The sequence below is a fragment of the Homoserinibacter gongjuensis genome (assembly GCF_030161875.1).
Taxonomy (GTDB): domain Bacteria; phylum Actinomycetota; class Actinomycetes; order Actinomycetales; family Microbacteriaceae; genus Homoserinibacter; species Homoserinibacter gongjuensis.
On the sequence record NZ_BSVA01000001.1, the window covers coordinates 445,202 to 558,724 of the forward strand.

At 69.3% G+C, this 113,523-nt stretch carries 105 protein-coding genes, 21 pseudogenes and 1 riboswitch (2 of these 127 only partly in view); of the genes and pseudogenes, 54 read left to right on the plus strand and 72 right to left on the minus strand.

The window, feature by feature from the left end:
- The 5 genes and pseudogenes from QQK29_RS02485 to galE all read right to left on the minus strand — a co-directional run.
- Positions 1 to 1,653: the 5' portion of a DUF5719 family protein gene (locus QQK29_RS02485; RefSeq protein ID WP_284297506.1), read on the minus strand. Its footprint begins 75 nt before the window's first position; only the first 1,653 of its 1,728 coding nucleotides appear in the window; it begins with the start codon at positions 1,651 to 1,653; its stop codon lies off the left edge, out of view.
- A complete protein-coding gene (locus QQK29_RS02490) occupies positions 1,646 to 3,076 on the minus strand; it encodes a hypothetical protein (RefSeq protein ID WP_284297508.1) in 1,431 nt (476 codons plus the stop codon). Before QQK29_RS02490 ends, QQK29_RS02485 begins: the two co-directional genes overlap by 8 nt.
- 478 nt (positions 3,077 to 3,554) lie before the next feature.
- The gene (locus QQK29_RS02495; protein ID WP_284297510.1) at positions 3,555 to 4,424 is read right to left on the minus strand and encodes a glycosyltransferase; all 870 of its coding nucleotides are present in this window, start codon (positions 4,422 to 4,424) and stop codon (positions 3,555 to 3,557) included.
- 182 nt (positions 4,425 to 4,606) lie between these two features.
- Complete coding sequence (locus tag QQK29_RS02500) at positions 4,607 to 4,939, minus strand: WhiB family transcriptional regulator (RefSeq protein WP_284297512.1); 333 nt, start codon at positions 4,937 to 4,939, stop codon at positions 4,607 to 4,609.
- 183 nt (positions 4,940 to 5,122) lie between these two features.
- A pseudogene (gene galE / locus QQK29_RS02505) lies at positions 5,123 to 6,090 on the minus strand (UDP-glucose 4-epimerase GalE).
- Positions 6,091 to 6,322: 232 nt separating this feature from the next.
- On the opposite strand from galE, the gene QQK29_RS17695 reads away from it, so the two are divergent.
- Positions 6,323 to 6,625, plus strand: a complete 303-nt coding sequence (locus tag QQK29_RS17695) for a helix-turn-helix domain-containing protein (RefSeq protein WP_348533783.1) — start codon at positions 6,323 to 6,325, stop codon at positions 6,623 to 6,625.
- Positions 6,626 to 6,662: 37 nt separating this feature from the next.
- Positions 6,663 to 7,274, plus strand: a complete 612-nt coding sequence (locus QQK29_RS17700) for a GlxA family transcriptional regulator (RefSeq protein WP_348533784.1) — start codon at positions 6,663 to 6,665, stop codon at positions 7,272 to 7,274.
- Between the two features lie 222 nt (positions 7,275 to 7,496).
- Here QQK29_RS17700 and manA read toward each other — a convergent pair whose 3' ends face one another.
- The gene (gene manA / locus QQK29_RS02515) at positions 7,497 to 8,417 is read right to left on the minus strand and encodes a mannose-6-phosphate isomerase, class I (RefSeq protein WP_284297514.1); all 921 of its coding nucleotides are present in this window, start codon (positions 8,415 to 8,417) and stop codon (positions 7,497 to 7,499) included.
- A gap of 143 nt (positions 8,418 to 8,560) precedes the next feature.
- Here manA and QQK29_RS02520 point away from each other — a divergent pair, with 143 nt between their 5' ends.
- Positions 8,561 to 9,739, plus strand: coding sequence for an acyl-CoA dehydrogenase family protein (locus QQK29_RS02520; protein ID WP_284297516.1), 1,179 nt, complete (start codon positions 8,561 to 8,563; stop codon positions 9,737 to 9,739).
- A gap of 29 nt (positions 9,740 to 9,768) precedes the next feature.
- Here the strand turns inward: QQK29_RS02520 and QQK29_RS02525 are convergent, their stop codons facing one another.
- On the minus strand, positions 9,769 to 10,569 hold the full coding sequence (locus QQK29_RS02525) for a methyltransferase domain-containing protein (RefSeq protein WP_284297518.1): 801 nt from the start codon (positions 10,567 to 10,569) through the stop codon (positions 9,769 to 9,771).
- A gap of 53 nt (positions 10,570 to 10,622) precedes the next feature.
- Here QQK29_RS02525 and QQK29_RS02530 point away from each other — a divergent pair, with 53 nt between their 5' ends.
- From QQK29_RS02530 to QQK29_RS02555, 6 genes and pseudogenes are all read left to right on the plus strand, one after another.
- Positions 10,623 to 10,748, plus strand: coding sequence for a hypothetical protein (locus QQK29_RS02530; protein ID WP_284297520.1), 126 nt, complete (start codon positions 10,623 to 10,625; stop codon positions 10,746 to 10,748).
- The gene (locus QQK29_RS02535) at positions 10,715 to 11,875 is read left to right on the plus strand and encodes an O-antigen ligase family protein (protein ID WP_284297522.1); all 1,161 of its coding nucleotides are present in this window, start codon (positions 10,715 to 10,717) and stop codon (positions 11,873 to 11,875) included. The genes QQK29_RS02530 and QQK29_RS02535 overlap by 34 nt, the downstream gene beginning before the upstream one ends.
- Positions 11,876 to 11,918: 43 nt before the next feature.
- Positions 11,919 to 13,235 (plus strand): O-antigen ligase family protein, encoded by a 1,317-nt coding sequence (locus QQK29_RS02540; RefSeq protein WP_284297524.1) that lies wholly within the window; start codon positions 11,919 to 11,921, stop codon positions 13,233 to 13,235.
- 80 nt (positions 13,236 to 13,315) lie between these two features.
- The gene (locus tag QQK29_RS02545; protein WP_284297526.1) at positions 13,316 to 13,918 is read left to right on the plus strand and encodes an acyltransferase; all 603 of its coding nucleotides are present in this window, start codon (positions 13,316 to 13,318) and stop codon (positions 13,916 to 13,918) included.
- A pseudogene (locus QQK29_RS02550) lies at positions 13,915 to 15,010 on the plus strand (DegT/DnrJ/EryC1/StrS family aminotransferase). Before QQK29_RS02545 ends, QQK29_RS02550 begins: the two are co-directional and overlap by 4 nt.
- Positions 15,010 to 15,999: a Gfo/Idh/MocA family protein gene (locus QQK29_RS02555; protein WP_348533785.1), complete on the plus strand. Its 990-nt coding sequence runs from the start codon at positions 15,010 to 15,012 to the stop codon at positions 15,997 to 15,999. Before QQK29_RS02550 ends, QQK29_RS02555 begins: the two are co-directional and overlap by 1 nt.
- Positions 16,000 to 16,005: 6 nt before the next feature.
- Here QQK29_RS02555 and QQK29_RS02560 read toward each other — a convergent pair whose 3' ends face one another.
- From QQK29_RS02560 to QQK29_RS02580, 5 genes and pseudogenes are all read right to left on the minus strand, one after another.
- Positions 16,006 to 17,157 (minus strand): hypothetical protein, encoded by a 1,152-nt coding sequence (locus QQK29_RS02560; RefSeq protein ID WP_284297529.1) that lies wholly within the window; start codon positions 17,155 to 17,157, stop codon positions 16,006 to 16,008.
- 4 nt (positions 17,158 to 17,161) lie between these two features.
- Positions 17,162 to 18,052 carry a methionyl-tRNA formyltransferase gene (locus tag QQK29_RS02565; RefSeq protein WP_284297531.1) on the minus strand — a complete coding sequence of 297 codons (891 nt, stop codon included), beginning with the start codon at positions 18,050 to 18,052 and terminating at the stop codon, positions 17,162 to 17,164.
- The gene (locus QQK29_RS02570) at positions 18,043 to 18,756 is read right to left on the minus strand and encodes a polysaccharide deacetylase WbmS family protein (RefSeq protein WP_284297533.1); all 714 of its coding nucleotides are present in this window, start codon (positions 18,754 to 18,756) and stop codon (positions 18,043 to 18,045) included. The genes QQK29_RS02565 and QQK29_RS02570 overlap by 10 nt, the downstream gene beginning before the upstream one ends.
- A 13-nt stretch (positions 18,757 to 18,769) precedes the next feature.
- A pseudogene (locus QQK29_RS02575) lies at positions 18,770 to 19,902 on the minus strand (DegT/DnrJ/EryC1/StrS family aminotransferase).
- Entirely contained in the window at positions 19,878 to 20,822 is a 945-nt protein-coding gene (locus QQK29_RS02580) for a dTDP-glucose 4,6-dehydratase (protein ID WP_284297535.1), read from the minus strand. Before QQK29_RS02580 ends, QQK29_RS02575 begins: the two are co-directional and overlap by 25 nt.
- A 77-nt stretch (positions 20,823 to 20,899) precedes the next feature.
- Between QQK29_RS02580 and QQK29_RS02585 the strand changes: the two genes are divergently transcribed.
- Positions 20,900 to 21,394: an acyltransferase gene (locus QQK29_RS02585; RefSeq protein WP_284297537.1), complete on the plus strand. Its 495-nt coding sequence runs from the start codon at positions 20,900 to 20,902 to the stop codon at positions 21,392 to 21,394.
- 14 nt (positions 21,395 to 21,408) lie between these two features.
- On the opposite strand, the gene QQK29_RS02590 is transcribed toward QQK29_RS02585, so the two are convergent.
- The 14 genes and pseudogenes from QQK29_RS02590 to QQK29_RS02650 all read right to left on the minus strand — a co-directional run bounded on the left by QQK29_RS02590 (position 21,409) and on the right by QQK29_RS02650 (position 31,594).
- Positions 21,409 to 22,503 (minus strand): FG-GAP-like repeat-containing protein, encoded by a 1,095-nt coding sequence (locus tag QQK29_RS02590; RefSeq protein WP_284297539.1) that lies wholly within the window; start codon positions 22,501 to 22,503, stop codon positions 21,409 to 21,411.
- Positions 22,504 to 22,518: 15 nt separating this feature from the next.
- Positions 22,519 to 22,587: pseudogene (locus QQK29_RS18395) on the minus strand (hypothetical protein); the annotation flags it as partial.
- Positions 22,587 to 23,729 carry a hypothetical protein gene (locus tag QQK29_RS02595; protein WP_284297541.1) on the minus strand — a complete coding sequence of 381 codons (1,143 nt, stop codon included), beginning with the start codon at positions 23,727 to 23,729 and terminating at the stop codon, positions 22,587 to 22,589. The gene QQK29_RS02595 and the pseudogene QQK29_RS18395, both read right to left, overlap by 1 nt.
- Positions 23,730 to 23,842: 113 nt before the next feature.
- A complete protein-coding gene (locus QQK29_RS02600; protein WP_284297544.1) occupies positions 23,843 to 24,082 on the minus strand; it encodes a hypothetical protein in 240 nt (79 codons plus the stop codon).
- Between the two features lie 125 nt (positions 24,083 to 24,207).
- A pseudogene (locus tag QQK29_RS02605) lies at positions 24,208 to 24,957 on the minus strand (ATP-binding cassette domain-containing protein); the annotation flags it as partial.
- Positions 24,954 to 25,616, minus strand: coding sequence for a hypothetical protein (locus QQK29_RS02610; protein ID WP_284297548.1), 663 nt, complete (start codon positions 25,614 to 25,616; stop codon positions 24,954 to 24,956). The gene QQK29_RS02610 and the pseudogene QQK29_RS02605, both read right to left, overlap by 4 nt.
- Before the next feature lie 23 nt (positions 25,617 to 25,639).
- A complete protein-coding gene (locus QQK29_RS02615; RefSeq protein ID WP_284297550.1) occupies positions 25,640 to 25,963 on the minus strand; it encodes a hypothetical protein in 324 nt (107 codons plus the stop codon).
- 1 nt (position 25,964) lies between these two features.
- Positions 25,965 to 26,771 carry a glycosyltransferase gene (locus tag QQK29_RS02620; RefSeq protein WP_284297552.1) on the minus strand — a complete coding sequence of 269 codons (807 nt, stop codon included), beginning with the start codon at positions 26,769 to 26,771 and terminating at the stop codon, positions 25,965 to 25,967.
- Between the two features lie 17 nt (positions 26,772 to 26,788).
- Positions 26,789 to 27,571, minus strand: coding sequence for an AglZ/HisF2 family acetamidino modification protein (locus QQK29_RS02625; RefSeq protein WP_284297553.1), 783 nt, complete (start codon positions 27,569 to 27,571; stop codon positions 26,789 to 26,791).
- Entirely contained in the window at positions 27,568 to 28,173 is a 606-nt protein-coding gene (gene hisH, locus QQK29_RS02630; protein ID WP_284297556.1) for an imidazole glycerol phosphate synthase subunit HisH, read from the minus strand. The genes QQK29_RS02625 and hisH overlap by 4 nt, the downstream gene beginning before the upstream one ends.
- Entirely contained in the window at positions 28,170 to 29,336 is a 1,167-nt protein-coding gene (locus QQK29_RS02635; RefSeq protein ID WP_284297558.1) for an N-acetyl sugar amidotransferase, read from the minus strand. The genes hisH and QQK29_RS02635 overlap by 4 nt, the downstream gene beginning before the upstream one ends.
- 25 nt (positions 29,337 to 29,361) lie before the next feature.
- Positions 29,362 to 30,510, minus strand: a complete 1,149-nt coding sequence (locus QQK29_RS02640; protein ID WP_284297559.1) for a glycosyltransferase — start codon at positions 30,508 to 30,510, stop codon at positions 29,362 to 29,364.
- Positions 30,507 to 31,376, minus strand: coding sequence for an adenine nucleotide alpha hydrolase family protein (locus QQK29_RS02645; RefSeq protein WP_284297560.1), 870 nt, complete (start codon positions 31,374 to 31,376; stop codon positions 30,507 to 30,509). Before QQK29_RS02645 ends, QQK29_RS02640 begins: the two co-directional genes overlap by 4 nt.
- A gap of 14 nt (positions 31,377 to 31,390) precedes the next feature.
- On the minus strand, positions 31,391 to 31,594 hold the full coding sequence (locus tag QQK29_RS02650) for a hypothetical protein (protein WP_284297561.1): 204 nt from the start codon (positions 31,592 to 31,594) through the stop codon (positions 31,391 to 31,393).
- A gap of 315 nt (positions 31,595 to 31,909) precedes the next feature.
- On the opposite strand from QQK29_RS02650, the gene QQK29_RS02655 reads away from it, so the two are divergent.
- Genes QQK29_RS02655 through QQK29_RS02670 form a run of 4 tightly spaced genes read left to right on the plus strand, consistent with a single transcriptional unit; the run spans position 31,910 to position 35,442 of the window.
- On the plus strand, positions 31,910 to 32,668 hold the full coding sequence (locus tag QQK29_RS02655; protein WP_284297563.1) for a glycosyltransferase family protein: 759 nt from the start codon (positions 31,910 to 31,912) through the stop codon (positions 32,666 to 32,668).
- Positions 32,641 to 32,955, plus strand: a complete 315-nt coding sequence (locus QQK29_RS02660) for a hypothetical protein (protein ID WP_284297565.1) — start codon at positions 32,641 to 32,643, stop codon at positions 32,953 to 32,955. The genes QQK29_RS02655 and QQK29_RS02660 overlap by 28 nt, the downstream gene beginning before the upstream one ends.
- On the plus strand, positions 32,952 to 34,109 hold the full coding sequence (locus tag QQK29_RS02665) for a glycosyltransferase (protein WP_284297567.1): 1,158 nt from the start codon (positions 32,952 to 32,954) through the stop codon (positions 34,107 to 34,109). The genes QQK29_RS02660 and QQK29_RS02665 overlap by 4 nt, the downstream gene beginning before the upstream one ends.
- Before the next feature lie 34 nt (positions 34,110 to 34,143).
- Positions 34,144 to 35,442: a nucleotide sugar dehydrogenase gene (locus tag QQK29_RS02670; RefSeq protein WP_284297569.1), complete on the plus strand. Its 1,299-nt coding sequence runs from the start codon at positions 34,144 to 34,146 to the stop codon at positions 35,440 to 35,442.
- On the opposite strand, the gene QQK29_RS02675 is transcribed toward QQK29_RS02670, so the two are convergent.
- Both QQK29_RS02675 and QQK29_RS02680 read right to left on the minus strand, forming a co-directional pair.
- Positions 35,439 to 36,599, minus strand: a complete 1,161-nt coding sequence (locus QQK29_RS02675) for a glycosyltransferase (RefSeq protein WP_284297571.1) — start codon at positions 36,597 to 36,599, stop codon at positions 35,439 to 35,441. The two genes, QQK29_RS02670 and QQK29_RS02675, sit on opposite strands and share 4 nt — an antisense overlap.
- A gap of 249 nt (positions 36,600 to 36,848) precedes the next feature.
- Entirely contained in the window at positions 36,849 to 37,076 is a 228-nt protein-coding gene (locus tag QQK29_RS02680; RefSeq protein WP_284297573.1) for a hypothetical protein, read from the minus strand.
- 52 nt (positions 37,077 to 37,128) lie between these two features.
- Here QQK29_RS02680 and QQK29_RS02685 point away from each other — a divergent pair, with 52 nt between their 5' ends.
- Both QQK29_RS02685 and QQK29_RS02690 read left to right on the plus strand, forming a co-directional pair.
- Positions 37,129 to 37,959, plus strand: coding sequence for a glycosyltransferase family protein (locus tag QQK29_RS02685; RefSeq protein WP_284297575.1), 831 nt, complete (start codon positions 37,129 to 37,131; stop codon positions 37,957 to 37,959).
- A 210-nt stretch (positions 37,960 to 38,169) separates the two neighbouring features.
- Positions 38,170 to 39,969, plus strand: a complete 1,800-nt coding sequence (locus tag QQK29_RS02690) for a hypothetical protein (RefSeq protein WP_284297577.1) — start codon at positions 38,170 to 38,172, stop codon at positions 39,967 to 39,969.
- Here the strand turns inward: QQK29_RS02690 and QQK29_RS02695 are convergent, their stop codons facing one another.
- From QQK29_RS02695 to QQK29_RS02750, 12 genes are all read right to left on the minus strand, one after another.
- On the minus strand, positions 39,970 to 40,209 hold the full coding sequence (locus tag QQK29_RS02695) for a hypothetical protein (RefSeq protein WP_284297579.1): 240 nt from the start codon (positions 40,207 to 40,209) through the stop codon (positions 39,970 to 39,972).
- A complete protein-coding gene (locus tag QQK29_RS02700; RefSeq protein WP_348533907.1) occupies positions 40,206 to 41,141 on the minus strand; it encodes a DUF2142 domain-containing protein in 936 nt (311 codons plus the stop codon). Before QQK29_RS02700 ends, QQK29_RS02695 begins: the two co-directional genes overlap by 4 nt.
- A gap of 354 nt (positions 41,142 to 41,495) precedes the next feature.
- On the minus strand, positions 41,496 to 41,837 hold the full coding sequence (locus tag QQK29_RS02705; protein WP_284297581.1) for a DUF2304 domain-containing protein: 342 nt from the start codon (positions 41,835 to 41,837) through the stop codon (positions 41,496 to 41,498).
- Complete coding sequence (locus QQK29_RS02710; RefSeq protein WP_284297583.1) at positions 41,834 to 42,574, minus strand: glycosyltransferase family 2 protein; 741 nt, start codon at positions 42,572 to 42,574, stop codon at positions 41,834 to 41,836. Before QQK29_RS02710 ends, QQK29_RS02705 begins: the two co-directional genes overlap by 4 nt.
- Before the next feature lie 11 nt (positions 42,575 to 42,585).
- Positions 42,586 to 44,088, minus strand: a complete 1,503-nt coding sequence (locus tag QQK29_RS02715) for a DUF2142 domain-containing protein (RefSeq protein ID WP_284297585.1) — start codon at positions 44,086 to 44,088, stop codon at positions 42,586 to 42,588.
- A gap of 14 nt (positions 44,089 to 44,102) precedes the next feature.
- Positions 44,103 to 45,605: a DUF2142 domain-containing protein gene (locus tag QQK29_RS02720; RefSeq protein WP_284297587.1), complete on the minus strand. Its 1,503-nt coding sequence runs from the start codon at positions 45,603 to 45,605 to the stop codon at positions 44,103 to 44,105.
- Positions 45,606 to 45,641: 36 nt separating this feature from the next.
- Entirely contained in the window at positions 45,642 to 45,938 is a 297-nt protein-coding gene (locus QQK29_RS02725) for a hypothetical protein (protein WP_284297589.1), read from the minus strand.
- A 23-nt stretch (positions 45,939 to 45,961) separates the two neighbouring features.
- Complete coding sequence (locus tag QQK29_RS02730) at positions 45,962 to 46,912, minus strand: lipopolysaccharide biosynthesis protein (RefSeq protein ID WP_284297591.1); 951 nt, start codon at positions 46,910 to 46,912, stop codon at positions 45,962 to 45,964.
- Positions 46,909 to 48,213, minus strand: coding sequence for a glycosyltransferase family 4 protein (locus QQK29_RS02735; protein ID WP_284297593.1), 1,305 nt, complete (start codon positions 48,211 to 48,213; stop codon positions 46,909 to 46,911). The genes QQK29_RS02730 and QQK29_RS02735 overlap by 4 nt, the downstream gene beginning before the upstream one ends.
- A gap of 70 nt (positions 48,214 to 48,283) precedes the next feature.
- Positions 48,284 to 49,144, minus strand: a complete 861-nt coding sequence (gene rfbA / locus QQK29_RS02740) for a glucose-1-phosphate thymidylyltransferase RfbA (RefSeq protein ID WP_284297595.1) — start codon at positions 49,142 to 49,144, stop codon at positions 48,284 to 48,286.
- Between the two features lie 2 nt (positions 49,145 to 49,146).
- Complete coding sequence (locus QQK29_RS02745) at positions 49,147 to 49,752, minus strand: dTDP-4-dehydrorhamnose 3,5-epimerase family protein (RefSeq protein WP_284297597.1); 606 nt, start codon at positions 49,750 to 49,752, stop codon at positions 49,147 to 49,149.
- A 39-nt stretch (positions 49,753 to 49,791) separates the two neighbouring features.
- Entirely contained in the window at positions 49,792 to 50,808 is a 1,017-nt protein-coding gene (locus QQK29_RS02750; protein WP_284297599.1) for a glycosyltransferase family 2 protein, read from the minus strand.
- A gap of 116 nt (positions 50,809 to 50,924) precedes the next feature.
- Between QQK29_RS02750 and QQK29_RS02755 the strand changes: the two genes are divergently transcribed.
- The 8 genes and pseudogenes from QQK29_RS02755 to QQK29_RS02790 all read left to right on the plus strand — a co-directional run bounded on the left by QQK29_RS02755 (position 50,925) and on the right by QQK29_RS02790 (position 55,454).
- Entirely contained in the window at positions 50,925 to 51,116 is a 192-nt protein-coding gene (locus QQK29_RS02755) for a hypothetical protein (protein WP_284297601.1), read from the plus strand.
- Positions 51,113 to 51,775: a glycosyltransferase family 2 protein gene (locus tag QQK29_RS02760; RefSeq protein WP_284297603.1), complete on the plus strand. Its 663-nt coding sequence runs from the start codon at positions 51,113 to 51,115 to the stop codon at positions 51,773 to 51,775. Before QQK29_RS02755 ends, QQK29_RS02760 begins: the two co-directional genes overlap by 4 nt.
- Before the next feature lie 8 nt (positions 51,776 to 51,783).
- The gene (rfbB, locus tag QQK29_RS02765; protein WP_284301887.1) at positions 51,784 to 52,785 is read left to right on the plus strand and encodes a dTDP-glucose 4,6-dehydratase; all 1,002 of its coding nucleotides are present in this window, start codon (positions 51,784 to 51,786) and stop codon (positions 52,783 to 52,785) included.
- Positions 52,782 to 53,632 (plus strand): annotated as a pseudogene (gene rfbD, locus QQK29_RS02770) (dTDP-4-dehydrorhamnose reductase). Before rfbB ends, rfbD begins: the two are co-directional and overlap by 4 nt.
- 46 nt (positions 53,633 to 53,678) lie before the next feature.
- The gene (locus tag QQK29_RS02775; RefSeq protein ID WP_284297605.1) at positions 53,679 to 53,930 is read left to right on the plus strand and encodes a type II toxin-antitoxin system Phd/YefM family antitoxin; all 252 of its coding nucleotides are present in this window, start codon (positions 53,679 to 53,681) and stop codon (positions 53,928 to 53,930) included.
- On the plus strand, positions 53,927 to 54,340 hold the full coding sequence (locus tag QQK29_RS02780; RefSeq protein WP_284297607.1) for a PIN domain-containing protein: 414 nt from the start codon (positions 53,927 to 53,929) through the stop codon (positions 54,338 to 54,340). The genes QQK29_RS02775 and QQK29_RS02780 overlap by 4 nt, the downstream gene beginning before the upstream one ends.
- Positions 54,337 to 54,807 (plus strand): annotated as a pseudogene (locus QQK29_RS02785) (glycosyltransferase); the annotation flags it as partial. The gene QQK29_RS02780 and the pseudogene QQK29_RS02785, both read left to right, overlap by 4 nt.
- Positions 54,808 to 55,031: 224 nt before the next feature.
- Complete coding sequence (locus QQK29_RS02790; RefSeq protein ID WP_284297609.1) at positions 55,032 to 55,454, plus strand: glycosyltransferase; 423 nt, start codon at positions 55,032 to 55,034, stop codon at positions 55,452 to 55,454.
- A gap of 229 nt (positions 55,455 to 55,683) precedes the next feature.
- Here the strand turns inward: QQK29_RS02790 and QQK29_RS02795 are convergent, their stop codons facing one another.
- The 3 genes and pseudogenes from QQK29_RS02795 to QQK29_RS02805 all read right to left on the minus strand — a co-directional run bounded on the left by QQK29_RS02795 (position 55,684) and on the right by QQK29_RS02805 (position 58,639).
- A complete protein-coding gene (locus tag QQK29_RS02795; RefSeq protein ID WP_284297611.1) occupies positions 55,684 to 57,039 on the minus strand; it encodes an LCP family protein in 1,356 nt (451 codons plus the stop codon).
- A gap of 2 nt (positions 57,040 to 57,041) precedes the next feature.
- Positions 57,042 to 57,508: pseudogene (gene purE, locus QQK29_RS02800) on the minus strand (5-(carboxyamino)imidazole ribonucleotide mutase).
- A gap of 55 nt (positions 57,509 to 57,563) precedes the next feature.
- Positions 57,564 to 58,639, minus strand: a pseudogene (locus QQK29_RS02805) (5-(carboxyamino)imidazole ribonucleotide synthase).
- Positions 58,640 to 58,764: 125 nt separating this feature from the next.
- Here QQK29_RS02805 and QQK29_RS02810 point away from each other — a divergent pair.
- On the plus strand, positions 58,765 to 59,373 hold the full coding sequence (locus QQK29_RS02810) for a GtrA family protein (RefSeq protein ID WP_284297613.1): 609 nt from the start codon (positions 58,765 to 58,767) through the stop codon (positions 59,371 to 59,373).
- On the opposite strand, the gene QQK29_RS02815 is transcribed toward QQK29_RS02810, so the two are convergent.
- The 3 genes from QQK29_RS02815 to QQK29_RS02825 are packed head-to-tail and all read right to left on the minus strand — an operon-like array spanning position 59,309 to position 60,675.
- Positions 59,309 to 59,875: a PH domain-containing protein gene (locus tag QQK29_RS02815; protein WP_284297615.1), complete on the minus strand. Its 567-nt coding sequence runs from the start codon at positions 59,873 to 59,875 to the stop codon at positions 59,309 to 59,311. The two genes, QQK29_RS02810 and QQK29_RS02815, sit on opposite strands and share 65 nt — an antisense overlap.
- A 9-nt stretch (positions 59,876 to 59,884) precedes the next feature.
- Entirely contained in the window at positions 59,885 to 60,406 is a 522-nt protein-coding gene (locus QQK29_RS02820; protein ID WP_284297617.1) for a biotin--[acetyl-CoA-carboxylase] ligase, read from the minus strand.
- Entirely contained in the window at positions 60,403 to 60,675 is a 273-nt protein-coding gene (locus tag QQK29_RS02825) for a hypothetical protein (RefSeq protein WP_284297619.1), read from the minus strand. The genes QQK29_RS02820 and QQK29_RS02825 overlap by 4 nt, the downstream gene beginning before the upstream one ends.
- An 84-nt stretch (positions 60,676 to 60,759) precedes the next feature.
- Between QQK29_RS02825 and QQK29_RS02830 the strand changes: the two are divergent.
- The 3 genes and pseudogenes from QQK29_RS02830 to QQK29_RS02840 all read left to right on the plus strand — a co-directional run.
- Positions 60,760 to 61,287: pseudogene (locus QQK29_RS02830) on the plus strand (glycosyltransferase); the annotation flags it as partial.
- Positions 61,288 to 61,569: 282 nt separating this feature from the next.
- Positions 61,570 to 63,192, plus strand: coding sequence for an acyl-CoA carboxylase subunit beta (locus QQK29_RS02835; protein WP_284301888.1), 1,623 nt, complete (start codon positions 61,570 to 61,572; stop codon positions 63,190 to 63,192).
- Positions 63,189 to 63,404 carry an acyl-CoA carboxylase epsilon subunit gene (locus tag QQK29_RS02840; protein ID WP_284297622.1) on the plus strand — a complete coding sequence of 72 codons (216 nt, stop codon included), beginning with the start codon at positions 63,189 to 63,191 and terminating at the stop codon, positions 63,402 to 63,404. The genes QQK29_RS02835 and QQK29_RS02840 overlap by 4 nt, the downstream gene beginning before the upstream one ends.
- Before the next feature lie 455 nt (positions 63,405 to 63,859).
- On the opposite strand, the gene QQK29_RS02845 is transcribed toward QQK29_RS02840, so the two are convergent.
- From QQK29_RS02845 to QQK29_RS02865, 5 genes are read right to left on the minus strand one after another with little or no spacing between them, the layout of a single operon-like run.
- Entirely contained in the window at positions 63,860 to 64,579 is a 720-nt protein-coding gene (locus QQK29_RS02845) for a hypothetical protein (RefSeq protein ID WP_284297624.1), read from the minus strand.
- Positions 64,576 to 64,899, minus strand: coding sequence for a hypothetical protein (locus QQK29_RS02850; protein ID WP_284297626.1), 324 nt, complete (start codon positions 64,897 to 64,899; stop codon positions 64,576 to 64,578). Before QQK29_RS02850 ends, QQK29_RS02845 begins: the two co-directional genes overlap by 4 nt.
- Positions 64,896 to 66,149: a sensor histidine kinase gene (locus QQK29_RS02855; RefSeq protein WP_284297628.1), complete on the minus strand. Its 1,254-nt coding sequence runs from the start codon at positions 66,147 to 66,149 to the stop codon at positions 64,896 to 64,898. The genes QQK29_RS02850 and QQK29_RS02855 overlap by 4 nt, the downstream gene beginning before the upstream one ends.
- Positions 66,142 to 66,837, minus strand: coding sequence for a response regulator transcription factor (locus QQK29_RS02860; protein WP_284297630.1), 696 nt, complete (start codon positions 66,835 to 66,837; stop codon positions 66,142 to 66,144). Before QQK29_RS02860 ends, QQK29_RS02855 begins: the two co-directional genes overlap by 8 nt.
- A 56-nt stretch (positions 66,838 to 66,893) precedes the next feature.
- A complete protein-coding gene (locus tag QQK29_RS02865) occupies positions 66,894 to 68,123 on the minus strand; it encodes a class I SAM-dependent RNA methyltransferase (RefSeq protein WP_284297632.1) in 1,230 nt (409 codons plus the stop codon).
- Positions 68,124 to 68,176: 53 nt separating this feature from the next.
- Between QQK29_RS02865 and QQK29_RS02870 the strand changes: the two genes are divergently transcribed.
- Complete coding sequence (locus QQK29_RS02870; RefSeq protein ID WP_284297634.1) at positions 68,177 to 68,812, plus strand: Maf family protein; 636 nt, start codon at positions 68,177 to 68,179, stop codon at positions 68,810 to 68,812.
- A 90-nt stretch (positions 68,813 to 68,902) separates the two neighbouring features.
- On the plus strand, positions 68,903 to 70,657 hold the full coding sequence (locus tag QQK29_RS02875; protein WP_284297636.1) for an acetyl/propionyl/methylcrotonyl-CoA carboxylase subunit alpha: 1,755 nt from the start codon (positions 68,903 to 68,905) through the stop codon (positions 70,655 to 70,657).
- A 68-nt stretch (positions 70,658 to 70,725) separates the two neighbouring features.
- Here QQK29_RS02875 and QQK29_RS02880 read toward each other — a convergent pair whose 3' ends face one another.
- A complete protein-coding gene (locus tag QQK29_RS02880; protein WP_284297639.1) occupies positions 70,726 to 71,628 on the minus strand; it encodes a hypothetical protein in 903 nt (300 codons plus the stop codon).
- Between the two features lie 281 nt (positions 71,629 to 71,909).
- Positions 71,910 to 73,345 (minus strand): annotated as a pseudogene (locus QQK29_RS02885) (NAD(P)H-quinone dehydrogenase).
- A 74-nt stretch (positions 73,346 to 73,419) separates the two neighbouring features.
- Here QQK29_RS02885 and QQK29_RS02890 point away from each other — a divergent pair.
- Positions 73,420 to 74,247 carry a purine-nucleoside phosphorylase gene (locus QQK29_RS02890; RefSeq protein ID WP_284297640.1) on the plus strand — a complete coding sequence of 276 codons (828 nt, stop codon included), beginning with the start codon at positions 73,420 to 73,422 and terminating at the stop codon, positions 74,245 to 74,247.
- Positions 74,247 to 75,910 (plus strand): annotated as a pseudogene (locus QQK29_RS02895) (phospho-sugar mutase). The gene QQK29_RS02890 and the pseudogene QQK29_RS02895 overlap by 1 nt, the downstream one beginning before the upstream one ends.
- A gap of 223 nt (positions 75,911 to 76,133) precedes the next feature.
- Here the strand turns inward: QQK29_RS02895 and QQK29_RS02900 are convergent.
- The 3 genes and pseudogenes from QQK29_RS02900 to QQK29_RS02910 all read right to left on the minus strand — a co-directional run bounded on the left by QQK29_RS02900 (position 76,134) and on the right by QQK29_RS02910 (position 77,978).
- Positions 76,134 to 76,406, minus strand: coding sequence for a PTS sugar transporter subunit IIB (locus tag QQK29_RS02900; RefSeq protein ID WP_284297642.1), 273 nt, complete (start codon positions 76,404 to 76,406; stop codon positions 76,134 to 76,136).
- Positions 76,403 to 76,858: a PTS sugar transporter subunit IIA gene (locus QQK29_RS02905; RefSeq protein ID WP_284297644.1), complete on the minus strand. Its 456-nt coding sequence runs from the start codon at positions 76,856 to 76,858 to the stop codon at positions 76,403 to 76,405. Before QQK29_RS02905 ends, QQK29_RS02900 begins: the two co-directional genes overlap by 4 nt.
- Positions 76,858 to 77,978: pseudogene (locus QQK29_RS02910) on the minus strand (adenosine deaminase). Before QQK29_RS02910 ends, QQK29_RS02905 begins: the two are co-directional and overlap by 1 nt.
- A gap of 127 nt (positions 77,979 to 78,105) precedes the next feature.
- Here QQK29_RS02910 and uriH point away from each other — a divergent pair.
- Positions 78,106 to 79,052: pseudogene (gene uriH / locus QQK29_RS02915) on the plus strand (uridine-preferring nucleoside hydrolase UriH).
- Positions 79,053 to 79,241: 189 nt separating this feature from the next.
- Here uriH and QQK29_RS02920 read toward each other — a convergent pair.
- The 7 genes and pseudogenes from QQK29_RS02920 to QQK29_RS02950 all read right to left on the minus strand — a co-directional run bounded on the left by QQK29_RS02920 (position 79,242) and on the right by QQK29_RS02950 (position 87,639).
- Positions 79,242 to 80,533 (minus strand): annotated as a pseudogene (locus tag QQK29_RS02920) (thymidine phosphorylase).
- Between the two features lie 96 nt (positions 80,534 to 80,629).
- Entirely contained in the window at positions 80,630 to 81,046 is a 417-nt protein-coding gene (locus QQK29_RS02925) for a cytidine deaminase (protein WP_284297646.1), read from the minus strand.
- Positions 81,043 to 82,320 carry an ABC transporter permease gene (locus QQK29_RS02930; RefSeq protein ID WP_284297648.1) on the minus strand — a complete coding sequence of 426 codons (1,278 nt, stop codon included), beginning with the start codon at positions 82,318 to 82,320 and terminating at the stop codon, positions 81,043 to 81,045. The genes QQK29_RS02925 and QQK29_RS02930 overlap by 4 nt, the downstream gene beginning before the upstream one ends.
- Positions 82,317 to 83,625 (minus strand): annotated as a pseudogene (locus tag QQK29_RS02935) (ABC transporter permease). The gene QQK29_RS02930 and the pseudogene QQK29_RS02935 overlap by 4 nt, the downstream one beginning before the upstream one ends.
- Positions 83,622 to 85,133, minus strand: coding sequence for an ABC transporter ATP-binding protein (locus tag QQK29_RS02940; RefSeq protein WP_284297650.1), 1,512 nt, complete (start codon positions 85,131 to 85,133; stop codon positions 83,622 to 83,624). Before QQK29_RS02940 ends, QQK29_RS02935 begins: the two are co-directional and overlap by 4 nt.
- An 86-nt stretch (positions 85,134 to 85,219) precedes the next feature.
- The gene (locus QQK29_RS02945) at positions 85,220 to 86,311 is read right to left on the minus strand and encodes a BMP family lipoprotein (RefSeq protein WP_284297652.1); all 1,092 of its coding nucleotides are present in this window, start codon (positions 86,309 to 86,311) and stop codon (positions 85,220 to 85,222) included.
- 213 nt (positions 86,312 to 86,524) lie between these two features.
- Positions 86,525 to 87,639 (minus strand): annotated as a pseudogene (locus tag QQK29_RS02950) (mannose-1-phosphate guanylyltransferase).
- A gap of 182 nt (positions 87,640 to 87,821) precedes the next feature.
- Here QQK29_RS02950 and sdhC point away from each other — a divergent pair.
- From sdhC to ribH, 14 genes and pseudogenes are all read left to right on the plus strand, one after another.
- A complete protein-coding gene (gene sdhC, locus QQK29_RS02955) occupies positions 87,822 to 88,217 on the plus strand; it encodes a succinate dehydrogenase, cytochrome b556 subunit (protein ID WP_284301889.1) in 396 nt (131 codons plus the stop codon).
- Positions 88,217 to 88,669: a succinate dehydrogenase/fumarate reductase transmembrane subunit gene (locus tag QQK29_RS02960; RefSeq protein ID WP_284297654.1), complete on the plus strand. Its 453-nt coding sequence runs from the start codon at positions 88,217 to 88,219 to the stop codon at positions 88,667 to 88,669. Before sdhC ends, QQK29_RS02960 begins: the two co-directional genes overlap by 1 nt.
- Before the next feature lie 26 nt (positions 88,670 to 88,695).
- Positions 88,696 to 90,504 (plus strand): succinate dehydrogenase flavoprotein subunit, encoded by a 1,809-nt coding sequence (sdhA, locus tag QQK29_RS02965; RefSeq protein WP_284297656.1) that lies wholly within the window; start codon positions 88,696 to 88,698, stop codon positions 90,502 to 90,504.
- Positions 90,504 to 91,292: a succinate dehydrogenase iron-sulfur subunit gene (locus QQK29_RS02970; RefSeq protein WP_284297658.1), complete on the plus strand. Its 789-nt coding sequence runs from the start codon at positions 90,504 to 90,506 to the stop codon at positions 91,290 to 91,292. The genes sdhA and QQK29_RS02970 overlap by 1 nt, the downstream gene beginning before the upstream one ends.
- Positions 91,293 to 91,472: 180 nt before the next feature.
- On the plus strand, positions 91,473 to 92,576 hold the full coding sequence (locus QQK29_RS02975) for a YihY/virulence factor BrkB family protein (RefSeq protein ID WP_284297660.1): 1,104 nt from the start codon (positions 91,473 to 91,475) through the stop codon (positions 92,574 to 92,576).
- 96 nt (positions 92,577 to 92,672) lie between these two features.
- Positions 92,673 to 93,439 (plus strand): annotated as a pseudogene (locus QQK29_RS02980) (exodeoxyribonuclease III).
- Positions 93,440 to 93,457: 18 nt separating this feature from the next.
- Positions 93,458 to 94,464, plus strand: a pseudogene (gene trpS, locus QQK29_RS02985) (tryptophan--tRNA ligase).
- A gap of 10 nt (positions 94,465 to 94,474) precedes the next feature.
- A complete protein-coding gene (locus tag QQK29_RS02990) occupies positions 94,475 to 95,032 on the plus strand; it encodes a GNAT family N-acetyltransferase (protein ID WP_284297662.1) in 558 nt (185 codons plus the stop codon).
- A complete protein-coding gene (locus QQK29_RS02995) occupies positions 95,029 to 95,718 on the plus strand; it encodes an HAD family hydrolase (RefSeq protein ID WP_284297664.1) in 690 nt (229 codons plus the stop codon). Before QQK29_RS02990 ends, QQK29_RS02995 begins: the two co-directional genes overlap by 4 nt.
- 211 nt (positions 95,719 to 95,929) lie before the next feature.
- Positions 95,930 to 96,493 (plus strand): hypothetical protein, encoded by a 564-nt coding sequence (locus QQK29_RS03000; protein WP_284297666.1) that lies wholly within the window; start codon positions 95,930 to 95,932, stop codon positions 96,491 to 96,493.
- 39 nt (positions 96,494 to 96,532) lie between these two features.
- Positions 96,533 to 96,660, plus strand: a riboswitch (FMN riboswitch).
- Positions 96,661 to 96,741: 81 nt separating this feature from the next.
- Entirely contained in the window at positions 96,742 to 97,782 is a 1,041-nt protein-coding gene (gene ribD / locus QQK29_RS03005; protein ID WP_284297668.1) for a bifunctional diaminohydroxyphosphoribosylaminopyrimidine deaminase/5-amino-6-(5-phosphoribosylamino)uracil reductase RibD, read from the plus strand.
- Between the two features lie 2 nt (positions 97,783 to 97,784).
- Entirely contained in the window at positions 97,785 to 98,465 is a 681-nt protein-coding gene (locus QQK29_RS03010) for a riboflavin synthase (protein WP_284297670.1), read from the plus strand.
- The gene (gene ribB, locus QQK29_RS03015; RefSeq protein ID WP_284297673.1) at positions 98,462 to 99,748 is read left to right on the plus strand and encodes a 3,4-dihydroxy-2-butanone-4-phosphate synthase; all 1,287 of its coding nucleotides are present in this window, start codon (positions 98,462 to 98,464) and stop codon (positions 99,746 to 99,748) included. The genes QQK29_RS03010 and ribB overlap by 4 nt, the downstream gene beginning before the upstream one ends.
- Entirely contained in the window at positions 99,745 to 100,227 is a 483-nt protein-coding gene (ribH, locus tag QQK29_RS03020) for a 6,7-dimethyl-8-ribityllumazine synthase (RefSeq protein ID WP_284297676.1), read from the plus strand. The genes ribB and ribH overlap by 4 nt, the downstream gene beginning before the upstream one ends.
- 19 nt (positions 100,228 to 100,246) lie before the next feature.
- On the opposite strand, the gene QQK29_RS03025 is transcribed toward ribH, so the two are convergent.
- Complete coding sequence (locus QQK29_RS03025; protein ID WP_284297678.1) at positions 100,247 to 100,954, minus strand: MgtC/SapB family protein; 708 nt, start codon at positions 100,952 to 100,954, stop codon at positions 100,247 to 100,249.
- 165 nt (positions 100,955 to 101,119) lie between these two features.
- Positions 101,120 to 101,989, minus strand: coding sequence for a sugar phosphate isomerase/epimerase family protein (locus QQK29_RS03030; RefSeq protein WP_284297680.1), 870 nt, complete (start codon positions 101,987 to 101,989; stop codon positions 101,120 to 101,122).
- Between the two features lie 134 nt (positions 101,990 to 102,123).
- Between QQK29_RS03030 and QQK29_RS03035 the strand changes: the two genes are divergently transcribed.
- The 3 genes from QQK29_RS03035 to QQK29_RS03045 all read left to right on the plus strand — a co-directional run bounded on the left by QQK29_RS03035 (position 102,124) and on the right by QQK29_RS03045 (position 104,570).
- Positions 102,124 to 102,783 (plus strand): LacI family DNA-binding transcriptional regulator, encoded by a 660-nt coding sequence (locus QQK29_RS03035; RefSeq protein ID WP_284297682.1) that lies wholly within the window; start codon positions 102,124 to 102,126, stop codon positions 102,781 to 102,783.
- Positions 102,695 to 103,135, plus strand: coding sequence for a substrate-binding domain-containing protein (locus QQK29_RS03040; protein WP_284301890.1), 441 nt, complete (start codon positions 102,695 to 102,697; stop codon positions 103,133 to 103,135). The genes QQK29_RS03035 and QQK29_RS03040 overlap by 89 nt, the downstream gene beginning before the upstream one ends.
- Before the next feature lie 118 nt (positions 103,136 to 103,253).
- Positions 103,254 to 104,570: an MFS transporter gene (locus QQK29_RS03045; protein ID WP_348533786.1), complete on the plus strand. Its 1,317-nt coding sequence runs from the start codon at positions 103,254 to 103,256 to the stop codon at positions 104,568 to 104,570.
- A gap of 26 nt (positions 104,571 to 104,596) precedes the next feature.
- Here the strand turns inward: QQK29_RS03045 and QQK29_RS03050 are convergent, their stop codons facing one another.
- Genes QQK29_RS03050 through QQK29_RS03060 form a run of 3 tightly spaced genes read right to left on the minus strand, consistent with a single transcriptional unit; the run spans position 104,597 to position 107,194 of the window.
- Positions 104,597 to 105,418: an ABC transporter permease gene (locus QQK29_RS03050; protein WP_284297684.1), complete on the minus strand. Its 822-nt coding sequence runs from the start codon at positions 105,416 to 105,418 to the stop codon at positions 104,597 to 104,599.
- Positions 105,415 to 106,260, minus strand: a complete 846-nt coding sequence (locus tag QQK29_RS03055) for an ABC transporter permease (RefSeq protein WP_284297686.1) — start codon at positions 106,258 to 106,260, stop codon at positions 105,415 to 105,417. Before QQK29_RS03055 ends, QQK29_RS03050 begins: the two co-directional genes overlap by 4 nt.
- A 13-nt stretch (positions 106,261 to 106,273) precedes the next feature.
- Positions 106,274 to 107,194, minus strand: coding sequence for an ABC transporter ATP-binding protein (locus tag QQK29_RS03060; protein ID WP_284297689.1), 921 nt, complete (start codon positions 107,192 to 107,194; stop codon positions 106,274 to 106,276).
- Between the two features lie 64 nt (positions 107,195 to 107,258).
- Between QQK29_RS03060 and QQK29_RS03065 the strand changes: the two genes are divergently transcribed.
- Together QQK29_RS03065 and QQK29_RS03070 are read left to right on the plus strand one after the other, a co-directional pair.
- Entirely contained in the window at positions 107,259 to 107,636 is a 378-nt protein-coding gene (locus tag QQK29_RS03065; protein WP_284297690.1) for a YidH family protein, read from the plus strand.
- Positions 107,633 to 107,980 (plus strand): DUF202 domain-containing protein, encoded by a 348-nt coding sequence (locus QQK29_RS03070; RefSeq protein WP_284297692.1) that lies wholly within the window; start codon positions 107,633 to 107,635, stop codon positions 107,978 to 107,980. Before QQK29_RS03065 ends, QQK29_RS03070 begins: the two co-directional genes overlap by 4 nt.
- Here the strand turns inward: QQK29_RS03070 and QQK29_RS03075 are convergent.
- Positions 107,970 to 108,971: pseudogene (locus tag QQK29_RS03075) on the minus strand (formylglycine-generating enzyme family protein). The gene QQK29_RS03070 and the pseudogene QQK29_RS03075 overlap by 11 nt on opposite strands.
- A 94-nt stretch (positions 108,972 to 109,065) precedes the next feature.
- On the opposite strand from QQK29_RS03075, the gene QQK29_RS03080 reads away from it, so the two are divergent.
- Positions 109,066 to 109,281, plus strand: coding sequence for a hypothetical protein (locus QQK29_RS03080; protein WP_284297696.1), 216 nt, complete (start codon positions 109,066 to 109,068; stop codon positions 109,279 to 109,281).
- 30 nt (positions 109,282 to 109,311) lie between these two features.
- A pseudogene (locus tag QQK29_RS03085) lies at positions 109,312 to 111,160 on the plus strand (ABC transporter ATP-binding protein).
- Positions 111,161 to 111,211: 51 nt separating this feature from the next.
- Here the strand turns inward: QQK29_RS03085 and QQK29_RS03090 are convergent.
- The 3 genes from QQK29_RS03090 to dacB all read right to left on the minus strand — a co-directional run.
- A complete protein-coding gene (locus QQK29_RS03090; RefSeq protein WP_284297698.1) occupies positions 111,212 to 112,672 on the minus strand; it encodes an NAD-dependent succinate-semialdehyde dehydrogenase in 1,461 nt (486 codons plus the stop codon).
- Between the two features lie 129 nt (positions 112,673 to 112,801).
- The gene (locus tag QQK29_RS03095; protein ID WP_284297700.1) at positions 112,802 to 113,383 is read right to left on the minus strand and encodes an isochorismatase family protein; all 582 of its coding nucleotides are present in this window, start codon (positions 113,381 to 113,383) and stop codon (positions 112,802 to 112,804) included.
- 13 nt (positions 113,384 to 113,396) lie between these two features.
- On the minus strand, positions 113,397 to 113,523 hold the 3' portion of the coding sequence (gene dacB / locus QQK29_RS03100) for a D-alanyl-D-alanine carboxypeptidase/D-alanyl-D-alanine endopeptidase (protein ID WP_284297702.1). 626 nt of this gene lie beyond the right edge of the window; 127 of the gene's 753 nt are visible here — the last part of the coding sequence; its start codon lies off the right edge, out of view — the gene reads right to left on this strand; its stop codon occupies positions 113,397 to 113,399.

Here is a 113,523-nt window from a genome sequence, read left to right on the forward strand (position 1 = left end):
GGCGAACGTCAACGCGGCGGCCACGCCCTTCGCCCCGCTCAGCAGATAGCCCGTGTCGGCGTCGAGACCGACGGCGGCGGAACCCGCGGCCGGCACCTCGAGCGTGATCGCGGCACCCCCGTCGAGCGGCGTGAGCGTGAGGGTGTGCGCCACGCCGTCGGTTGCGGCGGCTACCAGCACGGGGGTGCCGGCGTCGGCGACGGCGATCGCGACGTCTCCCGTGAGGCCGGATGCCGACGCGAACCAGGCGAGGTCCGCGTCACCGGGCTGGATGTCGCCGTCTGCATCCGTGGTGGGCGCCGAGCTGGTCGACGCCCGCACCGCGGCGACGACCGGCGCGTCGCCGCGCACCGTGACGGTGTAGCTGCCATCCGCGAAGGGTGTGGCACCGAGTTCGAACGCCGTCGAGAGCGCCGTGTCGACCACCTGCCCGGCGGGCACCTGCAGGGGGAACGACGTCGCGGGTCCGTCTCCGGCGGTCGGTGTGACGCTCACCTCGATGAACGCAGTCTCGTCGCCGGGATTGCCGACCCGCACGATCGTCTCGAGATCCTCGTAGCCCTCGAGGCCGAGCGAGCTCGCGACGCCCTCGGCATCCGCGATCCGCACCGCCGGGATCACGAGGTCGCGCGACGGCGCGGCGCCCGCCGAGACGAGATCGACGCCGCCCGGGTCGAGCACGCGCGTCACCGAGGTCTGCAGGGCGGCGACCACCTGGCCGCCGCGCGCCTCCACGTGCACCATGGGCGAGGTCAGATCGGGGGCGAACCCCGAGAGCGCGAGCACGCGCTGGCCGTTGGCTGGCACCGCGATGCCCTTCATGCCGGGCGCCGAGATGGCACCCGATTCACCCCACATCGTCACCTCGACCTCGGCCTCGACGGCCGTGGGGTTGGCGAGCAGCAACAGCGTGGTGCGACCGACGGTGGTGGCTCCGCCCACGAGCCAGGCGGAGCTCGTGGGCTCGCTGCATCCGGCGATCGCGAGGCCGCGCAGGCCGCCCTGGCCGTCGAGCTCCTGCGACTGGGCGGCCGCGAGCACGGCGTCATCGGATGGCGCCACGCGCAGCAGGGTCGGCGCGCTTGTGCTTCCGCCGCTGTCGGCATCGCTCGTCGCAAGCGGCGTGCGGCTGGGGCTGCCCGTGGCGGCCACCGTGAGCTCGGGGCGACCGACGGCGAAGGGCTGGCCCGCGTTGGCTCCCGTCTCATCTCCCAGGCGGAGCGTCGCACCCGGGCAGAGCGCCAGCAGGTCGGCGGGCTCGGGCTCGACGGTCGTGGCCAGCGGCGTGATCCCGAGCGTGGGAAGCGGAACCAGACCGACCGCGGCGATGACCGCGGCGGCGGCCGCCATCCCCGCGAGACCACGGACGACGCGCAGCGAGATGACCGTGACCGTGCGGCCCATGCCCGGCGCGCTGCCCGCCTCGGGGGCGGCGTCCGCGGCAGCGGGCTCGGGCTCGCCGAGCTCGGGCTCGGCGGCGGTCTCGGCATCCGACGTCGAGTGGGCCGAGTCGGTCGAGTCGGTCTCCACGTTCGCGTCCTCGGTCGCCACGTTGCCGTCGTCGGTCTCGCCCGCCGGGGGCGCGACCGACTCGGAGCTCGTCGGCGTCGCATCCGCGTCGGGCGTGAGGTCGGGGCGCTCGTCGTCAGCCATCGGTGTCCTCGTCGAAGGTCGTGGCCGCCGGCTCGTCGAGCGACGACTGCGTCTGCACCACCCGGCGGCGGCGGCGGGTCGGGATCGCGAGCAGCAGCGCGATGAGCACGACGACGGCCTGCGCCGCGAGCACGCCGTAACCGTAGGCCCCGCGCGACGGCGGTTCGGTGTCGTCGCGCTCGAGGTCGTCGAACACCCACAGCGAGCCGTAGCCGCTCTCGCTCGCGGCCGCGAACTGGGGTGCCGCGTCGAGCGAGGCGACCGCGCGCTCCCGCACCGCCACGGCATCCGGCTGCTGCGGGTCGGCCGCCGTCACGAGCACGAAACCGATCTGGAAGTGCTGCAGATCCGCGACGGGGTCGAACCCGCCGCGCGAGGCGAGGTTGCCGGCGAGTTCGGCGAGCGCGCGATCCTCGTCACCGACCTCGGTGCGACCGGCGTGCAGGGCCGACTGGTCGTCGAGGGTCGTTCCCTCGCCGCGCTGCAGCTCCGCGGCGAGTGAGCCGTCGGCCTCGGGGGTGAGCACGAGCGTGCCGAGGCCCGGATCGCGGATGCCCGCGACGTCGGCGAGCGCGGGAAGCACCCGGCCGTCACCCGGATGCACGGGAACCGTTCCGAGCACGAGGGCGCCGAGCAGCGGCGTCACCGCCAGGATCGCCGCCACCACGGCGGCCGAGCCGACGCCCACGGCCGCCCGGCGGATCGCCTCGAGCCCCACGATGGCGGCCCCCACGAGTCCCAGCCAGTAGAGGCTGAGCGGCGCACCGGGCCACGGGCCGGTCGCCGTCGCTCCGATGGTGGTCACCTGCACCTGCGCCGCGAGCCACGCTGTCGCGAGACCGCCCGCGGCCACCGCGAGCGCGGGGATCGAGCGCCGGGCACCGGGAAAGAACAGCGCCAGCAGGGCGAGGGCCGCCACGGGGGCCAGCAGCACCGCCGTGAGCAGTGCACCCCAGCCGGTCGGCAGGCCGAACGCGGTGAGGATGCCGTCCCAATCGGCGAGGTCGGCATCCGGGTGCCCCACGAGCAGGCCCCAGCCGGAGGTCGGGGTGTACGGCTGCACGAGGCCGGGGTCGGCGAGCACGGCGAGCGGCGTGCCGCGGTTGAGGGCGCTGAGCACGAGGGGCGCGAAGAAGACGATCGCGGGGATCGGTACGCCGATGATGCGGGCGAAGCCGCGCGGTCGGGCGAGCGCCCACACGATCACCGCGAGCAGCAGCACCGGTGCGAGCACGGGCGAGGCCGCGGTGATCGCCAGGAAGAGCAGCGACGCGGCCGCCGAGGCGCTCCACGAGCGTGAGCCTTCGATGAGGGCGAGAGCGAACCACGGCAGCAGCACGTGCACGAGCACGGCGCCGATCCGGCCCTCGCCGAGCGCCGCCAGGAAGGCCGGCGCGGCGATCCACAGGATGGCGGCGGCCACGGGGGCCACGCGCGCTCGCTCAGGCGGGTCGCCGCCCACCACGCCCCGAGCGCCGCGAACGGCATCGCGGTGATCCACAGCAGCACGATCGCGTACGAGGGATTCCACCAGGTGCTCGAGCCGAGCACGGCCCACAACGCGGTCGCGGGGTCGGCGGCTCCCGAGAAGCCCACGCCGATCTCGCGCCATCCCCAGCCGAGGCGCGACCAGAGCTCGGATGCCGTGGTGGCGAGCGGAGCGAGCCCTCCGCCTTCGAGCGTGGTCGCGCCGAGCAACCGCCACGACACGATGAGCCCCGCGAGGATCGCCGCCGCGACCACCCAGATGCCGCCGCCGAGGAAGGAGGCACGCACGAGGTCCGGTTCGCGCCCCGCACGGTCGTCGGCCTGGTCGCGCTCATGTGCCCGATGCTCACGCAGCTCGGCGCCGCGCATGCGCAGCGGGTCGACCGCGCGCCATCCCGCGGAACGCGCGCGCCTCAGCCGCGAGCGCGCCCCGGCACGCTGCCGTCGAAGGCCGCGCGGAACGCGGCCGAGATCTCGCCCGGAACCGCGCCCGGGCGCTTGGCCAGCAACTGCACGATCGAGCGCAGGAGGGCGAGCGGCAGCAGGCTCAGCCAGTGCAGCGGCACCGCGAGCGCGGGCGCGTACACGAAGCGACGGTGCAGTTGCGCCGTGCGGGCGATGCGGCGACGCACGCGCGCGGATGCCGGCCGCTTGCGGGCGACGTCCTCCGGCCGGCGGGCGCGCTCGACGCGGGCCGCGGGCACGCGCACCACACGATGACCCGCGAGCCGCACCCGCACGCCCAGGTCGAGCCCGGCATCCGCCGACGGCAGCCCGGAATCGAGGCCGTCGACGGTCTGCCACACGCCGCGGCGCACGATCGCGCCGTCGACGGCGACGGCGAGCACATCGGTGACGGAGTCGTACTGGGCCTGATCGAGCTCGTCATCGACGAGGGCGACGGTTGCGCCGAGGCCCGACATCGTGACGCCGAAGGAGCGCAGTCGTGCGTGGTCGTCGGGGTCGACGAGTTTGGGGCCGGCGACGGCGACGGACGGCGCCACCTCGACGGCGGCGAGCAGCGCCTCGAGCGCATCGGGTGCCGGCGCGGAGTCGGCACGCAGCAACCAGAGCCACTCCTGGGCGCCTTCGGCGGGGGCGCGGCCCGCAACGCCCGGGCGATGCCGACGCCGAAGGTGCCTCCCGTGGCGGTGACCACCTGCGTCACCCCGGCACGTTCGAGGTCCTCGGGCGTGAAGTTCGTGGTGGGCTCGGCGACGACGACGAGCGCGTCGGGACGGCGCGTCTGGCTGGCGAGGGCGGCGAGGGTTCGGTCCAGCCACCGGTCGCCGTCGTGGACGACGAGGATCGCAGTGACTCTGGGCATCGCTCCCACGCTAGGCGGGGGTCACCGGATCGGCCGCATCGCCACGCCCGTTCGGAGCCAGCTGCCTCCGATCGTGTCACGCCGGTTGAGGAGCGACCGCGCAGCGGCCGCGTCTCGAAACCGGCGTCGCGGGTGCCTCTACGCCGTGCGACCGCGGCGCAGCTTGCGGCGCTCGCGCTCGCTCAAGCCGCCCCAGATGCCGAAGCGCTCATCGTTCTCGAGTGCGTACTCGAGGCACTGAGCGCGCACCGCGCATCCCGTGCAGATGCGCTTCGCGTCGCGCGTCGAGCCGCCCTTCTCGGGAAAGAAGGCCTCGGGATCGGTCTGCGCGCAGAGCGCGTCACTCTGCCACGCGAGCGGGTTGTCGTCCTCGTCGACGGCGGCCGTGGCGGGGCGCAGCCCCGGCATGCCGAGCCGAACGGGGTCGACGAACCAGTCCTCGGGGACCGAGGGACGATAGTCGTTCCCCATGTTTCCGCCCTCCCCTCGCGACACCGGCCGTCACGTTCCTGCTAATTACACTCGTGTCATTCATCCGCGTCAAGTCGCGGAATGGTACTCGTGCCGCATCCGGGCGTGTCGCGACGCGCCGTGGAGTCCGGGTCTCAATTGGAACTCGAAGGTTCCCCGCCCCGCCCTGAGGCCTCGCTGCCCTCAGGTCTCGAGGCTCGCGGTACGAGCGGCCCACGCGCTCGCGACCATCTCGTCGAGCGTGTGCCGCATCCGCCAATCCAGGTCGCGCGCCGCCAGCTCACCGGATGCGACGATGCGTGCCGGGTCGCCGGGGCGCCGCGCACCGATCTCGGGGGTGAACGCGATGCCCGTGACGCGCGCCATGGCATCCATGATCTGCTTCACGGATGCGCCGTCGCCGCTGCCGAGGTTGTAGGCGGCCTCGAGGGGCGCCCCGCGAGCAGTGCCTGAGCAGCCGCGACGTGCGCGAGCGCGAGATCCGCGACGTGCAGGTAGTCGCGCACGTTGGTGCCATCGGGTGTCGGGTAGTCGTCGCCGTTGATGCGGGGCGTACGGCCCTCGACGAGCGCGTCGAAGACGAGGGGGAAGAGGTTGTGCGGGCTCGTGTCGTAGACGTCGGGGTAGCCCGAGCCGACGACGTTGAAGTAGCGCAGCGAGGTATGCGCGAGCCCCGTCGCGACACCCTGGTCGCGCAGCAGCCACTCGCCGATGAGCTTGGACTCCCCGTAGGGCGAGGTGGGGCTCTTCGGGGTGTCCTCGGTCACGAGGTCTTGATCGGTGTTGCCGTAGACCGCCGCCGACGACGAGAAGACGATGCGGCCGACGCCCGCCTCATGCATGGCCGCGAGCAGCACGCGGGTGCCCTCGACGTTCTGCTGGTAGGTGTGCAGCGGCTTCTCGACCGAGACGCCCGCGTACTTGAATCCGGCCACGTGGATGACGCCATCCGCCCGGTGGTACCGCAGGGTGTCGAGCACAAGGCCGCCGTCGAGGATGCTGCCGTGCACGAACGGCACGTCGGGTGCCACGAAGCGTCGGTGGCCGCTCGAGAGGTCGTCGATCACGACGGCCGCGAGGCCCGCCTCCTGCAGGGCACGAACCACGTGCGCACCGATGTAGCCGGCACCACCGGTCACGAGCCAGGTCATGCTTTCAGGCTAGCGGGCGGCGCCGGTGCCGTCCGCCCCTCCGTCCGTGCGCCCACCCCTCCCCCTTTGTGTCGAAAATGCAGGAGAACCCGGGCGTGTCGCGCCGGCGATGCTCGCATCCACACGGATGAGCTCTCGGCACTCCTGCATTTTCGACAAACAGGCGGGTGCGCCGCAGTTCCTGCAGGTGGCATGATGTTGAGTGCCGTCAAAAAACAGCCAAGGAGTCGGGATGCTCAAGAAGGTCGTCTGCCTCGCCCTGCCGGGTACCGCGCCGTTCGAGTTCGGCGTCGTGTGCGAGGTGTTCGGGATCGACCGCAGCGAGATGGGCGGCCCGAGCTTCGACTTCGCGATCGCCACCGCCGACCCCGGGCCCGTCGTCACGAGCCTCGGCTACTCGATGAACATCGAGAACGACCTCTCAATCGCCGCGGATGCCGACCTGATCGCCGTGCCTGCCCACCAGATCGGCGTCGTCGACGAGCGCTACCTCGACGTCGTGCGCGCCGCCGAGGCGCGGGGGCCTGGGTGCTGAGCGTGTGCTCGGGCGCCTTCGTGCTCGCGCAGGCGGGGTGCTCGAGGGGCGGCGCGCGACCACCCACTGGATGCACACCGAGCGCCTCGCCCGCGAGTTCCCCGGCACCGTGGTCGACCCGGATGTGCTGTTCGTGCAAGACGGCAAGGTCGTGACCGGCGCCGGTACGGCGGCCGGCATCGACGCCGCCCTGCACATCGTGCGCGAGGAGTACGGCGCGACCGCCACCAATGTGATCGCCCGCCGCATGGTCGTGCCGCCGCAGCGCGACGGCGGCCAGTCCCAGTACATCCCGACGCCCGTGCCCGAGTGCCGCAGCGACTCGTTCGCGCTCGTCACCGAATGGATGCTCGAGAACCTCGACCAGGACCTCACGGTCGACCAGCTCGCCCGTCGCGCGCTCATGTCGAGCCGCACCTTCGCGCGCCGCTTCCGTTCCGAGACGGGCACGACACCCGCCGCCTGGCTGAACCGTCAGCGCATCCTGCGAGCCCAGCAGGAGCTGGAGCAGACGGATGACGGTCTCGAGCAGATCGCCCAGCGCTCCGGCTTCGGCACCGCGGCCGTCATGCGCCACCACTTCCTGAAGGTGCTGCAGACGACGCCGACCGCGTACCGGCGCACCTTCGGGGCGCGCGCCGCGAGCTGAGGGGCTCGCGACGGTCGGGCGACCTACTCCCCGTCGACGCGACGAACACGGTGCCGGCACCGCGGATCCCGAGCCACTGCTCGTCGGCCACGAACACCGCCTGGCCGCGACCGACCGCGGGCCCGCCCTCGAGCGAGACCTCACCATCCGTGCACAGCACGATGGCGGGGCCACCGAGGCGCACCTCGACCCCGCGCTCCGCGGCGGCGCGCGAGACGACCGTCATCTCGAAGTCGGGCACGGGCGGGCGGAACGCGAGCACCCCTCCTCGAGCTCCTGCGGTGCGAGGTATGGCGCGGGCGCCGGCCGGAAGTCGAGCACCTTGAGCAGCTCGGGCACATCCACGTGCTTGGGTGTCAGCCCGCCGCGCAGCACGTTGTCGCTCGAGGCCATGAGCTCGATGCCGAGCCCCTCGAGGTAGGCGTGGATGTTGCCCGCGGGCAGGTAGAGCACCTCCCCCGGGTGCAGTTCCACCGTGTGCAGCAGCAGCGAGAGGGCGATGCCGGGGTCGCCCGGGTAGTGCTCGGCGAGCGTGCGCACGGTCTGCCAGCTCGGCCCGTCGACCGTGGCGGAGGCCTCGACGACCGCATCCACGACATCCGCGACGCCCTCGCCCCGGCCGATGAGCCAGGCGAACACCGCCTCGATCGAGGTGTCATCGACGAGGCGATCGACGAGGGGGCGGATGCGCGGGTCGTCGGCAACCGGCGCGAGCACCGCACGCGTCTCGGCGACCGGCCGGAACCCGGAGAGCGCCCGGAACGGCTCCGACAGGGCGTAGATGAGCTCGGGCTTGTGAAAGGCGTCCTTATAGTTGCGCGTGGGGGCATCGAGCGAAACCCCGGCGGCGTTCTCGCGCGCGAAGCCCTCCTCGGCCTGCTCAGGGGTCGGATGAGCCTGCAGCGACAGCGGTGTGGCCGCGGCGAGCACCTTCAAGAGAAACGGCAGGCGCCCCTCGACGAGGTCGAGCAGGGTGCGCTCCTCCCCCGGCGCTCCCACGACGCGGGCGGGTGAACCCGGGTGTGCGCCGAGCCACAGCTCCGCCTGCGGCCCGCCGGTGGGCGCCGTACCGAGCAGCTCCGCGATCGCGGTGGTCGAGCCCCACGCGTAGTCGCGAGGCTCGTTGGTGATCTCGACGAACATGCGGGCTCCTGTCACTCGGCGGATTGGACCAAACTACCAATCGGCTTGGGTTGCCGGCCCAGCCCCCGTAGGCTCCGGATGCCCGCATCCGCCCGCTGCGCGCGGTCGCGGACGCCCTCATCCGGAACAAGGGAGTCACCCGCATGTCCTTCACGCCGCTCGCCAGCGACTTCTACGGCTTCGAGGCGAAGCTCACAGAGACCGAGCGCGAGGCGCTCGCCGGCATTCGCTCCTGGCTCGAGACCGACGTCAAGCCTCTCGTGAACGACCACTGGGATCGCGCCGAGTTCCCGCACGAGATCCTGCCCGCCTTCCACCGCCAGCCCGCGTTCGGGATGCAGTGGGACGAGACGAAGTCGTTCGAGAACTCCGCGGTCTACCGCGGCTGGGTCGCGCTCGAGCTCGCGCGCGTGGACGCCTCGATCGCCACCTATGTCGGGGTGCAGAACGGGCTCGCGCTCGGCGCCGTCGCCGTATGCGGATCGGCGGAGCAGCGCGCCGAGTGGCTGCCGAAGCTCACCGACGGCTCGGTGATCGGCGCGTTCGGGCTCACCGAGCCGCTGTCGGGCTCCGACTCCGCCCAGGGCCTGCGCACGACTGCCACGCGCGAGGGCGACGAGTGGGTGCTCAACGGGTCCAAGCGCTGGATCGGCAACGCGACCTTCAGCGACATCACGGTGATCTGGGCGAAGGACACCGCCGACGGCCAGGTGAAGGGCTTCATCGTGCCGACCTCGACGCCGGGCTACACGGCCACCAAGATCGAGCGCAAGCAGGCGCTGCGCATCGTGCAGAACGCCGACATCACGCTCGAGAACGTGCGGGTTCCCGAGAGCCTGCGCCTGCAGAACGCGAACTCCTTCCGCGACACCGCCGCCGTGCTGCGGCTGACCCGCGCCGAGGTCGCCTGGGCGGCCGTCGGCGTCGCGGTCGGGGCGTACGAGGCGGCGCTCGCCTACACGCAGGAGCGCATCCAGTTCGGCGCGCCCATCGCATCCCACCAGCTCGTGCAGCAGCACCTCGCCGAGATGATGGGCAACATCACGGCATCCGTCGCGTTGTGCACGCGTGTCTCGGAGATGCTCGACGAGGGCACGCAGAAGGACGAGCACGCGGCCCTCGCCAAGGCCTTCGCCACGACGCGGATGCGCGAGACCGTCGCGCGGGCACGCGAGGTGATGGGCGGCAACGGCATCGTGCTCGACTACGACGTGACGCGGTTCTTCAACGACGCCGAGGCGCTGTACTCCTACGAGGGAACCCGCGAGATGAACACGCTCATCGTCGGGCGGGCGCTCACCGGCAAGGCTGCCTTCGTGTGAGGCCCAGCTGATCCAGGACCCCGCAGCGCTCAGCCGCGCGCGATGATCTCGCCGTGCGGCAGGATCATCCAGCCGTCGGGGTCGTCACGCCAGGCGAGCCACCCCTCACGGATGGCGGCAAGGGTCGCGGTGTCGCCGAGGCCGCGCTGCACGACGCCCGTGGCGAACTCCGACTCGACGGTGCGGTCGGCCCAGAGCCCACCCCACCAGTGGCGATCCGTGTCGTCCTCGAAGCACCACACGGATGCGCCGGCATCCACCGTCGCGAAACCCGCCTGGCGCGCCCACGCCTTGAGGTGACGGCCGGCATCCGGAGTTCCGTGGTTTTCTCGCGCGAGCTGCTGGTAGGTGATGCTCCAGAGTTCGAGCCCCGGGCGCGTCGGTGCGACGATCGCGCCCGCATAGTCGCAGTCACGGGAGGCCACCAGACCGTCAGGCGAGACGAGGCCGCGCCAGGCGGCGAGTGCCTCGATGGGCCGCCCCAGGTGCTGCAGCACCTGGTGGGCATGCACGACGTCGAAGGACCCGTCGGCGAAACCGGGCTCATAGGCGTCGGCCACCCGGAACTCGACATTGTCGACACCCTGCGCGTTCGCGAGGCGCGTGCCCTCGGCCACCACGTCCTCCGACGCGTCGATGCCGATCACCTTGCCCGGGTACACGAGCCGGGCGATGTCGACGGTGATCGTGCCAGGGCCTGAACCGACATCCAGCACCGACATGCCCGGACGAAGATGCGGGATGAGATAGGCCGCCGAATTCGCGGCGGTGCGCCACCGATGCGAGCGCAGCACGCTCTCGTGGTGGCCAAGTGTGTAACGCTCGGGCATGTCGAAAGCCTAAGCCGCCTGTCCGAGTGTTACCGCCCCGCTAGCCTGAACGCATGACTGCCGCGACGAGCTATCAGCGCGCCCTCGCGGTGCTCTGCTTTGCCGTGCTCGCAGCGGGGGACTTCTGGCGCTACCTGCTGAGCTGGTGGGGCTGGGGGCGCTCGCCGTGCTCATCGTGACCCTCTCGATCGTGGAGCTGGTGCGCCGCCGGGTCGACCCGCGCCGCCTGCCGTTCTGGCTGCTGCTCTTCCTCGCCTTCGCTAGCCTCTCGATCGCATGGTCGGCCTATCCCGGTGCCTCCGCACTCGGCGTGGTGCTGACCCTCGCCACCACCTCCGTGGCCGCCTTCCTCGCGACGTGTCTCACGTGGGAGGAGGTGCTCGAGACCTTCAGCGACACCATGCGCTGGGTGCTCGGGCTCTCGCTGCTGTTCGAGTTCATCGTCGCGGCGTTCGTGCGCCAGCCCGTGATGCCGCCCTGGGTCGACTACAGCGACCTGGAGAAGATCCCGAAGGCGTTCTACTGGTCGCGCAATCTGCTCTTCGAGGGCGGACGCATCCAGGGCATCGTGGGCAACGCGAACATCCTGGGCATGCTTGCGCTGCTCGCCCTCATCGTGTTCGTGTTGCGGCTCGCGGCGCGCAAGGGGTCACCGGTGTGGGGCTGGGCGTGGATCGTGGTGGCGGTGGTGACGCTCGCGCTCACGCGATCGTCGACCGTCATCGTGGCCGCCGCAGCCGTCGTGCTCGTCGCGGCCTTCCTGGCGATCGTGCGCAGCACCTCGGGCCGCGCCCGCCTCGCGGTGTTCGTGGGTGGCATCGCCCTCGCGATCGGGATGGGCGTCGTCGCCTTCATCGCGCGTGGCCCGCTGCTCGGCCTGCTCGGCAAGTCGAGCGACCTCACCAACCGCCTCGACATCTGGCAGACCGTGGGCGATCTCGCTCTGCAGCGCCCTGTGGCGGGCTGGGGCTGGGTGAGTTACTGGGTGCCGTGGGTGGAGCCCTTCGACGACCTCGTCGTGATCAAGGGCGTCACCTACCTGCAAGCGCACAACGCGTGGCTGGATGTCTTCCTCCAGTTGGGTGCGATCGGCGTGCTGCTGTTCGGGCTGCTGGTGCTCGGTGCCCTCGTGCGCAGCTGGGGCATGGCGGCCGAGCTCACCCGCATCCGCTACGCACACGCCGAACTGCGGCGGCCCGAGAACGCCGCCCCCTGCTGTTGCTCGTCGCTCTGCTCGTGCAGAGCCTCGCCGAGAGCCGGCTCATCATCGAGATCGGCTTCGCTCTGCTCGTCATCATCGCCGTGAAGAGCGGATGGCGTGACCCGGAACGCGCGGAGGCGGTCGAGACATGAGCACGCGCCCCGAACCGCACGAGGTGGCGGCGGCCTTCGCGGGCCTGCTGCGGAGCCCGCGGTTCTCGGCGGTGCTCGCGACGACGGGCGTCGGGATCGCGGCGCTCAGCTACCCGCTCATCCGGCTGACCGGCTGGGCGGGGTACCTGTCAGCGCTCGGCGGTCTCGTGGCGCTCATGGTCGTCGTGCTCATGGCCCGGCGCGCCGAGCTCGATCGCGAACTCCCGCCGCTCTCGCTGCTCGTGTTCCTCGGGTGGGCGGCGATCTCGGTGCTCTGGAGCGAGTACCAGTGGGTCACCCTGGGCGGTGTGGCCTATCTCGTCAGCTACGCCTTCGTCGGCGTCTTCATCGCCTACACGCGCGACACCATCCAGATCGTGCGCAGCTGGGGCGATGTGCTGAGGGTCGTGCTCGGTGCGTCGCTCGCGATCGAGATCTTCTCCGGCATCCTCATCGACGCCCCGATTCCGTTCCTCTCGGTGCAGGGCAACATCGCTGCGCTGGGGCCGATCTCGGGCGTGCTGCAGACCCGCAATCAACTCGGGCTGCTGGCTTTGGTCGGCGCGGTGAGCTTCGCGACCGAGCTGCGCACCCGATCCGTGCGGCCGCTCGTGGGGGTGCTCTCGCTCATCGGAGCCGCCGCGTGCATCGGGTTGACCCGCTCGGCGATCGTCATCGGCACCGCGGGCGTCGTGCTCGTCGCCGCCGCCGTGCTCTATGGCATCCGGCGCGTGCGGCCCGACCGTCGCCAGACCTGGCAGTTCGTGATCCTCGGGGTGGCGGTGGCGGTCATCATCGTGGGCTGGATCTTCCGCAGCCCCATCGTGAAGGCGTTCAACGCCGAGGGCGCGCTCGACTACCGCCTGCACCTCTGGCAGAAGATCGTGGCGCTGCTGCCGGGCAACACGATCGAGGGTTGGGGCTGGACCGGTCGCTGGCATCCGGATGTCGCCCCCTACCTCGCCTTGACGGTGGACGGCAATCGCCCGGCCTCGTCGGCGCTCAACGCCTTTCTCGACGTGTGGTTCCAGCTGGGCATCATCGGGCTCGTGATCTTCGTGGGGATGCTCGGGCTCGCCTTCACGCGTTCCTGGCTGCTGGCGGGGCGTCGCCGCAGCGTGATCTACGCCTGGCCGGCGCTCGTGCTCATCGCCCTGCTGCTCGTGTCGCTCGCCGAGAGCTCGATCCTGGTCGAGTTCGGATGGCTCACCTTCGTGGTGTGCTGCGTGACGGCGTCGCGGGAGCTCAGTTGGCGGTCGGCGCTGCGTACGCCGCCGGCGCCGGAGCCCCTGGAGTCGGAGCAGACGAGCTGACCCGCTGAAAGGGCTCAATGCAGAGCCGCTAGCATGGGAGATGGCCGCTCGGCCCCGTACCCGCACACCCTGGAGACCATGTGACCGCGTCCGCCTTCGTCCATGAGACCGCGGATGTCTCGTCGGATGCGTCGATCGGCGCAGGCTCGAAGATCTGGCATTACGCGCAGGTGCGGGAGGGCGCTCAGCTCGGCGAGAACGTCATCGTCGGGCGCGGCGCCTACGTGGGAACCGGCGTGGAGCTGGGCGACAACTGCAAGGTTCAGAATTACGCCCTCGTCTACGAGCCGGCCAAGCTCGCCAACGGTGTCTTCATCGGCCCGGCTGTCGTGCTGACCAACGACCATTTCCCGCGGGCCATCAACGCCGACGGGTCGCTCAAGTCGGCCCATGACTGGGAGCCGGTCGGCGTGACCATCGGCGAGGGAGCGTCGATCGGAGCGAGCGCTACCTGCGTCGCGCCGGTGACGATCGGCCGTTGGGCGCTCGTCGGATCCGGTGCGGTGGTCGTGAAGGACGTGCCCGACTTCGCACTCGTTGTCGGCAGCCCCGCCCGTCGTGTCGGGTGGGTGGGCAAGGCGGGTGTTCCGCTTGAGGTCGGCCCTGACGGCGAATGGACCTGCCCACAGACCGGTGAACGTTACGTCGAGACTGACGGCGCATTGAAAGAAGTGAATGCATGAACGACTTCATCCCTCCCGCCAAGCCGATCATCGGCGATGACGAGCGCGCGGCGGTCGACCGCGTTCTCCGCAGCGGAATGGTTGCACAAGGCCCCGAAGTCGCGGCCTTCGAGGCCGAGTTCGCCGCCCACTTCGTCGAAGGGCGGCCCACGGTCGCCGTGAACTCCGGCACCTCCGGGCTGCACCTCGGCCTGCTCGCCGTCGGGGTCGGAGCCGGCGACGAGGTCATCGTGCCGTCGTTCACGTTCGCGGCAACGGGCAACTCGGTCGCCCTGACCGGCGGCACGCCTGTGTTCGCCGACATCGAGCCGGAGACCTTCACGCTCGACCCGGCATCCGTCGAGGCGGCCATCACGCCGAAGACCAAGGGCATCATGCCCGTGCACCTCTACGGGCACCCGGCGCGGATGCGCGAGCTCGCCGCGATCGCGGAGAAGCACGGCGTGGCGCTCTATGAAGACGCCGCCCAGGCGCATGGCGCCTCGCTCGACAGTCGGCCCGTGGGCACCTTCGGTGAGTTCACCATGTTCAGCCTCTACCCGACGAAGAACATGACAAGCGGCGAGGGCGGCATGGTGACGTGCGCCGACGACGCGATCGCGCGCAACGTGCGCCTGCTGCGCAACCAGGGCATGGAGAAGCAGTACGAGAACGAGGTCGTGGGCTTCAACGCGCGTATGACCGACATCCACGCCGCGATCGGCCGCGTGCAGCTCACCAAGGTCGACGCCTGGACGGCGACCCGCCAGCGCAATGCCGCGTACCTCGACGCCCACCTTGCCGACGTGGTCGTGCCGCCGGTCGCCGAGGGCGCCGTGCACGTCTACCACCAGTACACGATCCGCGTCACCGAGGATCGGGACGGATTCGTGAAGGCGCTGCGCGAGGAGCACCAGGTGGGCAGCGGGGTCTACTACCCGATCCCCAACCACCGTCTCCTCGCTCGCGCCGTATGCGCCGGGCCTGGACCTTCCCGAGACCGAGCGCGCCGCCCGCGAGGTCGTGTCGCTGCCCGTGCATCCCTCGCTCTCGGATGCCGACCTCGAGCGGATCGTGACGGCCGTGAACACCGTGGCGAAGGCGGGAGCCTGATGACGCTGCGGGCGGGGCTCGTCGGCCTCGGGGTGATGGGCCGCAATCACGCGCGAGTGCTCGGCGGACTCGACGGGGTCGACTTCGTCGGCATCTTCGATCCGGCGCCGAACGTACCCGACACGGTCGAGGGCCATCCGGTCGTGCACGAGCTCGACGAGCTCATCGCACTCGGCATCGACTACGCCATCGTCGCAGCTCCTACGGTGTTCCACCTCGAGATCGGCACGCGCCTGGCCGAAGCGGGCATCCATGCCCTCATCGAGAAGCCTGTTGCTTCCACCGCCGAGGATTCGCGCGCGCTACGCGACCTCTTCGCGGCAAAGGGTCTCGTCGGTGGTGTCGGCCACATCGAGCGCTACAACCCGGCTCTGCAGGCCGCGCGCCAGCGCATCGCCGATGGGATGCTGGGCGAGATCTACCAGATCGCCACCCGCCGCCAGGGGCCCTTCCCGGGCCGCATCGCAGACGTCGGAGTCATCAAGGATCTCGCCTCGCACGACATCGACCTGACCGCATGGGTCGCCCAGCAGGAGTTCGTCTCGGTCAACGCGCGCACGACGCACCGCAGCGGGCGCCCGCACGAGGACATGGTGGTCGCCGTGGGCACGCTGAGCGGAGGCACGATCACCTCTCACACCGTCAACTGGCTGACGCCCTTCAAGGAGCGCGTCACGGTGATCACCGGCGAGAAGGGCGTGCTGGTCGCCGACACCCTGGCCGCAGACCTCACGTACTTCGAGAACGGCCGCATCCAGGTCTCCTGGGACCCGGGCGAGTTCCGTGGTGTCGCAGAGGGCGACTCGACCCGCTACGCACTCGACCGGAAGGAGCCTCTGCGTGCCGAGCACGAGGCCTTCCGCGACTCCGTACTCGCCGGTGAGGCGCGTGACATCGTCACCTTCGAGGAGGGGACGCGGGTCGTCGAGATCGCGGAGCGGATGGTGGCCGACGGTCTCGTGCGTCGAGTCGGGCTCGATTCCGTCTGAGCGTACCTACGCTTCCAGTTCGCCGAGTACCTTGCGCAGTTCAGCGCCAGTGACACTCGCGGCTGCATGCGTTCGCACCCACTCGACGCCAGCGCGCGCCTGCTGCTCCCATCCCGACGGTGTGTCGAGCAGAGCGCGGAGGTTCTTCGTCACCTGATGGTGGCGTGTGACCACCCAAGAGGAGTTCGATCCCGGCGGAATGCTCGGTTCCTCGTGCTCATCGGCGCGCATCATCACGACACAACCGGCGGCTAGAGCCTCCACCCCAAACACCCCCGGTACCTCAGAGTAGAACTGGTTGAGCACGATGTGGGCGCGCCGGAGACTCGCCATGACTTCAGCGTGCGATTGGCGAACCAACTCGATGTACTCGAACTCATACCCTTCCTCGCGCAACTCAGAGATCGCCGCCCTCACGAGCGGCGTGCCCTTGACGATGGGCGCCGAAGGCGCATGCACGATGACGGGCGTGCGAACATCTCGGAATTTAGAGAAGTCGCTGACGATCTCGTCGTCAGGGTGAAAATAGCGGAACGGACGGCTCGGACGCGTCAGGTACCCCACCTGCCCGACATCGGCGTTGAAGATCGCCGAGGCGAACTGCTCGGCGCTCTCCGCCAGTGCACGCTTCTCCGTCTCGTAGGCGTCGGTCGCATAGCCCGTGCCCGTCTCTGCGAGGTAGGTAGCGAGGTTCGGCTCGCCCGTGCGCTCCTCACGCTCCTTCGAAAGCCGAGGAGAACGGATGTCGTTGCCGGTGAAGTAGCACACGACCTTCCGACCATGGCGGCGGAGATATGAGAACTCAAAACTTCTCGCATCATTGACGCGATCAAGGAAGCCGACGCCACCGACATATACGAAGCCGTCGGCACGGCTCACCAGCTCCCCAAGCTTCCATGGCCCGTTGACGATCCGCCCAACGTGGGTACGAGCACTGGGAGCAACCCAGTCGTATTCGAAGGTGTAGAAGGGGTGCGAGAACAAGAGCGCCGACTCGGCGGACGGAAGCACCGTCGAGATCGCCCGCACCAGACCCGCCACTTCGACAGGGCCGACGACCCACTCCACACGACGCGAATGCCGACGCCGATGCCACCAGGTGCTGGCGCGAAGGACCATCTTCTGCAGCGCTGGATCGATCCGAGCGAAGATAGACATCGACTCAAACCAACCGGTTCCGGAGTGAACTGAGGATCACGCGCTTTGAGTCCGGCGCATCACATTCCAGGATCTCAACCATGCCCTCCCCGGCAGCGATAACAGGGTGCCCATCGATCGCGAAGCAGACCTGCCCGGGGACCGCGAGATAGTCATGATCCGGACGGTGAACGCGCGCACGAAGAATCCTATGCTCGCGACCGTCTTCGCCGGTCGTGATCGCTCCGCCGAAGGGCGGAGCCGATGCTCGCACTAAGCGCACGATCGCCTCGGCCGGGCTGCGCCAGTCGATGCGAGAGTCCTCAGGCTTCCGCGGGTAGGCCCTGAGTGGCCGGATGGACGGATCTTGTTCGCGGAAGACAAGAGTGCCGTCGGCGATGCCGTCGACGGCATCGACGAGGGCTGTAGGCAACACTTCGTCCAGCCAGCGCGAGAGCACCGTCATGTCGTCGTCCGGCCCGATCGGTCGCCTCCGTTGCAGGGCGATCGGTCCTGCGTCCAGCTCCTCAACCATCCGGTGGACGGTAAGGCAGGCTTCGGTCTCTCCGTTGAGGATCGCCCAATTGAGGGTCGCATTCCCGCGGTACCGCGGCAAGTCACCGGCGTGGGCGTTGAGTACGCCATAAGGGAAGCGCGTCAGAAGCGGCGTTCTCAGCACCGTGGTCCAGTTCACGGAAATACAGATGTCCGCGTCGAGGTCCAACTCGGAGATCCGCAACGTGTTGTGGAAGGGGATGCCGTGTTCGTGAGCAAACACCTCGAGGTCTTGGCTGCCAGCCTGAGAGGCATTCGCCGAAGGCGCGGTGACGAGAAAGACCAAATCATGGCCACGCTGGCGCGCGATCACACCGGCATCGCGGAGCCAGTGCGTCCTCCCGATCAGGCCTACACGCATAGCAGCTCCTCGAATGAGATCGCGCGGCCGGGCGATCCGAGAACCGCGTTCAGGTAGTCCGCGGTGCCGCATCCTGAACCACGCAGCGCCCGTGCTTCGTTGCGCCCGAGTTCGGTCAACGGCCGGGGGCCCAACACCTGCTTTGCGCGCTCATAGTTTCGTTCGTCGGCCGAGTTGAGCGAGACATGGATGGGGTGGAAGTCCAGGATATCTACTTCGCTGCTCGGCGCGTGGAGGCCCCAGTTCTGCTCATCGTCGTAGAAGGCCACATCGTCCTCCCACGTGTAATTGATGCGCTGCATCTGCGAATCTCGCAGCTTCCAACCGAACCAGGCAGTGTGCGGAAAACGATATGTGAGGATGCTCATGTCGTAGGTGATCTGGGGAAACGCCTCCAGCACGTCACGAAGGAGCAACGACCCCTGAATCAAACCGTGCGTGCGCATTACTCGCGCGTCGGGGACAATCTCTAGGAGCCGCCCGACGACCCCGATCGGATCAGCCCCCTGCGTCGAGCCGTCTTGAAAATTGGGATGGATTCCCACCTCGTGGCCAGCCGCCGCCACTTCTGCCACGGTGGGGCTCGCATGCGTCACAAAGAATGTGGCGCGCACGTCCGCGGTAGAGAGAACGTCGAGCGTCTCGCGGACGCTCCAATCCGGAGCCCAGTCGACGTCGAAGGTGAGGTGGTAGTCGCCGCTCATTCCGCTCCGCGAGTTACGAACGTTGCGCGCGGATCGCCTGCTCCAGCGCCCCTATTACACGATCGAGTTCAGCGCTGGTCAGGCCTAGATACAGGGGCAGCGTGAGCGCGCTGAAATGGGCGCGAGTCGCGTTCGGCAACGCTTCGTCCGCGATCCCGAAACGCTCACGGAAATAGGGCTGCAGGTGCATCCCGTACGTTCCAAGCGTGGTCTCAATGCCGCTCGCCCGCATCGAATCAATGACGGCGTCTCGATCTATGTTGTCGTCAAGGAGCACGACATAGGACTGATACGTGTGCGTACGCCCTTCAGGAGTGGCGGGCGGCCGCACCCTTCGATGTGAGCGAGGCGTTCCGCATACTCATCCGCGAGCGCCCGTCGACCGCTGAGGATCGCATCCAGCTTTCGCATCTGCACAACGCCGATGGCCGCGTGGATGTCCGATAGCCGGTAGTTGAAACCGGCATCTACGAACGACATGTAGTGTTCACCGCGCACCGCACCATGCGAGCGCAGGATCCGGAGCCGCTCGGCGAGCTGGTCACTGGACGTCGTCACCATGCCGCCCTCGGCCGTCGTGATGACTTTTCGAGGATGGAATGAGAAGACTCCCGCATCTCCGAGAGATCCGGCCTGCCGACCGTGGTAGATCGCCCCGAGCGCGCACGCCGCATCTTCGACCACGGGCACCCCGCGGCGGCGCGCGATCTCCATGATCGGACCCATATCGGCGACGAGGCCAAATGCATGCACGGGCATGATCGCCTTCGTACGGGGGCCGATGGCGGCGTCGAGAGCGGCGGCGTCGAGACCGAAGTCGTCGAGGCGGATGTCGCAGAACACCGGCGTGGCGCCCTGCTGCACGATGACGTTCGCCGTGGCGGGGAAGCTAAAGTCGGGGATCACAACCTCATCGCCCGGCCCCACGCCAAGCGCGACGAGCGCGAGGTGGAGCCCTGTAGTCGCGGAACTGGTGGCGAATCCATGCGGCACCCCGACCAACTCGCTCACGAGCCGCTCGAACTCGGCTGCCTTCGCGCCCTGCGTGAGGTACCCCGTCGCGAGGACATCTGCGACAGCTTCCGCCTCCTCGCTCCCCAGAAGCGGAACGTTGAGCCGCATCAACTCAGAATCGCCCGATACCATTCGACGGTCTCTCGCAGCGATTCATCGCTGAGGACGGCCGGCTGACGTCCGACAAAAGACACGAGTCGGCTCGCGTCCGCCTCGTGACGGCGAACGTCGCCGGGCCGCTCGGCCGTGTGTACCACCGGATGGTCAGGCGCCCCCATGATCTCGAGGAGGCGGCGCACGAGCGTGTTGATGCTGGTGCCGACACCGGTCGCGACATTAATCTCCATACCGCGCGCCTCGGGAGAGCCGTAGATGGCGACCGTCAGGTCAGCGGTGTCCCGCACGAAAGTGAAATCGCGGGTCTGCTCACCGTCGCCGTGAATCTCGATCGGCTGTCCGCGGAGCACGCGTTGCACGACGATCGGAATGATGCCGGCGTAGGAGCCGGGGTTTTGACGGGGACCGTAGTTGTTGAAGGGGCGCACCACGGTGGCGTCGATGCCGAAAGTTCGAACGTAGGAGCGAATGATGTGGTCCTCCGCCGCCTTGGCGGCGGCGTAGGGCGTAATGGCGTCGTCGGGATGCCGTTCGTCCATGGGAACGTAGTGACCGGAGCCGTATGCCTCCGAACTCGACATGTGAACCAGCCGCTCGATAAGTCCGCGCCGCGCAATCTCACAGAATGCAGCGGTCACTCCGATGTTCGTCAACATCGTCCAGTGCGGATAAGTCAACGACGTGGGAAGCGGGACAACGGCGAGGTCGAACACAGTGTCGATGGCGTGCATCTGAACGACATCCTGCATGGCGGCCAGGTTCGAGGCATCGAGGCGAAGCACCTCAACATCAGGGCGCGCGACGCGAGCCTCCGCCAGGTTCGCCTCGCTACCCAAGAAGAAGTTGTCGACGACAACAAGACGGGCCGGATCCTCCCGGATGATCCGATCTACGAGGTGACTTCCGATGAACCCCGCCCCTCCGGTGACGAGCACGGCTCGGTCTCGCAATACCACTTACTCTGATCTTCTCCTCAGTCGGAGGGCCCAGACCGGGCCCGCCCCCAGACTACATGGACGGCCTCTGCCCAGGTCGCGGCGCCGCTTATAGTCGCAGAATGGACAACCCTAAGGTCGACCCGAATGCCTTCGACGAGCGGCATGGTCTTCCCACTAACCCTTACAACCCGCACGCATGGATCGTCGGAGAACCCACCATCGGTGACGATGTGTGGATCGGAGCTTTCTGTGTCGTCGACGGAAGCGGTGGCCTCGACATCGGTCGAGGATGCGACATCTCTTCCGGCGTGCAGATCTACACGCACTCGACCGTCGAACGATGCCTCAGCGAGCGGAGCCGGCCGCTCGCGCGCGCCGAGACGCGAATCGGCGAGTTCGTACACGTCGGGGCAAACGCGGTCATCCTCATGGGAGCCGACATCGGTCACCACAGCGTCGTCGGGGCGGGAGCGGTCGTCAAGGAGAACACCACGGCGCCTCCCTACAGCCTCATCGTCGGCGTGCCCGCCCGCGTCATCGAAAACGGAGCTCGTCGGCTCACGGATTGAAGCTTTCAGTGATGTCAGCCGATGAACTGCATACTGTCCCAGCCGGAACCCACCTGACGCCAGTTCTTCCAGCCGCCCTTGCCATCGCTCGTGTACAACCAGAGGTCACCGTTGGTTTTCCGCGCGAGCAGATCTGGCTTCCCGTCACCGTCGAAATCGCCCGGCGCCCACAGGCTTTCGTAAATTTGCCAGCCGACGCCCGCGGTCGTCGTTCCCTTCCAGCCACCGTTTCCGTTTCCGCGATATAGCAGCAGGGAGCCCGCGGTCGTGCGACCGAGCACATCAGCGTGGCCGTCTCCGTCGAAGTCGCCGGGACCGACAATGTCTAGCAGGGAGTCCCAACCGGTTCCGGCCTGTTTCCGCCGCAGGTCCGGCCCCGGGTAGAACCACAGCACCCCGTCCAGGTCCACGGCGAAGAGATCCTCGATGCCGTCCTCGTCCATGTCCCCTGGAGCGAACACATGGCTCATGACGTTCCATCCGCTGTTATACGAGACGGGATCGGTGAACCCCTTTTCGTACGAGCGCTTGTGGAGCCACATTGTTCCCCCGTCGTCGACGCTGACAACGTCGGGAGATCCGTCACCGTTGTAGTCGCCGACTGCCGCGATGAAGCGGGTTCGCGACCAGTCCCGGGCTAACACGAACGGGCTGCCAATCGACCCGGTGCCGTTGCCGCGGTACGCGTAGAGCGTTCCGGAGGAAGAGAGAGCCGCGATGTCTCTGACACGGTCGCCGTTGAGGTCGCCGAATCCCACCTGCTTTGGGGTTCTCGGCGCGACGTAGTTGCCAGCGCTACCTGCAGCCGCGACTGCCGTCATACCTTCCCAGCCGCTACCCGCCTTTCGTGAGGCCTTCCACCCACCTGAGCCATTCCCGCTGTACGACCAGAGGCCGCCGTCGGCGTGGATGCCCAGCACGTCTACGCGACCGTCACCGTCGAAGTCGCGGATGCCGAGCACTGAAGTCATGCCTTCCCAGCCCGTGCCGATGGTCTCGCCTGATCCGAAGCCCCCAGCCCCGTCGCCCGCGTGCAAGCGCAGGGTGCCAGTCGAGTCGACACTCATCACATCAGCCCGGCCGTCGCCGTTGAAGTCGCCGGGTGCCACGAGCGTCGTTGTCGATTCCCAACCTGAGCCGACTGTGCGCGGTTCGCCAAACCCGCCCGCGCCATCCCCGGGATGGATTCGCATCACGCCTGAGGTGTCGATTGTGACGAGGTCCTGGCGCCCGTCGCCGTTGACGTCGCCTGGCGCGGCGAGCAACTTCTTGTCCCCCAGTGGCCGCCGACGAGCTTCGATCCGGTGATCGCTAAATATCCGTCAGTGCGATAGAGGTAGAGATCGCCCGCGTCGGACACGGCGACGATATCGCGCAAGCGATCGCCGGTGAAGTCTCCCCCGACTGCCAGCAGTCGCATCGTCCCCCAGCCCGACCCGATAACTGTCGGTAGCACCCAGCCACCCTTGCCCGTGGCCGGGTAGATCATCAGATCTCCGGCCGCCGTCCGTGCGATCACGTACGGTGTCTCGTTCGTGTAGCTTCTCAACGGTCCAGTTGGCGAGCCGAACCAGTCGTTGTAGAAGCGCCAGAAATTGCGATTCCCGTAGCTGGAGCAGCCGTCGCCCGTGCCGCCGAGGTTCGCGAGCGCTGCGGCATTGGGCTGGTACGGCGTGTAGTTGTAGAGCGCGGCAGTCGCGTAGTTGCGCACGTTCACGGTCGTGCCGCCGCAACCCGCGTTGGGGTGGTACTGCACGTACTGCGCTCCCGGCTGGCGCCCGAAGCCACCCACCTTGTATACGCGGAGCTGGCGAGCCCCGGACATGATCTGCGTGGCCAGGCCGGCGAACGCGTCGTCACAGGGGGCGGTGTCTGGACACCCCATACCCATCGCCGCTCGGAGCGCCCAGTCACTCGGTGCTCGGCTGGTCACAAGCCCCTGTTCCTTCTGCAGCGTGACGAGGATCACCTTCGCCGAGATGTTGCAAGCAACCTGGGTCCGGTAGATCAATTCGGAAACGCGGAGATTACCGCCCGCAATTGCCGAGCAGACGAGCCCTCCAGTGTCGATCGAGTACGAGGCTGGCCGCGATGTGACGGGAAGAACGGCAACGTTGAGGCACCTGTCGGTGAGGCACGAGCCGATCTTGCCGTCAAGGAACGTCTGGATCTGAGCGGCGGTCATAGCGGAGTTGTCGTAAAACAGAGAGTCCGAGATGATCATCCCCGGATCGAAGTCCGAACCGGAGACGGCCGCAGCGCGCTGAGGTGAAACGACGTCGTTCGCGACGGCGAGTGGAGTCAGCAACGCCAGTGCTGATACCAGGACGAGCAATCCCCTCAGATGGGATCGGCGAGCCCCCGCGGCCGTCGATTCATGTTACGCATGGTACCTCGGCGCGCCTGATGTACCCGCATTTCTACTGACGTCGGCCAGCCGCGCGAGCACTACGCCAATCCAGCGAGCTCCGCCTGGCGCGCGAAGTCAGGGAACCGGGCGACAAGCTCGGCGAATGAGCCGCTACCCTCGACCCGTCCACTGCTCATGAAGAAGATGCGGTCGGCGTTCTGAATCGTCGCCAAGCGGTGGGCGACGATCACCTTCGTGACGTTGCCGCCGATGGAACCGATCGCCTCTGTCACGAGCGCCTCTGTTTGCGTGTCGAGCGCGCTCGTCGCCTCGTCCATGACAAGAACGAGGGGTTCGGCGTATAGGGCGCGTGCGATGCCGAGGCGCTGCCGCTGACCGCCCGAGAGTGCCATTCCGCGTTCTCCCACCCTGGCGTTGATGCCCCCGGTCGCGCAGAGACGAGGTCCCACATCTGGGCACGCTCGAGGGCACGCTGCACGCCAGCCGCGTCGAAGTCGTCGCCCCACGTCAGCGCTACGTTCTGTGCGATCGTGGCGTCGAAAAGTGCCACCTCCTGCGGCACATAGCCCATGCGTGATCGCCATGCCGTGCGCATCTCACTCACAGGGGTGTCATCGACCAGAACGCGTCCCGTGGTCGGTTCGAGAAGGCTGAGCAGAATGTCGATCGCGGTCGACTTCCCCGAGCCGGACGCACCCACGAAGGCGACGGTAGAGCCGAATTCGATCTCGAGGGAGACACCGCGCACGGCAGGCGTTGCCCCCTCCGTGTACTCGAAGGAGACGTCGTCGAAGCGGATTCGCTTGGGCGCCTCCGGCATCGGCGCGGACACGGCGGTGCTCTCCACAATGCCCTGCTCGGCCTCCGCGAGTTCGTGCAGCAGCTGGCGCGGAAACTCTGATGCCGCGATCATCTGCGAGAGCACCGTCTGGAACCTCACGACCGACGGAGCAACCCGGAAGCCGACGACGGCGAAGAGACCGACGGCAGTGATCGCGGCCTCGACGCCACCGGTCCAGAAGCCGACCGCACCGACGACGACGAAGCCCCCGACTACACCCGCTTCGAGGGCGTAACGCGGGAGTTGACCGAGGAAGTTGATGTTGGCGCGAGCGCGCGCGCTCGAAGTGCGTGACTCTCTCACAACATCGGCGACTTCGCTCTCCTTGTTGCGCAGGGTCACCTCCTTCATCGAACTAATGATCTCGAGCACGAGCCGCACACTGCGCAGCGAGTAGTTGACGTTGACCTCTCCCGCCTTACGTGCGTGCCGGGCAATCCAGAAAAAAGGACCGCGCCGAGCCCCGAGAGATAGACGAGGGCCGTCAGGGCGAGGACGGGCTGAACAAGTGCGAGCGTGGCCAGCACCGCGACGAGGCTCGCAATCTCGCCGAGCAGCGTCGCCCCCGGCTGGAGGAATGAGTTGACAGCTGCATCGACGCCGCTGTCCGAGTAGCGCATGATGTCGACGGAATTCTTGCGGAGCCGGTCACGCCACGGCGCCGCGAGGTATGCGCGGAGCACCCGGTCCCCCATCGCGACCTCGTAGGCCGGAAAGCGCCGCCGAGCCCACCACATGACGAGCACCGCAAAGAAGCCCTTGGCGATGAGCAGCATGCAGACCACGAGGATCGCCCAGACGACGCCGACCGTGTCGAGCTCCCCGATGATCGGCACGGTCACGGTCGAGCCGGTGGCGACGGGACCGATGATGAGCGCGAGAAGAGATAGCGCCGCGGCGTCGAAAATAGCGAGGAACGCCAACAGCCACGAGTACGTCCACAGGAACCTCCTACCGCCTGCGGGCAGCGCGGCGACAAGGTCTCTGTAGAGAGAAAGGACCTGCTTCATGTGACTCCAGACCTTCGATGCTCTCAGCGGGCCCCGGCGACCATATCGGCGACCAGGCGACCCCAGATCTTGCCCTGCTCTTCCCCCGAGAGCTCATGCACATGCCGGTTCGAGGCATGCTTCCACTCGCTGACCCGTTCCGGCGTCAGGGCCTCTAGAGCCGCGGCGAGCGAAGCCGGTTCGAAGTCGGGGAGAACGAGGCCCACCTCGTAGTCATCCACGAAGCGCTTCATCTCCGGTGACGGCCCGACGATCACGCCCAAGCGGGCCTGGATGAAGTCGAAGAACTTGTTCGGCAGGCACCACGCCAGATTGAAGGTCGTCGGCGGGAAGATGCTGAGCCCCACGTCATACCCATTGAGTGTCTCCACCAGATCCCCGTACGGCACTGGCTCGCAGAACCGGATGCGGGGGTCGCCGTCGGCCAGCGCCCGAAGCTCTGCCATGAGCGGCGTCTCCCCGCCTACCAGGAAGAGGTCGAGCGTCACATCCGCCCGTGACTCGCGCACCCCGGATCATGATGTCCAGCCGCCGCTGAACCGCCACGCCGCCGCTGTGCACGAGACGGATGGGCGCCCCGACCGGGTTGATCGGAAGCTCCTGGTACGGGGTGGCGTTGACGACGAGAGTCGCCTCGATGCCGAACTGACGTCGATACTCGTCGACGATCCCCGAGCTGACGGTCGTGACCGCCTCCGCTCGAGCGGCGAAAGTGCGGCAGATCCAGTTGTAGTAGGGCTGGGCGAGCAGGTTCCACTTGAGAGACGACGGGCTCTGCTTCGGCGCATACTCGTGCATGTCGGCGAGCACACCGAAGCGAGGGGAGAGCCTGGACGCCAGGTAGAGCGTCTGTGCATCGTGGGCGACCACGACATCCCATCGGCCGTTCCTCAGCCGCTCGAATGCCGAACGATCACGCGGCTCCAGGCGGGCGTAGCCGCGATGCAGGCGCAGGAGCAGCAGCAAGGAGAAGATGCCCGGGATGCGGCCGACGCCCGACGCACGGGCGCCCTCGTCGAGCTCGATGTGATCGTCGACCCCTGCCGGCGCCGGACCATAGCCGGCGGTCGTCACGTGGTAGTCCTTCCGGAACTCAGCGATCTGCTTGATGATGCGGGGTTCCTGCTCGGTGCGCGTGTAGGACACGATCAGCACGCGAGGACGCGTATCGCTCATCGCTGACCGCCCAGTGACGCCTCCGCGAGCCCGCGAACCTGTGCAGGCGTCGGGTACGAGATGAGCACCGCCCGATGCTTGCCATTCATGACGAACATCGTTCCCGCTGCCACCGCGGAGGCGCCCGCCGCGAGCGCCGGCGCGAAGTCATCGAAGCTGCCGGCGCCGCCCAGCGCGATGATCGGCACGGTCACCGCCGACGAGACTGCCTCGATGAGCTTGAGGTCGTACCCGGACCGTGTGCTCTCACGGTCGATCGACGACACCAGGATCTCCCCCGCGCCGAGGCGCTGGGCCTCCGCAGCCGCCTCCGCCGGACTCATGCGGGTCTTCGTGCGGCCCCGACGGATATAGCTGTCCCACCCTCCGGTGAGCTTCTTCTTGGCGTCGACGCTCACGACCGTGCTCGAAGCGCCGAGCGCATCCGACACCTCGGTGACGACGTCGGGATGCTCAACCGCCGCCGTATTCATGACCACCTTCTCGATGCCGATGCCGGTGATCCGCCGAGCTTCTGCCGCCGACGCGACTCCGCCGCCGTATCCGACGGGCATGAAGGCCTCGCTGGCGATCTCCTCGATCAGGTTGTAGTTGACCCCGGTGCCCTTGACCGAGGCATCGATGTCGCAGATGACGAGCTCGTCGACCTGCTTCTCGTTGAAGATGCGCACCGCGTTGATCGGATCGCCGACATATTGATCGCCCGTGAAGCGCACCGGCTTCACGAGGTACCCGTCGCTCACGAGCAGAACGGGGATGACACGGGGGAAGACACTCATAGCTCTGCGAAGTTCCTCAGAATGCGCTTGCCGAAATCGTGACTCTTCTCGGGGTGGAACTGAGCGCCCATGACGTTGCCTGAGCGGATCATCGAGGCGAACGGCACGCCATAGTCGGTCACGCCCAGCACGTGGGCGTCGTCGTCGGGGACCACGCGGTAGCTGTGCACGAAGTAGAACCGGCTCTCGTCCGGCAAGTCTGCGACGAGAGGATCCTGCCGTGTCGGCCGCACGAGGTTCCAGCCCATGTGCGGCACCCGAACGCCTGTGTCCTCCGAGAATCGCAGGGAGCGACCGGAGATGAGCCCGAGGCCTCGGGCGCCGCCCTCCTCTGAGGAGTCGAGCAGGAACTGCATGCCCAGGCAGATCCCGAGCAGGGGCCTTCCGGATTCAGCGAACTCCTTGAGGGCGGGGGTGAGCTCCTGCTCGTCCAGCATGCGCATGCCCGTGTCGAACGCGCCGATGCCGGGCAGCAGGACGCGCTCGCTCTCGCGTACTTCATCTGGGCTGCTGACGATCCGCACCTCTGCGCCGACGCGCTTGAGCATGTTCGCGACGGAGCCCAGATTTCCCAGGCCGTAGGAGAGCAGCGAGACCGTCATCGCAAGATCCGCAGCTTCCGCAACAGCCCACCGAGCTTCGCCGTGAAAGCGAACAGCCGATCTGTCGATGCCTTGCTGTTCGGGTACTCGGAGTAGTGCACGGGTGGCCGGGAGAAGATCTCCTCGAGCTCGTCGACCGACACGCCCAGCTTCTTCGCGATGAAGGCGTGGTCCTGAGCCCGCAACTCCTCCGGGTAGTTCGTGGTCTGCATGAGTTCGAGAGCTTCGTCTCTCGTCATCTGGCCCGAGAGGATGAGCGAGGAGTAGTGGGCCAGGCGCTTGTCGAACCCGAATTTCGTGGGCAGATAGTAGCCCTGGAAGTAGCGGGTGAAGACGGACTCGTAGTGCTTGCCGCCGTAGTCGCGCCAGCCGAGCTCTTCGGCGATCTCACGCTTCGCGTCCGCGTAGATGTAGGGCACGTAGTTCAGCAAGGGGATGGTGCGGATGCGCTTCACCTCGGGATACCAGAGGTTGCGCTTGACGAGCCCCATCAGTGGATAGGTCTTGAGGCGGACCGAACCGAAGCGCTTCTGGATCGCCTTGACGTGCCGAGCATCCCCGGCGTCGTAGCCCCACGCCGCAGGCAGGACGGACTCGCTCGCGTAGTTGGCACCCGAGAGGATGTACTTGATTCCATACTTCTCCGCCTGGGTGTAGGCCACCCAGCCGAAGGCGTGGTCGGTCGGGGTGTCGGCGTTCGCGACCGACGCCTTGAAGAAGGACAGCTGCAGATCCTTCATCTCACGCCAGTCGACGACGTGCGTGTAGAGGTCGAGTCCCAAGCGGGTGACGAGGTTGTGGATGTTGTCGACCGCGAGCTCCGAGTTCCAGCCACTGTCGAAGTGCACGGCGAGAGGCCGCAGACCCAGCCGCACGGCCTGCAACGCGACATAGGAGCTGTCGACGCCTCCGGATATGCCGATCACGCAATCGTAGGGCTTGCCCTCGCCGGCCTTCTTGATCTCGGCGACGAGCGCGTCGAGCTCCTCGCGACGCTCTCCCGACTGGGCGCGCGCCAGTTCGTGCGCAAAGGTCCGGTCGAAGGTGATCGCGTGCGATGAGACACCCTGCTCGTCGAACCAGATGTCCGGATCCGTGGTGTCCATGATCGTGCGCACACAGCGCTGGTAGGCGCGAGAGGTGGAGGTCTCGTCCGTTCGCATGTCCGTCATCCCATCACGTCCGAGGTCATTCAGCTCGACCGCCGGGGGCCACGCGCGCCACGAGGTCATCCCAGATCGCAGCCTGCGACTCACTCGACAGCGCCTCGGCGTGCGCGTTCGAGGCCGCCTTCCACTCCGAGACCCGCTCTGTTGTGAGCGACTCCAGCGCTGCCGCCAACGAGTCCGGCTCGAAATCGGGCAGCACCATGCCGATACCGTACTCGTCCACGAAACGTGCCATCTCCGGCGACGGGCCGACGATCTCTCCGAGGCGGGCCTGGATGAAGTCGAAGAACTTGTTCGGCAGGCACCACGCCAGGTTGAAAGTCGTCGGTGGGAAGATGCTCAGGCCCACGTCGTAGCTGTTGAGCGTGCGCACGAGCTCGTCGTAGGGCACCGGCTCGCGGAACCGGATGCGCGAGTCGTCTCCCGCCAGCGCCCGCAGCTCCGCCATCAACGGCGTCTCACCGCCCACCAGGAAGAGGTCGAGCGTCACGTCGGCGCTCGATCGCCGCACGCCCTCGATCATGATGTCGAGCCGCCGCTGCACCGCGACGCCGCCGCTGTGCACGAGTCGGATCGGGCGGGCAACGGACACCGGCGCGAGCTCGGCGTACGGGGTCGCGTTCACCACAAGGGTCGAGTCGAAGCCGAAGACGCGCTTGTACTCGTCGGCGATTCCCTGACTTACCGTCACCACGGCCGAGGCCTGAGGTACCTTCGTGCGGCACATCCAACGGTGGTACGGAGCGATGAGCCAGCGCCACAGCAGCGAGTGCTCCTCCTGCCGCGGCGCGTACTCGTGCAGGTCCAGGATCACTCCGCCGCGCGGCTTGAGAGCGAGGGATGCTTCGAGCACCTTGAGATCGTGGGCGATGACGATGTCCCAGTCGCTGTCCCCCACCAGCCGCGCCGTCGCACGATCGAGGGCGCTCATCCAGGCGAAGAGCCGATACGCATGCAGCACGAGGAACCCCGCCGCGAGCAGTCGGCCGAAGATGCCCCAGCGTTGAGGCGCGATCTCCGGAATCTCGACGTGGCGCACATCAGTGAAAGGCGCGGGACCGAATCCCGCGGTCACCACCTCGTGCTGATCCTTCAAGAAACGCACCTGCTTGAGGGCGCGCGGCTCCTTGGCGAAGGGAGTGTACGAGAGGATCAGGATTCGGCTCATGCGGGAGACCTGAAGGGCCGAGCCACCCGGCTCACGAATCGCCAGAAACCTTCGACGTTCGGATACGCCGTGTACGGCACAGGCGGGAGCGCGCAGATCTGCTCGAACTCCTGCACACTCACGCCGAGCTTCTTGGCGATGAACTCGTGGTCCTGCTTCCGCAGTTCCTCGGGGTAGTTCGTCGACTCCATGAGAGCGAGCGCTTCGTCACGCGTGATCTGCCCGGACAGGATGAGCGAGGAGTAGTGAGCGAGCCGCTTGTCGAATCCGAACTTGTTCGGCAGGTAGTAGCCCTGGAAGTACCGGGTGAAGACGGACTCATAGTGCTTGCCGCCATAGTCGCGCCAGCCGACGTTCTCAGCGATGTCCTTCTTCGCGTCGGCATAGAAGTACGGCATGTAATTGAGCGGTCGCACCGTCTTGATACTCCGCACCCGCGGGTACCACACGTAGCGCTTGAACATGCCCATGACGGGGTACGTCTTCAGCTTCACGGTTCCGAAACGCCTGTGGATCGCCTTGAGATGGCGCGCATCTGAGGCGTTGTATCCCCACGCCTCCGGCAGGATCGACTCGGTCGCCGCGTTCCCTCCGGACAGAATGTACGTGATGCCGTATTTCTTGGCCTGCTGGTAAGCGACGTAGCCGAAAGCGTGATCGGTGGGCACGTCGGCGTTGGCAACCGAGGCCTTGAAGTAAGCCAGCTGCAGGTCCTTCATCTCTCGCCAATCCACGACCTGTGTGTAGAGGTCGACCCCGAGCGTCGTGACCAGGTTGTGGATGTTTCCGGCAGCGAGCTCAGAGTTCCACCCGCTGTCGAAGTGGACAGCCAAAGGGCGCAACCCCAGGCGCACCGCCTGCAGCATGAGATAGGTGCTGTCTACGCCCCCGAGACGCCGATCACGCAGTCGTACGGCTTCCCCTGGCCCGACTTCTTGATGCGGGCGACGAGCTCATCGAGCTCGGCAAGTCGATCGCCCCTCTGGGCAGCGCCCAGGTCGCGCGCGTACACCTCATCGAATGTCAGAGCGTGCGAAGAGACGCCGTGCTCGTCGAACCAGATGTCGGGATCCGTCGTGTCCATGATGGTGCGGGTGCACCGCTGATACGGTCGACCTTCTCCCGACATGTCCGCCCTGCCTCCATGGGTTCTCGCGCGCACGGCCTCAGTGAGCGAGCCGCATGGGGTGCGACCGCGGCGGCACAGAGCGCCCGGCCAGGCACCGTCCAAGTATATCGGATCGCCGCAATCTAGACTGGAGACCATGTGTCGTGTGCTCCCGGGAGGATCGTGAGAATCCCCTCGGTGAAACCTCGGATCCTGTGCGTCTCCTTCTCGCCGATCTCGGCCGACGCTCGCGTGCTACGTCAAATCGAGGTGCTCAGCGAGCACGGCGAGGTGACCACCGTCGGCTACGGGGAGGCTCCCGCGTCAGCAACCCGTCACATCCGCGTCCCCGATGCCGCGGCATCATTGCCGCAGACCCTTTCCGGAGTGGCTCGACTCGCCTTCCATCGCCACGATGCCGTCGAGTTGGCCGCGCCCGGCGAGCGCGCGGTGCGCCACGAAGTCATCGCTGCAGGTCCGTACGATCTCGTGGTGGCGAACGATGCACGTGCCCTGCCTTTGGCATTCGCCGCCGCCGACGATGCGCCCGTTTGGGCCGACATGCACGAATGGGCACCGCAGGAGCGCGCAGCCAACGTCGTGTGGCGCGTGCTCGTGGGGCCGTACATGCAGCACCTGTGCGAGAAGTATCTGCCCCGTGCGGCGGCCGTCACCACCGTGAGCTCCGGGCTCGCCGACCTCTACAACGAGCATTTCGGTGTGCGCACCGAACTCGTGCGCAACGCGACCGAACTGCGCGACCTGAAACCCTCGCCGGTCGCCGCCGACCGCATTCGCCTCGTGCACAGCGGAACTGCGGACCCTCAGCGCAACATCGTCGAGCTGATCGAGGCGGTCGGAAGATTGGACGGCCGCTACTCGCTCGATCTTTACCTCATTGAAGTCCCGGGGGCCACCTCAAGACGATCCGCCGACTGGCCGAGGCGACGAACCATGTCACGGTGCACGATCCGGTTGCGCCCGAGACCCTCCCGAGTGTGCTCAACCAATACGACCTCGGAGTGTTCCTCTTCCCCTTGCGCACGCTGAGCAAGCTGCACCACCTCCCGAACAAGTTCTTCGACTTCGTGCAGGCGCGACTCGGCCTGGTGTTCTCTCCCGCCCCCGAGATCGAGGCGTACTTCACGACGTACGGGGTGGGGGTGCTCACCCCGGGCACGACCGCCGACGATCTCGTCGAGACGCTTCGTCACCTGACCTCGGATGATGTGGCCGCGCTCAAGGACGCCTCCGCCGCCTCGGCGGCCGCGCTCTCGAGCGACGCGGACCGCGCGACACAGAGCGCCATCATCAACAGACTGGTCGGCATCGGATGAGGGTCGTCATCGCCACACGGATCTTCGGTCCGGAGGTGTCCGCTGCGTCCGCGATCCTGCGCACCTGGGCCGAGGAGTTCCGGGATCGCGGATGCGAGGTGACGGTGGTCACCGCGCGACCCCCTCGGGGTGCCGTCATCGACGATCCGAGAGGCATCGAGATCCGGCGAGCGCGGGTCAAGCGCGACAAGCAGCAGTACGTGCGCGGCTATCTGAGCTACATGAGCTTTGACATCCCGCTGGCCTTCCGCCTCCTGTTCTCCCGCAAGGCCGACCTCTACGTCGTCGAGCCGCCGCCGACGACCGTTGCGGTCGTGCGGGTGATCGCCGCACTGCGCCGCACCCCGTACGTGGTGCGCGCGGCCGACTACTGGACCGAGGCGGCGGAACTGGTAACCGACAACAGGTTCATCATCGGCACCCTCAAGCGCCTCGAAGCCTGGGGACTTCGAGGTGCCAGGATGCTCTTCGCCGCCCACGAACCGCTCATGCAGCGTTTCCGAGAGGTGGGGATTGACACCCCTGCCGTGCCGATCGGCTTCGGTGCCGACACCAAGGACTTCCGCTACGACGAGCAGCCCCCGGCCGAGCCGCCTGTATTCGTGTACGCGGGAACCCACTCGGAGTGGCACGGCGCCGGCATCTTCGTCGAGGCGATGCCCGTCGTGCTCGAACGGCACCCCGACGCGCGGCTGGAGTTCTACGGCAATGGGGAGGAGCGCGGGGCGATGCTCACTCGTGCACGCGAGCTGGGTGTTGAGACAGCTGTCGAATTCCATGGGCCGATCCCTCCCGTTGCGCTCTCGCCGATCCTCGCAGGGGCTACGGCATCCGTCGCAAGCCTCGCGCCGGTCGCCCCGAACGAATACGCCCTGGCGACCAAGGTGTACTCCTCTCTCGCCGCCGGGTGCCCCGTGATCTTCACCGGTGTCGGGCCCACGATCGCGTTCCTCGACGACGCCGGGCACCCGCGCGCGGGCGTCGCCGTGCCGTACGACGTCGACGCGACGGCGGCCGCGATGATCGCAGCCGCCGACGCACCCGTACAGCCGCCGGAGCGCGCGGCGCTTGCCCGCTGGTCCGCTGACGAGTTCTCGCTCGCGGCGATCGCACAGCGCGTCGTCGACGAGAGCCTCGCCATCGCCGACGCGTAGAATCGACCCGTTCCCCTCACCTTGGAGAGACTCCTTGAAGATCGCTGTCATCGCCCTCGGCAAGATCGGGCTTCCGCTCGCCGTTCAGTTCGCCAGTAAGGGTCATGAGGTGGTCGGCGTCGACGTCTCGCAGCAGACCGTCGACCTCATCAACGCGGGAGTCGAGCCCTTCCCCGGCGAAGCGCACCTGCAGGAGATGCTCTCGGAGCTCGTGCCCGCAGGCAAGCTGCGTGCCACGACGGACTATGCGGACGCCGTGCCTGGGGCCGACGCCGTGGTGCTTGTCGTGCCACTGTTCGTGAACGAGGAGACGGCCGAGCCCGACTTCGCGTGGATGGACGGTGCGACCCGCTCGCTCGGCGCGGTGCTCACCCCGGGCGCTCTCGTCTCCTACGAGACCACCCTCCCGGTCGGGACGACCCGCACGCGCTGGAAGCCGATGCTCGAGGAGACCTCCGGCCTCACAGAGGGCGTCGACTTCGACCTCGTCTTCTCGCCCGAGCGCGTGCTGACGGGCCGCGTGTTCGCCGATCTCCGCAAGTACCCCAAGCTCGTCGGTGGGCTCTCGGAGCGGGGAGCCGCCAAGGCGGTCGACTTCTACCGCGCGGTACTCGACTTCGATGAGCGCCCTGAACTCGAGCGCGCCAACGGCGTGTGGGACCTCGGCAGCGCCGAGGCCGCGGAGCTCGCGAAGCTCGCGGAGACCACCTACCGTGATGTCAACATCGGCCTGGCGAACCAGTTCGCGCGCTATGCCGCCGAAGCTGGTATCGACGTGTACCAGGTGATCGAGGCATCCAACTCGCAGCCGTACTCGCACATCCATCAGCCCGGCATCGCCGTCGGCGGCCACTGCATCCCGGTCTACCCGCGCCTCTACCTCTGGACCGATCCGGCAGCCACGGTCGTGTCGGCAGCCCGCGCCGCCAACGCAGGCATGCCCGACTACACGATCGGGCTACTCGAGGGCGCCTATGGTGACCTCACCGACGCGAGGGTCGTCGTGCTCGGTGCCGCGTATCGCGGCGGTGTCAAGGAGACCGCGTTCTCGGGCGTCTTCGGGGCCGTCGAGGCGTTGCGGCGGCGCGGCGCGATGCCGCTCGTGCACGACCCGCTCTACACAGACGAGGAACTCGTCAATCTCGGGTTCACTCCGTACCACCTGGGCGAGCCGATCGACGCGGCCGTCGTGCAGGCCGACCACACCGACTATCGCAGCTTGACGGTGGACGCACTCCCGGGCATCAAGGCCTTCATCGACGGACGCCGTGTTTCTTCAGCGGCGCAGTGGCCGGGTGTCGCCTATCGCGTGATCGGTCGCGCCGAGGCCTAGGCCTCCTGCCGGACCGCAGCGAGGAAGCGCTTGCCCTCGCTCTCGGCGGAGAGTTCCTCTGCTGCGCGTGCGCTCGCCCGCTTCATCGCGGTGATCTGCTCCACGGTAAGAGAGTTGATAGTGGCCGCCAGGTCGGCCGCGGTCCAGCCTTCCACCACGACTCCCAGCCCGTACTCGCGCACGAAGGGGACGATCTCGGGGCTCTCCCCGACGACGATGCCGAGCCGCCCTTGAATCGCTTCGAAGAACTTGTTGGGCAAGGCGTGCGCGTTGTTCGGAAAGCGCGGTGGGAAGAAGATCATCTCGAGATCGAACTCGTTGAGCGTGCGCGCGACATCGAGCACTCCCACAGGTTCGCGGAAGGTCACTCGCCCCGAGGTGATCGCCGGATGCGCCCGCAGCGACGACAAGCTGCTGGTGCTGAGCACCATCAGCGTCACCTCGAATCGAGGCTCAAGCAGGAGGGCGGCATCGAGCATGATATCGATCCCGCGTTCGACGGCCGCGTATCCGTGATGCACCAAGACGATGCGGTCGGGATCGACACTCGACGGCTCGAGTGGCTCGTAGGACGCCACGTTGCGGATGACGGTGGGGCGCGGGAGACCGTAGTCGTCGTGGTAGATGTCGGCGATTCCGTCGGCGACGGTCATGTGATGCGTGAACACGGGCGAGGAGATGAAGGTGAGGAGCCAGCTGTCCCAGCGCCCGTAGACGAACCGATGCACCAGCCCGACGCCGTTGTCGGCGTAGAGCTCGTGAAGGTCCAGAACCACGGGGCCACGCGCGAATCGCGGAGCCGCCTTGACGACCCATGGGAGCAGATGGTGATCGTTGACGACGACGAGGTCGTATTCCTCGCTCGCGAGCTCATCCGTGGGAATGTAGCGCTCGATGGTCCCTCGGAAGCGCGCCGGCAGAGGCAAGAGGGCGAGCGTCCGTAGATGAAGGCGGCTGGTGGGCTCGCTGATCCGAAGAGCTCGACCGGTGGCGTCCGGATGCTCAGGGCCGCGACTCAGAACGTCGACGACGTATCCCGCCGCCTCGAGCCAGCGGATCTGTTTGGAGACACGCGCGTCGTCGCGTACTGGCGAGTAGCACATCACGAGCGCTCGCCGGCCGCTTGCGCGGCGCTCAGTATCCGTCGTCTGGGGCACACCGCATCATATGCGGAGGCTCAGCGCACCCCGAAATGGGGAGGACCGACGGCCTCACAGCGGGGTCCGCCTGGGTATTCTGGTCACGGACGAATCCTCGGCAAAGACGTAGGTGCTGCGTCCGCGCCTCAGTTCAGCATCCAGGTGCAACTGGCGGACTCGGCGACCACCACTCCACCACGACGGGTTCACGCCATGACCACCACCGCCCGCCCGCCCAGGCGACCCCGGATTCTCTGCATCTCCTTCTCACCGATCCGCGCTGACGCTCGCGTGCTCCGCCAACTCGAAGTCCTTCGAGCGCACGGCGAGGTGACGACCGTCGGCTACGGAGACATCCCACCCGGCGTCACCCATCACATCCGGGTTCCGGACACTGCAGCATCCCTGCCGCAGACGCCCCTCGGCGTTCTCAAACTCGCCCTGCGGCTGCACGAGTCCGTCGAGCTCGAGGCCCCAGCCGAGCGAGCAGTGCACGATGAGACGCTCAAGTCAGGGCCCTACGATCTCGTCGTCGCGAACGACGCGCGTGCGCTTCCTCGCATTCGACGCCGCCGGATCGGCACCGGTCCTTGCCGACATGCATGAATGGGCACCCGAGGAGCGCTCCAGCGTCTTCGTGTGGCGCGTACTCGTCGCGCCCTACATGGACCACCTCTGCACGAAGTACCTACCGCGCACCGCCGCCGTGAGCAGCGTGAGCGCCGGCCTGGCCGGCCTCTACGCCGACCGATACGGCGTGACGACGGCAGTCGTTCGCAACGCGGCCGACTTGCGTCACCTGACTGCGTCCGGGGTGAACCCTGAACGCATCCGCCTCGTGCACAGCGGAACCGCAGATCCCGAGCGCAACATCCTGGAGCTCATCGAGGCAACGGAGCAGCTGAGCGATCGCTTCTCGCTCGACCTCTACCTCGTCGAAGTACCTGGGGGACATCTCGACGCCATCCGCAAGCGGGCCGCCTCGGTGCCGTGGGTCACGGTGCACGACCCCGTGCCACCCGAGACTCTGCCCGACGTGCTCAACCAGTACGACGTGGGGGTATTCCTCTACCCTTTGAAGACCCTGAGCCATCTTTACCACCTGCCGAACAAGTTCTTTGATTTCGTGCAAGCGCGGCTTGGTCTCGTGTTCTCTCCCGCTCCGGAGATCGATGAGCACATCGGTCGCTATGGAATCGGAAAGATCACCAGTGGCACGAGCGCCGCTGCACTCGTGGAGGCCCTGCGCGACATCGGCGCCGATGACGTTGAGGGCTTCAAGGCCGCAGCCGACCGCTCAGCACGGGAGTTGTCCAGTGAACCGGACCGCGCTATTCAGCATGCCCTCGTCGCGCGTCTTCTCGGGAAGACGGAATGAGGAGCTCGGACCCAGCGCAGCGACCTCGAACGCGAACGACACAGCTTCAGGCGCATCCGCACCGTGGCATGATTAACTCCCTGCGGGCGCGCCATAGTCCGGCTTCTTCAGCGCCCCTATGACATCCCGAAATCGGAGAACCAATACGTGTGCGGAATCTTTGGGTACATCGGCCCGGATGACCTCGACTCCGCGTCTGCGAAAGCGCTGGTGAAGCACGCGCAGCAACGTGGCCGCGACTCGAGCGGCATGGTGATCCACCGCGACGGTGCTTATCGGGCGTACCGCGCCGACTATCCGATCGGCTGGCTGCTGAAGCGCATCCCCGCACTCGGCAACCTCTTCTTCGGCCACAGCCGGCTGGTCACCAACGGCACGAGCGACAACCAGCCCGTCTCGCGCGAGCAGGTGATCGTGCTGCACAACGGCATCATCGTCAATCACGAGAAGATCTGGGCGACGCTCGGCAAGGCGCCGGAGCTGCAGATCGACACCGAGGTCATCCCGGCGATCATCGCCTCGCACCTCGCCGACGGCGGCACGATCGAGACCGCGGCGGCGCGCGTGCTCGAACTCACCGAGGGGGTCGTGGCCTGCGCCGCACTCGTACCCGGCCTCGGCAAGCTGCTGCTGTTCTCCAACAACGGCAGCCTCTACGTGGCCGACAAGTCGGGCGGGCTCGTGTTCTCCTCCGAGCGCTACCCGCTCGAGCAGATCGGCGCCGACAACATCCGCCAGGTCAAGGGCGACGAGGCCGTCGTGGTCGACGTTCCGACGCACGAGCAGTCCATCGACGTGCGCGAGTGGGCGAACCGCTCCGTCGACCTTGTGCCGGGCCTCGGCTTCTCGGCACAGGAGGAGGCGCTCCTCCAGTACCCGAAGCCCGACTTCCGACGCTGCACGAAGTGCATCCTTCCCGAGACCATGCCCTTCATCTCGTTCGACGAGAACGGCGTCTGCAACTACTGCCTCCACTACAAGTCCCGCAATCAGCCGCGCCCGAAGGAAGAGCTGTTCGAGCTCGTCGAGCCCTACCGCCGCGCGCACGGCGACGAGGTGCTCGTGCCGTTCTCGGGCGGACGCGACAGCTCCTACGGACTGCACCTCATCATCCACGAGCTGGGTCTGCGACCCGTCACCTACACCTACGACTGGGGCATGGTCACCGACCTTGGGCGGCGCAACGTCAGCCGGATGTCGGCGAAGCTCGGTGTCGAGAACATCATCGTCGCGGCCGACATCACCACGAAGCGCGACTACATCCGCCGCAACCTCAACGCCTGGATCAAGCGACCTCACCTCGGCATGCTGAGCGTGCTCACCGCGGGCGACAAGCACTTCTTCCGCCACATCGAGACGCTCAAGCGGCAGACGGGCGTGAGCCTCAACCTGTGGGGCATCAACCCGCTCGAGGTCACCCACTTCAAGGCCGGATTCCTCGGAGTGCCGCCGGACTTCGCCGAGGAGCGGGTCTACAGCCACGGCGCTATGAAGCAGCTGCGCTACCAGTCGCTGCGGTTCCGCGCGATGCTGCAGAGCCCCGGCTACTTCAACCGCTCGATCCCCGACACCCTCGCGGGCGAGTACTACCGCAGCTTCACCACGAAGTCGGACTACTTCCACATCTTCGACTACTGGCGCTGGGACGAGAAGCAGATCGAAGACACGCTCGACGCCGAATACGACTGGGAGCGCGCACCCGACACGCAGACCACCTGGCGCATCGGCGACGGCACGGCGGCGTTCTACAACTACGCGTATTACACGATCGCGGGCTTCACCGAGCACGACACCTTCCGCAGCAACCAGATCCGGGAGGGCGAGCTCACCCGCGACGAGGCACTGCGCCTCGTCGAGGAGGAGAACACCCCGCGTTACCCGAACCTCAAGTGGTACCTGGATGTCGTGGGCGTCGATTTCACCCAGGCGATCGAGGCGATCAACCGCACCCCACGTCTCTACGAGGGGTCGAATGTCACGAGCTTCGCCCCGGCTCCCGCACGAGGCTGATCACACGCGAAGCGCGGGCGCCGTCTCGCGGCGCAGCTGCGGCCAGAGCACGACGAGCAGAAGGGCGAAAGCCAACGCGCCGACCGCCCACACCGTTGTCGGGCCGAACGGGAGTCCCGTCCACCACCACTCTGCACCGGAGTCGAGGTTGGGGCCCTGCTGCTCCGTGCCGGTGACGTATCGCCGGATGTTCACCTGAAGGGCGACCAGGTGCGCCGCAGCGAGCGCACCGACGATCACGAGGGTTTGCGCGCGCCCGAAGCGCATGGTGTCGATGCCGCGCCCCTCCGAAACGAGCACGAGGGCGAACAGCACGATGAGCGGGAGGAGGTAGCGCGGCTGAAGGCTGTCACCGATCCGGTCGCCCCCGCAGTGAGCACATAGACCGGAAGCGCGACGAGCACGAGCAGCACGCCGCCGACGGCGAAGGTCTTCCGAGCGGTCAGCCGACCGAGCCCGGCGAACGCCACCACGACGAAAGCAGCGGTGGCAGCCCAGGGCACGACGGCCGGTAGGCCGGTATCCAGCCACCCCAACCCCCACGAGCCCCACACGCCCGTCCATAGGAAGGGCAGCATGAGCAGGTTGTACGCCGCGAGCCCGACACCGTTCAGGGGCGTCTCGACTCCGGGGATGACGGGAGCCATCGGGTTGCCGCCGTTCGTGAAGCCACTCGCACCGGTGCCCGCCTGGCCCGCGGTCGAGAACAGCACCACCGCGATGACGAATCCGACGGCGGGAAGGACCGCCCGAAGCATCCACTCCCTCGTGCGCTCCCAGGACAGCAGGCTTGCGACCACGCTCGCGCCGGCAACGTACACGGCAGCGTCACCTCGTGCGCCCGCAGCCATCAGCAGACCGACGAGGTAGAGGGCGCCGAGCACCCACCGACGAGCGCCGCGAGCGTCGAACCAACCCAACAGGGCCAGGAAGGCCGTGCCGACGCCGGTGATCGCCCATCCGCTGGGGTTGTTCGAAGGGATGAGGAACATGCCCAGCGGAACGAGCACAACGAGCCAACCCCACAACAGGGTGCGTCGTCGTGTCGGGGCGAGCAGCACACCGAGCGCCGTCGCGAGCCCGACGAAGATGGTGGCATTCACCAGCCGCATGACGAGGGCGCTCGTCTGCAGATCCTCGCCGGCGAACAGGTGCATGGTGGCGTAATACAGCGGCGGGTACTCCCCGCGAAGTTGCCACGCGCTGTCTCGTAGCGCTCGTCATCCCATGCGGGCGAAAGCACCTCCTGGCATGCCGCGCTCTGCTCCCCCACCTGGGCATAGCAGACCGCTTCGTCGAAGCCGATCGCCACCATCCGGGTGTTCGGCTGAGAGCCGGGCGCGCACTGCTCGCTTCCTCCACTCGCACACCAGATACTCACCAGGTGGTAGTCGTCATCGGGGCCGGCCCCGATGGGGGACGCGAACGCCCATGCGAAGAGCGCGATCAGGGCGAGCACCGGTGCGAAGTGGATCGCGCGGATCCTCTTCACCCAGGTGCTCGGCCTCCGTTCGGGTGCGGAGACCTCAGTCATCGTCGACGTGCCTCTTTTCGAGTTCGAGGGCCAGACGCTGCACGGTCTTGCGCAGCTCGTCTCGGGTGCGGGCCAGCTCGAGCGTCACCTGCATGAGCAGCAGGAAGACCACGAAGAAGGCGCCGACAAAGAGCAGATTGATGGGCTGGGCGATGCCGAAGAAGTTGCTGACGTTGTCGAGCAGATCCGGCCACGCCGAAAGAACGATCGCCACCACCGACGCGACGAGCCACAGCACCGCGTACTTCTCGGGCAGCACGTAGGAACGCAGCAGCAGGATCACCGCGATCAGCAGCACGACGGCCATCGCGATCGCGAGCAGTTGCGGGGTCATGCGCGAGCCTCCTTCCGCGTGTTGCGCAGGTGCCGCAACTGAGGGGGCACGGTACGGATGGCGGCGAGAACCAGGATGAAGATGATGCGGCCCGTGTAGAGAGTCGCGCGCAGTACCGATTGCGAGGGCGTGCCGCCGGCGCGTTCGTTCATGCCGACTGGGATCTCGGACACCGTCAGCCCCTGCCGCGTAGCGAGCACGATCGACTCGACCGTGTCACCGAGCCACTCCACCGGATAGTGCACCGAGAACACCGCGAGCGCACGCGGGCCCGCGATCCGGAACCCGCTCGTGGCATCCGTGAGCTTGGTGCGCGCGTACAGCGAGACGACCCAGGCGATGCAGCGCTGCACCCCACGGCGGGCAGCCGAGGACGGGAAGGTGCCGCCCTCGGCGAAGCGGCTCCCGATCACGATGTCGGCGTGTGCAGACGCCGCGACGAGTTCGGCGATGTGCTCGGGGCGATGCTGACCGTCGCCGTCGAACTGCACGACCGCCTCGTAACCGTGAGCTGCCGCGTACTTGAAGGCGGTTCCCATGGCGGCACCGACACCGATGTTGAACGCGTGCGTGAGCACGTGGGCACCCGCCTCACGCGCGATACGACCCGTGTCATCATGCGAGCCGTCGTCGATGACGACGACATCACGCAGCGGATGCACTTCAGCGAGCGACGCGAGCACCGAAGCGATGACAGCGCCTTCGTTGAGCGCTGGGATCGCGACGAGGAACCTCACGACCACTCAGCCTAGATGAGTCTCCGCACTCGCCGTGCCCCCGCATCCAGGGGATCGACGGGGATCCGAGCCGCGAGCACGAACAAGAGGGCCGTGTATGCAAGTGAGCCGACGATCCAGACGATCATGGGCGAGAACGGCACGTTCCACCACCACTCGGTGCCGGTGTTCAGGTTGACGCTCCCCGCGTCGATGCCGGTCAGGTAGCGGCGCATGTTGGTGTGAAGGGCCACGCCATTCGCGATGGAGAGCATGGCCGCCACGAGAAGCAGCTGCCCGCGCTTCCATTGCACCCGTGGCGCGCCCAGCGCAAGCACGCCACCGAACAGCACGATGAGCGGCAGCAGGTAGCGAGGCTGCACCTGCTGCCCGACGATGTGGCCCGCTTGCTGCAGCACATACACCGGCAGCACCCACAGCACGACGGCGGCGGCCGCCACGACCACCGCCTTGCGCCACTCCAGCGCACGAACGCCGAGGAAGCCCGCCACCACGAACGCCCCCACGGCACCGAAGGTCACGGCCGCGGGCATGGTGGTATCGAGCCAGCCGAGCCCCCACTCGCCGAGGTTCCCCAGCCAGAGGAACGGAACGTTCATGACGTTATAGGCGAGCAGCCCGATCCCCGAAGGCGTAACGGTACCGTCGCCGCCGACGCCGGAATCTTCGACACCGACATCCGAGAATCCGCCAAGCCCCGAACCGATCTGCCCAGCACGGAGCAGGAACGCCAGCGCGACCAACCCCATGATGACCGGCAGGATGGCGCTCAACCAGTAGCGCCGATGCGGGCGGAAGGCATAGAACAGCACGAGCGCCGTGGCGAAGCCGGCGTACACCGCCGCGTCACCCCGGCTTCCCGCGGCCATGAGCATGGCGATCGCATAGATCGCCCCGAGGGCGATGCGCCGCCGGCCCGTGGACTCGAAATACCCGAGCAGCGCGATCCAGCTGGTGCCCACCCCGATCGTCGCCCACGCACTCGGGTTGTTCGAGGCGAGCAGGAAGATCCCGAGCGGGATGGTGGTCACGACCCACCCGATCAGCAGTGTCGGTCGACGCTCGACGGGCAGCAGCAGGTAGAGCGCCGTCAGCAGCGCGACGAACAACACGATCGTGAAGACCCGCATGACGAGCGCCGACGCCTGCACATCATCGCTCGTGAACACGCCCATCACGGCGTAGTAGAGCGGCGGATACTCACCGTAGAAGTTGCCTCGATCGGTGTCGACCGTCTGATCCATGAGCGCGCCCGTGAACAGTTCGTCTTGGCAGGCGGCACTCACCTCGGGCTGGCGCTCGAAACACGAGATCTCGGCGAGGGCGCGCGGGATGCGGTGGTCGGCGCGCTCGGCACCTTCCACGGGCGCGCAGGTCTCGGCGGCCGTCGGCCCTGCACACCACGAGCTCACGAGGTGGTAGTCGTCGTCGGGTCCTGCGCCGATGGGGGAGGCGAAGGCCCAGGCGAGGAGCGCGACGAGCGCGAGCACGGGGGCGAGCGCCAGGAGCGGCACCCGCCGGAGGCGATTCACGACGCTCTCACCGCGCCGACGGGCTCATCCACCGGAGCCTCGACGGCATCCGCGACAGCCAACGGACGAGCCAGCAGCAGCACCAGAAGTGCCGCGTAGGCCAGCGAGCCGAGTACCCACACCGTCATCGGCGACGGCGCCGCCGGCCACCACCACTCGACAGCTCCGTCGAGCCACGGCGTCAGGTCGTCGAACCCCGCCACATAGCGCGCGAGCTGCAGGAACAGCGCGACAGCCTGTGCCACCGAGAGGGCGGCGATCACGAGCCCGCGCTGCACGCGCCCGAAGCGGATGACCCGACCCGGGGGCTGCCAGAACAACACGCCGGCGAAGAGCACCACGAGCGGCAGCAGGTAGCGCGGCTGCAGGTTGTCGCCCACATCCTGACCCGCCGCCACGAGCACCAAAGCCGGGAAGACGAGCAGCACGAGGAAGCCGCCGCCGAGCACGAGACCCTTGCGCAGATCGGAGCGGAACCCGGCGACGACTCCCGCCCCCAGGAAGCACGACAGGGTCGCGAGCCAGACGATGCTCGGCATCGAGGTGTCGAGCCAGCCGAGCCCCCACCCCTTGCCGAAGATGCCCATCCAGAGCCGGGGCACGTCGAGCATCGTCGGAAGGATGCGGCCGAAGGCGAAGCCCGAGTCGTCGACCCCCTGGGTGATCGCCTCGGTCGGACGCGAGACGCGGAACATCAGGAGGCACAGGATGATGCCCGCCGCCGGCAGGATCGCATCGAGCGCGAACCGGCGACTCCGGTGCGCCTGCAGCATGAGGGTCGCCACGATCGCGAGCACCATGTACATGCTCGCGTCGCCGCGCGAGCCGGATGCCATCACGACCGAGAGCGCGAAGATCACGCCGAGACCGATCTTGCGCGCACCGCGGGTTTCGAGGAAGCCGGCCAGCGCGAGCCAGCCGAAGCCCACGCCCGCGACAGCCCATGAGCTGGGGTTGATCGACGCGATCACGAAGAGGCCGAGCGGCACCGACGTGAGCGCCCAGCTCCAGACGAGCGTGGGCCGCCGCGGAGGTGGCAGCAGCAGGAAGAGGGCGGTGGCGATGCTCACGAGCACGAACGAGATGAACACGCGCATGAGCAGCACCGAGAGCTGGATGTCTGGGCCGACGAAGACGCTCAACACGCCGTAGAACACCGGAGGGTAGGCACCGTAGAAGTTGCCGCGATCGGTGGCCGTGTCGGGCGAGCCGGTGAAGTCGAGCTCGTGCTGGCACGCAGCGCTGCGCTCCGAATGGAATGCGTAGCACGCGGAATCGACGAGCGCGCCCGGAACCGTCGCCTCCGCATCGCCCGCCTCGTGCACACACGCGGCATCGTCACCCGTGGCGCACCAGATGCTGGCCAGGTGGTAGTCCTCGTCGGGCGACGACCCCACCGGTGAGGCGAATGCCCACGCAACGAGCGTCACGAGCAGCAGGAGCGGCGCGAGGATGAGGATGCGCCCGGACACGACAAAGACCCGCAAGCGCTCCCACACCCGTGCGACGATACCGAGCGCTTCCCGGGAAAAGCCTTACAACCCTCGTTCCCGGGACGCCCGGGCGCGCCAGACCGCGAGCAGCACGAGCGTCTGGCCGATGCCGGAGGCGAGTTCGGCGACGCCGAGCCCCCAGGCGGCGCCCGGTGCGCCCCACACCGCCGCACCGATCAGCAGTCCCACGACGCCGAGGGCCGAGGCCACGAGCACGCACGTCATGAATGCGTGCCGCGCGCCGAGCGTGATCAGCCCGATGCGTCCGGATGCCGTGCCGAGCGAGATGCCGATCGTCGCGACCCCGAATCCGAGCGCGGTGATTTCGTCGATGGCCACCGCCTGCCCGAAGAGCGCGGCGGTCAGCCACGGGCCGAGCAGCGCGAAGGCGAGCAGCCCCGCCGCGCCGAGCGCGAGATGCAGGAGGATGGCGACGCGCAGCCGCCGTCCCAACGCCGCGCGGTCGGGTATCGCCTCGGCCACCCACCCCTGCAGCGCATTGCCGAGCGCCGACACCGAGTACTGACCGATCCGATAGACCTTGTCACCCGAGACATACCGCGCGGCCTCCGCCACCGGGGCCGCCGCCGTGACGAGCGCGATGGCGAGCGCGTTGTAGGCACCCGCCGCCGTCTCGGCGACGACAGCGGGGGATGGGTGCGCAGCACCGCCGCGACCTCGTGCCCCACGACCCGCCCGAGTTCGCGCCCCGCGACGTGCAGATAGATGACGGCGGGCCCCGCGAACATGGCGACGGCCAGCAGCACGGGATACCAGATCGCTCCCCCACCGGCGAGCAGGATGCCGGTGGCCGCGAGGGTCGCGACCATGCGCGGCAGTACCTCGCTCCACAGGATGGGCAGGGCACGTCCGACGCCGATCCAGTACCAGGTGGGGGCGAGCGCCGCGAGGCTCATGGCCCCGGCCATCGCCCCGGCCTCGACGCGAGCGCTCTCGGGTGCGAGCAGCACCGACACCACCACGCCGACCGCGCCGGCGACCACCCAGGCGGGCAGGCGCGCGTGCACGCTCGTGGCCAGGATCCGACGCCGTTCGTCGGCGAGCGCGACGGCGACGAGCGGCGGGGCGAGCGTGGCATAGCCGAGACCCGCGACGAGCGCCGCGAAACCGCCCACCGACTGGCCGACGGCGATCGCCACCCAGGCATCCGCCCCGGCCAGCCGCGCGAGCACCGGCAGGAAGAGGAAGGGCGCCAGCAGCGACAGGAACGGCACACCCGCGAACGCGATCACCCGTCGCGCGAGCGCGCGGCGACCACCCAGCGCGGGCGGCACGCCCACCGGCTCGGTCACCGACGCCCCAGTCGGGAGCGCACTCGGCGCGCCACCTCGCCGAGACCGCCGTGCCGCAGGTGGTGCCACGCCATCCGCATGTCGCGCGCGAGACCGGGCCGGCCATCCGGTCGGGCGAGCACCGCGGATGCCGCGGCGAGCGCCTCTCGACCTCCGGCAGCCTCGACATCGGCGGCGCGACGCGGCGCCGCAGCGATCGCGAGCAGGGGCTCGAGCGCGCGCTCCCACACGAAGCGCTCCCGCACCTCGGCGATACGGGCGCGCGCGGCATCCGCGAACTCACGGTCGTAGAGCACCCGCTCGAGGCCCGCCGCGAGCGCGTCCGGGTCTTCGGCCGGCACGACGACGCCGAGACCCTCGGTCTCCACGAGGTCGGCGAACGCGTCGCCCTCGGTGACGACCATCGGCAGGCCTGCCCAGAGATAGTCGAGGATGCGGGTGCGGAACGAGAACTCCGTCTCGATGTGCACGTGGTGGGTGGAGACGCCCGCATCGGCCTCGGTGAGGTGGTTCTGGCGCTCCTCGTACGGGATCCAGCCCTCGTTGAACACGACCTCCCGACCCAGCACGCCGAGCTGCTCGGCAAGCGCGATGGATTCCTTCACGATGCCCATCGGCTCGACGCCGGGATGCTTGGTGCCGAGGAACACGAGCCGCGTCTCGGGGCGGCGCTCGGCGAGCAGGGCGAGGGCGCGGATGAGGCTGAGCGGATCGAACCAGCTGTACAGACCTCCGCCCCAGACGACGATGCGATCCTCAGCCGCGAGGCCGGGCACGACCCCGCGCAGCACATCCCGTTCGTGGCGCGGAGGGGTGCTCTCCAGGCCGAATGGCGCGAGCGCGATCAGTCGCTCGAGCTCGGGATCGTTCGCGTACGTGGTCGGCGTGATGCGACCGAGGGCGGCGAGCTGGCCGAGATAGAACATGCGCTGCCGCGGAGACGCGCACAGCATGAGGTCGGCCCGCGACAGCTGCTGGTTCAGCAGCGCGGTGCGCGAGCGCACGAGCATCTCCCAGGTGGCGTGCGGCTGTTCGCGCCCCTGCTCGAGCATCTCGAGGTGCATCGGGTCGTAGACGTCGGCCACCACGACCCGGTCGGTCACCGCGAGCGCGGGGAACTGCTCCATCGCATGCCCCTGGAACACGATGAGTTCGGCGTCCTGCTCCAGCGCCGCGAACGCCGAGTCGTCGCCGGGGCGCAGCGCCGTCATCCGATACGGGCCGGCAGGCGCCTCCGCAGAGAGAGTGGATGTGGTGGCGAGCACGACCTCGTGCCCCGCCTCTCCGAGCACCCTCGCCATCGCGCGTGCGCGAATCGCCGGCCCCGCCATCCGGGTGCCCAGCTCGCCCCCGTGATGACGAGGACGCGCGTCATGACACGAGCCCCAGCAGGTAGCTGCCGTAACCCGACTTCACGAGCGGCTCGGCGAGTCGGCGCAACTGCGCGTCGTCGATCCAGCCGTTGCGCCAGGCGATCTCCTCGATGCAGCCGATCTTCACACCCTGCCGATCCTCGACGACGCGCACGAACTCGGTCGCCTGCACCATCGACTCGATCGTGCCGGTGTCGAGCCACGCCGTGCCGCGGTCGAGCACGACCACCTGGAGCCGCCCGTCACGCAGGTAGTGCTCGTTGATCGAACTGATCTCGAGCTCCCCGCGGGCGCTGGGCTGGATCGACTGCGCGATGCGCACCACGTCGTTGTCGTAGAAGTACAGGCCCGGCACGGCGAAGCGGCTCTTCGGAACCGCGGGCTTCTCCTCGATCGAGATCGCGCGCCCGTGCTCGTCGAACTCGACCACGCCATAGGCGCTGGGATCCCGCACCTGGTAGGCGAAGACGAGCCCGCCCTCCATGTCGGCGTGCCCGACGAGGCGGCTCGAGAGCGTGTCGCCGTGGAAGATGTTGTCGCCGAGCACGAGGGCGACCTTCTCGTCGCCGATGAAATCCGCCCCGATGATGAACGCCTGGGCGAGACCCTCGGGTCGCGGCTGGGCGGCGTACTCGAGTCGGATGCCGAGCTCGCTTCCGTCGCCGAGGAGCCGGCGGAAGGCGTCCTGGTCTTCGGGTGTCGTGATCACGAGGATCTCGCGGATGCCCGCGCTCATGAGCGTCGACAGCGGGTAGTAGACCATCGGCTTGTCGTAGATGGGCATGAGCTGCTTCGAGATGCCCTTGGTGATGGGCCAGAGTCGGGTGCCGCTGCCGCCCGCGAGGATGATGCCGCGCATGTTCAGTCCCTCCATGCCTTGCCCGCGTAGCCGCGAGTCGCATCCCATGTGGGTAGCGCCCCGGCGGAAGCCGCTGCGGCGAGGCTCGGCGCGTCGACGTCCTTCTGCGAGACGAGCAGCTCGTTCGCGGCGATCGGCAACTCGAGCCCGAGCGCCGGGTCGAGAGGCGAGATGCCGTGTTCGCGCGCCGGGTCGAAGGTGCTCGAGACGAGGTAGCTGACCGTCGTGTCGTCCTCGAGGGCGAGGAAGGCGTGGCCGAGGCCCTCGGCGAGGTAGACCGCACGCCGGTCGACCGTGTCGAGCAGCACCGCATCCCACCGCCCGAAGGTCGGGGAGCCGACGCGGATGTCGACGATGATGTCGAGCGCAGCCCCGCGCGTGGCGGTCACGTGCTTCGCCTGACCGGGAGGCACATCCGCGTAGTGCACGCCGCGCAGCACGCCGCGGCGCGACACCGAGGTGTTCGCCTGGCGCAGCCCGATGCCCACACCGAACTGCTCATCGAGCAGATCGCCGCGGTACCACTCGAGGAAGACGCCTCGATCGTCACCCCACTGTTTCGGGGTCAGTTCGTACGCGCCCGCGATGTCGAGAGGCCGGATCTGCACCCGGCCAAGCATACCGGCCGTGTTCCGGCCGACCCCGAGTCAGACGGGCTGAACGACGTCGCGCAGCACGTCTTGAGCGCCGAGGCCGTAGCGGCGATAGCGCCCGCTGCGCCACTCGCGCGCCACGGGAACGACACGGCGCAGGTGCGACGCGGGCAGGGCGGCACGCACCTCCTCGTGCGCGAGCTTCTCGCGGGCGGCCCGCAGGTGCCCCGCGTCGAGCTGTTCGCCCAGCGCGTCGAGCCGGTCCACGAGCGAGCGAGCCCGCCGCAGCAGTCGCTCGTTGCGTGCGGTGCGCGGCTCCCGCAACCGAGCCCATCGGGTGCTCCAGTCGAGCTTGCGCGCGCCGATCTGGTTGGCGCCGTGCTGGCGGTAGTCGATGAGCGCTTCGCGCAGCACGACGGTACGGCCGACGGCTCCGGCGACCACCGCGAGCCATTCGTCATGAATCCACCCGTCGGGCACCGGGAGCGCGCGTGCGATGAGCTCACGTCGCACGGCGGCGGTCGCCCCCGTCACCAGATTCCTACGCAACATCGCCTCGAAGCCGCGCCCCGCGTCGATGTCATCGAGCTCCGCCGGCGCCACGCCCAGTGCCTCGAAGAGCGTCACCCCCAGGGACGCACCCTCGGCGTCGACCAGGCGAGCGTCGCCGTGCACGAGCCCCGCATCCGGATGCTGGTCGAACGCCGCGATGCTGCGGGCGACCCGATCGGATGCCCAGCGGTCGTCCTGGTCGGAGAGCAGCACGACATCGCCGGACGCCGCCTCGAGCGAGCGCGCGAAGTTACCGGCGACGCCGTAGGGCTGCGGATGCTGCTGCGGGTCCCGGGTCAGCACCACCAGGTCGATCGCCGCGCCGCCGCGAGCCCGGTACCCCTCGATGACCTGCCGCACGATCGCCAGGGTCTCGTCTCGGGATGCGTCGTCACCGACGACGAGTTCCTGCACGGGGTGCGTCTGCGCCAGGATCGATTCGACCTGCTCGGCCACGAACTCGGCGCCGTTGTAGGTGCACATCACCACCGAGATCCGAATCGATTCGCCACCAGCCACGAAGCGGATGCTACCTGTCGTCGCCCGGCGGCGGCTCGGCTGACGCTCGGCACGCCCGACTACGATGGGCGGGTCATGAGCACAGCAACCCCCACGAGGCACCCCGTGTCGGGATCGTGACGGTCAGCTACGCCTCCGACGATGTGCTGCCCGGATTCTTCGACACGATCCCGGGCGCGATCGACGAGCCCGTCGCGACGGTCGTCGTCGACAACCTGCCCGGTTCCGGGGACTCCGCCGGGATCGCGCACGCGCACGGAGCGGCGTACCTGGCCCTGCCCGAGAATCCGGGATACGGCGGGGGATGAACGCCGGCGTGCGCCTGCTGCCCGACAGCGTCGAGTGGCTGCTTCTGGTGAACCCCGACATCGAGCTGGGCGCGGGATCGCTCACCACCCTGGTGGCTCGCGGGCGCGCCGAACCGGATGCGGGAGCCGTCGGACCCCTCATCCTGAATCCCGACGGCACCGTCTACCCGTCGGCTCGTGCCATCCCGTCGCTGCGCACCGGTGTCGGCCACGCGATGCTCGGCCCCGTCTGGCCCGGCAACCCGTGGACGCGCGCCTACCGCAAGGAGACGCAGGTCACGCCCGTCGTCCGCGACGCGGGCTGGCTCTCCGGGTCGTGCGTGCTCGTGCGACGCAGCGCCTACGAGGCCATCAGCGGATTCGACGAGGGCTACTTCATGTACTTCGAAGACGTCGACCTCGGCATGCGCATCGGACAAGCCGGGTTCCGGAACGTGTACGAGCCCGCCGCCTCGGTGGTGCACGCGGGTGGGCACTCCACGCAGGGCGCCTCCGAGCTGATGATCCGCGCGCACCACGACAGCGCGAGCCGCTTCCTCGCCCGCAAGTACCCGGGTCCGCTCCTCTGGCCCGTGCGGGTCGCGCTCTCGCTCGGGTTGCGGCTGCGCAGCGCGTGGATCCTCCGACGCACCCGGAGATCCTCAGGCGGGAAACCCTAGACTCACCGATCATGCGCATCCTCGTCACCGGTGGAGCCGGCTTCATCGGCTCGAACTTCGTGCATCACCTCATCGACCACACCGACCACACGGTCACGGTGCTCGACAAGCTCAGCTACGCCGGCAACCTCGCCTCGCTCGAGGGGCTGCCCGAGGACCGCTTCACCTTCGTGAAGGGCGACATCCTGGATGCCGCACTCGTCGACGAGTTGTTCGCGCGTCACGATGCGGTCGTGCACTACGCGGCCGAGAGCCACAACGACAACTCGCTGAACGACCCGCGGCCCTTCCTCGAGACCAACATCGTGGGCACCTACACGCTTCTCGAGGCGGCGCGGAAGCACGACATCCGCTTCCACCACATCTCGACCGACGAGGTGTACGGCGACCTCGAGCTCGACGACCCGCAGCGCTTCACCGACACGACGCCCTACAACCCCTCGAGCCCCTACTCCTCGACGAAGGCGGGCAGCGACCTGCTCGTGCGCGCCTGGGTGCGCTCGTTCGGCGTGCAGGCCACGATCTCGAACTGCTCGAACAACTACGGCCCCTACCAGCACGTCGAGAAGTTCATCCCCCGCCAGATCACCAACGTGCTGCGCGGCGAGCGCCCCAAGCTCTACGGTACGGGCGAGAACGTGCGCGACTGGATCCACGCCGACGACCACTCCTCGGCGGTGCTGACGATCCTCGAGAAGGGTCGGATCGGCGAGACCTACCTGATCGGTGCCGACGGCGAGAAGAACAACAAGCAGGTGGTCGAGCTCATCCTCCGCGAACTCGGGCAGCCGGCCGACGCCTACGACCTCGTGACCGACCGGCCCGGCCACGACCTCCGCTACGCGATCGACTCCTCGAAGCTGCGCACCGAGCTCGGCTGGACGCCGAGCTTCGCCGACTTCGAGGCCGGGCTCGCGGCCACGATCGCGTGGTATCGCGACAACGAGGCCTGGTGGGCACCGCAGAAGGAGGCCACCGAGGCGAAGTACCGGGCGTCCGGCCAGGCATGACCCGCTACCTCATCGCCGGCGCCGGCGGGATGCTCGGGCACGATCTGCAGCTCGTGCTCGCGGGCCGCGAGGTGCGGGCGCTGGGTCGCGGCGAGCTCGACATCACCGACCGTGACTCGGTGGCCGGCGCCGTGCACGACGTCGACGTCGTGATCAACGCCGCCGCCCACACCGCCGTCGACGACGCCGAGAGCCACGAAGACGAGGCGTACGCCATCAACGCCACGGGGGCGGGCCTGCTCGCCGCGGCGGCAGCGGATGCCGGTGCGCGGTTCGTGCAGGTCTCCACCGACTACGTCTTCCGCGGCGACGCGAACTCGCCCTACCCGGAGGACGCCCCCTCGACCCGCTCGGCGCCTACGGACGCACCAAGGCGGCGGGCGAGCGCCTCGTGCGGGAGGCGCATCCGGGTGCCCACATCGTGCGCACCGCGTGGCTCTACGGCGAGCACGGCGCGAGCTTCCCGCGCACGATGCTGCGGCTCGCCTCCGAGCGCGAGACGGTGTCGGTCGTGACCGACCAGCTCGGGCAGCCCACCTGGACGCGCGATCTGGCATCCGCGATCCTCGCGCTGCTCGACGCCGATGCGCCCGCGGGCACCTACCACGGCACGAACTCGGGCCAGGCCAGCTGGTTCGAGCTGGCGCGAGCGACCTTCGAGCTCGCGGGGCTCGACCCCGAGCGGGTGCTGCCCACCGACAGCTCCGCGTTCGTGCGGCCCGCACCGCGCCCCGCCTACTCGGTGCTCGGGCACGACGCCTGGGCGCGGGTGGGCCTCGCGGAGCCGCGCGACTGGCGCGAGGCGCTCGCCGAGGCCTTCGCCGCCGGAGCGCTCTCGCCATCCTGAGAACCCGCTGTGCTACGCACTGCTACACGCGGCTACAATCGGCGACATGGCTCTCGTTCCCGCACGTGAACTGCGCAACAACACCGCGGCGGTGATCGAGCGCGCGCGCCGCGGCGAAGACGTCACCATCACGGTGAACGGGGTCGCCGCCGTACGGCTGGTGCCCGTCTCGCCGAATACGCGCAGTTTCCTGACCACAAGCGAGCTGCTCGCGTTGCGCCCCGCGCGTGCCGTGAGCGAGCCGCACCCCCACGACCTCTGGAACGACACCACCGACGACCTGGGCGCTATCGAATGAGCGGCTCGCTCCCGCACCGTCGCGGACTGCTCGACACGAGCGTGTTCGTCGCGATCGAGCAGGATCGGCCACTGGATCTCGGCGCGCTACCGCTGGAACAGTACGTGAGTGCCATCACCCGTGGCGAACTGCTGGCCGGTGTGCACGCGGCAGCGTCGGCCGAGGTACGTGCTGTCCGTCTCGCCACCGTCGAAGAGATCGCCGGGATCGCCACGCTTCCTGCCGACTCCCGTGCCGCCGCGCAGTGGGCAACCCTGCGTCACTCGCTGGCGGCCGCCGGTCGTCGCGTGAACGTGAACGACCTCTGGATCGCCGCGATCGCGCTCGCGCACGGCCTCCCCGTCGTGACGCAGGACGGCGATTTCGCCGTGATCTCCGAACACTCGAGCCTGGAGGTGATCACGGTATGACCACCCTGCACGTCACACTCGACGAACTCGCGGCGACACCGTACGGCGGGCTGTCGCGTTACGCCGGTGAGCTGACGCGCGCCCTGCTCGCGACGGCGCCCGAGGGTGCCGAGGTCGTCGGCATGGTTCCGGCCTCGCCCGAGCCCGACTACGAACGCATCGGCGCCCTGTTGCCCGGCCTCGCGCGGCTCGAGAAGAGCGTGCTCGCCCACCGAGAGCTCTCCGCCGCGTGGCGCCGCGGGCTCGGGCGCCCGTCGCGCACGGGGATGCTGCACGCCACCTCGCTGCTCGCCCCGCTCGGCGCCCACGACCGCGTGCACCAGCCGGGTGACCAGGTGGCCGTCACCATCCACGACGCCATCGCCTGGACCGCCCCCGAGCTGCTGCCGTCGCGCACCGTCTCCTGGCAGCACGCGATGGCCGCGCGCGCCGAGCGCTTCGCCGACGCCGTCGTGGTGCCGAGCCACGCGGTCGCCGCCGAACTGGCCGAGCATCTCGACCTCGGCGACCGCATCCGGGTCATCCCTGGCGCCCCCTCGAGCGGCCTCATCCCACCGCGCGGCGCCGGCAGGCGCGCGGCCGAGCTCGGGCTGCCCGAGCAGTACCTGCTGACCGTCGCCGGCACCGAGCCCAAGAAGAACCTCGCGGCGCTGCTCGACGCGCTCCCCTCACGCGGGAGCAGCTGCCGCTCGTGGTCGTCGCCGACGATGCGGATGCCGTCACCGAGCTGGCAGCGCAGGCGGGGGTGGCCGAGGGGCGCGTGGTGGCGCTCGGCGCACTCGCCGACGAGGACCTCGGGGTCGTCTACCTGCGCGCCCACGCCTACCTGCAGCCGAGCGCGGCCGAAGGCTTCGGGCTCGCGGTGATGGAGGCGCTCGGCTTCGGGCTGCCGATCATCCACACTGACGTGCCGGCCCTCGACGAGCTCACGGCGGGGGCGGCGATCTCGGTGCCGCGCGAGCCCGAGGGTCTGCCCGGCCGGCTCGCCGAGGCGATCGACGCGGTCGACGGCGCCCTCGCCGAGCGACTCGGCACGGCGGCGGGAGACCGGGCGCGCGCCTTCAGCTGGCGCGACTCCGCCGAGAAGGTCTGGCAGCTGCACGCCGACCTCTGAGTTACTTTGGCGCCGCGGTAATCCGCGGCGCTGCGCCGGTTTCGGGCACGAGCGCGGTCGCGCCCGAAACCGAGTGCGCACACCGTGGGGCCCCGACGAGGTCCGCGGCGCTGCGCCGGTTTCGGGCACGAGCGTGGTCGCGCTCTCAGGTGGTTGAGGAGCGCACCGCCGCAGGCGGTACGCGTCTCGAAACCGCCGCCACCGCAGCCGGCCCCGCGCGCCCCCGCAGCTACCCGGCGGGCGCCTCCGTCGCATCCGGCGGCCACAGCAGCTCGTGCACCTTCGCACGGATCTCGTCGAAGTTCGGGGAGGCCGGATCCACTTCGGGCGGCGTCAGGTCGTACGACACCACGGGCTGGCTCTTCGACTTGCCCGCCAACTGCACGAAGTACGACAGCATCTGCTTCGGGATGTCGGTGCGCACGACCTCCTTGCCCGCCGCCGCGATGTCGACGAAATGGGTGAGCACCGTGCCGGGGGTGAACTGCTGCAGAATCGCCTCCTGCACCTGACGCTGCCGCTGCATCCGCTCGTAGTCGCTTGTGGCGTAGCGGGTGCGGGTGTAGGTGAGGGCGGTCGGGCCATCCATGTGGTGCTCGCCCACCTCGAACCAGCCGTCGGGCTCGGTGCGGGGGCTGCCGTCGGGGTTCTCGTTGGCGCCGAAGGGCACGCGCGCGTCGACGGTGATGTCGATGCCGCCCATGGCGTCGATCAGGTCGGAGAAGCCCTGCATGTCGATGAGCACGTAGTAGGGGATCGTGATGCCGAGCACCCCCTGCACGGCATCGCGCATCGCCTCGATGCCCGGGCTCGAGTTGTGCTCGGCGGCGTCGGGATACAGGTAGGCCCAGTCGAGCTCGCCGTAGGTGTAGAGGTAGTCGATGATGCACTTGCTGCCGCACGTGTAGCCGTCGGGCAGCACCTCGTACATGGGCGAACCCTCCACGAACGGCACCTGCTCGAGGTTGCGCGGGATGCCGATGAGCGTCACCTGGCCGGTCTCGGCATCGACGCTCGCGACCGAGATGCTGTCGGGGCGCATGCCCTGACGGTCGGGTCCGGCGTCGCCGCCGAGCAGCAGGATGTTGTAGCGGCCGTCGATGGGAGGTTGCGAGGGTCCCTGCGCGAACACGGTGTCGAGCAGGTCGATGCCCGCACCCGCGGAGACCGCGCCGTACGCGGCCGTGCCCGAGACCGCCGCGAGCGCCACGACCGACAGCCCTGCGACGAAGGCCCGCGCCGCCGGCGCGACCCGTACGAGCCGCACGAGCCGGAGGGTGTCGAGGGTGAGCACGATCCAGAGCACGGCGTAGAAGAGCAGCAGCACGACCGCGCCGCCCAGCACCCAGGTGTTGGTGGCGATGTCGAGCAGCAGGCCGCGCGCGAACACCGACAGCGCGATGCCGACCACCACGAGCACCCAGAGCACGAGCGTCGAACCGAGGCCGAACCGCCCGAGCCGGCGGTTGCCGGCGAGAACCTGGGCCGCACCCGGCACGAGCAGGTTGAGCCCCACGAGCCACCATGCCCGTTGGGTCATGAAGGCCGTGTTGGTGCGATCCGGGTCGCGCAGCACGCTCGTCATGCTCAGAGCGTCGCGTGCAGCGCCGCGTTCTTCTCCGCCACGAGAGCCTCGAGGCTCGCCGCGTAGTCCGCGAGGCGGGCGGTCAGGTCGGGGTCGCCGGATGCCAGAATGCGCGCCGCGAGCAGGCCCGCGTTGCGCGCGCCCCCGATCGACACGGTCGCGACCGGGATCCCGGCCGGCATCTGCACGATCGAGAGCAGGGAGTCGAGCCCGTCGAGCTTCGCGAGCGGCACCGGAACGCCGATCACCGGCAGTGTCGTCACGGATGCGAGCATGCCCGGCAGGTGCGCTGCTCCCCGGCGCCCGCGATGATGACGCGCAGCCCGCGCCCGGCCGCCTCGGAGCCGTAGCTCAGCATCTTGCGCGGCGTGCGGTGCGCCGACACGACCTCGACCTCGTGCGGGATGCCGAACTCCGTGAGCGCGGACGCGGCATCCTGCATCACCGTCCAGTCCGAGTCGGAGCCCATGACGACGCCGACCACCGGGGTTCCCGCTACCTGTGGCACCCGGCCATGCTACGGCTCAGCCCTGGAAGAACGCCGCTGCGGCACGCGCTCGCGCGACCACGTCGTCGAGTTCGTCGCCCGTCGCCGTCACATGGCCCACCTTGCGGCCGGGGCGGGACTCCTTGCCGTAGGAGTGCAGCTTCACCTCGGGGCGGTCGGCCATGGCGCGTGCGTAACGGTCGGGCATCCACTCCCCCGACGGCCCGCCGAGGATGTTGACCATCACCGAGACGGACGCCAGAGGCGACGGGTCGCCGAGCGGCAGGTCGAGCACCGCGCGCAGGTGCTGCTCGAACTGGCTCGTGACGGCCCCGTCGATCGTCCAGTGGCCGGTGTTGTGCGGGCGCATCGCGAGCTCGTTCACGAGGAGGCGACCCTCGTCGGTTTCGAACAGCTCGACGGCGAGCACACCCGTCACGTCGAGCTCGGTCGCGATGCGCTCCGCGAGCGCCCGCGCCTCATCCGCCAGCACGCCCGCGTGCGGCGCCGGCGCGAACACCTCGGCGCACACCCCGTCACGCTGCACCGTCTCGACGAGCGGCCACGCAGCGAGCTGGCCGGAGGGCCGTCGCGCCACCAGTTGCGCCAACTCGCGACGGAACGGCACGTACTGCTCCACGAGCAGCCCCGCCTCCCCCGCCGACATGAACCAGTCGTCGGCATCGGATGCCGCGCGCACCACCCGCACGCCCTTGCCGTCGTACCCGCCACGCGGTGTCTTCACGACCGCCACGCCGCCGTGATCGGCCAGGAACGCCCCCAGCTCGCCGGCATCCGTCACCCGCGCCCAGTCGGGAACGGGCGCGCCGATCGCCGACAGCCGCTCGCGCATGACGGTCTTGTCTTGCGCGACCGCGAGCGCGTGCGGCCCTGGGCGCACCGCCACGCCGGATGCGACGAGCGCCTCGAGAACGGGCTGCGGCACGTGCTCGTGATCGAAGGTGATGACGTCGACCTCGGCCGCGAACTTCAGCACCGTCGCCTCGTCGCGGTAGTCGCCCACCGCGGTCGCCGCGAGAGATGCCGAACTGCCCTCGACCTCGGCGAGCACGCGCAGTTCGAGACCGAGCGCGACCGCCGGGGGATCATCATCCGGGCCAGTTGCCCACCGCCGATGACGCCGACTCTCACAGATGCCCCTTCAGCTTCGCGTCGAATGAGGCGGTTAGACTGCCGCCTCTACGACCCTACGGCCCATCACGGGGAAGGCACGACGCGTGCGCAAGCTCATCGCCCAGTTCGCGCGATTCGGTGTCGTCGGGCTCGTGGGGCTCGTGATCGACTTCGGCGTCTTCAACCTGCTGCGCGTCACCGTCTTCGCCCCCGAGAACCTGCACGAGGGCCCTGTGCTCGCCAAGGTCATCTCGACCGGCCTCGCGATTCTCGCGAACTGGATCGGCAACCGCTTCTGGACGTTCCGCGAGCACCGCGGCCGCCAGCTCTGGCGCGAGTTCGCCGAGTTCCTCGTCGTGAGCCTGGGCGGCATGTCGATCGGTCTGCTGTGCCTGTGGGTGTCGCACTACCTGCTGGGGTTCACGAGCATCCTCGCCGACAACATCTCCGGCAACGTGATCGGGCTCGCGCTCGGCACCGCGTTCCGCTTCACCTTCTACAAGCTCTGGGTGTTCGCCCCGCACCGCACCGACTCCGCTCCCGCGGTGTTCCCGGATGCGGCGGGCCCGGACGTCGAGAGCTCGGATGCGAGCGCCCGGGATGCGGAAGCCGCGCGCGAAGACCCGCACGAGGCCCCGGAGCCGCAGGTCAGCGGTATCCGAATGCCGTCGTCTCGTCCGGCGGCCGCGACTGCTCCTGCTGACGCCGGCTAGCGATCGGGTTGAGCGACAGCTCCATGAGGTCGTGCAGTGTCGCCTGCACGAGAGCAGCACCGGGCACGTCACGCAGCACGACCGGGCGCTCGAGCCCGGTGTTGATGAGCACGTCGCCCGAGCCGAACATGCCCTGCAATCCCGCGGTGCGCACGGTCACGTCGTACCCGCGGCTGTGCAGCAGCTCCTGCCGCGTGCGCACGAACACGCCGCTGCGCAGCACGATCCGCCGCGTCGTGATCGTGTAGTTGCGTCCGAGCCACGCGATAAGCGGCACGAGGAACAACAGCACGGCGATGAGCACCGCCGCGGCGAGCACCAGCCAATTGAGCCACGCCTCGCCGAAGGTGCCCCCGAAATAGCCGAGTGCCGCCGCATCCGCGACGAGCACGATGCACGGCCAGAACAGCACCCGACCGTGCGAACGCAGGCGCGCCACCACCACCTCCGGTTGCACCGCGTGGGCGGCACCGGGGGCGCCGGACGGCGTCGCCTGTGTCATGCTCCAGTTCTAGCGGACGTGCGTCACGTCTCCGGCCGCGACAGACCGGGCGAGCCCGTCCCGGTCGGCCACCACGAGCCGCCCGTCGGCGTCGAGGTCGATCGCCGTGGCGTCGAGCCGCTCGCCGCCCGGCAGCTCGATGTGCACGGTGCGCGCGAGCGTCAGGCACCCCGCGCGCGCCTCCGCCCGGATGCCGGACGCCTCCGCATCCGCGCCCGCCGCGAAGAAGCGCACCAGCCGCTCCCGCAGCCCCTCGAGGTAGGCCGCGAGCACGGCATCCTCGACGGCGTCGTCGACGGCCACGCCCTCGACCGCGAGCGAGGTCGCCGTCGGCACCGGCAACTCCTCGGCGGTCATCCGGGTGTTGAACCCCGACCCGATGATCACCCCCGTGCCGCCCGGCAGCAGTTCGGCCAGGATGCCGCAGATCTTGCGTCCGTCGACGAGCACGTCATTGGGCCACTTGAACCCGACCGTGCGCCCCGGCAGAACGGTGCGCATGGCCGCCGACATCGCGATGCCGGCGATCACGGGCAGCCAGCCCAGCCGCTCCGGCCCGGGCACTGTTCCGTCGGGAAGCCGGGGCGCAGCAGCACGGATGCCGCCACAGCCGCGCCGGGCGGAGCGGTCCAGGCGCGCCCCAGCCGGCCGCGACCCGCGCTCTGGTAGCGGGTGAGCATGACGGTCAGATCGCCCATGCCCTCCCGGTCGGCGCGCGCCGAGAGCTCCGTGTTGGTCGAGCTCGACGATGCCACCTCGAAGAGGGCACCGGCGATGCGACGACTGCGTTCGAAGCCCATGAGCGGAAGCCTAAACGGCACATGCCTCCGAGGCCATGAGCCGCCACGCCGATGCGCACGGGCGCGGGAACTTAGGATTGCCCCATGGCGTCCGTGCGAACGCCCCGGCCCGGGCGCGTGCTCGTCGTGACCCCCACCTACGACGAGGTCGAGAATCTCGCGGCGACCGTCGCCGCCCTGCGCGCCTCCGGCGCGGAGTGCGACATCCTCGTGGTCGACGACGCGAGCCCCGACGGAACGGGCGAGCTCGCCGACCGGCTCGCGGCATCCGATCCCGGCCTGCACGTGCTGCACCGCGCGACGAAGGACGGCCTCGGGCGCGCGTACCTCGCCGGATTCGACTGGGCGCGCGCGCGCGGCTACGACGTGATCGTCGAGTTCGACGCCGACGGCTCGCACCCCGCGAGCGCGCTGCCCGCCATGCTCCGGGCTCTCGAGGCGGATGCGGCGACCGGTCTCGTGATCGGCTCGCGCTGGGTGCCGGGCGGCGCCCTCGTCGACTGGCCCGCCTACCGCCGGCGGCTCAGCAAGTCCGCCAACGCCTACGCGCGCATCGCACTGCGGCTGCCCGTGCGGGATGTCACGGCCGGCTACCGCGCCTACCGCGCCGAGGTGCTCGAGCAGGTGGCGCACCAGGTCGTGGACTCGCGCGGCTACTGCTTCCAGATCGACCTCACGATCCGCACCCACGACGCCGGCTGGCGCATCCGCGAGGTGCCGATCACCTTCACGGAACGGCGGGCCGGCGCCTCGAAGATGAGCGGCGGGGTTGTCGTCGAGGCGATGTGGCGCGTCACGGTGTGGGCGATCGCGCGGCTCGTGCGACGCACCCGGCCCCGCGTGCTCCCCAAGCATCCGCCCCGGGTTTTGTCGGATCGCACAACCCCGAGCCGTATGAGGGTGACGGATAGGCTGAACGCCGTGACCGACGAGACCGCAGCCCGAGACCTCACGACCGCCGGCAAGCTCGCCGACCTGAAGGTGCGCTACCACGAGGCCGTGACGGCGAGCGGCGAAGCCGCGATCGCCAAGCAGCACGCCAAGGGCAAGAAGACCGCCCGCGAGCGCATCGAGCAGCTGCTCGACCAGGGCTCCTTCGTCGAGCTCGACGAGTTCGTGCGGCACCGCACCCACGCCTTCGGCATGGAGTCGAAGCGCCCCTACGGCGACGCCGTGGTCACCGGCACGGGCACCATCCACGGCCGCCAGGTCGCCGTCTACGCGCAGGACTTCACGATCTTCGGCGGCTCGCTCGGCGAGGTCGCGGGCGAGAAGATCATCAAGGTCATGGAGCTCGCGCTCAAGACCGGGGTGCCCATCATCGGCATGCTCGACTCGGGCGGCGCGCGCATCCAGGAGGGCGTGGTCGCCCTGGGCAAGTACGGCGAGATCTTCCGCCTCAACACCGCGAGTTCGGGCGTCATCCCGCAGATCTCAATCATCCTCGGCCCGGCAGCCGGTGGCGCCGTCTACGGTCCCGCGCTCACCGACTTCGTGATCATGGTCGACAAGACCAGCCAGATGTTCGTGACGGGCCCGGATGTCATCCGCACCGTCACGGGCGAGGACGTCGGCATGGAGGAGCTCGGCGGCGCCCTCACGCACAGCTCTCGCACGGGCGTCTCGCACTACCTCGCCTCCGACGAGGACGACGCGCTCGACTACGCGCGCACCCTCGTGAGCTTCCTGCCCGACAACAACCAGGCCGAGCTGCCGGTGTACGAGTCCGAGACCGAGCTCGAGGTCAACGACTCCGACCGTCGGCTCAACACGATCATCCCCGACTCGCCGAACCAGCCCTACGACGTGCTCGAGGTGATCGAGCGCATCGTCGACGGGGGCGACTTCCTCGAGGTGCAGGCGCTCTTCGCGCCCAACATCGTGATCGGCTTCGCCCGCATCGAGGGACGCTCGGTCGGTATCATCGCCAACCAGCCGAACGCGATGGCGGGCACGCTCAACATCGACGCGGGCGAGAAGGCCGCCCGGTTCGTGCGCTTCTGCGACGCCTTCTCGATCCCGATCATCACGATCGTCGACGTGCCGGGCTACCTGCCCGGCACCGACCAGGAGTGGACGGGCGTCATCCGCCGCGGCGCGAAACTGCTCTACGCCTACGCCGAGGCCACGGTGCCGCTCGTGACCGTGATCACCCGCAAGGCCTACGGCGGGGCCTACATCGTGATGGGCTCGAAGCAGCTCGGCGCCGACCTCAACTACGCCTGGCCCACCGCCGAGATCGCGGTGATGGGCGGCCAGGGCGCGGTCAACATCCTGTACCGCAACGAGCTCAAGGAGGCCGAAGCCGCCGGGCGCGACATCGCCGAGGTGCGCACGCAGCTCGCGAACGAGTACACCTACAACGTCGCCTCCCCGTTCCTCGCGGCCGAGCGCGGCGAGCTCGACGGCATCATCGAACCGGCGGCCACGCGGCTCGTGATCATCAAGGCGCTGCGGGCGCTGCGCACCAAGCGGGCGGCGCTGCCGGCGAAGAAGCACGGGAACATCCCGCTGTGAACGAGGCATCGGAGGGGAACGCGATCCGGGTCGTCGGAGGGAACCCGACCCCGGAGGAGCTCGCGGCGGCCACGGCCGTGCTGCGCGCGGCGCTCGACGAGCTCGCCGGCATGCAGCGCCGCGCGCAACGCGCTCCGACCACGTGGGAGCGTGAGCGCCGAGGACTTCGCCAGCCTCTCGAGCGCGGCGCCTGGAACCGCTGGGCACGGTGATGCAGGCCGTTCGGCTGCGCATTCGGTAGCGGGAAGAGAAATTGACGGAAGATTCCGTCTCCCCCGGCGGGTTGTACCCCGGATTTCGTCTGCCGCGACGAAAAGCTCGGGCGCGTCACCCGAAAATGTACCCCGAAAGTCCCCCGAAATGACGACTTACGCGGGCGTAACTCTCCCCCATACTTGAGTACTAGCAGGTGTATCTCATCGAGTTACACAGCATCACCGGTCGTCTAGGGTAAGCAGACCGATGATGTGGGGGCGAGTCAGGGCGATATTCGGGTTGTCGCCCTGACTCGAATCTTGCGAGGGGTCGGACGCTCTGTCCGGCCCCTCGTTCCACGTCCGCTCCCGGTTTGAGGAGCCGCCGCAGGCGCCCCAGCTGGTTGAGGAGCCGCCGCAGGCGCCCCCAGCTGGTGAGGAGCCGCCGCAGGCGGCGTCTCGAAACCAGCCCCCTACGACGACGCCGACGCCCTCGGGATCTCGAGCCACAACTCGACCTCGTCATCCGGCTCACCGCCGAGCAGCGTCACCTCTTCGTCGTCGACCGTACGGAGCCCGACCACAGTCACCGCGACCTCCGAGCCCTCCGGCACGGTGCGGGCGATCACCCGGTCGGCGGTCGTGTCACGCAGCGCGAGCGCGAGGCGACCGAGCACGCGGTCGAGCTCGGCGTCGGAGAGGTCGTCGATGCCGCCCTCGTCGAGCAGCGTCACGATCGTTCCGCGGCGACGCGCGAGCATGACCTGCTCGCGCACGCCGTCGTTGAGCAGCTTGCGCCCGCGGATCTCGTCGCGGATGGCGGCCTCCATGTGCAGACACTCCGCACGTTGCGCGTCGGTCAGCTCGCCGTTCGAGGACCTGATGGTGCGCAGCATCGGCAACGCCATGACGCTCGTCTGCCCGAGGCGGAACTGCCGCTCGTTGAGGTGCGCCTCCTGCGCCGCCTGCCACTCGGTGGCTTCGCGCTCGGCGTGGGCGAACCGCTCGGAGTCGCGCGCGGCCTTGGCGAGGGTGTTCGTGATGATGTGCGCGACCCCGACCCACGAGGCCGACCCGATCACCCCGATCGTGCCGAGCGCGCCCGGCCCCGACCAGAACAGCGTCTGCACGACGAGGAAGATGATGCCCGCCCACGCGAAGCCGGGCCTCAGCCGCGTGGCGGTGATCGTCATGAGCGTGCCGATCGCGGCGACGTACCAGGTGGCGTAGCCGTTGCCCCCGGCCGCATCGGATCGAGCACGACCGTGATGAGCGGCGGCAGGGCGATCGCGACACCGAGCGCGAACGCGGCGAGCCACACCGGCATCCGGGTCTCGCGGGTGGGCCACAGCACGGCAGCCGTGACGATCGCGTAGAGCAGCATCCCGGCGATGACGGCGCCCGTCTCACTCGCGTAGGGGAAGGTGAGCGAGTAGGCCGCGAGCACCAGGTGATAGCCGGAGAACACCCCCGCGAGGGCGATGATGAGGGCCCGGGGCACGCCGATCGTCACGACGTCACCTCCGTGGCGGTCGGCCCCTTCGATACCTTCGGGGCGGGCCAGTGCAACGCCACCACGGTGCCCTCGCCGAGCGCCGTGTCGATGACGGCGGCGCCGCCGACGCTCGCCACCCGCTCGAGGATCGACACCCGCACGCCGAGCCGCTCGGTCGGCACCGCATCCGGGTCGAAGCCGCAGCCATCGTCGCCGACCTCGACGACGATATCGTCGCCGCCGCCGCGCACGACCGCCCAGCGGCGCGCGGGCCCGGCGTGCTGCAGGCTGTTCACCATCGCCTGCACGGCGGCCGAGTAGACGGCCTCGCCCACGGCCACCGGGATGCGGCCCGGACGTACGCCATCGGAATCGACGGTGATCGGCTCGGAGAGGGCGGCAGCGGCATCCGCGATGCGGTTCGCGAGCGCCGCCACCGAGACCTCCGCGTCGCTTTGCGGCGCCTCGGAGAGCGCATCGCGCAGGTGCCCTATGGCGTTGCCCGCCATGAGGGCCGCGAGCTCCTTCGCCTCCGCCGTCTCGGCGCGGGCAGCCGAGAGCAGCGTCGTCAGCACACTGTCGTGCACGATCGCGTCGACCTGCACGCGCTCGGCCTCGGTGGCGTGCTGCCGCACGGCGTGCCCGTAGCGCTGGAGGGCCGTCGCCTGCGCGCGGTCGACGGAGGAGGCGGCGTTCCGCAGGATCGCCGTGATGATCGTGATCGCCCCACCGAGGATGATCGCGTACACCGAGTCGAGCACCGTCTGGGTGATGGTCACCTCGCCGCCGGGCGGCGTGATGCGGATGATGCCGTAGATCACCGGCGCGAGCACGACGTAGGCGGTCGCGAGGCGGATGCCGAGGCCCACTGTCGCCATCGCCGTCGCGATCGTGAGGGTGTAGTAGAGCCAGTAGCTCGAGCTGGGCGCCTGAGCGGGGTCGATCACCGCGAACGGCCAGCTGATCAGCGCGATGAGGTAGACGACCGCGAAGGTCACGTGCCCGATCCGCAGCCCCCGATCGATGACCGACACGACGACCGTCAGAGCGAGACTGGCCACGAGCGCGCCGACCATGGTCACCGACCAGGCCGGGCGCATGTTGGGCAGCTGCTCGATCATCGCCGGCACCGACTGCAGCATGAACGCCACGCCGAATCCGGCCGCCGTGCGCGCGATGGCGGTGGTGACGCGCACGAGACTCAGCGGGTTGCGAACGGGCCTCCCGCGCGGCACCGACGCGAGCAGGTTGCGGGCGACGTCAGCCATCGCTGTCGGGGTCGAGCCCCGGCAGGATTCCGTCTTCGACGGCGCGGCGCAGCAGGTCGACCTTGGTCGGCGCGGGCCTGCCCACCTCGACGTACTTGGCGCGGATGCGATCGAGGTACTCACGGGCCGTCGAATAGCCGATGCCGAGCTGCTCGGCCGCGAGCTTGAGGGGCAGCCCGGATGCGTACAGGTGCAGGATCTCGCGCTCGCGCCGGCCGAGCTCGGCCTTGGCGAAGTCCCGGTCGGCGTCGATCGCGGTGGCCCACTCGAGGTTGTTGAGCACCTCGCCGCGTGCCACGGTCGCCGCTGCGGTCACGACGGTGCGCATCGAGGCGGACTTCGGGATGACGCCCGCGGCTCCGGCGGCGAGCGCCTCGCGCACGAGGTCGACCCGGTCGGCGATCGAGTGCACGAGCACCGGAGCGCCGATGGCCTGCACGCTCTTGACGTTCTGGGTCACGCTCGATCCGTCGCCGAGCGACAGGTCGAGCACCACGACATCCACCTCGCGCCCCGCGAGCCCCTCGATGAGGTCGGCGACGTTGGGAGCGGCGAGCATGAAGTCGTGCCCGGCCTCCACGAAGGCGGCCTTGAGGCCCACCCGCACCGACTCGTGGTCGTCGACGACCGCGATTCGCGCGGGGCGCACCTGCGCCTCCGTCTCCGGACGATCGATCACCGTGCTCATGCCCACTCCCGCCAGGGTCCGCCGTCGCTCATGCTACTGCTGTCGACCGTGCGGCGTCACGCGCGCACGAACGAACCCACGGCCTCGACGTGGTGGGTGCTGGGGAAGAGGTCGAAGGCGCGCAGGCCGGTCAGGTGGTAGCCGAGCTCGGCGAGCACCCCCGCATCGCGCGCGAACGCCACCGGATCGCACGCCACGTACACGAGCTGGGCGGGTCGCGCCGCCGCGAGGGTCTCGAGCACGGCTCGCCCCGCCCCCGAGCGCGGCGGGTCGAGCACGACGGTCGCGCCCCACAGCCGGGCCCGTTCCGCCGCGGACGCGTCGGCGAGCGTGCGCACCCAGCGCTCGACACGCGCCGTGACGGCCTTCGCGCCGAGCCAGTCGGCGAGGTTCTCGGCGGCGTGCTCGGTGGCGCGCTCGTCGGATTCCACCGTGGTGATGCGGGTGCTCGGGCCGAAGCGGTCGCCGACTGCCGCCGCGAGCAGCCCGACGCCGCCGTAGAGGTCGAGGTTGGCCGCGCGCGGATCGAAGAGCGACTCGTCGATCGCCTCCTGCACCGCGCGCGTGAGCGTGCGCGGTGCCGCGGCGTGCACCTGCCAGAAACCCGAGTCGTCGAGCCGGAACTCGCGCTCCCCCACCTGCTCGCGGATGACGCTCGGCGCCTGCTTTCCGAGGATGAGCCGGGCGCCGCCGATGCTCGGCGCGAGCGCGACGACGTCCCCGCCCGCGTGCTCCGGCATCCGCTGCCCGATCGGGGCGACCTCGCCGAGCTCCGCCGTGGCGAGCGGCAGCGATGCGACCCGGATCACTCGGTGCGAACGCGCGGAGAACGGCCCGACCGTGCCATCGTCGGCCACGTGCAGGCGTTCGCGGGTGCGCCATCCGCCGCCGTCCGCCGGCCCCTCGACCTGCTCGACCTCCACCTCGCGCTCGATGCGGGCCATCCGCTGCAGGGCGTCGCTCAGCACGTGCGCCTTGAGCGCACGCTGGTGAGCGGGCTCGATGTGGCCGAAGTCGGCACCACCCGGGCGGATGGCGGGGTCGCGCGACACGTCGGCCTCCGCCCACAGGTGCGGACGACGGTGCGGGCTGGGGTCGAGCACCTCCACCGTGTCGGCCCACCAGAAACGGTTCTTGCGGTCGTCGAGGATGCGCGCACGCACGCGCTCGCCGGGGATCGCGTCGGCGACGAAGACCACCCGACCGTCGAGCCGGGCGACGCCGTAGCCGCCGTGCGCGATGTTGGTAGCCTCGACCTCGACCTCGCGGCCCTGCATGTCACCCATTCGTCCGAGCATAGGCGCGGATGCTGCGCCCACGACCGGAAGGAAGCCAGCGGATGTCCGTCGTGCGGCTGTACCTCGCATCCACCTCTCCCGCACGCCTGGCGACCCTGCGCGCCGTGGGCATCGAGCCCGTAGCCGTGCCGTCGCACGTCGACGAGGACGCGGTGGCCGCCGCCGCAGGGCCGCAGCATCCGGACGCCTACGTCACGCTGCTCGCGCGAGCGAAAGCGGAGGCGGTGGCCGAGCGGCTGGTCGACCAGGGCGGGCTCGACGGGCTCGTGCTCGGCGGCGACTCGGCCTTCGTGCTGGGCGACACCATCTACGGCAAGCCGCACATGCCCGAGACGGCCCGCGAGCGCTGGCACGCCCAGCGCGGTCGCACGGGCGTGCTGCACTCGGGGCACTGGCTCATCGACGCGCGCGGCGGCCTGCTCGGGCGCGCGGTGGGCGGCGCGACCTCGGCGAGCGTGCGATTCGCATCCGACATCACCGACGCCGAGATCGACGCCTACATCGCCACGGGCGAGCCGCTCGAGGTGGCCGGGGCGTTCACGATCGACGCGAAGGGGGCGGGCTTCATCGAGAGCATCGAGGGCGATCCGCATACCGTGGTCGGGCTCAGCGTGCCGTACCTGCGCACCCTCGTGCGCGAACTCGGCGTCGAGTGGCCGACCCTCTGGAATCGCTAGGCCGTTGTAGCAGCACTGCAAGCCGCGGGCACGCGTTTGTGCATGCACGACAACGGCGCGGGTCGTCGCCGGCTCTAGGCTGGGGTCACTATGCCTCGCATCTCGAAGGTCCTGATTGCCAATCGGGGTGAGATCGCGGTACGCGTGATCCGCGCCGCCCGCGACGCCGGCATCGCATCCGTCGCCGTCTACGCCGACCAGGACCGCGGTGCGCGGCACGTGGTGCTCGCCGACGAGGCCTACGCCCTCGACGGCACGACCAGCGCCACCACCTACCTCGTCATCGACAAGCTGCTCTCGATCGCCCGCCGCTCGGGCGCCGACGCCGTGCACCCCGGCTACGGCTTCCTCGCCGAGAACGCCGACTTCGCGCGCGCCGTGATCGACGCCGGCCTCATCTGGATCGGCCCGTCACCGGATGCCATCGAGCGCCTCGGCGACAAGGTCTCCGCCCGCCACGTGGCCGAGAAGGTCGGCGCGCCGCTCGCCCCCGGCACCCTCAACCCGGTCTCGGGAGCGGATGAGGTGCTCGCCTTCGTCGACGAGCACGGTCTGCCTGTCGCCATCAAGGCGGCGTTCGGCGGCGGCGGCCGCGGCCTCAAGGTGGCCCGCACGCGCGAGGAGATCCCCGAGCTCTTCGACTCGGCCACGCGCGAGGCGGTCGCGGCGTTCGGCCGCGGCGAGTGCTTCGTCGAGAAGTACCTCGACAAGCCGCGCCACGTCGAGACGCAGTGCCTCGCGGATGCCGAGGGCAACGTCGTCGTCGTCTCGACGCGCGACTGCTCCCTGCAGCGTCGCCACCAGAAGCTCGTCGAGGAGGCGCCCGCGCCGTTCCTCACCGACGCGCAGCGCGAGCTGCTCTACAGCTCCTCGAAGGCGATCCTGCGCGAGGTCGGCTATGTCGGCGCGGGCACCTGCGAGTTCCTCATCGGCCTCGACGGCACGGTCTCGTTCCTCGAGGTCAACACCCGCCTCCAGGTCGAGCACCCGGTCTCCGAGGAGGTCACCGGCATCGACCTCGTGCGTGAGCAGTTCCGCATCGCGGAGGGCGGCATCCTCGACTACCCCGATCCCGAGACGCACGGTCACGCCTTCGAGTTCCGCATCAACGGAGAAGACCCGGGCCGCAACTTCCTGCCGACGCCCGGCCCCATCCAGGCGATCCGCTACCCCGGCGGCCCCGGCGTGCGCATCGACTCGGGCGTCACGACGGGCGACGAGATCTCGGGCGCGTTCGACTCCCTGCTCGCGAAGCTCATCGTGACCGGGTCGACGCGCGAGGACGCGCTCGAGCGCGCCCGTCGCGCCCTCGACGAGTTCGAGGTCGCCGGGCTGCCGACCGTCATCCCGTTCCACCGCGCGGTCGTGCGGGATGCCGCCTTCACCGGCGACGGCGGCTTCGGCGTGTACACGCGCTGGATCGAGACCGAGTTCTCGGCCGAGCTCGAGCCGTGGGGCGGTGTGCTCGCGGATGCGACGCCCGCCGAGAAGCGCCACTCGGTCGTCGTCGAGGTGGAGGGCAAGCGCGTCGCCGTGTCGCTGCCGAGCACGCTGCTGCCCTCGGCCACCGTGTCGGCTCCGCCGCCCCCGCGTCGCCGGGTCGGCTCGCAGGCCGTCGTCGGCGCCACCGGGAACGCCGTCAAGGCGCCCATGCAGGCGACGGTCGTGAAGGTGGCCGTCGCCGAGGGCGACAAGGTCGTCAAGGGCGACCTCGTCGTGGTGCTCGAGGCCATGAAGATGGAGCAGCCGCTCATCGCCCACAAGGACGGCACGATCGGTTCGCTCAACGCGGTCGTCGGCGCGACGGTCTCCTCGGGCCACCTGCTCCTCAGCATCGCCGACTGACGGCTCCGCCCCGCCGTCCGCCCTCCCCATTTCCGCGAGCGCTACCCGTTTCCGCGAGCGCTCCCGGTCTACGGGTAGCGCTCGCGGATTTCGGTAGCGCTCGCGGTCTGCGGATGCCACGGTCGGTCCGCGGATGCCACGGTCGGCCGGTGGATGCCGCGGTCGCGGTCAGCGGATGCCGTGCTCGCGCAGCAGGCGGCCCAGGCGCGCGGGCGACGCCGCGGTGGCGGCATCCCACCGGGCGATCGATCGCACCCCGGCTGCCGGCGCAGACGCTGCTCGCGCCACTTCTCGTCGAGCAGCACCTGCTCGAGCGTGCGGCCATTGCGGTACCGCTCGTCGAGGTACTTCACCTTGCCGTCGAACTCACCGATCACGCCGAAACGCGGCCACCAGAAGTCGACATCCATGCGCCCGTCACGGTCCGAGAACTCGTGCTGCAGCTCGGGAGCCGGCAGCCCGGCCTCCGCGATCGAGACGCGACTGAGCGACTCGACGGGCGAGCCGCTGCGCGCGTCGGCGAACGCCACCACCTCGCGAGCGCGTCGCACGCCGCGGTGGCCCGGTTCGGGCAGTTCCGCAACCAGGTCATCGTGCCGCGTTCCCCGGGCGAGTGCCGCATCCGCCACCATGACCCCCTCGGCGAATCGGCTCGTGCGGGCGACATCGATGACCGTTCGCGCGAGCGTCGTGGCCTCGAGCCCGTCGAGCACGACGGTCTCCGGCGGGATGTCGAGGCAGTGCCGCACCAGTCTGTCGTCGGAGCGTCCGCCGTTGGTGCGCCACGCGATAACGTGCACGTCCTCGGGAGGGTCGCCCAGCAGCGGCAGGTTCCACGCGATCGCGGCCGTGCGATGCGAGAGCACGAGTCGCCGCTCCCGCATGAGCGTCACGGCCCGCGCCAAGGTGATGTGGCGCTCACGGGGCGATTGAGCATTCCAGTCGGCGGCGGTGACGTAGACGCCGCGCACGAGGCGTATCAGCTCCCCCGCTGAGCGAGCACGCCGAGACGGTCGGCGTCACCATCCGGAGCCGCCCGCGCGAGCAGGAACCTGTCACGCCACGAGGCGGTGATGACGATGTCGTCCATGCCGTCACCCTGTCGCACCTCGCCTCGCCGCCGCAGAAGCTCTCCACAGGCGCGAGCGCTACCCGTTTCCGCGAGCGCTACCCGTCTACCGGTAGCGCTCGCGGTTTTGGGTAGCGCTCGCGGGGTTCGAGGCGGAGGCGGGAGCGCGGCAGCGGCGGCGGCTCAGTCGACGATGTGCATCGCGCGGGCCGCATCCGTCACGGCACCCGAGAGCGAGGGGTAGACGGAGAAGGCGCGGGCCAGCTGGTCGACGGTCAGGCGGTGCTCCACCGCGAGCGCGATCGGCAGGATGAGGTCGGATGCCTTGGGCGCCACGACGACGCCGCCGATCACCGTGCCGGAGCCGGTGCGGGCGAACAGCTTCACGAAGCCGTCCTTGATGCCCTCCATCTTGGCGCGCGGGTTCGAGGCGAGCGGCAGCTTGTAGATCTCGCCCTGCGCGAGCCCCTCCTCGATCTGCTTCTGGTTCCAGCCCACGGTCGCGACCTCGGGATGCGTGAAGATGTTCGAGGTCACATTGCGCGGCTCGGCGGGCGTCACCGCATCCCCCATGGCGTGGAACACCGCGGTGCGTCCCTGCGAGGACGCGACGGATGCGAGCGGCACGAAGTCGCTGCAGTCACCCACCCCGTAGACCATCGGCATCGAGGTGCGGGCCACCCGGTTCACGCGGATGTGGCCCGACTCGGTGAGCTGCACCCCCGCCTCCTCGAGCCCGATGCCCGAGGTGTTGGGCACCGAGCCGAGCGCGAGCAGGCAGTGCGAGCCCTCGACCGTGCGTCCGTCGGTGAGGGTCACGAGCACCCCGTCGCCCGCGCGTTCCACGGATGCCATGCGCGACTTCGAGAGCACCTTCATCCCCCGCGCACGAAGACGTTCTCGATCACGCGGGCGGCATCCGCATCCTCGCCCGGCAGCACCTGCTCGCGGCTGGAGACGAGGGTGACCTGCGCGCCGAGCGCGCGGTAGGCGGAGGCGAACTCCGCGCCCGTCACACCCGAGCCCACGACGATGAGGTGCTCGGGTACCTCGTCGAGCGAGTAGAGCTGAGTCCAGGTGAGGATGCGCTTGCCGTCCGGCTTGGCCGACGAGAGGATGCGGGGGCGCGCCCCGACCGCGACCACGAGTGTGTCGGCGGTGACCTCGTCGAAGTCGACCCGCTTCTTGCCCTTGCCGGTCGACATGATGAGCCGGTTGGGCCCGTCGAGGCGGCCGTCACCCGCGACGATCCGCACGCCGGCGCGCGTGAGCTGCGACTTGAGGTCTTCGGACTGCTGACGTGCCAGCAGCATGAGCCGCTGGTTGACGGCGGCGAGATTGACGGTCACCTCGGGGCGCACGGCACGTCCGTTCTCGCCGCGCGTGAAGAACTGCACGCCGAGATCGGCGGCCTGGCCGACATCCGTGGCCGCGCCCGCGGTGGCGATGAGCGACTTCGAGGGGACGACATCCGTGAGCACCGCCGAACCGCCGACACCTGCGCGCTCGACGAGCGTCACCTCCGCCCCGAGCTGCGCCCCCGTGAGAGCCGCCTCGTAGCCACCAGGTCCCCCTCCGAGGACGGCGATGCGCTGGGTTCGCTCGAACTCGTAGGGCATGCCTCCATTGTCGCGCATCCGCGAGGGGATGCCGCCGGGGCCCGTTCCCGGGGCTCGCCGAATACAGTGAGAGGATGCACACCCAGCATCCCCTCGACGGCGAGGACGTGGATCCGTTCGCCGTCGCACGCATCGCAGCAGAGCAGCTCGCGGAAGCCACCGGCGTCGAGAAGCACGACATCGCACTGACCCTCGGCTCCGGCTGGGCGAAGGCTGCCGATCTGCTCGGCGAGACCGTCGCCACCGTGCCCGCCACCGAGATCTACGGGTTCAGCGCCCCCGCGCTCACGGGTCACGTCGGCACGCTGCGCAGCATCCTGTTGCCGAACGGCAAACGCGCCCTCGTGATCGGCGCGCGCACCCACTTCTACGAGGGTCACGGCGTGCGCCGCGTCGTGCACTCGGTGCGCACCGCGGCGGCTGCGGGCGCCACGACGATGATCCTGACCAACGGCGCAGGCGGCATCAAGGAGCACTGGACGCCCGGCACCCCGGTGCTCATCAGCGACCACATCAACCTCACGGCGGCGTCTCCGCTCGAGGGTGCGACTTTCATCGACCTGACCGATCTCTACTCGCGGCGGCTGCGTGAGGTGGCGCGCAGCATCCAGCCCGAACTCGACGAGGGCGTCTACGTGCAGTTCCGCGGCCCGCACTACGAGACGCCGGCCGAAGTGCAGATGGCGAAGACGATCGGCGGCCACATCGTGGGCATGTCGACCGCGCTCGAGGCGATCGCAGCGCGCCAGGCGGGCATGGAGATCCTCGGTTTCTCGCTCATCACGAACCTCGCCGCGGGCATCTCGCCCGAGCCCCTCAGCCACACCGAGGTGCTGCAGGCGGGCAAGGACGCCGAGCCGGTGATCTCCGAGCTGCTCGCACGCGTCGTGGCGGCGATCTGATGGAGGCGGTGGAGGCCCTCGCAGCGGCCCGCGCCTGGGCCGCCCAGGATCCCGACGAGGTCACGCGCGCCCAGCTCGAAGCGCTCATCGCGCGTGCCGACGCGGGCGACCCGGATGCGCACGCCGAGCTGGCATCCCGGTTCGCCGGGCGGCTGACGTTCGGCACGGCGGGGCTGCGCGGGGAGCTCGGAGCGGGTCCCCTGCGCATGAACCGCGTGCTCGTCTCGCAGGCCGCCGCGGGGCTCGCGCGGTTCCTGCTGGCGCGGGAGACGCATCCGTCCGTCGTCATCGGCTACGACGGCCGGCACAACTCCGAGGTGTTCGCGCGCGACACGGCCGAGCTCATGGCGGGCGCCGGAGTGCGCGCCGTGCTGCTGCCGCGGCTGCTGCCGACCCCCGTGCTCGCGTTCGCCGTGCGCCACCTCGAGGCGAGCGCGGGCGTGATGGTCACGGCCTCGCACAACCCCGCGGCCGACAACGGCTACAAGGTTTACCTCGGCGGGCTCGACCACGGCTCGCAGATCGTGCCGCCCGCGGATGCCGAAATCCAGGCCGCGATCGTCGACGTCGCCCGCGGCTCGATCACCGAGCTGCCCCGCTCGAGCACCTACGAGATCGCGCCGGAGGAGGTGGTCGACGAGTACGTGCGCCGTACCGCGGCCCTCGCCGCCGAGCCGCAGCCGCTGCGCGTCGTCTACACGGCGATGCACGGTGTCGGGTGGGAGACCGCTCGGCGCGTGTTCGAGGCCGCGGGGTTCCCGGATGTCGTGTCGGTCGCCGCGCAGCAGGATCCCGACCCCGCGTTCCCCACCGTCGACTTCCCGAACCCCGAGGAGCCGGGCGCGATGGACCTCGCGTTCGCGACGGCGGCCCAGCACGGCGCGGACCTCGTGATCGCGAACGACCCGGATGCCGACCGCGTCGCCGTCGGCGTGCCGGACGGCCACGGAGGGTGGCACCGGCTCTCGGGTAACGAGGTCGGATGGCTGCTCGGCTGGCGCGCGGCGCGGCAGGCCGTCGAGCGCGGCCTCGACCGGGGATCCCTCGCCTGCTCGCTCGTGAGCTCCCCGCTCTCGGTGTCGTCGCGCGCACGGAGGGCCTCGACTTCGTCGAGACGCTCACCGGGTTCAAGTGGATCTCGCGCGCAGGCGACCTCATCTACGGCTACGAGGAGGCCCTCGGCTACCTCGTCGACCCCGACAAGATCCGCGACAAGGACGGCATCTCGGCCGCCGTCGCGGTGCTCGCGCTCTTCTCCGACCTGAAGGCGTCGGGGCGCAGCTTCCCCGAGCACCGCGCGGAGTTCGCCGAGCGCTACGGGGCGTTCGCATCCGGGCAGATCTCGGTGCGGGTCGCCGACCTGGCACGGATCCCCGAGCTCATGGCGCGCCTACGGCAGGATCCGCCGCGCGGGATCGGCGGCATCCGCGTGGAGCAGATCGACGACTTCGCCGACGGCTTCGGCCCCTTCCCGCCGAGCGACATCCTGCGCTTCCACCTCGCGGGCGGCTCGCGCGTGATCGTGCGCCCGTCGGGCACCGAGCCGAAGCTCAAGTGCTACCTCGACACCCGCAGTGACGAGGGCGCGGCCGCCGAACGACAGGCGACAGCGGATGCCGCACTCGCGGCCCTCGACGCCGGGATGCGCGAGCTGCTCGGCTGAGCCTGCTCTCCCTCGCCGTTTCCGCGTATCTTCTCGCAACTCAGGAGATGTCGGCGTGCGCGGCTCGCCGTCGCGCCCCCGTCAAGATTCTCCTGGATGGCGGAACGTGCGCGGGTTCGCAACTCAGGAGCCTCCCCACGTGCGGCCACGCTGCACCCGCATCCGTCGAGAATCTCCTGAGTTGCGAAGGCGCGCGGAGACTGACGAAGGTGGATCCCGGGCCTCAGCCGAGCGCGACCTCGAGCTTGCGCTGCAGTTCGGCGGTGTCGAAGTAGTTCTCCACCACGATGACGTCGGCGAAGGTCTGCCCGATCGCGTCGACGAACTCGGGGCCGGTGAGGATCACCTGCGCGTCGTCGAGCTCCGACTCGAGCATCGACGCGTCGATCGCCACGACGCGCGCGTCGACGCCGAGGCGCTGCAGCACGCGTTCCGCGTTCACCTTGAGGATGCCGCTCGTGCCGATGCCGGCACCGCACAGGGTGAGGATCTTCACGCGCCCACCCCGAGGATGCCGCGCACCTCGTCGGCGGTCGCGGCGTCGGCCAGCGATGCCACCGCATCCGAGTCATTGAAGATGTTGGCGATCTCGGCCACGAGCTGCAGGTGGCGCGCGCTCGAGGCCCCCGCGAGGGCGAGCACGACGCGCACCGGGTCGTTGTAGGGATGCCCGAACGGCACCGGGTCGGCGAGCGTCACGATCGCGAGGCCGTCGCGGTGCACCGCGGGGCCCGGGCGCGCGTGCGCGAGGGCCAGGCCGGGCGCGACCACGACGTAGGGTCCGTGCTCCTCGATCATGCGCACCATGTCGACGGCGTAGCCGGCATCCGTCGCACCACTCGCGGCGAGGGCTCGACCGGAGATCTCGACGGCGTCCCGCCAATCGCGCGCGCGGGCGCGCAGCACGACGGCGTCATCGGGAAGCGCGGGGAGGGCGGTGTGGTCCATCAGACGTCGCCGAACCCGTCTTCGATGAGCTCGACGAGCTCGGCGCGCTCCTCGAGCGGCAGGAAGGCCGCCTCGGCCGCGTTGAGCTGGAAGGTCAGCAGGTCGTCGAGCCCGTAGCCGAAGGCGTCGGAGAGCAGCGAGAGCTCACGCGTGAGAGTCGTGGCGCTCATGAGGCGGTTGTCGGTGTTGACGGTCACGCGGAAGCCGAGCTGGTACAGGAGGTCGAAGGGATGCGCGGTGAGGTCGTCACCCCACGCCGCGATCGCGCCGGTCTGCAGGTTCGAGCTCGGGCTCGTCTCGAGCGGGATCCCACGGTCTTTGACCCACTGGGCGAGCCGGCCGAGGCTCACGTAGCTTGCCTCGTCGTCTTGGGATTCGATCGTGATGTCTTCGGCGATGCGCACGCCGTGGCCGAGACGCAGGGCGTGGCCGTCGACGAGCGCGCCGCGAATGGACTCGAGCCCGTCGGCCTCGCCGGCGTGCACGGTCGCCGGGAAGCACTCGCGGGCGAGCAGGTCGAAGGCGTCCGCGAAGCGGCTCGGAGGAAGCCCGCCTCGGGGCCGGCGATGTCGAACCCGACGGCGCCGTTGTCACGATGCCGCAGTGCGAGCTCGGCGATCTCGAGACCGCGGTCGGTGTGCCGCATCGCGCTCACGAGCTGTCCGACACGGATGCCGTGGCCGGCCTCCGCGGCGAGCTCCATGCCCTGCGTCAGCCCCTCCTGCACCGCCTCGACCGCCTCGTCGAGGCTGAGCCCGCGGCTCAGGTGCTGTTCGGGCGCCCAGCGCACCTCACCCCACACGACACCGTCCTCGGCGAGGTCCTCCACGAACTCGCGGGCGACCCGCGTGAGGCCCTCCCGGGTCTGCATGACGGCGGTCGTCACATCGAAGGTCTTGAGGTACTCGACGAGCGAGCCGGAGTCGGACTTCTCGGCGAACCACGCGGCAAGGGCGTCGGCATCCGTCGCGGGCAGTTCGAGGCCGAGAGGCTCGGCGAGTTCGATGATCGTGCGCGGCCGCAGACCTCCGTCGAGGTGGTCATGCAGCGAGACCTTGGGAAGCACCCGCAGGTCGACGCCGTCGACGATGTGGTGGTCTGCGGGGGCTGCGTCGCTCATGCCTCCAGAGTAGTCGGCGGGCCCTGTACGAAACCGAGTCGAAGCTGAAGATGGGGCGTCACGTCGCGTCGTTGGACCGCCCCGCGAGCGACACGAACCGACGCCTCATCTTGCCTAGGCTGGCACCATGACCCGCCGCATCATCCTCGACTGCGATCCCGGCCATGATGATGCGATCGCCATGCTGTTGGCACACGGCAACCCGGATGTCGAACTCGCTGCCGTCACCACGGTCGCCGGCAACGCGGGCATCGAGGCGGTCACGCGCAACGCGCTCGCCGTGGCACGCATCGCCGGCATCACGGGGGTGCCGTTCGCGGCGGGCGCGGGCCGACCGCTCGTGCGCAGTGTCGAGTACGCGCCCGACATCCACGGCGATTCAGGACTCGACGGCCCGGTACTGCCCGAGCCGACGTTCGACGTCGACCCGCGCGGCGCGGTGCAGCTCATCATCGACACCGTGATGGCATCCGAGCCGGGCGAGATCACGCTCGTGCCCACGGGGGCGCTCACCAACATCGCGCTCGCGGCGCGCATCGAGCCGCGCATCGTGCCGCGCGTGCGCGAGGTCGTGCTCATGGGCGGCGGCGTGCACGTGGGCAACTGGAACGCGACGAGCGAGTTCAACATCGTGATCGATCCGGAGGCGGCGCACATCGTGTTCAACGAGTCGTGGCCGCTCACCATGGTCGGGCTCGACGTGACGCATCAGGCGCTCGCGACCGCCGAGGTACGCGAGCGGATCGCAGCGGTCGGCACGCGACCCGCGGTGTTCGTGGGCGAACTGCTCGACTTCTTCGGGGCGACCTACCTCGCCTCGCAGGGCTTCGCATCCCCGCCGGTTCACGACCCGGTGGCGGTCGCCTACGTGATCGACCCCTCGGTGCTCGAGGTCGTGAAGGCGCCGCTGGATGTCGAGCTCGCGGGCACGCTCACGCTCGGCATGACGGTGGCCGACCTGCGCCGCCCCGCTCCCCGGACTGCACGACCCAGGTGTCGCTGCGCCTCGACGAGCGTCGCTTCTGGGATCTCGTGGTCGACGCGCTCGCATCGCTCGGCGACCCCGAGGTCTGAGGCGTCGCTCCCAACTCAAGGACCGTCTCACCCAACTCAAGGACCGTCTCACCCAACTCAAGGACTCCCCGCTCGAAGTCCCCAACTCCTGCCTCAGGAGGCGACTCCAGCACCACCGAGTCCTTGATTTGGGCGAGACAATCCTTGATTCGGGAGCGATGGTCCTTGAGATGGGACGGTCGCGTCGCCTCAGGCGATGCGGGTACGGATGAGCGGGCGCTCCGGCAGCTCGGTGCCGGCGGGGGCGATCGAGTAGGCGCCCTCGAGCGACTCGAGCGCCCGATCGAAGCGCGCCGGGTCGTCGGCGTGCAGCGTGAAGAGCGGCTCGCCCGCGCGTACCGCGTCGCCCGGCTTCTTGTGCAGGTCGATGCCCGCCGCGTGCACCACGGGGTCCTCCTTGCGGGCGCGTCCGGCACCGAGGCGCCAGGCGGCCACGCCGAAGGCGAGCGCCTCCTGGGTGGCGAGCACGCCATCCGTCTCGGCGAGCACCGGATGCGACTCCCGCGGCTGAGGCAGCGCGGCATCCGGATCGCCGCCCTGGGCTTCGATCATGGCTCGCCAGCTGTCCATGGCGCGTCCATCGGCGAGGGCCGCCTCGACGTCGGCATCCGGCTGACCTGCGAGGTCGAGCATCTCGCGCGCAAGCGCGACCGTCAGCTCGACGACATCCGCGGGACCGCCGCCGGCGAGCACCTCGACCGACTCGCGCACCTCGTTGGCGTTGCCGATCGTGAGGCCCAGCGGCACGTTCATGTCGGTGAGCAGCGCACGCGTGGCGACGCCCGAGTCGTTGCCGAGCCGCACCATGGTCTCGGCCAGCTCGCGCGCGCGATCGTAGTCCTTCATGAAGGCGCCCGAGCCGAACTTCACGTCGAGCACGAGGGAGGCGGTGCCCTCGGCGATCTTCTTCGACATGATCGACGACGCGATGAGCGGGATCGCCTCGACGGTGCCCGTGATGTCGCGCAGGGCGTAGAGCTTGCCGTCGGCCGGGGCGAGGTCGGCGCCCGCGGCGCACACCACGGCGCCCACCGAGCCGAGCTGGGCGAGGAACTCCTCGTTGCTGAGGCGCGCACGCCATCCCGGAATCGACTCGAGCTTGTCGAGCGTGCCGCCCGTGTGCCCGAGTCCGCGGCCGGAGAGCTGCGGAACGGCCACCCCGAACGAGGCGACGAGCGGCGCGAGCGGGAGGGTGATCTTGTCGCCCACTCCCCGGTCGAGTGCTTGTCGGTCGTGGTCTTGCCGAGACCCGAGAAGTCGAGGCGCTCGCCGCTCGCGACCATCGCGGCCGTGAGTTCGCGGATCTCGTCGGGCGTCATGCCGTTCAGGAACACCGCCATCGCGAAGGCCGCCATCTGCTCGTCGGCGACGTAGCCGCGCGTGTAGGCGTCGACCAGCCAGCGGATCTCGTCGGCCGTGAGCTCGCCGCGGTCGCGCTTGCGGTGGATGAGGTCGACGGTGTCGAAGGGTTCGATGGCCATGATTGTCCTTTCGGGGGACGGCGGTTTCGAGACGCGGCTCCGCCGCTCCTCAACCACCTGTATTGACGCGGTTTCGAGACGGCGCTGCGCGCCTCCTCACCCACCTGCGGAGTACGCCTCCAGGGTGCGTGGGCCGAAGGCATCCGGGATCACCTCGTCGATCGTGCGGATGCCCGACACGGTCTCGAGCAGCATCCCCTCGGCCGAGTGCTCGAACAGCAGCTGGCGGCAGCGGCCGCACGGCATGAGGGTCTGCCCGTGGCCGTCGACGCACGTGAAGGCCACGAGCTTGCCGCCGCCCGTCATGTGCAGTGTCGACACGAGCGCGCACTCGGCGCACAGCGTGAGCCCGTAGGAGGCGTTCTCGACGTTGCAGCCCCAGATGATGCGGCCGTCGTCGACCAGCGCCGCGGCTCCGACCGGGAACTTCGAGTACGGCACGTAGGCATGCGGGATCGCCGCATTCGCCGCATCCCGCAACGCCTGCCAGGTCTCTGCGCTGACCTCGTTCATGACTTGATGTACGGCTTACCGTCGGCGGCCGGCGCCCGCGAGACGCCCACGAGGCCCGCGACCGCGAAGATCGTGACCACGTACGGCAGCATGAGCATGAAGTCGGATGGCACGGGCGAGCCGATGATGCCCAGCACGCTCTGCAAGTTGGTCGCGAAGCCAAACAGCAGGCCCGCGAGCGTCGCCCGGATCGGATCCCAGCGTCCGAAGATCACCGCGGCGAGTGCGATGAAGCCCGCACCGTTGGTCATGTCCTTGCCGAACTGGCCCACCACATCCAGCGTGTAGTACGCGCCGCCGACGCCGACGATGGCACCCGCGAGCGACACGTTCCAGAAGCGGGTCGAGGTCACGCTGATGCCGACCGTGTCGGCCGCCTGGGGGTGCTCACCGACCGCACGTGCCCGCAGGCCCCACCGGGTCTTGAAGAGCGCGAACCAGACGAGGAACACCGCGATGTACATGAGGTAGACGATGATCGTCTGCCGGAACAGCACGGGGCCCAGGATCGGGATGTCCGAGAGCAGCGGAATCGGCAGCACGTCGAACTTGACCGGGTTGTTGAGCGTCGCCGCGTCGGGAACGAGCACCTTCGAGTAGAAGAAGCTCGTGAGCCCGAGCACCAGCACGTTGAGCACGACACCGACGATCACCTGGTCGACGAGGTACTTGATCGAGAACGCCGCGAGCACGAACGACACGAGCACGGCGCCGACCATCGCAGCGACGAGGCCGAGCAGAGGTTGACGCGTGATCGACCCGACCAGCGCCGCCGAGAACGCGCCGAAGAGCAGCTGACCCTCGATGGCGATGTTCACGACACCGCTGCGCTCCGAGATGACGCCTCCGAGCGCGCCGAAGATGAGCGGCACGCTGAGGGCCAGAGAGCCGACGAGCAGCCCCGGGACGGGAATGGTCTTGTCGGCGGCGACCCAGGTGAGGAACGCGAAGAGGAACAGCACCGTGAACACGATCGCGAGCCACAGCGGCGACCGCGCGCGACGCGAGGCGACGAAGAACGCCGAGAGGCCGGTGAGCCCCACGAGGAGCAGCGCCGCCACGATCACGGCCGACTGGGTGGGCACCGCGACCGGTGCCAGCTGGATCGCCTCGCGCTCGGTGGAGAGCTCGAAGAGCGTGTCGCCGGTCGCAGGGAAGACGAACGCGAACAGCACGCCGACGAGCGCGAAGATGCCGTACGCGATCGGGGCCTTCCAGCTGCGGACGACGGCCGTCTCGTGGACGATCGGTGCCGCGGGGGTCGTGGTGGTCACTTGGTCACCGCCTTCGGGGCGCGGATGCGGACGGGTTCCGGGGCGCCGGCGGGCGCGGGCAGCCGGAAGATCGACCGCACGAGCGGAGGCGCCGCGATGAGCAGCACGATGACCGACTGCACGACGAGCACGATGTCGATGGGGATGCCCTCGCCGACCTGCATCGAGTAGCCGCCCGACTTGAGAGCGCCGAACAGGAGTCCCGCGAGGAACACGCCCCACGGCCGGGACCGGCCGAGCAGGGCGACGGTGATGGCGTCGAATCCGATGCCGGCGTCGACGCCCGCCGAGAAGCCCGTGGTCGTCGTGCCGAGCACCTGCGAGGCGCCGGCGAGACCGAGCAGTCCGCCCGAGAACAGCATCGCGACGACGTAGACGTTCTTGACGCTGATGCCCGCGGTGCGCGCCGCGTTGGGGTTCTCACCCACCGCGCGGAAGCGGAAGCCCAGGCTCGAGCGGTTGAGCAGATACCAGACCCAGACAGTCGCGAGGATCGCGAAGATGAATCCGAGGTGCACGCGGAACGCGCCGACGCCGATGAGGTCGGTCAGCGAGGGGTAGATGGCGCTCGGCAGGGCCGGTGGTGATTTCGGAGTGTTGGAGTCGGGTGCCTGGAGCCCCCGGCGTCTTGAGCAGGAAGGAGATGAGGTACAGCGCAACGTAGTTGAGCATGATCGTGACGATCACCTCGTGCGCGCCGGTGCGAGCCTTCAGCACGCCCGCGATGCCCGCCCAGAGCGCACCGCCGACGATCGCGGCGACGGTCGCCAACAGGATGTGCACGGGTGCGGGCAACTCGAACGACCAACTGACCCATCCGGCGCAGGCTGCGGCGATGAGGATCTGGCCGCGACCACCGATGTTGAACATGCCGACGCGGAAGGTGAGCGCGACACCGAGGCCGGCCGCGATGAGCGGGGTCGCGAAAGTGAGCGTGTCGGACAGCGGCTTGATCGCGCGCAGGAAGTCGCCACGCTTCGGGTTGAAGATGGCGCCCTCGAAGAGCGCCGTGTAGCCGCCGAGCACCGCGTTCCAGATGGCGGCGAAGGTGTCACCGGGTCGCGCGAAGAAGTAGCCCGAGGCCTTCTGCACCGTCGGATCGGTCACGGCGATCAGCACGGCCCCCACGAGAAGGGCGATGACGATCGCGAGCACCGAGATGAGCCAGCCGGCGCTGAAGATCTCGCGCAGCACGCGGTTGGCGGCGGGCTGCGGGCTGTCGTCGCGCTGGGCCGCGGGAACCTGCTCGGGCTCGACGGGTTCGGGCACCTGACCGTGCGGCGGAATCTGCTGGTCGTCGCTCATGCGGCGGCTCCTGTCGTCTCGCCGGCCATCATGAGGCCGAGCACTTCGCGGGGCGTGTCGCCGGGCACGATGCCGACGATGCCGCCGCGATACATGACGGCGATCCGGTCGGCGAGCGCGGTGACCTCGTCGAGCTCGGTCGACACGACGATCACCGGGATGCCGGAGTCGCGCGCCTCGACCACGCGCGTGTGCACGAACTCGATGGATCCGACGTCGAGGCCGCGGGTGGGCTGCGACGCGACGAACAGTCGCAGGTCGCGGCTCAACTCGCGCGCGAGCACGACCTTCTGCTGGTTGCCACCGGAGAGCCGGCCTGCGGGGGTCGAGATGCCCTGCGCACGGATGTCGAACTCTTCGAGCTTCGCCTCGGCGAACTCCTCGAGCGTCTTGAGCTGGAGGGCGCCGGCTTTCACGAAAGGTTCACCCGTCGAGCGGTCGAGCATGAGGTTCTCGGCGATCGTGAACTCGGCGACGAGCCCGTCCTCGGTGCGGTCCTCGGGCACGAAGCCCACGCCCGCGTCGAGTACGCGACGCACACTGCGCCCGACCAGCTCGACGCCGTCGAGCGTGATCGAGCCCGAGACGCGCGGCTGGAGACCGAGGATCGCTTCCGTGAGCTCCGTCTGTCCGTTCCCCTGCACGCCCGCGATCGCGAGGATCTCGCCCGCGCGCACGGTGAACGAGACGTCCTTCACGACGTACTGGTCGAGCGCATCGATCACCGAGAGGTCGGTGACGACGAATGCATCGGCACCGGGATTGGCCGGCGCCTTGTCGACGGTCAGGTCGACCGCGCGGCCCACCATCATGGAGGCCAGCTCGGCGTTGCTCGCGGAAGGCGATGCCTCGCCGACGACCTTGCCGAGCCGGATCACCGTGATGCGGTCGGCCACCTCGCGCACCTCGCGCAGCTTGTGGGTGATGAAGACGATCGAAGTGCCGGATTCCTTGAGTTGGCGCATGATCGCCATGAGCTCGTCGGTCTCCTGCGGGGTGAGCACGGCGGTCGGCTCGTCGAACACCAGCACGCGCGCGTCGCGCGAGAGCGCCTTGATGATCTCCACGCGCTGCTGCACTCCGACAGGCAGATCCTCGACGACCGCATCCGGGTCGATGTCGAACCCGAACCGGTCGGAGATCTCACGCACCTTGGCGCGAGCGGCCGCGATGTCGAGGACACCGATGGCGTTGGTCTCCTCGTGCCCGAGCATGACGTTCTCGGCGACGGTGAAGACGGGGACGAGCATGAAGTGCTGATGGACCATGCCGATGCCGGCGCGCATCGCGTCGCCCGGGCCGGAGAAATGCTGAACCTCGTCGTCCAGCAGGATCTCGCCCTCCTCGGCACGGTACAGGCCGTATAGCACGTTCATGAGCGTGGACTTGCCTGCGCCGTTCTCGCCGAGCAGACAGTGGATCTCCCCGGGTTCGACGACGAGATCGATGTGGTCGTTCGCGACCAGGGCACCGAACCGCTTGGTGATGCCACGGAGTTCGAGCTTCATTGTCTCAATCTACGTATTCAGCTCCTCGATACGGGATGGGGAGACCGGCTAGGCCGGCCTCCCCATCCCGTGATGCGAGAAGGCCCTTACTTCGGGGTCGCCTCGGACACGACCTTGATGTCGCCGGCGATGATCTTCGCCTTCAGGTCATCGAGCGTCGCGGCCAGGTCCGCGGGGACCTTGGACTCCCAGTCGTGGAACGGTGCGATTCCCACACCGCCGTTCTCGAGGGTGCCCACGTAGGGCGAGTTGTCGAAGGTGCCCTCGGACGCGGCCTTGACCGTGTCACGCACGCCCGCGTCGACGCCCTTCATGACGGAGGTCAGGAGCAGGTCCGCGACATTCGGGTCGGTGTTGTAGACGTCGGCGTCCACACCGATGAGGGCGATGTCGCCACCCTTCTCACGGATCGCCTCTGCCGCGCTCTGGTAGATCGGGCCACCGACCGGCAGGAGCACGTCAGCACCCTGGTCGAGCAGGTTCTGCGCCGCGGTCTTGGCCTCGACACCGGCAGCGAAACCGCCCGTGAAGGAGCCGTTCTGCGAGGCCTTGTCCCAGCCGATCGCCTTCACGGAGGCGCCGTTCTGCTCGTTGTAGTACGCGACACCGTCGACAAAGCCGTCCATGAAGATGGTCACCGGCGGGATCGGGATGCCACCGAAGGTGCCGACGACGCCGGTCTTCGAGGTGGCCGCCGCCGCGTAGCCGGCGAGGAACGCGGCCTCAGCCGTGTTGAAGAGGATCGGCTTGGCGTTGTCGTAGTCGGGCTGACCGTCCGAGTTGCCGTCGAGCGCGTCGTCGACCGTCGCGAACTCCACGTCGGGGTTCGCCTTGGCGGCCAGCAGCGTCGCGGCCGAGAGCTTGAAGCCGACGGTCACGATGATGTTGCAGCCCTCGTCGAGCAGACGGTCGATGTTGGGCTCGTAGTCGTCCTCGCTGGCCGACTCGACGTGCTTCTCCTCGACGCCAGCCGCCTGGAGACCCTCGAGGCTGAGCTGGTTGAACGACTTGTCGTCGAAACCACCGTCGTCCGACACCGCGCAGGCGAGGAAGTCGGATGCGCCGGGCTCGTCTGACGGGTTGGCCTCGGGTGCAGCGGCGCAGCCGGTGAGCACCAGGGCGCCAGCGCCCAGGATGGCAAGTCCGGACAGGCCGGCCTTGCGGGTCGTGATTGTCACTGTGTCCTCCAAGAAGTCGCCGGGCAGGATGCCGGCGGATTGCGATCCACGTTACCTTCTGTGACGCACGCCGAGACATGAGCAACGGCGCTCGCAACAGAACAGTTACACACCCGCGGAGCTTCGGAAACGTCTAGGAAATGTTTGTGCTCAGATGAGCACGAGGCGTGCGCGCGAACGCGGCTCGGAGCGCAGATGCGCGTTCCTCACCCCCTACAGCACGTCGTCGCGGCCCGAGAGCTTGAGGGCGTCGACCACCGTCTTGACCCGCTGCGCGTTCGCCGTCGTCGTCACGAGCAAGGCATCCGGGGTGTCGACCACGACGATGTCGTGCACACCGATGAGCGACACGAGGCGGCCGGACTGCGCCACGACGATGCCGCTCGAGGCATCGGCGAGCACGCGCGCGTTCTCGCCCAGGATGGAGAGGTCGCTCGGCCGTCCGCCCGACTTGAGCTTGGCGACGGATGCGAAGTCGCCCACGTCGTCCCAGTCGAATCGCCCGGGGATCACCGCAAGGCGCCCTCGGCGGCCGCGGGCTCGGCCACGGCGTAGTCGATCGCGATGCGGCGCAGCGCGGGCCACAGCCGATCGACGGCGGGCCCGCGGGTGGCCGGGTCGTCCCATGCGGCGGCGAGCTCCTCGAGCTGGGCGCGCAACTGCGCATCGAAGGCGCCGATCTGCTCGAGCAGGAGGTCGGCACGCACGATGAACATGCCGGCGTTCCAGAGGTGCTTGCCGTCGGCGAGGTAGCGCGCTGCCGTGTCGGCATCCGGCTTCTCGACGAAGCTGCTGACGAGCAACGCATCGGGCGCACCCTCGATGGATGCGGCATCCGCGCATTCGATGTAGCCGAAGCCGATCGCCGGTTCGGTGGGCTGGATGCCGATCGTCGCGATGTAGCCCGCGTCGGCCGCGGCGACGGCCTGCTCGACCGCGGCACGGAAGGTGGCCTCGTCGCCGATCACGTGATCGGCCGCGAACGAACCGATGATGACATCCGGCTCGCGACGCAGGAGGATCGCAGCGGCGAGGCCGATCGCAACGGTGGAATCCCGCGGCGCCGCCTCGAGCACGATGTTGCGGTCGGCGAGTTCGGGGATCTGCGCCTCGACGGCCGCCCGATGGGCGCGCCCGGTCACGACCATCACGCGGTCGGGACCCGCGAGGGGTGCGAGTCGCTCCCACGTTCCGCGCAGCAGGGTGCGCCCCGACCCGGTGAGGTCGTGCAGGAACTTGGGCGCATCGGCGCGCGAGAGCGGCCACAGCCGTGACCCGACTCCACCGGCGGGGATGACGCCGTAGAAGCGCTCGAGGGATGTCGACATGCGTCAACCATAGAGAGGACGCGCCCCTGAAATATCTCGATATCAAGACAAGTTAGGTGACCCTCAACTGCGTGCGCCAAGGCGCGGGCATAGACTGGAGGCCGTTCCGACGACGAGCGACTCGCGAGGGAGAAAGTGCCGTGACGAGCCAGGCCGCACCACCTGAGAGCCCCGCGGCACCCATTCCCGAACCGAAGCGGCGAAAGCTTCCGGCGGGCACGCTCTACCGCGGTCGCGAGGGCATGTGGTCGTGGGTGCTGCATCGCATCACCGGAACCGCCATCTTCTTCTTCCTGCTCGTGCACATCCTCGACACCGCGCTCATCCGCATCAGCCCCGAGGCGTACGACGCAGTCATCGGCACCTACAAGACGCCGATCATGGGCCTCGGCGAGGTCGCCCTGGTCGCCGCGGTCGGCCTGCACGCGCTCAACGGCCTGCGCATCATCTTCATCGACCTGTTCTCGTGGGGTCCGCGCGCGCAGAAGGCCATGTTCTGGATCGTCGTGGTGCTGTGGATCCTGCTGCTCGTGGGCTTCGTCCCCCGGCACCTGATGGTCGTCTTCGGAGGTCACTAGTGAGCACCCAGAACATCGCGGCGCCCCGGAGCCCGTACCTCAGCCACCGCAAGCGCAACCGCTTCAACATCGAGAAGTGGGGCTGGATCTACATGCGGGTGTCGGGCTTCCTGCTCGTGTTCCTCATCTTCGGGCACCTCTTCTACAACCTGATCTTCCCGGGCAAGGTGTCGATCCTCGACTGGGCCTTCGTGGCGGGCAAGTTCTCCGATCCGCTCTGGATGTGGTGGGACGGCGCCATGCTCTGGCTCGCCCTCATCCATGGCGCCAACGGCATGCGCACCCTCGTCAACGACTATGCGCACGGCCGCTTCCGCAGCGTGCTGCTGTGGGCGCTCGGCATCACGACGGTCGTGCTGCTCGTGCTGGGCACGCTCGTGCTGACGACCTTCGACCCCTGCCTCGGCCCGACCGACAACGCCGAGCTGATCGCGATCTGCGCGGCCCAGTAGCCGCGCGGCCAGTAGTGAGAGAGAACGTGAGCGAGTACCTGGAGTTCGAAGACGGCGACGTCATCGACGGCGTGCACTACCACCGGCACGACGTCGTCATCGTGGGCGCGGGAGGTGCCGGGATGCGCGCCGCGATCGAGGCGGCGCCGCGCGCCAACACCGCGGTCATCACGAAGCTCTACCCGACGCGCTCCCACACGGGCGCGGCGCAGGGCGGCATGGCCGCCGCGCTCGCGAACGTCGAGGAGGACAGCTGGGAGTGGCACACCTTCGACACCGTCAAGGGCGGCGACTACCTCGTCGACCAGGACGCGGCCGAAATCCTCGCCAAGGAGGCGATCGACGCGGTCCTCGACCTCGAGAACATGGGCCTGCCCTTCAACCGCACTCCCGAGGGCCGCATCGACCAGCGCCGGTTCGGCGGTCACACGCGCGACCACGGCAAGGCGCCGGTCCGTCGCGCCTGCTACGCGGCCGACCGCACCGGCCACATGATCCTTCAGACGCTGTTCCAGAACTGCGTCAAGCTCGGCGTGAACTTCTTCAACGAGTTCTACGCGCTCGACCTCGTGATGACCGAGGTGGACGGGGTGGAGCAGCCCTCCGGCGTCGTCGCCTACGAGCTGGCGACCGGCCAGCTGCACGTCTTCCAGGGCAAGTCGATCGTGTTCGCCACGGGTGGCTTCGGCAAGATCTACAAGACCACCTCGAACGCCCACACCCTCACGGGTGACGGCGTCGGCATCATCTGGCGCAAGGGCCTGCCGCTCGAGGACATGGAGTTCTTCCAGTTCCACCCGACCGGGCTCGCCGGCCTCGGCATCCTGCTCACCGAGGGCGCGCGCGGTGAGGGCGCGATCCTGCGCAACGCCAACGGCGAGCGCTTCATGGAGCGCTACGCCCCCACGATCAAAGACCTGGCACCGCGCGACATCGTCTCGCGCTGCATGGTGCAGGAGGTCGCGGAGGGTCGCGGCGCCGGCCCTCACAAGGACTATGTGCTGCTCGACTGCACCCACCTCGGGGCCGAGGTGCTCGAGACCAAGCTCCCCGACATCACCGAGTTCGCCCGCACCTACCTGGGCGTCGACCCGGTCGTCGAGCCCGTGCCCGTGATGCCGACCGCCCACTACGCGATGGGCGGCATCCCCACCAACGTCAAGGCCGAGGTGCTGCGCGACAACGACACGATCGTTCCCGGCCTCTACGCCGCCGGCGAGTGCGCGTGCGTGTCGGTCCACGGCTCGAACCGCCTCGGCACCAACTCGCTGCTCGACATCAACGTGTTCGGCAAGCGCGCCGGGAACAACGCGGTCGACTACGCCGAGACCGCGGAGTTCCGCCCGATTCCCGCGGATGCCGCCGCCGGCGTGCGAGAGCTGGTCGACGGTCTGCGCAACTCGTCCGGCACGGAACGCATCGGCGCCCTGCGCAAGCAGCTGCAGGACGAGATGGACCGCAACGCGCAGGTGTTCCGCACCGACGAGTCGCTCGAGAAGGTCACCCAGACCATCCACGAGCTGCGCGAGCGCTACAAGAACGTGGCGATCCACGACAAGGGTCAGCGGTTCAACACCGACCTGCTCGAGGCGATCGAGCTCGGATTCCTGCTCGATCTGGCCGAGGTCGTGGTCTACTCGGCCCGCAACCGCAAGGAGAGCCGCGGCGGCCACATGCGCGACGACTACCCCAAGCGCGACGACGAGACCTACCTCAAGCACACCATGGCGTATCTCACGGGCGACCCGCATTCCGCGGACGCCGCGGATCACATCACGCTCGGCTGGAAACCGGTCGTGATCACCAACTACCAACCGATGGAGAGGAAGTACTGATGGCCGGCGCTGCCACCCTCGAGGCCGTGGACAACGCAGGCGCGCCCGAGGCGCCCATCCAGGCTTTCACCGTGACCCTCAACATCCGCCGTTTCGACCCGGAGAAGGACGCCGAGCCGTACTGGCAGGACTTCGACGTGGAGCTGTACGCGACCGATCGCGTGCTCGACGCGCTGCACAAGATCAAGTGGGAGCAGGACGGCTCGCTCACCTTCCGCCGCTCGTGCGCCCACGGCATCTGCGGATCGGATGCCATGCGCATCAACGGCCGCAACCGCCTCGCCTGCAAGACGCTCATCAAGGACCTCGACATCTCGAAGCCCATCTACGTCGAGGCGATCAAGGGCCTGCCCCTCGAGAAGGACCTCATCGTCGACATGGAGCCGTTCTTCGCCTCCTACCGCGAGATCCAGCCGTTCCTCATCGCCGATTCCAAGCCCAAGGACGGCAAGGAGCGCATCCAGTCGGTCGCCCAGCGTGCGCGCTTCGACGACACGACCAAGTGCATCCTGTGCGCCGCGTGCACCTCGAGCTGCCCGGTGTTCTGGACCGACGGTCAGTACTTCGGGCCGGCCGCGATCGTCAACGCGCACCGCTTCATCTTCGACTCGCGCGACGAGGCCGCGAGCGTGCGCCTCGACATCCTCAACGACAAGGAGGGCGTGTGGCGCTGCCGCACGACCTTCAACTGCACCGAGGCGTGCCCGCGCGGCATCGAGGTGACGAAGGCGATCGCCGAGGTGAAGGCGGCCGTGCTGCGCGGCAAGCCCGACATCCCGAAGCAGTAGCGCCGACCCCTCTTCCGCCGCCGGTTCTGCCCGTGGCTTCGGCTGTTGTGCAGGAGCCACGAGTCTGTTGTGCAGGAGTAGCCGCGGACTCCCCGGATTTCCAGCCCCTGCCCGCACGGCCTGCCTGGAGTCTCCTGCACAACAGCAGAACTCCTGCACAACAGCATCTAGCGTGGAGGGATGGGCGAGCCGACGACCGCGGATGCGAAGCAGCCGCCTGCGGATGCGAAGCAGCCGCCTGCGGATGCGAAGCAGCCGCCCGCGCTCATCGCGTGGGTGCAGCGCGTGGTCGCGTGGGTCATGCAGCTCAAGCCCGTACGGGTGTTCCTCGACTACGGATCGCATCGCGGGCCGCTGCTCGCCTCGGGACTGTCGAGTCAGGCGATCTTCGCGGTGTTCGCCGCGATCTGGGTGTCGTTCTCGGTGTTCGGGATCGTGCTCTCGGGCAACGCGCAGCTGCAGGAGAGCCTCCTCGCCCTGATCGGGAACGCGGTGCCGGGGCTCATCGACCGCGGCGACGGCGGGGCCATCGACCCCGACGACCTCGTCAACACGACGGTGCTCACCTGGACGGGTGCCATCGCGCTCGGCGGCCTCTTCATCACCGCTCTCGGTTGGCTGGCATCCGCTCGCGACGCGGTGCGGCTGCTCGGCGACCTTCCGGCGCCCACCACCAACTTCCTGCTGCTCAAGCTCAAGGATCTCGGCCTCGCGATCGGGTTCGGCATCCTGCTGCTCATCTCGGCGGCGCTCTCGGTGCTCTCCTCGCAGGCGCTCGACGGCGTGCTCGAGCTGCTCGGCATCCGCGAATCCGATGCGACCTCGCTCGTGGGTCGTGGGGTGTCGATCCTGCTCATGTTCATCATCGACACCCTGGTGCTCGCCGCGTTCTATCGCGTGCTGGCGGGCGTGCACATCCCGCTGCGCTATCTCGCGCAGGGCGCCCTGCTCGGAGCCTTCGCGCTCGGCGTGCTCAAGGTGCTCGGCACCGCGCTGCTCGGGGGCGCCACGCGCAACCCGTTGCTCGCCGGGTTCGCGGTGATCATCGGTCTGCTCATCTGGTTCACGCTCGTGTGCCAGGTGATCCTCATCGCGGCCTGCTGGGTCTTCGTGTCGATGAAGGATGCCGGGGTGCCGCTCGACCCGCGGGTGGCGGCCCAGCGGCGCGCGGAGGAGGAGGCGGAGCGCGAGCGCCTCAAGGATGAGTTGCGCGCGGAGCTCGCGCGGGAGAAGAAGCCGGGCTTCTGGGCTCGGCTGTTCGGCCGAGGCGCCGGCCGGACATGAGGGTCGGGGGCGCTGGCTAGAGTTGAAGGCGTGTCCCGCCCGCTTCGCATCGCCTCCGTCAACGTCAACGGCGTTCGCGCCGCCTTCCGCAAGGGGATGGGCGAGTGGCTCGCCCCGCGAGGCGTCGACATCCTGGCGCTGCAGGAGGTGCGCGCCGACACCGACGACCTGACCGCCCTGCTCGGCGAGGAGTGGGACGTGCTGCACGACCCCGCCACGGCGAAGGGGCGCGCGGGCGTCGCGCTCGCGAGCCGCCGCAAGGCCGACATCCACCGGGTGACGCTGGGCCCCGACGACTTCGACTCCGCGGGCCGCTGGCTCGAGGCGGACTACGACGTCGACGGCACGATCGTCACGGTCGTGTCGACGTACGTGAATTCAGGCGAGGCCGACACCCCCAAGCAGGTCGAGAAGTACAAGTTCCTGGACGCCATGGCCGAGCGCCTGCCGAAGCTCGCCGAGCACAACCCGCTCTCCTCATCGTGGGCGACCTCAACGTCGGCCACCGCACCCTCGACATCAAGAACTGGAAGGGCAACGTGAAGCGCGCCGGCTTCCTGCCCGAGGAGCGCGCCTACTTCGACCGGTTCGTCGGAGCCGAGGGCGAAGAGGGCTACAACGCGGGTGCCGGCTTCGGTTGGGTGGATGTCGGCCGCCGCTGGGCGGGCGAGGTGCCCGGTCCGTACACGTGGTGGTCGCAGCGCGGCAAGGCCTTCGACACCGACACGGGCTGGCGCATCGATTACCACCTCGCGACGGCGACGCTGGCAGAGAAGGTCACCTCGTATGCCGTGGATCGTGCCGACGCCTACGACAAGCGATGGTCCGACCACGCTCCCGTCGTCGTCGATTATCAGCTCTGACCCAAGGACCTCAGCCACATGACCAAGCCCCGCCTGTTCTCGGGCATGCAACCCTCCGCCGACTCCCTGCACGCAGGCAACTACATCGGCGCGCTCCTGCAGTGGAAGCACCTGCAGCAGAACTACGACGCCGTCTTCTGCGTCGTCGACCTGCACGCCATCACGGTTCCGCAAGACCCGGCGACGCTGCGCGAGAAGACCCGCCGCACCGCCGCACAGTACATCGCGGCCGGCATCGACCCATCCGCGTCGACCCTCTACGTGCAGTCGCACGTGCCGGCACATGCCGAGCTCGCCTGGGTGCTCAACACGATCACGGGCATGGGCGAGGCCAGCCGCATGACCCAGTTCAAAGACAAGACGGCCAAGCAGGGCGCCGAGTCGGCATCGGTCGGCCTCTTCACCTACCCGATCCTGCAGGCCGCCGACATCCTGCTCTACGACGCCGAGATCGTGCCCGTCGGGGAGGATCAGCGCCAGCACGTCGAGCTCACCCGCGACCTCGCCCAGCGCTTCAACTCCCGCTTCGGCGAGACGTTCGTGGTGCCGGAGGTATCGGTGCTCAAGGAAACGGCGAAGATCTACGACCTGCAGAACCCGGACTCGAAGATGTCGAAGTCGGGGAGACCGAGAACGGCATCCTGTGGCTGCTGGATGAGCCGAGCCGGCTCGTGAAGAAGATCAAATCTGCCGTCACCGACAACGACGGCTCGGTGCACTTCGACCGCGAGGCGAAGCCCGGGGTGTCGAACCTGCTCACCATGCTCTCGGTGCTGGGAGACACCTCGATCGAGACCCTCGAGCACGAGTTCGCAGGCCGCGGCTACGGCGATCTGAAGAGCGCGGTGGCGGATGCGGTGGTCGCCGAGTTCGGCCCGGTGCGCGAGCGCGCGCTCGAGCTGCTCGCCGACCCGGCCGAGCTCGACCGCCTGCTCGCCGTGAACGCCGATCGGGCGAACGAGCTCGCCGAGGCCACGCTCGCGCGCGCCTACGACCACGTCGGTTTCCTGCCCCGACGCGGCTGAGGCGGCGGCGATGGATCCGGTCGTGCTGCGCACCGAGCGGCTCGTGCTGTCGGTGCCCACCGAGGCCGACGTCGACACCATCACCGAGCTCTGCCAAGACCAGGCGATGGTCGAGATGCTCGCCGCCGTGCCCTGGCCGTACACGCGCGCGGATGCGGAGTTCTTCGTGAACGACGTCGTGGCTCCGGGCTGGGCGCGCGACAGCGAATACGTCTGGGGCATCCGCGAGACGGCCGACGGCCCGCACCTCGGTTCGATCGGCTGGCATCCGGCGCGCCGTGAGATCGGCTATTGGATGGGGGCACCCCATCGCGGCCGCGGCTACATGAGCGAGGCCGCCCGCGAGGTGTGCCGGTGGGTCTTCGCCGAACTCGGTGTGGAGCGGATCGGATGGGAGGCCTACGTCGGCAACGTCGCGTCCGCGCGCGTCGCCCGCGCGCTCGGGTTCCGCTTCGACGGGGTGCGTGAATCGGCCGTCTGCGCCCGCGACGGCGTGCGGCCCGCCGCCTGGCACGCGTATCTGCTGGCGGGCGACGACGGCGCGCCCCGGCCGGGGTGGCCGCTGTGAGCGGGCGCGACATCCGGGCGGTGCTGTTCGATCTCGACGACACGCTGTTCGCCCACCGGGAGTCGGTGGAGGCAGGCATCCACGCGCACCGCGCGGCGCTCGGCGGCGCCTTCGCGACGGTGGAACCGGCATCCGAGTTCGCCCGCTGGAACGCTCTGGAGGAGGAGCACTACCACCGCTACCTGGCGGGCGAGGTCGACTACCTCGAGCAGCGCCGCGCTCGGGCGCGGGCCTTCGTGGCCCCGTACGGCATCGAGCTCGACGACGAGGCGGCGCTGCGCTGGTTCGCCGACTACACCGAGCACTACCGCACGAGTTGGACCCTGCACGCCGATGTGCACGCGTGTCTCGCGGCGCTCGCCCCGCGGGCGCTCGGCATCATCACCAACGGCGACCTCGCCTTCCAAACCGCCAAGATCGTCGGAACCGGGCTGGATGCGCTCATCCCGCTCGGCAACCTCATCGCGAGCGGTGAGGTGGGGGTGGCGAAGCCGGATGCACGCATCTTCCAACTCGCGGCTCGCCACTTCGGTGTCGAGCCGTCGCAGGCTTGCTACGTCGGCGACCGCCTGCACACGGATGCGATCGGCGCCGCCCGCGCCGGCCTGCTCGGCGTGTGGATCGATCGCCCAGGACTCGCCACCGACGAGCAGCGTGCCGAGGCCGCCCGCGAGGGGTGGCCGTGATCCGCGGTCTCGCCGAGTTGCCCGCGCTGCTGCGCTGAGGCCCCAGTCGGCGTCGCCCGGGAGGCGGCCGCCGTGACCTCGAACGGCCGATCCGTTCCTCCACAGCTCGCCCGCACACGGGTTCTCCCGAGATTCACGGGGGCATCTGGCGGGTCGTCGCGGCCGATTGTTAGCGTCGCTGCATCGCATCCACCGACCCGAGAGGCCCCCGATGACCGCAGCCGCCGCGCCCGTCTCCCCCATGGACCCTCGCCTCGCGCTGCTCGTCGCCGCCCACGACCAGACTCACCACGACCTCGCGAGCCTCGCCGACGAGGTGCACAAGAACCACGACGAACTGAGCAACCGCATCGGCCTCCTCGACACGAAGACGGAGTTCGTCGGTGCGCGGATCACCGCCGAAGTCGGACTCATCAACCGCAAGCTCGACGACATCGAGCGAAACGGTGCCCTGGTTAAGGACCACGTGATGCTGATGACGGGCAAGTTCGGTGAGCTCGACAAGAAGGTCACGCTGCTCGACGAGCGGGTCACCGCCCGGCTCGACGGGATCGACACCCGGCTCGACGGGATGGACACCCGCTTCGACGGGATCGATCAACGACTCGACGGCATCGACACCCGACTCGACGGGATCGACACCCGACTCGACGCGATGGACACCCGCTTCGACGGGATCGATGTCCGACTCGACGGGATCGACACCCGACTCGACGGCATCGACACGCAGCTCGGCACGATCGTGGGCCTGCTGACGACCGAGCCCCGGGAATAGTCACCGCCGACATGCGTTGTAGACTCCGAAACACGTAGCACGTGCTCCGGGGGCGGTGAAAATCCGCACCGGCGGTGATAGTCCGCGAACCCCGTCTCTCACGAGGCGGGGCCGATCCGGTGGAATTCCGGTACCGACGGTGAAAGTCCGGATGGAAGGAAGCACGCGTCGGCGGAGCCATTGTCAGCATCCGTCGGCGGCGCCGATTCTCGTCGCGCATCCCCGGAGCCCCACCGGAGAGGATGCGGATGACCCAGCAGGTCTTCTACGACGCCCCCATGCGTCGCGCCCTCGAGCTCTCCGAGCGCGGGCAGGTCACCGGCGGGAATCCCCAGGTGGGCTGCGTGCTGCTCGACGACACCGGGCGCATCGTCGCCGAGGGCTGGCATCGCGGCGCCGGAACTCCGCACGCCGAGGTCGACGCGCTCTCGCATCTCACCGACGCGCGTGGCCTTACCGCCGTCGTCACCCTCGAGCCCTGCAACCACACCGGCCGCACCGGGCCCTGCAGCGAAGCCCTCATCGCCGCGGGCATCACGCGTGTGGTCTACGCGGTGAGTGATCCCGGCCGCGAGTCGGCCGGCGGCGCCGAGCGGCTGCGCGCCGCGGGCGTCGAGGTGATCCCCGGCGTGTTGGCCACCGACGTCGAGCAGCTGCTGCACATCTGGCTCACCGCGGTCGCCCGGCGTCGGCCGTGGGTGACCGTGAAGTGGGCCTCAACGCTCGACGGACGCGCCGCAGCATCCGACGGCACGAGCCAGTGGATCACCGGTACCGCCGCGCGCCAGCGCGTGCACGAGCAGCGCGCCGCATCCGACGCCATCCTCGTCGGCACCGGAACCGTCTACGCCGACGACCCCCAGCTCACCGTGCGCGGGGATGCCGGCGAGCTTCTCCGGCACCAGCACCAGCCCGTGCCGGTGGTCGTGGGCGAACGTCCCCTTCCCGCGGATGCGGCGCTGCGCCGCCATCCGGCCGGCGTCATCGAGACCGGCACGCGCGACCTCGGCCGCGTGCTCGCCGACCTCGATGCACGCGGCATCCGACGCGTTTACGTGGAGGGCGGGCCGACGCTCGCCTCGGCGGTCGTCGCCGCGGGGCTCGCCGACGAGTACGCCATCTACCTCGCGCCGGCCCTGCTGGGCGGCGAGAAGCTCGCGATCGGCGATCTCGGCATCCGCACCATCGCCGACGCGCGGCGCCTGCACATCGTGAGCGTCGAGCAGCTCGGCGAGGACCTGCTCGTGATCGCACGCCCCACCCGTACACCCGAGAACCGAGGAGTCTGACCATGTTCACCGGCATCATCGAGGAACGAGGCACCGTGCTCGCCTGGGAGCGCACGGGCGATGCCGCGCGACTCACCGTGCGCGCGCCGCTCGCCGTGTCGGATGCGTCGCACGGCGATTCGATCGCGGTGTCGGGCGTCTGCCTCACCGTCGTCGATCAGGGCGCTGACTGGTTCACGGCCGACGTCATGGGCGTCTCGATCGACGTGACGACGATCGGCGACCGCCGCCCCGGCGATCGCGTCAACATCGAGCGGGCCGCCGCGGTCGGCGACCGCCTCGGCGGCCATATCGTGCAGGGCCACGTCGACGGCACGGCGACCGTGCTCTCGACCGAGGACGGATCGGCGTGGCGCGTCGTGCGCTTCTCGCTGCCGGCCGAGCTCGCACCGCTCGTGACCCGCAAGGGCTCGGTCGCGATCGACGGCACCTCGCTCACCGTGAGCGCCGTGGCCGAGGCGAGCGAGCCCGAGCAGTGGTTCGAGGTCTCGCTCATCCCCGAGACGCTCGAGGCCACGACCCTGGGCGCACTCACCTCGGGCGACCGCGTGAACCTCGAGACCGACATCCTGGCGCGGCACGTGGAACGGATGCTGGCCTTCGGTGAGGGGTCGCAAGGTGTCCCCGACACGCCGACGTCACCGCAATTTGCGACCCCTCACGAGACAGGAGCACGGTCATGAGTTTGAGCGACATCCCCACAGCCCTTCAGGCGCTGCGCGAGGGGCGCCCCGTGATCGTGGCCGACGACGAGGGCCGCGAGAACGAGGGCGACGTGGTGCTCGCCGCCGAGACCGCGAGCCAGGAGTGGATCGCCTGGGCCGTCAAGCACTCCTCCGGCTTCATCTGCGCCCCGATGACGAACGAGATCGCCGACCGGCTCGCGCTGCCCCCCATGGTCGCGCACAACGAAGACCCCCGCGGCACGGCGTACACGGTCTCCGTCGACGCGGCGAACCGGCTCTCGACGGGCATTTCGGCATCCGATCGTGCGCACACCCTGCGGGTGCTCGCCGACCCGAGCTCGACGCCCGAGAGCCTGCACCGCCCGGGCCACGTGCTGCCGCTGCGCGCCGTGGACGGCGGCGTTCGCGAGCGCGACGGACACACCGAGGCATCCGTCGACCTGCTCAAGCTCGCGGGCCTCACCCCCGTCGCGGCGATCGTCGAGATCGTCGACGAGGACGGCGAGATGATGCGGCTGCCGAACCTGATCCGGCTCGGCGAGCGGGAGAACGTGCCCGTCATCACGATCGAGGCGCTCATCCGCTTCATGGAGGAGCGTCGCTGCGAGCGCGATCCGAAGGCGGAGGTCACGGTGCCCGAATGGCAGCGCGTGAGCTTCGAGGTGGAGACCACCGTGCCGACGGGTCACGGCAGCTTCCGGGTGCGCGCCTACCGCGACCGCTCGACGGGCGCCGATCATGTCGCGTGGATCTCGGGCGAGCCTCGCGACGGCGCTCTCGTGCGTGTGCACTCGGAGTGCCTGACGGGTGAGGCGTTCGGCTCGCTCAAGTGCGAGTGCGGACCGCAACTGCAGTCCGCGCTCGACACGATCCAGGCCGAGGGCGGCGTGGTCATCTACCTGCGCGGCCAGGAAGGGCGTGGCATCGGCCTCATCAACAAGCTGCGTGCCTACCGCCTGCAGGAGGACGGCTTCGACACGCTCGACGCCAACCTCGCGCTCGGCCTGCCCGCCGACGCTCGCGACTACGGGGCCGCTGTCGGGATCCTCAAGGACCTCGGCATCCGCCGCGTGCGCCTGCTGAGCAACAACCCCGAGAAGGCCCGGCAGTTGGCCGAGCGCGGCGTCGAGGTCGAGGAGCTCGTGCCGCTCGTGGTCGGGGTGGGCGAGTTCAACGAGGGCTACCTCGACGCGAAGCGCGACCGGATGGGTCACGCGCTTCCCAGCCACCAGGCGCTCGTCGAGCGCCTCAGCACGATCACCCCAGGAGGAACCGCATGAGCGGCGAAGGTCGCCCCACCCAGCTCGACACCGACGGCACGGGACTGCGTATCGCGGTCGTCGCCGGCACCTGGCATGACCGCATCACCGAGGGCCTGCTGACAGGCGCCCTGCGCACGCTTGCCGCATCCGGCGCCGAGGTCGAGGTGTTCCGGGTGCCCGGCAGCTTCGAGCTGCCGGTGATCGCGAAGGCCGCGCTCGAGGCGGGAGCGGATGGCGTGGTCGCGCTCGGCGTGATCATCCGGGGCGGCACGCCGCACTTCGAGTTCGTCTCGAACGCGGCGACCGACGGGCTCACGCGCGTCGCGCTCGACACCGGCAAGCCCGTCGGCTTCGGGGTGCTGACCCTCGACGACGAGCAGCAGGGCATCGACCGTGCCGGCTTCCCGGGGTCGAAGGAAGACAAGGGCCAGGAGGCAGCGGAGGCCGTGCTCGCCACGGCGCGCGTGCTGCGGCGGGTGCGCGGCACCTCGTCCTGACGCGCGGAACGGGCGGCGGTCAGTCGTCGTCGTCGCTGTCGATGCGTGATGCCGAACGCACCCCGCGCAGCGCCGCGAGCGACGACAGCAGCTGATCCAGCTTGCTCGAGCTCGTGCTTCCGGGCGACCGGATCTGCAGCATGCCCTCGTCGGAATCGGTCGAGCGGGTGATGCGGGTGACCGCGTAGCCGTACTCGGCCACGACCTCGAGCACGGCCGTCAGCACCGCCTTGCTGTAGCGGTACCGCACCTCGACGCTCGGCTCCGAGACGACCGAGCGGCGGATGCGCTGGTTCAGCATGGTGAGCAGGGTGACGGATGCGAGATGCAGCACCGTGCCCGCGACCGCGAGCAACGGCATCCCGGCACCGCACGCCATGCCGATCGCGGCGGTCATCCACACCGAGGCGGCCGTCGTGAGGCCGTTGACGGCGTCGTTCTTGACGAAGATGACGCCCGCGCCGAGGAAGCCGATCCCCGAGACGATCTGCGCGGCGATGCGGGAGGGGTCGAGGGTGACATCCGGGCCGAGGATCGCCTGGAACCCGTACGCCGAGACGAGGGTGAACATGGCCGAGCCGAGGCCGACGAGGGTGTGGGTGCGCAGCCCCGCGCTCTTCAACCGACGCGAGCGTTCGACGCCGATCGCGACCGAGAGCACGAAGGCGAGGGCCAGGAGCAGCAGCTCGGTGAGCCAGGATTCGGGCAACAAGACGATGTCGATCATCGGGATACGGCGGCCTCCTTCTGCGCGCCGCACTCGTGTCGACGCGGCGGGTCGACGCCCGGACGCGACGCGCTGGTCGCGGCGGCGCGAACGCTCTGGCTGAGGATACTCCGCCCCTGACGCACGGTCGGATCGCCCGGCACCGGGAATCGCCCTCGGGTCGGCTCAGTGCGGGCGGATGGTGTCGACGGCCGCGAGCTTGCCGCGGATGAACGCGTTGGCGTGCGCGCCGAGGTCGTCGTTGTCGGTCCACAGGTTGCGCCAGATGCCGAGCATGCGACTGAGATCGGGCGCGACCACAACCGAGGAGAACGACTCGAAGGTGATCGGGCCCTGGTAGTCGAGCCGCGCGAGGGCGCGGAAGAAGGTGTCGAAGTCGACCGATCCCGTGCCGAGGTAGCCGCGGTGGCTCTCGCCGATGTGCACGTAGTGCAGGGCGTCGGCCGCGTCGAGCACCGGGGCGAACATGTCCGACTCCTCGATGTTCATGTGGTACGTGTCGAGGTGCACTCCGAGGTTGGGCCGGTCGATCTCGGCGAGGTACGCGAGCGCCTGCCGCGAGGTGTTGAGCACATTCGTCTCGTACCGGTTGACGACCTCGACCGCGACCCGCACGCCCCGCTCGGCAGCGTGGTCGGCCACACGGGCGATGACCCGCTGGCTGTTGGCGATGCCCTGCGGCGTGGCCGGCTCCAGGTACTTCTTCATGGCGCTGTAGATCACGCCGCAGAAGTAGGTGCCGCCGAGATCGGCGAGCACGTCGACGGCCCGCAGCAGCAGCGCCTCCCCCGCCGCGACGACCGATGCGTCCTCGCTCGAGATGTCCGTCGCCTCGGAGAGCCCGAGAGAGGCGCTCACCTGGAGCCCGTGCTCGTCGAGGGCGGATCGGGCGGCCGCCACGTCGAAGCTGAACGGGTCCATGAGCGGGTACTCGATGAGGTCGAACCCGGCCTGCTTGGTCTTCTCCGCGGCGAGGCGGATGCCGGGCGCGTCGAAGACGCCCGTCCAGACGAGTCCATGGCATCCGATGGTCATGAGGGGTGTTCCTTTCGCCGACGCAATTGGCACGTTGCAAGCCGTGTTTCCCGAGGCTAGGCGCGCGCGTTGTAACGTGTCAAGTCGGTTCAGTAGCCTGAGCGTGACGGAGCCGCCGAGGAGCAGGAGCACGGATGCCGGCAAGCGTGAAGGACGTCGCGGCGCTCGCGAAGGTCTCCTCGTCGACGGTGTCGAACTTCCTCAACCACCCGCACCTGCTCGGCGAGGCGACGAGAGAGCGGGTGCGCGCGGCGATCGTCGAACTCGGCTTCGTGCCCAACGAGTCGGCCCGCCAGCTGCGGGCGGGCACCGGCAAGCTCCTCGCCGTGAGCCTCATCGACGCCTGGCAGCCCTACTTCGCCGAGCTCTCCCGCGGCGTCGAGGACGTCATCCGCGACAGCCCCTGGTCGCTCATGTTCAGCAACAGCAACCGCGACGAGCAGCAGGAGCGCGACAACCTCGACATGTTCGAGGCCCACCGCGTGCAGGGCATCGTCATCTACCCCCAGGGCGACGTGACGACCCGGCTCGAGCGCCTGGCCGACCGCGGGGTGAAGTCGGTGGTGGTCGGGCCTTCGCTCCGCTCGCCGCGTTTCGCCTCGGTTCCCTTCGACGACCGCGGCGGGGGCGCCTCGCCGGGTCCCACCTCATCGCGACGGGACGTCGACGCATCGCCTTCCTCGGCAACCCCGACCAGATCGCGCAATCTCGGGATCGCCTGGACGGCGTGCACGACGCGGTGGCCGCCTCCGGCGAGCGCGTCTCGGTCGTCACCGTGCCGGTGCCCGAACTGAGCGGCGAAGCGGGCCTGCAGGCGGCCGAGAGCATCTTGGCCCTCCCCGAGCAGAGCGCCCCGACGCCGTCTTCGCGGCCAACGACGTCGTGGCAGTCGGTGCGCTCACCTGCTTCCTGCGGCACGGTATCGACGTGCCCGGTGAGATCGCGATCGTCGGGTTCGACGACATCGCCCTCGCGCACCAGGCCGTCGTCCCGCTCACCACCATCCGTCAGCCCGGGTACGAGATCGGGCGCGCGGCGGCCGGCCTCCTGCTCGAGCAGCTCGAGCATCCGACGGCGCCGCCGCCGCAGCTGACACCGTTCGGCGCGGAGCTCGTCGTGCGTCAGTCGACGCCGACGCTCGCGTAGGAGGCGCCGACCCGAAGGCGGCGAGGGCAGACGGATCGGTCCACCCGTGCCAGGCTTTCCTCATGAGCAGCGCACCGGCCACCGCATCCGCTCCCGCCAACCCCGCTCGCGCGTGGTGGTGGCGAGCCTCATCGGCACCACGATCGAGTTCTACGACTTCTACGTCTACGCGACGGCCGCGGTGCTCGTGTTCCCGCACCTGTTCTTCCCGACGGGCGACGAGACGACGGCCCTGCTGTCGTCGTTCGCGGTGTTCGGCGCCGCGATGGTGGCGCGCCCGCTCGGCGCCGTGTTCTTCGGACACCTCGGTGACAAGCGCGGCCGCAAGGTGACGCTCGTCGGCGCCCTGCTCACGATGGGCATCGCGACGTTCCTCATCGGGCTGCTGCCCACCTACACGGTCGCCGGATGGATCGCCCCGCTGCTGCTCGTGGTGCTGCGGCTCGCGCAGGGCTTCGCGCTCGGCGGCGAGTGGTCGGGAGCGGCGCTCGTCGCGACCGAGAACGCGCCGGAGGGCAAACGCGCCTGGTACGGCACGTTCCCCCAGCTCGGGGCGCCGATCGGGTTCATCATCGCCAACGGCCTCTTCCTCGTGATCGCGGCCGTGCTGCCCTCGGCCGACCCCTCGCTGCCGTCGCAGGAGTTCCTCGACTGGGGGTGGCGCATCCCGTTCCTGTTCTCGGCGGTCATGGTCGCGGTCGGCCTGTGGGTACGGCTGCGACTCGTCGAGTCGGCGACCTTCTCGAAGGCCGCGTCGGCTGGGCGGCTCGCGAAGGTGCCGCTCGCGGAGGCGTTCCGCACCCACTGGCGCGAGCTCATCCTCGGCACCTTCTACATGCTCGCGACCTACGTTCTCTTCTACCTCATGACGACGTTCTCGCTCGGCTTCGGCCGGGCGCCGACGGACGCCCGGGTGCCCGGCCTCGGCTACGACTACACGACGTTCGTACTGCTCATGATCCTCGGCGTCGTGTTCTTCGGGATCTTCACGCTGGTCTCGGGCCCGCTCGCCGACCGCTTCGGGCGCCGCGCGACGCTCATCGTCGTGACGATCGCGATCATCGCGTTCGGCCTGATCTGGGTGCCGCTGCTGTCGCTCGGCATGGTGGGCGTCGTGCTGTGGCTCGTGCTCGGCTTCACGCTCATGGGCTTCACCTTCGGACCGATGGGTGCGCTGCTCCCCGAGCTGTTCCCCACCGCCCTGCGTTACACCGGCTCGGGCGTCTCGTACAACGTGTCGTCGATCCTCGGCGCCGCGGTCGCCCCTTTCATCGCCGTGTGGCTGTGGGGCGTGGGCGAGGGCAGCCCGTTCTGGGTCGGCGTCTACCTCTCGGTGATGTCGGTGCTCACCCTCATCGCCCTGCTGATCGGACGCGAGACGCGCGACATCTCGTTGGATGACGTGGATGCGGAGATCCCCGAGGCGCTCCCGTAGCGTCGTCGTCGCGCCGCGTCGCGTGCTCAGTCGAGGAAGAGCGCCCGCAGCCGCCGCGTCGTGAAGTACAGACCGATCGCGATCATGACGAGGTAGTACAGCACGTGCACGAGCGCATCCGGACCGACGACGCCCGTCGTGAGCCCCCGGATGAGCTCGACCCCGTGCCACAGCGGCAGGGCCATGACGAGCCACTGCAGGGGCTCGGGGTAGACCGAGATGGGGAAGAACGTGGCCGAGAACATGAACATCGGCATGAGCACGAACATGATCCATTCCATCTGCTGGAAGGTCGTGAAGTAGCTCGTCACCCCCATGCCGATCGAGGCGAACCCGAATGCCACGAGCATCACGGCGGGGACGGCGAGCACCGCCCACCACGAGAGGTTGAGGCCCATGAGCTGCATCACGAACTGGAACCCGACGCCGTAGATCGCCCCGCGGAACAGGGCCAGCAGGATCTCGCCGAGGGCGACGTCCAGGGGCCCCAGGCTCGTGGCGAGCATGCCCTCGTAGATCTTCGCGAAGTTCATCTTGAAGAACACGTTCCAGGTGGAGTCGTAGATGGCCCCGTTCATGGCCGACACCGCGAGCAGCGCGGGCGCGATGTAGGCGGCGTACGGGATCTCGCGACCCGACGCATCCGCGACCGTGCCGATGTAGGCGCCGAGGCCGACGCCGAGCGACAGCAGGTAGAAGATCGGCTCGATGAACCCGGATGCCACCACGACCCAGTTGCTCGAGCGCGTCGCCTGCAGCCCGCGGCCGACCACGGCGCGGGCGTTCCCCGCATACAGGGCCCGCACGCCGCCCCGGCGCAGGGTGCGCTCCTCGGTGACGGCGCTCATGCGTCGAGCCGCTTCCGGGTGACACGCACGGTGAGGCGCCAACCGCCGATGGCGAGGGCGAGCAGGAACACGAGGTGCACGGCGATCATCCAGACCGGACGCTCGGCCGCGTAGGAGGTGACCCGACCGAGTTCGGCGCCGTGCCAGAGGGGCGAGATCCAGCCGATGGGCCGCAGGAAGACCGGCAGCTGTTCGAGCGGGAACAGCGTGCCGCTGAAGAGGGTGAGAGGCAGCACGAGTACCCGCTGCACGACGGCGAACTGGCCGCGGTCCTCGCGCTGGGCGGCGGCGTAGGCGAACAGCGGCGCCCCGAAGGCGATGCCGGTGAGCGTCGCGATCGGCACGGTCAGCAGTCCCGTGGCGAGCGGCACGGCACCGAAGGCGGCCATCACGAGGAAGTACACGAGGGTGGTGGCGAAGATGCGCACCGCGACGAAGATGATGACGCCGTCGACCACCTGCCTCGCCGAGATGGGGGCCGCGTGCATCCCCACGTAGATGGGGTTCCACTTGAAGCCCTGCATCACGGGGTAGGTGAACTCGTCGGAGGCGATCGTGACCGCGGCGGTCGCGATGAGGGCCGGCGCGATGAAGACGAGGTAGCTCACGCCGTCGACGCCGCCGGGTCCGGCGTTGGCGTTCACGAGCACCCCGAGCCCGACGCCGAAGGCGAACAGATACATGACGGGTGTGCCGATCGCCGAGGCGACGTTCACTCCCAGATAGCGCCGCCACACCCGCACGTGGTGCTCGGCACTGTAGAGCGCGCCGAACCGGCGGGCGCGCACGCCGGCGGCGCGCGCCTCGGCGGCGAAGTCCGTCGTGGCGCGGGTCTGGCTCATGCGATCACCGCGCTCATTCGATGAGGCTCCGCCCGGTGAGCCGCAGGAAGACGTCTTCGAGGCTCGAGCGCCGCACCAGACTCGTGAGGGGCTGCAGCCCCCGCGCCACGACCTCGGCGAGCGCGGCCTCGCCGTCGTCGGCGTAGACGAGCACGCGGTCGGGGAGCACCTCGAGACGGTCGCCGAGCCCGGCCAGCGCAGCGGCCGCATCCGCGTTGCGATCCGAGCCGAAACGCACCTCGAGCACCTCACGCGTCGAGTAGCTGCGGATGAGGGACGCCGGGCTGCCCTCGGCCATGATCCGCCCATGGTCGACCACGACGAGGCGGTCGCACAGCTGTTCGGCCTCGTCCATGTAGTGCGTCGTGAGCAGCAGCGTCGTGCCCTGCTCCTTGAGGCGGAACAGCCGGTCCCACAGGATGTGGCGCGCCTGCGGGTCGAGGCCCGTCGTCGGCTCGTCGAGCAGCAGGATGCGGGGGTCGTTGATGAGGGCGCGCGCGATGGTCAAGCGGCGCTTCATGCCACCCGAGAGCTCGTCGACCTTGGCGCCGGCCCGGTCGGCGAGCTGGGCGAACTGCAGCAGCTCGTCGGCGCGCTCGGCCACGAGCCGGCGGGGCAGGCCGAAGTAGCGGCCGTAGGTGAGCAGGTTCTCGCGCACCCGCAGCTCGTTGTCGAGGTTGTCCTGCTGGGGCACGACGCCGAGCCGCGAGCGGATCTCGGGGCCGTAGTCGTCGGGGTCGAGACCGAGTACCGTGAGCGACCCGCTCGTGCGCGTCGAGACGGCGCCCACCATCCGCATCGTCGTCGACTTGCCGGCGCCGTTCGGGCCGAGCAGCCCGAACGACTCCCCCGGTGCGACCTCGAACGAGATGCCGTCGACGGCGGCGAAGTCTCCGTAGCGCTTGACGAGCTCGGATGCGGCGATGACGGTCACGAGATCCGAGCCTAAGCCGAGCCAACGACGCTCCGCGCCAGGATCGCTCTAGGCTCGAGGCGAGATGAGCAGATCAGACGACGACGACCGCCGTTTTCCGCGCGGAGTGTATGACACGGGCACCGAACCCGACCCGCGATTCACGCTCGCGAACGAGCGCACCTTCCTCGCCTGGATCCGCACCTCCCTGGCACTCATCGCCGGCGGTGTCGCCCTCGAGGCCTTCGACCTGCCGATCTCGCCCGTGCTGAACCTGGCATCCGCGGTGATCCTGATCACCCTGGGAACCCTCACGCCCGTCTACGCCTGGTTCGGCTGGGCCCGTATCGAGCGCGCCATGCGCGCCTCCCGGCCGCTGCCGTCACCGCGACTCGCCGGGCCGCTCGGGGTGGGCGTCGGTCTCGTCGGCCTGTTGCTGATCATCGGCATCTTCGTGCCATGAGCGCCCTCGAGCGGCCGTTCGATCCGGGGCTGCAGCCCGAGCGCACGGCCCTCGCGTGGCAGCGGACGGGGCTCTCGATCGCACTCGCGCTGCTGGTCGGCGCGCGCCTCGTGGCGCATCTCGGTGCGGCATGGGCACCGGCCCTCGCCGCCGCGGGCATCATCGTCATCACGGTGCTGCTCACGATCGGCCATCGGCGCTACGCCCGCGTGCACCGCGCGCTCACAGCCGAGCCGCCGCAGAAGCTCCCCGGCGCGGCCGCGCTGCTCAGCTGGGTGATCGCCACAACCGCGCTCGGATGCCTCGGGGCGATCGCGATCGGGATCTACATCGTCACGAGGTGACCGCGACGGTGCGGAACCCCGCGTTCGACATCGACGAGTCGGGGGTGTTGGAGGAACGCGCGGACGTGCGATAGCGGTTGCAGTACGAGTCGTGACACAGGAACGACCCGCCGCGCAAGAGCCGCACGGTGCCCGAGTCGGGACCCTGGGGAGCCTCGCGCGGCGACCGCGCGTAGTAGTCGGCGGCGAACCAGTCCTGGCACCACTCCCAGACGTTGCCGACCGTCTGCCAGAGTCCGTAGTCGTTCGGCGCGAAGCTGCGCACGGGAGCCGTCGTGAGCCAGCCGTCGGCGAGGGTGTTCGAGCTGGGGAACACGCCCTGCCAGATGTTGCAGCGCCACGTGCCGTCGGTATCCGGGGCCTCGTCGCCCCACGGATAGCTGGCACCGTCGAGGCCACCCCGGGCGGCGTACTCCCACTCGGCCTCGGTGGGCAGACGACGTCCGGCCCACGCGCAGTAGGCCTGGGCGTCGTTCCAGGTCACATGGACGACGGGATGGTCGGCGACCCCCTCGAGCGTCGACCCGGCGCCCCCGGGGTGCCGCCAATCGGCACCGCGCACGCCGAGCCACCAGGGCGTCTGGGGCGGCTGGCCGAGAACGTCGTCGTCAGGCGCCGTGCGCGCCAGGTGGAACACCGCGGAGTAGCCGAACTCCTCGGCCTCGGTGCGATAGCCGGTGTCGTCGACGAAACGCGCGAACTGCTCGTTGGTGACACTCGTGGCGTCGATCTCGAAGGCGTCGAGGTACACCTCGTGGACGGGCGTCTCACCGTCGCCGGGATTGCCGACGCCACGCGCGTCGCCCATCCGGAAACTCCCTGCCGGGATCGTGACGGTCTCGATCGTGTGTCGTGCGGATGCGACCACCGCTCAGCCTGCCGCCGCGGGTTCCGGCGTCGACTCCTCGGCCTGCACCGGCGGTTCGGTCGCTGCAGGCGCGAAGGCGCCGCGACCGGGCGCACAACAGGATCCGTTCATGTTCTCGTCCATCGCTCCTCCTCCTCCATCATGCCGTGCCGACGAGATGGGCGCCGTGCGTCAACCTGAGTTGACGACCCGCCATCCGTCAACTACGGTTGACACCATGGACGTCGGCCAGCTGCACACCCTCGCGGGGGACGCCGGATCGCAGGATCCGCTCGTCGCCCTCCGTGCGGTCGCGCAGATGCGCCGCGAGCTGGACCGTCACGAGGCCACCGCGGTGCGGCGCGCCCGAAACGCGAACGCATCCTGGCAACTCATCGCGCTCTGCCTGGGCGTCAGCAAGCAGGCGGTTCACAAGAAGTACGGGCGCGCGTGACGCGCCCCATCCCCCGAGGTACGCATCCACATGACCAGCACCGACGCCCCTGCGCGCCGCAATCCCCTCCGCCGCACGCCCGACACCGGGCCACGCGCCTCGTTCCGTGAGCTGCTGCCCTACCTCGGCGAGCACAAGGGCCTGCTCGGCATCGCCATCGCGCTCAGCATCGTCGCCGCGGCGCTGTCGCTCGCACAGCCCGCGCTCGTGAGCGAGGTGATCTCGGTCGTGCAGGCCGGCGGCGCCGTCGGGGCGCTCGCCTGGGTGCTCGTCGCCCTCGTGATCGGCAACGGCGTCGTGGGCGCCGTGCAGCACTACCTGCTGCAGCGCGCCGGCACGAGCGTCGTCTACTCCTCGCGCCGCGCGCTCGTGGAACGGATGCTGCGGCTGCCGATCAGCGAGTTCGACACGCGCCGCTCCGGTGACCTCGTGTCGCGGGTGGGCAGCGATACGACGCTGCTCTACGCGGTGCTCACCCAGGGCTCGTCGACGCGCTCGGCGGGGCCGTGGTCTTCGTCGGCGCGATCATCGGCATGGCGATCATCGACCCCGTGCTGCTGGGTGCCACCGTGCTCGTGATCGCCCTCGCGATCGCCGTGGTCGGCGGCCTCTCCGGGCGCATCCGGCGGGCGAGCCGCGAGCAGCAGGAGAAGGTCGGCGACGTCGCGGCGGGTGTGCAGCGTGCGATCTCGGCCATCCGCACCGTGCGCGCCGCGAACGCGACCGAGCGCGAGACGGCCGCCATCGAACACGCCACGCGGGAGGCGTGGGGCGCGGGCATCCGGGTCGCGAAGGTCTCGGCGCTCGTCGTGCCGGTCGCCTCGATCGCGATGAACGTGTCGTTCCTGGTCGTGCTCGGGCTCGGTGGCTACCGCGTCGCCTCGGGGGCGATCACGATCGCGAGCCTCGTGGCATTCATCCTGTTCCTCTTCCTCATGATCATGCCGCTCGGTCAGGCATTCGGCGCGGTCACCTCGGTGAGTCAGGCGCTCGGCGCGCTCGGGCGCATCCAGGAGATCATGCGCATCCCGTCGGAACACGAGGGTGATGCCGCCCTCGAGCCGGCGCCCGACCTCGCCACGGATGACGCCATCCGATTCGACGACGTGCGGTTCCGCTACCCTGAGCAGGCGCACGCGACGGAGGGCGAGAAGGTCATCGCCTCGGAGCTCGGCGAGGATGCGCTCGAGCCGGCCGATCGCGAAGTACTGCACGGCGTGTCGTTCGCGGTGCCGCGCGGCTCGCGCGTCGCACTCGTCGGGCCGTCGGGGGCGGGCAAGTCGACGATCCTCGCGCTCATCGAGCGCTTCTACGACCCGAGCGCCGGGGTCGTGCGCGTGAACGGCGTGGACGTGCGCGCCCTGCCGCGCGAGGAGCTGCGCGCCCGCATCGGCTACGTCGAGCAGGACGCACCGGTGCTGGCTGGCAGCATCCGCGACAACCTCACGCTCGGCACGCCCGAGGCGACCGACGCGCAGTGCATCGAGGTGCTGCGCGCCGTGAACCTCGGCGAGGTGCTCGACCGCGACCCGGCAGGACTGGATGCCGCGGTCGGCGAGGAGGGCGTCATGCTCTCGGGAGGTGAGCGGCAGCGGCTCGCGATCGCGCGGGCGCTGCTCGCGGCTCCTCCCATCCTGCTGCTCGACGAGGCGACGGCGTCGCTCGACGGGGTCAACGAACAGCTGCTGCGCGAGGCGATCGACGCGGTCGCCGAGGATCGAACCCTGCTCGTGATCGCGCACCGGCTCTCGACGGTGGTCGACTCCGACCTCATCGTCGTGCTCGACCACGGCCGCGTGGTCGGCACGGGCACGCACTCCGAGCTCGTCGCCTCGACCCCCTCTACCGCGACCTCGCCAAGCACCAGCTCCTCGTCTGACCTGGCGCGGCCACGAAGGTCAGAGCGTGGCGGTGGGTCGGGCTGTGGCGGTCAGCTCATCGGGGTGAGGGTGTACTTCGTGTCGAGGTACTCGTGGATGCCCTCGAGCCCGCCCTCGCGGCCGAGGCCCGACTGCTTGACACCGCCGAACGGGGCCGCCGCGTTCGACACGACGCCCACGTTGAGCCCCATCATCCCCGTCTCGAGCTGGTCGATCATGCGCTGACCGCGCGCGAGATCCTTCGTGAACACGTACGACACGAGGCCGTACTCGGTGTCGTTCGCGCGGCGCACCGCATCCGCCTCGTCGGTGAACGTCGAGATCGCCAGCACCGGCCCGAAGATCTCCTCGCGCAGGATGTCGGATGCCGCGGTCACCCCCGACACGACGGTCGGCTGGTAGAAGGTGCCCGGCCCGTCGACCTTCGACCCGCCCGTCGTCACCGTCGCGCCCTTCGCCACGGCATCCGCGACGAGCTCCGACGCCTTCGCGACGGCCTTGTCGTCGATGAGCGGGCCGATCGCCACGCCCTCCTCGGTGCCCCGCCCGACCTTCATCGCCGCGACGCGCTCGGTGACCCGGCGCGTGAACTCCTCGGCCACATCCGCATGCACGAGGAAGCGGTTGGCCGCCGTGCACGCCTCGCCGATGTTGCGGAACTTGGCGAGCATCGCCGCGTCGACCGCCGCATCGAGGTCGGCATCCTCGAACACGATGAAGGGTGCGTTGCCGCCGAGCTCCATCGAGGTGCGCAGCACGCCCTGCGCGGCCTGCTCGAGCAGCGCGCGCCCGACGGGCGTCGACCCCGTGAACGAGAGCTTGCGCAGGCGCGGGTCGCGGATGATGGGCTCCGACACCGCGTTCGACGTCGAGGTCGTGAAGACGTTGACGACGCCGGCCGGCACGCCGACCTCCTCGAGCAGCTTCACGAAGTACAGGGTGGTGAGCGGGGTGAGGGTCGCCGGCTTGATGACGACCGTGCAGCCGGCCGCGAGCGCCGGCGCGATCTTGCGGGTCGCCATCGCGAGCGGGAAGTTCCAGGGCGTGATGAAGAAGCACGGGCCCACCGGCCGCTGTGTCACGATCATGCGGCCGGTGCCCTCGGGGTTCGGCCCGTAGCGCCCCATGATGCGCGGCGCCTCCTCGGCGAACCAGCGCAGGAACTCGCCGCCGTAGGTCACCTCGCCCTTCGCCTCGGCGAGCGGCTTGCCCATCTCGAGCGTCATGAGCAGGGCGAACTCGTCGGCACGCTCGCGCAGCAGCTCCCAGGCCGAGCGCAGCAGCTCGCCGCGCGCGCGGGCGGGCGTCGCGGCCCACTCCGCGGCGGCCGCGACCGCGGCATCCAACGCCCGGATGCCGTCCTCCGGCGACGCGTCGGCGATCGTCGCGATCGTGTCGCCCGTCGCGGGATCGGTCACGTCGATCGTGCGCCCGGCGCTGCCGTCGACCCACTGCCCGCCGATGTACAGCTGCGTCGGCACCTTCGCCAGCAGCTCCTTCTCCGAGATCATGCACACATCCTCTCGCGAACGACCCCGCAAGTTCTCGCCATGAGGGGTCGCAAAGTGTCGAAATCGAGCCCGTTGGGCGACACTTTGCGACCCCTCACGCGACGAAACGCGACGAGGCCGCGCATGCCGTCAGCGGGAGGGGCGCACGGCGGCACCGGCGGAGGCGAGGTCGACGAGGGCCTGCGCGCCCGTCACGGGGTCGACCGCCGCCACGAGATCCTCGAGCACCGTGACCCGGCGGCCCGCCGCGAGTGCGTCGAGAGCGGATGCGCGCACGCAGTAGTCGGTGGCGATGCCCACGACATCGACGTCGGTGACACCCAGCCGGTCGAGCTCCGCGGGGAACGAGGCGCCGTCCTCGGTGGTGCCCTCGAAGATCGAGTACGCGGGCACGCCCTGCCCCTTCTTCACATGCACGTCGACGAGCGAGGCATCGAGCGCCGGATGGTACTCGGCGCCCGGTGTGCCGCCCACGCAATGCGGGGGCCACGTCGTGACGAAATCGGGCTCGGCATCCGTGGCGAAGTGCCCGCCGTTGTCGTCGTCTCCGTGGTGCCAGTCGCGCGAGGCGAACACCACCTCGTAGCGATCCGGATGCGCGCGCAGGTAGTCGGTGATGGCTTCCGCCGCCGCCGCACCGCCGTCGACCCCGAGTGCACCGCCCTCGGTGAAGTCGTTCTGCACATCGATCACGAGCAGCGCGCGTGCCATGGTGACCTCCCGGTCAGTTGTTGGAGAGGTTGTCTCCGCAGGTGAACACCGCGGTGGTGAGGGTGTCGAGCGCCGCTCGCGCGTCGCTGCCGATCCCCTCCCCGATCGCGTAGAAGGTGAAAGCGAGAGGCGTGCCGTCG

Coding starts and splice junctions, on each gene's coding strand:
- QQK29_RS02650 (WP_284297561.1), bottom strand. CDS start 31,594: ATGGACACGACGGATCCCGACATCTGGTTCGACGAGCACGGCGTCTCT.
- QQK29_RS02760 (WP_284297603.1), top strand. CDS start 51,113: ATGAACGCCGGCGTGCGCCTGCTGCCCGACAGCGTCGAGTGGCTGCTT.
- QQK29_RS02640 (WP_284297559.1), bottom strand. CDS start 30,510: ATGAGCCGAATCCTGATCCTCTCGTACACTCCCTTCGCCAAGGAGCCG.
- QQK29_RS02890 (WP_284297640.1), top strand. CDS start 73,420: ATGCACACCCAGCATCCCCTCGACGGCGAGGACGTGGATCCGTTCGCC.
- QQK29_RS02975 (WP_284297660.1), top strand. CDS start 91,473: ATGGGCGAGCCGACGACCGCGGATGCGAAGCAGCCGCCTGCGGATGCG.
- QQK29_RS02500 (WP_284297512.1), bottom strand. CDS start 4,939: ATGGGGAACGACTATCGTCCCTCGGTCCCCGAGGACTGGTTCGTCGAC.
- QQK29_RS02845 (WP_284297624.1), bottom strand. CDS start 64,579: ATGACGATCACCGCCACGCGGCTGAGGCCCGGCTTCGCGTGGGCGGGC.
- hisH (WP_284297556.1), bottom strand. CDS start 28,173: ATGACGGTCTCGCTGCTCTCCTACGGCCTGGGAAATCTGGGCTCCGTC.
- manA (WP_284297514.1), bottom strand. CDS start 8,417: ATGTTCGTCGAGATCACCAACGAGCCTCGCGACTACGCGTGGGGCTCG.
- QQK29_RS03065 (WP_284297690.1), top strand. CDS start 107,259: ATGAGCAGATCAGACGACGACGACCGCCGTTTTCCGCGCGGAGTGTAT.
- QQK29_RS02645 (WP_284297560.1), bottom strand. CDS start 31,376: ATGCTGCAGGCGGTGCGCCTGGGGTTGCGCCCTTTGGCTGTCCACTTC.
- QQK29_RS02860 (WP_284297630.1), bottom strand. CDS start 66,837: ATGAGCACGGTGATCGATCGTCCGGAGACGGAGGCGCAGGTGCGCCCC.
- QQK29_RS02705 (WP_284297581.1), bottom strand. CDS start 41,837: ATGACCCCGCAACTGCTCGCGATCGCGATGGCCGTCGTGCTGCTGATC.
- QQK29_RS03030 (WP_284297680.1), bottom strand. CDS start 101,989: ATGACCATCGGATGCCATGGACTCGTCTGGACGGGCGTCTTCGACGCG.
- ribD (WP_284297668.1), top strand. CDS start 96,742: ATGACCCAGCAGGTCTTCTACGACGCCCCCATGCGTCGCGCCCTCGAG.
- QQK29_RS03000 (WP_284297666.1), top strand. CDS start 95,930: ATGACCGCAGCCGCCGCGCCCGTCTCCCCCATGGACCCTCGCCTCGCG.
- QQK29_RS02610 (WP_284297548.1), bottom strand. CDS start 25,616: ATGAAGCAGGTCCTTTCTCTCTACAGAGACCTTGTCGCCGCGCTGCCC.
- rfbA (WP_284297595.1), bottom strand. CDS start 49,144: ATGCGCGGCATCATCCTCGCGGGCGGCAGCGGCACCCGACTCTGGCCC.
- QQK29_RS02565 (WP_284297531.1), bottom strand. CDS start 18,052: ATGCGTGTAGGCCTGATCGGGAGGACGCACTGGCTCCGCGATGCCGGT.
- QQK29_RS02540 (WP_284297524.1), top strand. CDS start 11,919: ATGAGCACGCGCCCCGAACCGCACGAGGTGGCGGCGGCCTTCGCGGGC.
- ribH (WP_284297676.1), top strand. CDS start 99,745: ATGAGCGGCGAAGGTCGCCCCACCCAGCTCGACACCGACGGCACGGGA.
- QQK29_RS02560 (WP_284297529.1), bottom strand. CDS start 17,157: ATGTCTATCTTCGCTCGGATCGATCCAGCGCTGCAGAAGATGGTCCTT.
- QQK29_RS02970 (WP_284297658.1), top strand. CDS start 90,504: ATGGCCGGCGCTGCCACCCTCGAGGCCGTGGACAACGCAGGCGCGCCC.
- QQK29_RS03010 (WP_284297670.1), top strand. CDS start 97,785: ATGTTCACCGGCATCATCGAGGAACGAGGCACCGTGCTCGCCTGGGAG.
- QQK29_RS02635 (WP_284297558.1), bottom strand. CDS start 29,336: ATGCGAACGGACGAGACCTCCACCTCTCGCGCCTACCAGCGCTGTGTG.
- QQK29_RS02990 (WP_284297662.1), top strand. CDS start 94,475: ATGGATCCGGTCGTGCTGCGCACCGAGCGGCTCGTGCTGTCGGTGCCC.
- QQK29_RS03090 (WP_284297698.1), bottom strand. CDS start 112,672: ATGATCTCGGAGAAGGAGCTGCTGGCGAAGGTGCCGACGCAGCTGTAC.
- QQK29_RS02940 (WP_284297650.1), bottom strand. CDS start 85,133: ATGAAGCTCGAACTCCGTGGCATCACCAAGCGGTTCGGTGCCCTGGTC.
- QQK29_RS02775 (WP_284297605.1), top strand. CDS start 53,679: ATGGCTCTCGTTCCCGCACGTGAACTGCGCAACAACACCGCGGCGGTG.
- QQK29_RS03095 (WP_284297700.1), bottom strand. CDS start 113,383: ATGGCACGCGCGCTGCTCGTGATCGATGTGCAGAACGACTTCACCGAG.
- QQK29_RS02625 (WP_284297553.1), bottom strand. CDS start 27,571: ATGAGTGTCTTCCCCCGTGTCATCCCCGTTCTGCTCGTGAGCGACGGG.
- QQK29_RS03050 (WP_284297684.1), bottom strand. CDS start 105,418: ATGAGCGCCGTCACCGAGGAGCGCACCCTGCGCCGGGGCGGCGTGCGG.
- ribB (WP_284297673.1), top strand. CDS start 98,462: ATGAGTTTGAGCGACATCCCCACAGCCCTTCAGGCGCTGCGCGAGGGG.
- QQK29_RS02865 (WP_284297632.1), bottom strand. CDS start 68,123: ATGGGTGACATGCAGGGCCGCGAGGTCGAGGTCGAGGCTACCAACATC.
- QQK29_RS17695 (WP_348533783.1), top strand. CDS start 6,323: ATGCTCAAGAAGGTCGTCTGCCTCGCCCTGCCGGGTACCGCGCCGTTC.
- QQK29_RS02905 (WP_284297644.1), bottom strand. CDS start 76,858: ATGGACCACACCGCCCTCCCCGCGCTTCCCGATGACGCCGTCGTGCTG.
- QQK29_RS02780 (WP_284297607.1), top strand. CDS start 53,927: ATGAGCGGCTCGCTCCCGCACCGTCGCGGACTGCTCGACACGAGCGTG.
- QQK29_RS02525 (WP_284297518.1), bottom strand. CDS start 10,569: ATGCCCGAGCGTTACACACTTGGCCACCACGAGAGCGTGCTGCGCTCG.
- QQK29_RS02825 (WP_284297619.1), bottom strand. CDS start 60,675: ATGGGCTTCGAACGCAGTCGTCGCATCGCCGGTGCCCTCTTCGAGGTG.
- QQK29_RS03070 (WP_284297692.1), top strand. CDS start 107,633: ATGAGCGCCCTCGAGCGGCCGTTCGATCCGGGGCTGCAGCCCGAGCGC.
- QQK29_RS02815 (WP_284297615.1), bottom strand. CDS start 59,875: ATGACACAGGCGACGCCGTCCGGCGCCCCCGGTGCCGCCCACGCGGTG.
- QQK29_RS03025 (WP_284297678.1), bottom strand. CDS start 100,954: ATGATCGACATCGTCTTGTTGCCCGAATCCTGGCTCACCGAGCTGCTG.
- QQK29_RS03080 (WP_284297696.1), top strand. CDS start 109,066: ATGGACGTCGGCCAGCTGCACACCCTCGCGGGGGACGCCGGATCGCAG.
- QQK29_RS03035 (WP_284297682.1), top strand. CDS start 102,124: ATGCCGGCAAGCGTGAAGGACGTCGCGGCGCTCGCGAAGGTCTCCTCG.
- QQK29_RS02925 (WP_284297646.1), bottom strand. CDS start 81,046: ATGAACGAGGTCAGCGCAGAGACCTGGCAGGCGTTGCGGGATGCGGCG.
- QQK29_RS02665 (WP_284297567.1), top strand. CDS start 32,952: ATGAGGGTCGTCATCGCCACACGGATCTTCGGTCCGGAGGTGTCCGCT.
- QQK29_RS02870 (WP_284297634.1), top strand. CDS start 68,177: ATGTCCGTCGTGCGGCTGTACCTCGCATCCACCTCTCCCGCACGCCTG.
- QQK29_RS02555 (WP_348533785.1), top strand. CDS start 15,010: ATGACGCTGCGGGCGGGGCTCGTCGGCCTCGGGGTGATGGGCCGCAAT.
- QQK29_RS02570 (WP_284297533.1), bottom strand. CDS start 18,756: ATGAGCGGCGACTACCACCTCACCTTCGACGTCGACTGGGCTCCGGAT.
- QQK29_RS02835 (WP_284301888.1), top strand. CDS start 61,570: ATGAGGGTGACGGATAGGCTGAACGCCGTGACCGACGAGACCGCAGCC.
- QQK29_RS02735 (WP_284297593.1), bottom strand. CDS start 48,213: ATGGCGAGGGTGCTCGGAGAGGCGGGGCACGAGGTCGTGCTCGCCACC.
- QQK29_RS02600 (WP_284297544.1), bottom strand. CDS start 24,082: ATGGACGAGGCGACGAGCGCGCTCGACACGCAAACAGAGGCGCTCGTG.
- QQK29_RS02875 (WP_284297636.1), top strand. CDS start 68,903: ATGCCTCGCATCTCGAAGGTCCTGATTGCCAATCGGGGTGAGATCGCG.
- QQK29_RS02530 (WP_284297520.1), top strand. CDS start 10,623: ATGACTGCCGCGACGAGCTATCAGCGCGCCCTCGCGGTGCTCTGCTTT.
- QQK29_RS03055 (WP_284297686.1), bottom strand. CDS start 106,260: ATGAGCCAGACCCGCGCCACGACGGACTTCGCCGCCGAGGCGCGCGCC.
- QQK29_RS02585 (WP_284297537.1), top strand. CDS start 20,900: ATGGACGGCCTCTGCCCAGGTCGCGGCGCCGCTTATAGTCGCAGAATG.
- QQK29_RS02795 (WP_284297611.1), bottom strand. CDS start 57,039: ATGACGAGCGTGCTGCGCGACCCGGATCGCACCAACACGGCCTTCATG.
- QQK29_RS02520 (WP_284297516.1), top strand. CDS start 8,561: ATGTCCTTCACGCCGCTCGCCAGCGACTTCTACGGCTTCGAGGCGAAG.
- QQK29_RS02855 (WP_284297628.1), bottom strand. CDS start 66,149: ATGGCTGACGTCGCCCGCAACCTGCTCGCGTCGGTGCCGCGCGGGAGG.